At 67.1% G+C, this 115,343-nt stretch carries 103 protein-coding genes (2 of these 103 running past the window's edge); 76 read left to right on the top strand and 27 right to left on the bottom strand.

The window, feature by feature from the left end; genetic code table 11:
• The 7 genes from secD to CETAM_RS07355 all read left to right on the top strand — a co-directional run.
• Positions 1-1,241, top strand: the 3' portion of a protein-coding gene (gene secD / locus CETAM_RS07385) for a protein translocase subunit SecD (RefSeq protein ID WP_156228269.1). It extends 580 nt beyond the left edge of the window; 1,241 of the gene's 1,821 nt are visible here — the last part of the coding sequence; the start codon falls outside the window, past its left edge; its stop codon occupies positions 1,239-1,241.
• Positions 1,242-2,360 carry a protein translocase subunit SecF gene (gene secF, locus CETAM_RS07380; protein ID WP_156228268.1) on the top strand — a complete coding sequence of 373 codons (1,119 nt, stop codon included), beginning with the start codon at positions 1,242-1,244 and terminating at the stop codon, positions 2,358-2,360.
• Positions 2,361-2,388: 28 nt separating this feature from the next.
• The gene (locus tag CETAM_RS07375) at positions 2,389-4,080 is read left to right on the top strand and encodes an ABC transporter substrate-binding protein (RefSeq protein WP_156228267.1); all 1,692 of its coding nucleotides are present in this window, start codon (positions 2,389-2,391) and stop codon (positions 4,078-4,080) included.
• Positions 4,073-4,633, top strand: a complete 561-nt coding sequence (locus tag CETAM_RS07370) for an adenine phosphoribosyltransferase (RefSeq protein ID WP_156228266.1) — start codon at positions 4,073-4,075, stop codon at positions 4,631-4,633. Before CETAM_RS07375 ends, CETAM_RS07370 begins: the two co-directional genes overlap by 8 nt.
• The gene (locus CETAM_RS07365) at positions 4,630-6,915 is read left to right on the top strand and encodes a RelA/SpoT family protein (protein ID WP_156228265.1); all 2,286 of its coding nucleotides are present in this window, start codon (positions 4,630-4,632) and stop codon (positions 6,913-6,915) included. Before CETAM_RS07370 ends, CETAM_RS07365 begins: the two co-directional genes overlap by 4 nt.
• A 258-nt stretch (positions 6,916-7,173) precedes the next feature.
• A complete protein-coding gene (locus CETAM_RS07360) occupies positions 7,174-9,069 on the top strand; it encodes a bifunctional metallophosphatase/5'-nucleotidase (RefSeq protein ID WP_156228264.1) in 1,896 nt (631 codons plus the stop codon).
• Between the two features lie 92 nt (positions 9,070-9,161).
• Positions 9,162-9,344 (top strand): hypothetical protein, encoded by a 183-nt coding sequence (locus tag CETAM_RS07355; RefSeq protein WP_231587391.1) that lies wholly within the window; start codon positions 9,162-9,164, stop codon positions 9,342-9,344.
• Positions 9,345-9,497: 153 nt separating this feature from the next.
• On the opposite strand, the gene CETAM_RS07350 is transcribed toward CETAM_RS07355, so the two are convergent.
• Together CETAM_RS07350 and CETAM_RS07345 are read right to left on the bottom strand one after the other, a co-directional pair.
• A complete protein-coding gene (locus CETAM_RS07350) occupies positions 9,498-9,815 on the bottom strand; it encodes a hypothetical protein (RefSeq protein ID WP_156228263.1) in 318 nt (105 codons plus the stop codon).
• A gap of 144 nt (positions 9,816-9,959) precedes the next feature.
• Entirely contained in the window at positions 9,960-10,805 is an 846-nt protein-coding gene (locus CETAM_RS07345) for a peptidylprolyl isomerase (RefSeq protein ID WP_156228262.1), read from the bottom strand.
• Between the two features lie 99 nt (positions 10,806-10,904).
• On the opposite strand from CETAM_RS07345, the gene tpx reads away from it, so the two are divergent.
• From tpx to CETAM_RS07305, 8 genes are all read left to right on the top strand, one after another.
• Complete coding sequence (tpx, locus tag CETAM_RS07340) at positions 10,905-11,402, top strand: thiol peroxidase (protein WP_156228261.1); 498 nt, start codon at positions 10,905-10,907, stop codon at positions 11,400-11,402.
• A gap of 119 nt (positions 11,403-11,521) precedes the next feature.
• Positions 11,522-12,136, top strand: coding sequence for a hypothetical protein (locus tag CETAM_RS07335; protein WP_156228260.1), 615 nt, complete (start codon positions 11,522-11,524; stop codon positions 12,134-12,136).
• A 10-nt stretch (positions 12,137-12,146) separates the two neighbouring features.
• Positions 12,147-12,788, top strand: coding sequence for an MBL fold metallo-hydrolase (locus CETAM_RS07330; protein ID WP_197085686.1), 642 nt, complete (start codon positions 12,147-12,149; stop codon positions 12,786-12,788).
• A gap of 15 nt (positions 12,789-12,803) precedes the next feature.
• Positions 12,804-14,090 carry a histidine--tRNA ligase gene (gene hisS / locus CETAM_RS07325; RefSeq protein ID WP_156228258.1) on the top strand — a complete coding sequence of 429 codons (1,287 nt, stop codon included), beginning with the start codon at positions 12,804-12,806 and terminating at the stop codon, positions 14,088-14,090.
• A gap of 113 nt (positions 14,091-14,203) precedes the next feature.
• Positions 14,204-15,757 (top strand): xylulokinase, encoded by a 1,554-nt coding sequence (locus CETAM_RS07320; protein WP_156228257.1) that lies wholly within the window; start codon positions 14,204-14,206, stop codon positions 15,755-15,757.
• 9 nt (positions 15,758-15,766) lie between these two features.
• Complete coding sequence (locus tag CETAM_RS07315; protein WP_156228256.1) at positions 15,767-16,351, top strand: 1,2-dihydroxy-3-keto-5-methylthiopentene dioxygenase; 585 nt, start codon at positions 15,767-15,769, stop codon at positions 16,349-16,351.
• Positions 16,352-16,359: 8 nt separating this feature from the next.
• The gene (gene mtnC, locus CETAM_RS07310; protein ID WP_156228255.1) at positions 16,360-17,088 is read left to right on the top strand and encodes an acireductone synthase; all 729 of its coding nucleotides are present in this window, start codon (positions 16,360-16,362) and stop codon (positions 17,086-17,088) included.
• Positions 17,085-18,764: a glycerol-3-phosphate dehydrogenase/oxidase gene (locus tag CETAM_RS07305; RefSeq protein ID WP_231587389.1), complete on the top strand. Its 1,680-nt coding sequence runs from the start codon at positions 17,085-17,087 to the stop codon at positions 18,762-18,764. Before mtnC ends, CETAM_RS07305 begins: the two co-directional genes overlap by 4 nt.
• Here the strand turns inward: CETAM_RS07305 and CETAM_RS07300 are convergent.
• The 5 genes from CETAM_RS07300 to CETAM_RS07280 form a co-directional block, all read right to left on the bottom strand.
• Positions 18,761-19,333 carry a transglutaminase-like domain-containing protein gene (locus CETAM_RS07300; protein ID WP_156228253.1) on the bottom strand — a complete coding sequence of 191 codons (573 nt, stop codon included), beginning with the start codon at positions 19,331-19,333 and terminating at the stop codon, positions 18,761-18,763. The two genes, CETAM_RS07305 and CETAM_RS07300, sit on opposite strands and share 4 nt — an antisense overlap.
• 13 nt (positions 19,334-19,346) lie before the next feature.
• Complete coding sequence (locus tag CETAM_RS07295) at positions 19,347-20,705, bottom strand: L-serine ammonia-lyase (RefSeq protein ID WP_156228252.1); 1,359 nt, start codon at positions 20,703-20,705, stop codon at positions 19,347-19,349.
• Between the two features lie 22 nt (positions 20,706-20,727).
• Complete coding sequence (locus tag CETAM_RS07290) at positions 20,728-21,390, bottom strand: FMN reductase (protein WP_156228251.1); 663 nt, start codon at positions 21,388-21,390, stop codon at positions 20,728-20,730.
• Positions 21,391-21,394: 4 nt separating this feature from the next.
• Positions 21,395-22,510 (bottom strand): LLM class flavin-dependent oxidoreductase, encoded by a 1,116-nt coding sequence (locus CETAM_RS07285; RefSeq protein WP_156228250.1) that lies wholly within the window; start codon positions 22,508-22,510, stop codon positions 21,395-21,397.
• Positions 22,511-22,580: 70 nt separating this feature from the next.
• On the bottom strand, positions 22,581-23,315 hold the full coding sequence (locus CETAM_RS07280; protein ID WP_231587387.1) for a CBS domain-containing protein: 735 nt from the start codon (positions 23,313-23,315) through the stop codon (positions 22,581-22,583).
• Positions 23,316-23,345: 30 nt separating this feature from the next.
• On the opposite strand from CETAM_RS07280, the gene CETAM_RS07275 reads away from it, so the two are divergent.
• From CETAM_RS07275 to CETAM_RS14020, 4 genes are all read left to right on the top strand, one after another.
• Positions 23,346-25,976, top strand: coding sequence for a DEAD/DEAH box helicase (locus CETAM_RS07275; RefSeq protein WP_156228248.1), 2,631 nt, complete (start codon positions 23,346-23,348; stop codon positions 25,974-25,976).
• A 55-nt stretch (positions 25,977-26,031) separates the two neighbouring features.
• Positions 26,032-26,646: a malonic semialdehyde reductase gene (locus CETAM_RS07270; protein ID WP_156228247.1), complete on the top strand. Its 615-nt coding sequence runs from the start codon at positions 26,032-26,034 to the stop codon at positions 26,644-26,646.
• Positions 26,647-26,962: 316 nt separating this feature from the next.
• The gene (locus tag CETAM_RS07265; RefSeq protein WP_156228246.1) at positions 26,963-27,454 is read left to right on the top strand and encodes a Gmad2 immunoglobulin-like domain-containing protein; all 492 of its coding nucleotides are present in this window, start codon (positions 26,963-26,965) and stop codon (positions 27,452-27,454) included.
• A 58-nt stretch (positions 27,455-27,512) separates the two neighbouring features.
• Positions 27,513-27,731 carry an integrase core domain-containing protein gene (locus tag CETAM_RS14020; RefSeq protein ID WP_156228245.1) on the top strand — a complete coding sequence of 73 codons (219 nt, stop codon included), beginning with the start codon at positions 27,513-27,515 and terminating at the stop codon, positions 27,729-27,731.
• A gap of 128 nt (positions 27,732-27,859) precedes the next feature.
• Here CETAM_RS14020 and ypfJ read toward each other — a convergent pair whose 3' ends face one another.
• On the bottom strand, positions 27,860-28,744 hold the full coding sequence (gene ypfJ, locus CETAM_RS07255) for a KPN_02809 family neutral zinc metallopeptidase (protein WP_156228244.1): 885 nt from the start codon (positions 28,742-28,744) through the stop codon (positions 27,860-27,862).
• A 137-nt stretch (positions 28,745-28,881) separates the two neighbouring features.
• Between ypfJ and aspS the strand changes: the two genes are divergently transcribed.
• The 16 genes from aspS (at position 28,882) to CETAM_RS07175 (ending at position 45,794) form a co-directional block, all read left to right on the top strand.
• Complete coding sequence (gene aspS / locus CETAM_RS07250) at positions 28,882-30,693, top strand: aspartate--tRNA ligase (protein ID WP_156228243.1); 1,812 nt, start codon at positions 28,882-28,884, stop codon at positions 30,691-30,693.
• A 25-nt stretch (positions 30,694-30,718) separates the two neighbouring features.
• Positions 30,719-31,942 carry a phosphotransferase family protein gene (locus CETAM_RS07245; RefSeq protein WP_156229424.1) on the top strand — a complete coding sequence of 408 codons (1,224 nt, stop codon included), beginning with the start codon at positions 30,719-30,721 and terminating at the stop codon, positions 31,940-31,942.
• Positions 31,943-31,951: 9 nt separating this feature from the next.
• Positions 31,952-33,310, top strand: a complete 1,359-nt coding sequence (locus tag CETAM_RS07240; protein ID WP_231587386.1) for a replication-associated recombination protein A — start codon at positions 31,952-31,954, stop codon at positions 33,308-33,310.
• A gap of 70 nt (positions 33,311-33,380) precedes the next feature.
• Positions 33,381-36,047 carry an alanine--tRNA ligase gene (gene alaS, locus CETAM_RS07235; RefSeq protein ID WP_156228242.1) on the top strand — a complete coding sequence of 889 codons (2,667 nt, stop codon included), beginning with the start codon at positions 33,381-33,383 and terminating at the stop codon, positions 36,045-36,047.
• A 117-nt stretch (positions 36,048-36,164) separates the two neighbouring features.
• Entirely contained in the window at positions 36,165-36,674 is a 510-nt protein-coding gene (gene ruvX, locus CETAM_RS07230) for a Holliday junction resolvase RuvX (RefSeq protein WP_156228241.1), read from the top strand.
• On the top strand, positions 36,671-37,861 hold the full coding sequence (mltG, locus tag CETAM_RS07225; protein WP_231587384.1) for an endolytic transglycosylase MltG: 1,191 nt from the start codon (positions 36,671-36,673) through the stop codon (positions 37,859-37,861). Before ruvX ends, mltG begins: the two co-directional genes overlap by 4 nt.
• Complete coding sequence (locus CETAM_RS07220; RefSeq protein ID WP_156228240.1) at positions 37,858-38,700, top strand: shikimate dehydrogenase; 843 nt, start codon at positions 37,858-37,860, stop codon at positions 38,698-38,700. Before mltG ends, CETAM_RS07220 begins: the two co-directional genes overlap by 4 nt.
• Before the next feature lie 10 nt (positions 38,701-38,710).
• Positions 38,711-39,169, top strand: coding sequence for a prepilin peptidase (locus CETAM_RS07215; protein ID WP_197085684.1), 459 nt, complete (start codon positions 38,711-38,713; stop codon positions 39,167-39,169).
• A 12-nt stretch (positions 39,170-39,181) separates the two neighbouring features.
• Complete coding sequence (gene aroC, locus CETAM_RS07210) at positions 39,182-40,402, top strand: chorismate synthase (RefSeq protein WP_156228238.1); 1,221 nt, start codon at positions 39,182-39,184, stop codon at positions 40,400-40,402.
• Positions 40,403-40,951: a shikimate kinase gene (locus CETAM_RS07205; RefSeq protein ID WP_156228237.1), complete on the top strand. Its 549-nt coding sequence runs from the start codon at positions 40,403-40,405 to the stop codon at positions 40,949-40,951.
• 24 nt (positions 40,952-40,975) lie between these two features.
• The gene (gene aroB, locus CETAM_RS07200; protein WP_156228236.1) at positions 40,976-42,052 is read left to right on the top strand and encodes a 3-dehydroquinate synthase; all 1,077 of its coding nucleotides are present in this window, start codon (positions 40,976-40,978) and stop codon (positions 42,050-42,052) included.
• On the top strand, positions 42,052-42,486 hold the full coding sequence (gene aroQ / locus CETAM_RS07195; protein ID WP_156228235.1) for a type II 3-dehydroquinate dehydratase: 435 nt from the start codon (positions 42,052-42,054) through the stop codon (positions 42,484-42,486). Before aroB ends, aroQ begins: the two co-directional genes overlap by 1 nt.
• An 82-nt stretch (positions 42,487-42,568) precedes the next feature.
• The gene (locus CETAM_RS07190) at positions 42,569-43,660 is read left to right on the top strand and encodes an aminopeptidase P family protein (protein ID WP_156228234.1); all 1,092 of its coding nucleotides are present in this window, start codon (positions 42,569-42,571) and stop codon (positions 43,658-43,660) included.
• Between the two features lie 48 nt (positions 43,661-43,708).
• On the top strand, positions 43,709-44,272 hold the full coding sequence (gene efp, locus CETAM_RS07185) for an elongation factor P (RefSeq protein ID WP_156228233.1): 564 nt from the start codon (positions 43,709-43,711) through the stop codon (positions 44,270-44,272).
• 12 nt (positions 44,273-44,284) lie between these two features.
• Positions 44,285-44,914, top strand: coding sequence for a transcription antitermination factor NusB (gene nusB, locus CETAM_RS07180; RefSeq protein WP_156228232.1), 630 nt, complete (start codon positions 44,285-44,287; stop codon positions 44,912-44,914).
• 28 nt (positions 44,915-44,942) lie between these two features.
• Positions 44,943-45,794, top strand: a complete 852-nt coding sequence (locus CETAM_RS07175; protein ID WP_156228231.1) for a PPK2 family polyphosphate kinase — start codon at positions 44,943-44,945, stop codon at positions 45,792-45,794.
• On the opposite strand, the gene CETAM_RS07170 is transcribed toward CETAM_RS07175, so the two are convergent.
• The 5 genes from CETAM_RS07170 to CETAM_RS07150 form a co-directional block, all read right to left on the bottom strand.
• Entirely contained in the window at positions 45,795-46,262 is a 468-nt protein-coding gene (locus CETAM_RS07170) for a YbjN domain-containing protein (protein WP_156228230.1), read from the bottom strand.
• Positions 46,255-46,758 (bottom strand): YbjN domain-containing protein, encoded by a 504-nt coding sequence (locus tag CETAM_RS07165; RefSeq protein WP_156228229.1) that lies wholly within the window; start codon positions 46,756-46,758, stop codon positions 46,255-46,257. Before CETAM_RS07165 ends, CETAM_RS07170 begins: the two co-directional genes overlap by 8 nt.
• A 95-nt stretch (positions 46,759-46,853) precedes the next feature.
• Positions 46,854-51,818 (bottom strand): DEAD/DEAH box helicase, encoded by a 4,965-nt coding sequence (locus tag CETAM_RS07160; RefSeq protein WP_156228228.1) that lies wholly within the window; start codon positions 51,816-51,818, stop codon positions 46,854-46,856.
• A gap of 68 nt (positions 51,819-51,886) precedes the next feature.
• The gene (locus CETAM_RS07155) at positions 51,887-52,855 is read right to left on the bottom strand and encodes a GIY-YIG nuclease family protein (protein WP_156228227.1); all 969 of its coding nucleotides are present in this window, start codon (positions 52,853-52,855) and stop codon (positions 51,887-51,889) included.
• An 8-nt stretch (positions 52,856-52,863) separates the two neighbouring features.
• Positions 52,864-54,264, bottom strand: coding sequence for a TIGR01777 family oxidoreductase (locus CETAM_RS07150; RefSeq protein ID WP_156228226.1), 1,401 nt, complete (start codon positions 54,262-54,264; stop codon positions 52,864-52,866).
• Positions 54,265-54,420: 156 nt separating this feature from the next.
• On the opposite strand from CETAM_RS07150, the gene pyrR reads away from it, so the two are divergent.
• The 16 genes from pyrR to CETAM_RS07070 all read left to right on the top strand — a co-directional run bounded on the left by pyrR (position 54,421) and on the right by CETAM_RS07070 (position 73,652).
• Positions 54,421-55,005 carry a bifunctional pyr operon transcriptional regulator/uracil phosphoribosyltransferase PyrR gene (gene pyrR / locus CETAM_RS07145; RefSeq protein WP_156228225.1) on the top strand — a complete coding sequence of 195 codons (585 nt, stop codon included), beginning with the start codon at positions 54,421-54,423 and terminating at the stop codon, positions 55,003-55,005.
• On the top strand, positions 55,005-55,946 hold the full coding sequence (locus CETAM_RS07140; protein WP_156228224.1) for an aspartate carbamoyltransferase catalytic subunit: 942 nt from the start codon (positions 55,005-55,007) through the stop codon (positions 55,944-55,946). Before pyrR ends, CETAM_RS07140 begins: the two co-directional genes overlap by 1 nt.
• Positions 55,947-55,954: 8 nt before the next feature.
• Positions 55,955-57,313, top strand: coding sequence for a dihydroorotase (locus tag CETAM_RS07135; RefSeq protein WP_156228223.1), 1,359 nt, complete (start codon positions 55,955-55,957; stop codon positions 57,311-57,313).
• A 28-nt stretch (positions 57,314-57,341) separates the two neighbouring features.
• The gene (gene carA / locus CETAM_RS07130; protein WP_197085840.1) at positions 57,342-58,547 is read left to right on the top strand and encodes a glutamine-hydrolyzing carbamoyl-phosphate synthase small subunit; all 1,206 of its coding nucleotides are present in this window, start codon (positions 57,342-57,344) and stop codon (positions 58,545-58,547) included.
• A gap of 28 nt (positions 58,548-58,575) precedes the next feature.
• A complete protein-coding gene (gene carB, locus CETAM_RS07125; RefSeq protein WP_156228222.1) occupies positions 58,576-61,917 on the top strand; it encodes a carbamoyl-phosphate synthase large subunit in 3,342 nt (1,113 codons plus the stop codon).
• A gap of 2 nt (positions 61,918-61,919) precedes the next feature.
• Entirely contained in the window at positions 61,920-62,753 is an 834-nt protein-coding gene (gene pyrF, locus CETAM_RS07120; RefSeq protein WP_156228221.1) for an orotidine-5'-phosphate decarboxylase, read from the top strand.
• 208 nt (positions 62,754-62,961) lie between these two features.
• Complete coding sequence (gene mihF / locus CETAM_RS07115; RefSeq protein ID WP_156228220.1) at positions 62,962-63,285, top strand: integration host factor, actinobacterial type; 324 nt, start codon at positions 62,962-62,964, stop codon at positions 63,283-63,285.
• Between the two features lie 3 nt (positions 63,286-63,288).
• Complete coding sequence (gene gmk, locus CETAM_RS07110) at positions 63,289-63,906, top strand: guanylate kinase (protein ID WP_156228219.1); 618 nt, start codon at positions 63,289-63,291, stop codon at positions 63,904-63,906.
• A gap of 23 nt (positions 63,907-63,929) precedes the next feature.
• Complete coding sequence (gene rpoZ, locus CETAM_RS07105) at positions 63,930-64,220, top strand: DNA-directed RNA polymerase subunit omega (protein ID WP_156228218.1); 291 nt, start codon at positions 63,930-63,932, stop codon at positions 64,218-64,220.
• A 170-nt stretch (positions 64,221-64,390) separates the two neighbouring features.
• Complete coding sequence (coaBC, locus tag CETAM_RS07100) at positions 64,391-65,635, top strand: bifunctional phosphopantothenoylcysteine decarboxylase/phosphopantothenate--cysteine ligase CoaBC (RefSeq protein ID WP_156228217.1); 1,245 nt, start codon at positions 64,391-64,393, stop codon at positions 65,633-65,635.
• A 107-nt stretch (positions 65,636-65,742) separates the two neighbouring features.
• The gene (gene metK / locus CETAM_RS07095; protein WP_156229420.1) at positions 65,743-66,969 is read left to right on the top strand and encodes a methionine adenosyltransferase; all 1,227 of its coding nucleotides are present in this window, start codon (positions 65,743-65,745) and stop codon (positions 66,967-66,969) included.
• Positions 66,970-66,980: 11 nt separating this feature from the next.
• Positions 66,981-69,005 (top strand): primosomal protein N', encoded by a 2,025-nt coding sequence (locus CETAM_RS07090; RefSeq protein WP_156228216.1) that lies wholly within the window; start codon positions 66,981-66,983, stop codon positions 69,003-69,005.
• A gap of 111 nt (positions 69,006-69,116) precedes the next feature.
• Entirely contained in the window at positions 69,117-70,604 is a 1,488-nt protein-coding gene (locus CETAM_RS07085; protein WP_156228215.1) for an HNH endonuclease signature motif containing protein, read from the top strand.
• 89 nt (positions 70,605-70,693) lie between these two features.
• Positions 70,694-71,203, top strand: coding sequence for a peptide deformylase (def, locus tag CETAM_RS07080; RefSeq protein WP_156228214.1), 510 nt, complete (start codon positions 70,694-70,696; stop codon positions 71,201-71,203).
• A 17-nt stretch (positions 71,204-71,220) separates the two neighbouring features.
• Positions 71,221-72,168: a methionyl-tRNA formyltransferase gene (gene fmt / locus CETAM_RS07075; protein WP_156228213.1), complete on the top strand. Its 948-nt coding sequence runs from the start codon at positions 71,221-71,223 to the stop codon at positions 72,166-72,168.
• Positions 72,165-73,652 carry an RsmB/NOP family class I SAM-dependent RNA methyltransferase gene (locus tag CETAM_RS07070; RefSeq protein WP_156228212.1) on the top strand — a complete coding sequence of 496 codons (1,488 nt, stop codon included), beginning with the start codon at positions 72,165-72,167 and terminating at the stop codon, positions 73,650-73,652. The genes fmt and CETAM_RS07070 overlap by 4 nt, the downstream gene beginning before the upstream one ends.
• Here the strand turns inward: CETAM_RS07070 and CETAM_RS07065 are convergent, their stop codons facing one another.
• Positions 73,653-74,426, bottom strand: a complete 774-nt coding sequence (locus tag CETAM_RS07065) for an enoyl-CoA hydratase (protein WP_156228211.1) — start codon at positions 74,424-74,426, stop codon at positions 73,653-73,655.
• Positions 74,427-74,500: 74 nt separating this feature from the next.
• Complete coding sequence (locus tag CETAM_RS07060; RefSeq protein ID WP_156228210.1) at positions 74,501-75,646, bottom strand: hypothetical protein; 1,146 nt, start codon at positions 75,644-75,646, stop codon at positions 74,501-74,503.
• A gap of 199 nt (positions 75,647-75,845) precedes the next feature.
• On the opposite strand from CETAM_RS07060, the gene CETAM_RS07055 reads away from it, so the two are divergent.
• The 16 genes from CETAM_RS07055 (at position 75,846) to secG (ending at position 93,078) form a co-directional block, all read left to right on the top strand.
• On the top strand, positions 75,846-76,730 hold the full coding sequence (locus CETAM_RS07055; protein WP_197085683.1) for a DUF4349 domain-containing protein: 885 nt from the start codon (positions 75,846-75,848) through the stop codon (positions 76,728-76,730).
• A gap of 144 nt (positions 76,731-76,874) precedes the next feature.
• Positions 76,875-77,531 carry a ribulose-phosphate 3-epimerase gene (gene rpe, locus CETAM_RS07050; protein ID WP_156228208.1) on the top strand — a complete coding sequence of 219 codons (657 nt, stop codon included), beginning with the start codon at positions 76,875-76,877 and terminating at the stop codon, positions 77,529-77,531.
• 7 nt (positions 77,532-77,538) lie between these two features.
• Positions 77,539-78,531 carry a bifunctional diaminohydroxyphosphoribosylaminopyrimidine deaminase/5-amino-6-(5-phosphoribosylamino)uracil reductase RibD gene (gene ribD / locus CETAM_RS07045; RefSeq protein ID WP_156228207.1) on the top strand — a complete coding sequence of 331 codons (993 nt, stop codon included), beginning with the start codon at positions 77,539-77,541 and terminating at the stop codon, positions 78,529-78,531.
• 4 nt (positions 78,532-78,535) lie between these two features.
• On the top strand, positions 78,536-79,156 hold the full coding sequence (locus CETAM_RS07040) for a riboflavin synthase (RefSeq protein ID WP_156228206.1): 621 nt from the start codon (positions 78,536-78,538) through the stop codon (positions 79,154-79,156).
• Between the two features lie 26 nt (positions 79,157-79,182).
• On the top strand, positions 79,183-80,445 hold the full coding sequence (locus CETAM_RS07035; protein ID WP_407923972.1) for a bifunctional 3,4-dihydroxy-2-butanone-4-phosphate synthase/GTP cyclohydrolase II: 1,263 nt from the start codon (positions 79,183-79,185) through the stop codon (positions 80,443-80,445).
• The gene (gene ribH, locus CETAM_RS07030; protein WP_156228205.1) at positions 80,442-80,924 is read left to right on the top strand and encodes a 6,7-dimethyl-8-ribityllumazine synthase; all 483 of its coding nucleotides are present in this window, start codon (positions 80,442-80,444) and stop codon (positions 80,922-80,924) included. Before CETAM_RS07035 ends, ribH begins: the two co-directional genes overlap by 4 nt.
• 1 nt (position 80,925) lies before the next feature.
• Positions 80,926-81,483: a PH domain-containing protein gene (locus CETAM_RS07025; protein WP_407923971.1), complete on the top strand. Its 558-nt coding sequence runs from the start codon at positions 80,926-80,928 to the stop codon at positions 81,481-81,483.
• Between the two features lie 39 nt (positions 81,484-81,522).
• A complete protein-coding gene (uvrC, locus tag CETAM_RS07020) occupies positions 81,523-83,556 on the top strand; it encodes an excinuclease ABC subunit UvrC (protein ID WP_156228204.1) in 2,034 nt (677 codons plus the stop codon).
• The gene (gene rapZ, locus CETAM_RS07015; RefSeq protein WP_156228203.1) at positions 83,553-84,446 is read left to right on the top strand and encodes an RNase adapter RapZ; all 894 of its coding nucleotides are present in this window, start codon (positions 83,553-83,555) and stop codon (positions 84,444-84,446) included. The genes uvrC and rapZ overlap by 4 nt, the downstream gene beginning before the upstream one ends.
• Before the next feature lie 23 nt (positions 84,447-84,469).
• Complete coding sequence (locus CETAM_RS07010) at positions 84,470-85,441, top strand: gluconeogenesis factor YvcK family protein (protein ID WP_330221211.1); 972 nt, start codon at positions 84,470-84,472, stop codon at positions 85,439-85,441.
• Between the two features lie 49 nt (positions 85,442-85,490).
• Complete coding sequence (gene whiA / locus CETAM_RS07005) at positions 85,491-86,468, top strand: DNA-binding protein WhiA (protein WP_407923970.1); 978 nt, start codon at positions 85,491-85,493, stop codon at positions 86,466-86,468.
• A 308-nt stretch (positions 86,469-86,776) separates the two neighbouring features.
• Positions 86,777-87,781 carry a type I glyceraldehyde-3-phosphate dehydrogenase gene (gap, locus tag CETAM_RS07000; protein ID WP_156228201.1) on the top strand — a complete coding sequence of 335 codons (1,005 nt, stop codon included), beginning with the start codon at positions 86,777-86,779 and terminating at the stop codon, positions 87,779-87,781.
• A gap of 161 nt (positions 87,782-87,942) precedes the next feature.
• Positions 87,943-89,160: a phosphoglycerate kinase gene (gene pgk / locus CETAM_RS06995; RefSeq protein ID WP_156228200.1), complete on the top strand. Its 1,218-nt coding sequence runs from the start codon at positions 87,943-87,945 to the stop codon at positions 89,158-89,160.
• Between the two features lie 33 nt (positions 89,161-89,193).
• Positions 89,194-89,976, top strand: coding sequence for a triose-phosphate isomerase (gene tpiA / locus CETAM_RS06990; RefSeq protein WP_156228199.1), 783 nt, complete (start codon positions 89,194-89,196; stop codon positions 89,974-89,976).
• A gap of 33 nt (positions 89,977-90,009) precedes the next feature.
• Positions 90,010-92,781, top strand: a complete 2,772-nt coding sequence (ppc, locus tag CETAM_RS06985) for a phosphoenolpyruvate carboxylase (RefSeq protein ID WP_156228198.1) — start codon at positions 90,010-90,012, stop codon at positions 92,779-92,781.
• Between the two features lie 60 nt (positions 92,782-92,841).
• A complete protein-coding gene (secG, locus tag CETAM_RS06980) occupies positions 92,842-93,078 on the top strand; it encodes a preprotein translocase subunit SecG (protein WP_156228197.1) in 237 nt (78 codons plus the stop codon).
• Positions 93,079-93,146: 68 nt separating this feature from the next.
• On the opposite strand, the gene CETAM_RS06975 is transcribed toward secG, so the two are convergent.
• From CETAM_RS06975 to tkt, 6 genes are all read right to left on the bottom strand, one after another.
• Entirely contained in the window at positions 93,147-93,302 is a 156-nt protein-coding gene (locus CETAM_RS06975) for a hypothetical protein (protein ID WP_156228196.1), read from the bottom strand.
• A 160-nt stretch (positions 93,303-93,462) separates the two neighbouring features.
• On the bottom strand, positions 93,463-94,197 hold the full coding sequence (pgl, locus tag CETAM_RS06970; protein WP_156228195.1) for a 6-phosphogluconolactonase: 735 nt from the start codon (positions 94,195-94,197) through the stop codon (positions 93,463-93,465).
• A gap of 17 nt (positions 94,198-94,214) precedes the next feature.
• A complete protein-coding gene (locus tag CETAM_RS06965; protein ID WP_156228194.1) occupies positions 94,215-95,141 on the bottom strand; it encodes a glucose-6-phosphate dehydrogenase assembly protein OpcA in 927 nt (308 codons plus the stop codon).
• Positions 95,142-95,161: 20 nt separating this feature from the next.
• On the bottom strand, positions 95,162-96,706 hold the full coding sequence (gene zwf / locus CETAM_RS06960; protein ID WP_156228193.1) for a glucose-6-phosphate dehydrogenase: 1,545 nt from the start codon (positions 96,704-96,706) through the stop codon (positions 95,162-95,164).
• Between the two features lie 37 nt (positions 96,707-96,743).
• Positions 96,744-97,823, bottom strand: coding sequence for a transaldolase (gene tal, locus CETAM_RS06955; protein WP_156228192.1), 1,080 nt, complete (start codon positions 97,821-97,823; stop codon positions 96,744-96,746).
• A gap of 33 nt (positions 97,824-97,856) precedes the next feature.
• Entirely contained in the window at positions 97,857-99,956 is a 2,100-nt protein-coding gene (gene tkt / locus CETAM_RS06950; RefSeq protein WP_197085681.1) for a transketolase, read from the bottom strand.
• 308 nt (positions 99,957-100,264) lie between these two features.
• Here tkt and CETAM_RS06945 point away from each other — a divergent pair, with 308 nt between their 5' ends.
• Complete coding sequence (locus CETAM_RS06945; RefSeq protein ID WP_197085680.1) at positions 100,265-101,197, top strand: heme o synthase; 933 nt, start codon at positions 100,265-100,267, stop codon at positions 101,195-101,197.
• A gap of 88 nt (positions 101,198-101,285) precedes the next feature.
• Here CETAM_RS06945 and CETAM_RS06940 read toward each other — a convergent pair whose 3' ends face one another.
• From CETAM_RS06940 to mptB, 5 genes are read right to left on the bottom strand one after another with little or no spacing between them, the layout of a single operon-like run.
• The gene (locus CETAM_RS06940; RefSeq protein ID WP_156228190.1) at positions 101,286-102,251 is read right to left on the bottom strand and encodes a quinone oxidoreductase family protein; all 966 of its coding nucleotides are present in this window, start codon (positions 102,249-102,251) and stop codon (positions 101,286-101,288) included.
• A 14-nt stretch (positions 102,252-102,265) separates the two neighbouring features.
• Positions 102,266-103,249 (bottom strand): COX15/CtaA family protein, encoded by a 984-nt coding sequence (locus CETAM_RS06935; protein ID WP_156228189.1) that lies wholly within the window; start codon positions 103,247-103,249, stop codon positions 102,266-102,268.
• A 60-nt stretch (positions 103,250-103,309) separates the two neighbouring features.
• Complete coding sequence (locus CETAM_RS06930; protein ID WP_156228188.1) at positions 103,310-104,092, bottom strand: ABC transporter permease; 783 nt, start codon at positions 104,090-104,092, stop codon at positions 103,310-103,312.
• Between the two features lies 1 nt (position 104,093).
• Entirely contained in the window at positions 104,094-105,065 is a 972-nt protein-coding gene (locus tag CETAM_RS06925; protein ID WP_156228187.1) for an ABC transporter ATP-binding protein, read from the bottom strand.
• Between the two features lie 6 nt (positions 105,066-105,071).
• Complete coding sequence (mptB, locus tag CETAM_RS06920; protein WP_156228186.1) at positions 105,072-106,754, bottom strand: polyprenol phosphomannose-dependent alpha 1,6 mannosyltransferase MptB; 1,683 nt, start codon at positions 106,752-106,754, stop codon at positions 105,072-105,074.
• Between the two features lie 98 nt (positions 106,755-106,852).
• Here mptB and CETAM_RS06915 point away from each other — a divergent pair, with 98 nt between their 5' ends.
• The 7 genes from CETAM_RS06915 to CETAM_RS06885 are packed head-to-tail and all read left to right on the top strand — an operon-like array spanning position 106,853 to position 113,192.
• A complete protein-coding gene (locus CETAM_RS06915; RefSeq protein WP_156228185.1) occupies positions 106,853-107,635 on the top strand; it encodes a helix-turn-helix transcriptional regulator in 783 nt (260 codons plus the stop codon).
• A complete protein-coding gene (sufB, locus tag CETAM_RS06910) occupies positions 107,632-109,086 on the top strand; it encodes a Fe-S cluster assembly protein SufB (protein WP_156228184.1) in 1,455 nt (484 codons plus the stop codon). The genes CETAM_RS06915 and sufB overlap by 4 nt, the downstream gene beginning before the upstream one ends.
• A gap of 3 nt (positions 109,087-109,089) precedes the next feature.
• The gene (sufD, locus tag CETAM_RS06905) at positions 109,090-110,283 is read left to right on the top strand and encodes a Fe-S cluster assembly protein SufD (protein ID WP_156228183.1); all 1,194 of its coding nucleotides are present in this window, start codon (positions 109,090-109,092) and stop codon (positions 110,281-110,283) included.
• Positions 110,284-110,330: 47 nt separating this feature from the next.
• Entirely contained in the window at positions 110,331-111,086 is a 756-nt protein-coding gene (sufC, locus tag CETAM_RS06900) for a Fe-S cluster assembly ATPase SufC (protein WP_156228182.1), read from the top strand.
• Entirely contained in the window at positions 111,086-112,351 is a 1,266-nt protein-coding gene (locus CETAM_RS06895; RefSeq protein ID WP_156228181.1) for a cysteine desulfurase, read from the top strand. Before sufC ends, CETAM_RS06895 begins: the two co-directional genes overlap by 1 nt.
• Positions 112,351-112,806: a Fe-S cluster assembly sulfur transfer protein SufU gene (sufU, locus tag CETAM_RS06890; protein WP_156228180.1), complete on the top strand. Its 456-nt coding sequence runs from the start codon at positions 112,351-112,353 to the stop codon at positions 112,804-112,806. The genes CETAM_RS06895 and sufU overlap by 1 nt, the downstream gene beginning before the upstream one ends.
• The gene (locus CETAM_RS06885; RefSeq protein ID WP_156228179.1) at positions 112,803-113,192 is read left to right on the top strand and encodes a metal-sulfur cluster assembly factor; all 390 of its coding nucleotides are present in this window, start codon (positions 112,803-112,805) and stop codon (positions 113,190-113,192) included. Before sufU ends, CETAM_RS06885 begins: the two co-directional genes overlap by 4 nt.
• Here the strand turns inward: CETAM_RS06885 and CETAM_RS06880 are convergent.
• A complete protein-coding gene (locus CETAM_RS06880; RefSeq protein ID WP_156228178.1) occupies positions 113,189-113,770 on the bottom strand; it encodes a hypothetical protein in 582 nt (193 codons plus the stop codon). The two genes, CETAM_RS06885 and CETAM_RS06880, sit on opposite strands and share 4 nt — an antisense overlap.
• 88 nt (positions 113,771-113,858) lie before the next feature.
• Between CETAM_RS06880 and CETAM_RS06875 the strand changes: the two genes are divergently transcribed.
• A protein-coding gene (locus CETAM_RS06875) for an ABC-F family ATP-binding cassette domain-containing protein (RefSeq protein ID WP_156228177.1) crosses the window boundary here: on the top strand, positions 113,859-115,343 show its 5' portion. It continues 147 nt past the right edge of the window; 1,485 of the gene's 1,632 nt are visible here — the first part of the coding sequence; it begins with the start codon at positions 113,859-113,861; its stop codon lies beyond the right edge, outside the window.

Raw genomic sequence — 115,343 nt, 5'->3', positions numbered from 1 at the left:
CGAACTCGATCGAGTCGACCGAGCGCCGGCAGCAGATCACCGAGGTCCTGCGGGAGGATCGGCAGTCGACGGACCCGACGGTCCAGGCGGCGGCCAGCTCCCTGCTGCGTTGCGATGCCCCGACCGATCCGCTCTCCGGTTCCGACGACCCTGCGTTGCCCCTGGTGACCTGCGATCCGGGCACCGGTCAGGTCTATCTGCTTGACCCGGCGCCGCTCCTGGCGGGTGTGACCGACGACAACGGTCCCCGCCTGACCGGTAACGAGATCGACACCGCTCGCGCCATCACCGGTGGATTCAATGCGCAGACGGGTCAGATGGAGATCAACTTCGCCTTCAAGACGGACGGGGCGAACTCCGGTTCCCAGACCTGGGCGAACCTGACCTCCCAGTACCTGCAGCAGCAGATTGCGATCACCCTGGACTCCCAGGTCATCTCCGCGCCCGTGATCCAGTCGGCCACGCCCTTCGGCTCCGCCACCTCCATCACGGGCCAGTTCACCCAGGAGGAGGCCCAGGAGCTGGCCAACAACCTGCGTTACGGCGCGCTCCCGCTCTCCTTCGCGGGTGAGGACGGCGAGCCGGGCGGCACCGCCCAGTCCGTCCCGGCCTCTCTCGGCGTAGCCTCACTGCAGGCAGGCCTCATCGCGGGCGTGGTGGGCATTGTCCTCGTCGCGATCTTCGTGTTCGCCTACTACCGTGTGTTCGGCTTCATCTCCCTGTTCACCCTGTTCACTGCGGGCCTGCTGGTCTACGGCTCCCTGGTCCTGCTCGGCCGGTGGATCGGCTACTCACTGGATCTGTCGGGCATCGCGGGTCTGATCATCGGCATCGGCACCACCGCGGACTCTTTCGTCGTCTTCTATGAGCGGGTCAAGGATGAGGTGCGCGAGGGCCGGACGTTCCGTTCGGCCGCCCAGCACGGTTGGGACCGTGCGAAGCGCACGATCGTCACCGGCAACATGGTCACCCTGATCGGCGCCGTGGTCATCTACTTCCTCGCCGTCGGTGAGGTCAAGGGCTTCGCGTTCACCCTGGGACTGACCACCGTGTTCGACCTTCTGGTCACGTTCCTGGTCACCGCACCGCTCATGCTGCTGGCGGCACGGAAGCCGTTCTTCGCCAAGCCCTCCGTCAACGGCATGGGCAAGGTGTTCGAGCTGGCCGCGTCGAAGCGCGCCGAGAAGGCCGAACCGGCCGGGCGTCGGGAAGCAACCACCGCAAGCACGGAGGAGAAGTAGATGAGCTCGATGAGTACGTTCAACCGCCTGTACACCGGTGAGGGCGGCGTCGACTTCATCGGCCGTTCCCGTCTCTGGTACTGGATCACCGCCGTGCTGCTGGTCATCTCGATCGGCGCGATCGGCATCCGTGGTTTCGACCTCAGCATCGACTTCGAGGGCGGCACCAAGATGAACATGCCCGCCGGGGAGCTGGTGGTGGAGGAGGTCGAGGAGACGTTCATCGACGCGACCGGCGTCACGCCGGAGGTCACCCAGATCATCGGCGCCGGTGAATCCCGCACCCTGGAGATCAACTCCCAGCGACTGACCACCGGGCAGATCGACGCCGCCCGCGCCGCGATTTTCGAGGAGCACCAGCCGCTGGATGCCGCCGGCACCCCCTCGCCGGACGCCGTCGGTGACTCGACGGTCTCCGAGTCCTGGGGCTCCACGATCACCCAGCGCATGCTCATCGCGATGGGGGCGTTCCTTGCCCTGGCGTTCCTCTACATCGCCTTCCGACTGGAGAAGGAGATGGCTGCGGCCGCGATGCTCGCGCTGCTGGTTGACGGCGTCCTCATCGCCGGCATCTACGCCCTGTTCGGTTTCGAGGTCTCCCCGGCCTCCGTGATCGGCCTGCTGACGGTGCTCTCGTTCTCCATCTACGACACCGTCATCGTCTTCGACAAGGTTCGGGAGAATACCGCCGGCTACCTCGGTTCGAGACGCGCCACCTACGCGGAGGAGGCGAACCTGGCGGTCAACCAGACGGTCATGCGTTCCATCTCCACGTCGGTGATCGCCGCTCTGCCGATCATCGCGCTCATGGTCGTCGCTGTCTGGCTGATGGGCGTGGGCACCCTCAAGGATCTGGCGCTCATCCAGCTCATCGGCGTGATCGAGGGCATCTTCTCCTCGATCTTCCTGGCGACCCCGATCCTGGTCGGCCTTGTCAACCGCCGGAAGGACACCAGACTCCACAACCAGAAGGTCGAGGACTACCGTGCCGGCCGCGACGACGAGGAGCTTGTCGACGCCGCCGCCGACACCTCCACCAAGCGCACCGTCGCCGGTCCGGCGGACACCCGCCCGGAGGCGCCGGGGGCCGGCGCCAGTTGGCGTCCCGACCGCAGGTGATTCTTCCCTGACCGCTGCGCCGCATATAATGGTCAAATCAGCACCCTGTGGGCAGCCGGGGCGGGAAAGTAGGTGTGACGTGGCGAAACGTTGGCGTGAGGGTGGGCGTCGCACTGCCACGGCGGTGGTGGCGGTCCTCACCGCCGTCACCCTGGCGGCCTGTTCTCCGGGTTCCGGTGGGGGAGGGGGCGGCGGGACGGAAGAGCCGCAGTCCACGGAACACTTCGGGTATCTCGTCGACACCTCTCTTGTGACCACCAACGCCGGCAGCGAGGTGGGGGCCTCCTCGAACACGGAGGCGCTGTCGGGCCGTCTCTACCCGGCGGTCTTCGTGCCCGGTCCCTCCGGGCAGATGATCCCGAACACGGACCTGGTGAGCACCCAGGTGCTGCCGGGAGCGAACCGGCAGGTCATCTACACGATCGCCGAGCACGCCCGGTACTCCGACGGAGCGCCCCTCACGTGCACCGATTTCCTCCTGTCCTACAAGGCCGGCGTCCACGAGGGGATCTTCGGCTCCCACCTCCCGCAGACCGGGGAAGTTCTGCGTCTGGACTGCGAGCCGGGGCAGAAGCGCTTCACGGTCGTCTTCGACAAGGAGGGCGGTGGGCGCTGGCGCCACCTCTTCGGCCCGGGCTCCACCCTGCCGGCGCATGCCATCGCGGCGAAGGTCGGGCTGAGCCTGGAGGAGCTCCACACCGCGCTGCAGAACGATGACCTCAGCACCCTCGTCGAGGTCGCGCCTGTCTGGCGCGACGGCTTCAACCTGGTGGACTTCGATCCGGCGCTGCAGGTCACGTCGGGCCCCTTCGTCATCGACCGGGTCGGCCCGGACGGGGAGGTCGTGCTCAGGCCAAACGACCAGTACTACGGTGACGCCCCGGACCTTGACACCATTGTCGTGTGGCCCCGGGGAACGGAGGCCGAGCGACTGCTCGAGGCCGACGCCCTCCGCGTCGCCGACATCCGCAGCAGCAGCCCCGACTGGGTGGACCGGGATGACCCGGAGAACACCCTCGCCGTGGACAGCCGGGTGGGCGACCTCACCGATACCCTCATGCTCGGCGATGCCGGCGTGTTCGCCACCGCCGAGGCACGCCGGGCGTTTGCCGGATGTGTGGACCAGAATGCGGTGGCGGCGGCGTCGTCACGCGTCAGCGGCGTGGAGGTCCCGCCGGTGGCGCTGCACTCCCTGCCGCACAACGATCCGGCCGCGCGTCAGTTGGTGGATGTGACCGACCCCGAACTTCCCACGGACATCGGCCGCGCTCAGGCACTGACGGGTGCGACCATAAGAATCGGCTACCTCGGCCCGGATGACCGGAAGGCGGCGATGGTCGCGGCGATCGCCGAGTCCTGTGGACAGGCGGGAATCACGGTGGAGGATGCCTCCGGCGAGTCCACTGGTCTGGCGGACCTCTCGAAGGTGACCACCGGTCAGTGGGGTGAGACGGTGATCCGCGAAGGGACGCTCGACGCCGTTCTGATGGCCGTGGATCCGATGGCGGAGTTCGGGGCGGCGTCGTCGCGGGCCGTCGACGTCAACTACCTCCGGGAGGCGGAGAAGCGGCTCTGGCAGGAGGTCCCCAGCATTCCTCTCGCGGCGCAACCCCGCTGGTTCGTGATCGACCGCACAGTGGGTAACGTGGTTGTGTATACGGGACTGGCCGGAATCGGCTGGAACATGGACCGATGGCTAAGCGAGGACAACGGTGCTTAACGAAACGCCGAAGCGAACCAGCACGTACGACAGCGCCCGGGATGCGCTCGCAGATAAAATTCGCTACGTGCGGGACTGGCCGGAGGAGGGGGTCCTGTTCGAGGACCTCACCCCGGTGCTGGCCGATGCGGAGGCGTTCCAGATCGTCGTCGACGAGCTTTCCGACGCCTGCCGTGCCCTCGGCGCCGAGATGATCGGTGGCCTCGACGCCCGCGGTTTCCTCCTCGGTTCCGCCGTGGCCTACAACCTCGGGTTGGGGATCCTGGCGATACGTAAGCAGGGCAAGCTTCCGCCGCCGGTGGTCACCGAGGTCTACGCCCTCGAGTACGGCACCGCCGCGCTGGAGATCCCCGCCGACGGGCAGGACGTGCACGGGGTCAAGGTCGTCCTCGTCGACGACGTGCTCGCCACCGGCGGCACCCTCATCGCCGCCCGCAAGCTCATCGAACACGCCGGCGGCGAGGTCCTGGGCAACGTTGTTGTCCTCGAGGTACCCGAACTCGGCGGCCGCGAGCGGCTCAGTGACCTTCCGCTGGTGGTGATCAACAAATGACCGACCGCTCCCGTCCGCGTTCCAATGTCGGCGTCCGCAGCATGTCGGCGCGTCTGGCGCGGAGTCTCACCGGCACACGGGCGAAGACCAACCCGGTGCTCGACCCGTTGCTGTCGATCCACCGCCAGGTCCATCCACGTGCCGACGCCGAAGTGCTCTCCCGCGCCTATGAGACCGCCGAACGCCTGCACGAGGGTGTGGTCCGTAAGTCCGGTGACCCCTACATCACTCACCCGTTGGCGGTGGCCACCATCGCCGCGGAGATCGGCATGGACACCACCACCCTGGTCGCGGCGCTGCTGCATGACACGGTGGAGGACACCGACTACTCCCTCGAGCAGTTGACCGAGGAGTTCGGGGCCGAGGTGGCGCGACTCGTGGACGGCGTGACCAAGCTGGACAAGGTGGCGCTCGGCGCGGCCGCCGAGGCGGAGACCATCCGCAAGATGATCGTGGCCATGGCGGAGGACCCCCGTGTCCTGGTGATCAAGGTCGCCGACCGCCTGCACAACATGCGCACGATGCGTTTCCTCCCGCCCGAGAAGCAGGCGAAGAAGGCCCGGCAGACCCTCGAGGTCATCGCCCCGCTGGCCCACCGTCTGGGCATGGCAAGCGTGAAATGGGAGCTGGAGGATCTCTCCTTCGCGATCCTCTACCCGAAGAAGTACGACGAGATCGTGCGTCTCGTCGCTGACCGGGCACCCTCCCGCGACCGGGCGTTGAAGGAGATCATCGAGCAGGTCACCTCGGCGCTGCGGGAGAACAACATCGAGGCCGAGGTCATGGGCCGACCGAAGCACTACTGGTCGATCTACCAGAAGATGATCGTCCGGGGTCGTGACTTCGACGAGATCTTCGACCTGGTGGGCATCCGCATCCTGGTCGACAACATCAACAACTGCTACGCCGCCATCGGTGTCGTGCACTCCCTGTACTCGGCTCTGCCCGGTCGCTTCAAGGACTACATCTCCTCCCCGCGTTTCGGCGTCTACCAGTCACTGCACACCACGGTGATGGCGCTGCACGGCAGGCCACTCGAGGTGCAGGTCCGTACCCACGAGATGCACTACAACGCCGAGTTCGGCGTCGCCGCGCACTGGCGCTACAAGGAGACCAAGGGCTCACACAAGGGTGACCGGGACGAAGTCGACCAGATGGCGTGGATGCGTCAGCTGCTGGACTGGCAGAAGGAGGCGGCGGACCCCAACGAATTCCTCGACTCACTGCGCTACGACCTCACCGCCAAGCAGATCTTCGCTTTCACCCCCAAGGGGGACGTGGTCAACCTGCCGGCGGAATCCACCCCGGTGGACTTCGCCTATGCCGTCCACACCGAGGTCGGTCACCGCTGCATCGGCGCGAAGGTCAACGGCAAGCTCGTCGCCCTCGAATCGACCCTGAAGTCCGGCGACCGGGTCGAGATATTCACCTCGAAGGACCAGAACGCCGGGCCCTCCCGCGACTGGCAGGATTTCGTCGTCTCCCCGCGGGCGAAGGCGAAGATCCGTCAGTGGTTTGCCAAGGAGCGGCGCGAGGAGCACCTCTACGCCGGCCGTGACGCCCTCGCGGCTGAAGTCCAGCGCGGTGGCCTGCCGATGCACCGGCTGTTCACCGCGCAGTCGATGAAGACGGTGGCCACCCAGCTGCACTACCCGGACGTCGACGCCCTCTACACCGCCATCGGTGCAGGCAGCGTGTCCGCGCACCATGTGGCCAACCAGCTCATGGCGATCTTCGGCGATCAGGATGACGCCGTCGACGCCCTGGCCGCACGCACTCCGTTCTCGGAGATCATCAGTTCCCGGGCGCGGGCCGCGGATTCAGAGTCGGGTACCGGTGTGCTCGTCGAGGGCAGCCCGGACGTCATGGCGAAGATGGCCAAGTGCTGCCAGCCGGTGCCGGGGGATGAGATCTTCGGTTTCGTCACCCGCGGCGGGGGAGTCTCCGTTCACCGCACCGACTGCACCAACTCCGAGAAGCTGCGCCAGGAGCCGGAAAGACTGATCCATGTGGCATGGGCGGACGGCGGGGTACCGGGTGGGGCATTCGCCGCGACGCTCCAGGTCGAGGCGCTTGACCGTCAGGGTCTGTTGTTCGAGATCACCCGCGTGTTCAGCGAACAGAAGCTGTCGGTGATGTCGATGAGCTCGCAGTCCTCCGACGACCACATCGCCATGATCCGGATGACGTTCTCGGTGTCCGACACCAAGCAGCTGGGGCAGTTGATCACCACGTTGCGCAACACGGAGGGCGTCTTCGACGTCTACCGGGTGACCTCCTGATCCCCTGACCGTGCCGCAGATTCACTCCAGCCACACCACCCCCACGAGTACTCACACTTGCGGGGGTGGTTTTTCCCTGGCGTCCGGAGGTCAAGGTTAAAAGTGCTATCTGTGAGGGTGGCCTGGGGGTTAACTCTTGGACAGATTCAGGTGAAGGGGCAGGTCGTGGGCGAAATTCAGCTGGCATTCAGGTGATATGCGGGCTAGAACTACTCCTGTTCCGCTTTCCCTTAATGAAGATTTCAGGAGATTCTTTTCGTGACTCCCCTCCGTCGCATGGGCCGCCTCATCGCGGCCACGACCACCACCGCCCTCGCACTGGGTCTCGCACCCGTCGCCGCCGCTCAGGACGTCGTCGAATTCTCGGTCTCCAACATCACCGACTTCCACGGCCACCTAGTCGAGGACGGCTACAACGGCTACATGGGTGCGGCACTCCTCGCCGGCCTCAACGACGAGATCAACGGTGACGAGAACATCTTCACCACCTCGGGTGACAATGTCGGCGGTTCAGCCTTCGTCTCGGCCATCTCCGACGACAGATACACCATCGATTTCCTCAACGCCGCAGGCGTGGACGTCTCCGCAGCGGGAAACCATGAGTTCGACCGGGGTCAGGACGACCTGCTCGGCCGCATCGCCGGCGACTCCGATTTCCCCATTCTCGGTGCCAACGTCTACCGGGCCGACGGCGAACGGCTGCTCGATTCCCACCGGATCATCGAGCGCGACGGGGTCCGGATCGCCTTCGTCGGAACCGTGACCGAGCAGACCCTGAACAAGGTGTCCCCGGCGGGCATCGCGGGCCTGGAATTCCGTGACCCGGTCGAGGAAACCAACAAGGTGGCCCGGGAGCTCCGGGAAGCCGACGCGGCCGACGTTGTCATCGCCCTCATGCACGAGGACGCTGGAGCCTTCATCGGCGACTTCGATTCCCGGGACGTGGACTTCGTCTTCGGCGGCGACTCCCATGTCCGTTCCGCCGACGAGAACTCCAACGTCCCGTACGCCCAGTCCGGCCAGTACGGCGAGCTGCTCACCGACGTGAACTTCACCTACAACCCCGCCACCGGCGAGCTTGAGGTCACGGAGATCAACCAGTACGACCGGGATGCCGCCATCGCCCTGGGCGCCACCCCGAACGCCCGGGTCGCCGGCATCGTCGCTGAGGCACAGGCTCAGGCGGACGCACTCGGCGCGCAGGTGGTCGCCACCATCGGGCACTCCTTCTCCCGCGGAAACAACGCCGGCGAGACCGAAGGCAACAACCGTGGCGCAGAGTCGACGCTCAACCACCTCATCGCTGAGGCACAGCGCGCCTCCATGGCTGCCTTCACCGAGCAGCCGGTCGACATCGGGCTGATGAATGCCGGCGGCGTCCGCCAGGACCTGCCCGCCGGTCCAGTCACCTACAAGCAGATCTTCGACATCCAGCCCTTCGGCAACGAAGTCTCCTACGCCGATCTGTCCGGCCGGGCGATCATCAACGCCATCGAGAACCAGTGGAAGGATCCGGCGGGTTCCCGCCCGCGTCTGGCACTGGGCCTGTCCGACGGACTCTCCTACACCTATGATCCGACCCGCCCCGCCGGAGAGCGCGTGTTGAACGTGACCCTCAACGGCGAGAACCTGGATCCGAACCTGGATTACCGCGTCGCCGCGTCGACCTTCCTCCTCGAGGGCGGTGACGGCTTCATCGATCCCGCCGAGGTCAGGAACCAGGTCAATGTCGGCTACATGGACGTCCAGGCATTCATCGACCACCTCAAAGCAAACGAGGACGTCAGCCCCCGCCTTCAGCAGGGCGACATCGGCGTCACCGTCGTCGGCGATCTCATCGCAGGCCAGACCGTCACCGTCGAGCTGACCTCCCTGAACTACTCCAACCCCTCTGAGCCGCAGGCGGAAACCGCCTTCGTCACCCTGGGTGACACCACCGTGTCCACGGCCATCACCACCCAGTTCGTCGCGGATTTCAACCGCATGGGCGAGCACGGCACTGCCACCGTGGAGCTCGTCGTCCCGGAAGGGGAGTGGACCGTGGCTGATCTGCTCGTCACCACCGACCTCGCGCCGGCCGGGGGAGGAAAGTCCCCGATCGACACCGGCTCCACCCGCAAGGTCGCCTCTTCCGCCGGCAGCTCCCGCGGCTGAGCGCCACCACCGCGCCTGAAGGCCGGGTACCCCCACCGTCCGCGGGTGGAAGGTACCCGGCCTTCAGTCTTTCCTGACCAGGCTCTGTGGGCGTGGACCTCATCCTTCAGGAACTGCTCATCGAACCATGGCGGATCCCGGTGATCATCACCTCCGCGGCGGGGATCTACCTCGGTTTCCTGGTGTCGCCGAAGATTTTCGGCACCCGCGTGCTCATGTCGCTGACCGCCTCCGCCGCGCCGGTCTGGGCTCACTCGGACAGGTGCAGGCCATGATCCGTGGAACCCACGGGCATGATGTCGGTGATCCGGGCGGGACAGCCCCTCGACCCGGAAGTGTTACGCGGGGTGAAGTGGCACCTGAATCAGCACAGGCCGCCTCCCCTGGACGGGGAGACGGCCTGTGGTACTGGCTTGAAGCGGTGAAGCTTAGGGGGTGGTGAGACGCTGCATGAAGACGAAGGCGGTGGAGAGGGCGCCGACGATGGCGGTGAAGACCGCAACCCAGTCGCGGATCTCCTTCGGGTCAGAAGACAAACCCTCTTCGTCGTTGTCGCCGGAGGTCTCGGAGGAGCCGAGGAAGGATGAGCCCTCGTTCTCGGTGCTGCCGTCTTCCTCGGAGTCCTGGGCGGCCTGGGCACTAATGGTGACCTGCTCGGCGGCGAAGGCGGGAGCGGAGATGCCGGCGGTGGTCAGAGCGACGGTGGTGGCGACAGCGGCCAGGGCCTTACGGGAGAGGAGCTTCATGGGAACACCTGTTCTTCAGCGGAGGGTAGGTCATGGAACTGCAGCCACCATATAACGTCCGTGTCAACCGTGCAACCGATTCGTGACTGAAAACCCAGCGCCCCGGCCAGAACCGGCCGGGGCGGGAGGGGCGTCGGGAAGCACTCAGCCGAGTGCCGCTGTCTCGATGCGGACTTCCTCAGCCGGAGCGCCGTCGGCGGCGCCGCCCTCGACGCCGGTTGCGGCGATCTGGTCGAGGGTGGCCAGGCCCTCCTCGGAGATCTGCCCGAAGTAGGTGTAGTCCGGTGCCAGCGGGGAGTCCTGGTAGTTGAGGAAGAACTGTGATCCGTTGGTGTCCGGACCGGCGTTGGCCATGGCGATCGAACCACGCGGGTAGATGACCGGGGTGGCGGAGGGCTCGGTGAGCTCATCGGTGGGGTACTCGTTGGCGAACTGGAACCCGGGGCCGCCCGCGCCGGTGCCGGACGGGTCACCGCACTGCAGGACGAAGATGCCGGAGGTGGTCAGTCGGTGGCAGACGGTGTCGTCGTAGTAGCTCTCGGCGGCGAAGTGCTCGATGGCGTTGACGGTGCAGGGGGCCACGGTGCGGTCGAGCTCCATGCCGATGGGGCCCTGGCCCGTGTTCAGGGTGACGTTGACGGTGCCCGTGGTGGGCACGTCATCGGTGGCCGGGGTGGAGACCTCGCGGGAGGCGTCGCCGGCCTCGGGGTACTCGCAGGTGACGGTCTCCGGCAGTGCGGTTGCGCGGGTCAGTGCCAGCGGCTCGACGGTCGGGGTCTCCACGCTGGTGGTCGTCTCCTCGGAGGCGGTGATCTCCTCGTCGCTGTCGCGGGAGGAGAGGAACCAGATACCACCGACGATCACCAGGATGGCGGCCGCGGCGGCCGCTCCGACCTTGGCCGGGCGGAACTTCTCGGCGCGGTCGCGGGACTTGAGTTCGCGGTCAAGCTGGGCGAGGGCGTCCTCGCCGCGTTTCCTGTTGTCGGTCACTCTGTGCTCTTCCTGTTGTCGGCGGGCATGTCGGTCCGTCAGTCTAGTGTGCGCCCCTCGTCCCTGGCACGGTGTGGTGATCATCTCTACTCTGGGGGCATGGCAAACGTAACCTTCAAGAACGAACCCACCACCACGTCCGGCGAGCTCCCGGCCGTGGGCGACCAGCTCCCGGACTTCACCCTCGTCGGGACGGACCTCGCCGAGATCACCCCGGCGGACTTCGCCGGCAAGCGCGTCGTCATCAACATCTTCCCGTCCCTGGACACCGGAGTATGTGCGGCCTCCGTCCGCGAGTTCAACAAGCGCGCCACCTCCCTGGACAACACCGTCGTGCTCGGCGTCTCCCGGGACCTCCCCTTCGCCCACGGCCGCTTCTGCTCCGCTGAGGGCATCGAGAACCTGACCGCCGGTTCCGCGTTCCGTTCCTCCTTCGGCGAGGACTACGGCCTGACCCTCGAGGGCTCCCCCCTCAAGGGCCTGCTCGCCCGCGCCGTCATCGTCGCCGACGAGAACGGCAAGGTCGTCTACACCCAGCTCGTCGATGAGATCACCACCGAGCCGGACTACGACGAAGCAGTCAACGCCCTGCAGTAACACCCCACTCCCAGAGCCCCGACCGTCCTGTGTTCCGACGGCCGGGGCTTTTCGCCGCCTTCCCGCCGGTCTGCCATGATGAACGGGTCTGCCGTTCCGACGTATCACCAGGAGAGTTCATGACCCGCTCCCAGCGGACCACCCCTTTTACTCTGGCCACCGTGGTCGTGGCCTCCGTCGCCGGACTCTGTGCGGCGGTGACCCTCGGAGCCCGGGACGCCGACTCTCCCGACGCTTTCGCGGCGCGCGCCGGCGGGGAGGTCGAGGTGGTCTCGCAGACACCGTCTCCCGTGGCGGAGCCGGTGGAGGCGACCTTCGGGACAGCGGCCATGAACAGTATCCAGGACACCTCCGGGCCTGAGGCCCCCGACGTCTGGCGCCGGGGCGCGGATCAGTTCGAGTACTTCCGCAGCTGGGACGGGGAGGTGCGCGCCTGGCGGGCCGGACAGCCGCAGATCATCCCCGGCCCCGGGGGCAACTGGTTTCCGGCGGGCCAGCCGGGGTGCGGGGACGGCGTGTACCTGATCTCCTTCCGCAGCGGGGAGGGGGAGACGCTGTCGGTGCAGCTTCGCGACGGCGTCGGCAGGCTCATCCGCGAGAGCGACCGCGCCGCGGGCCGGGTGCTCTCCGACGACTGTCACCTGCCCTACGTCCAATTGGCCGGACTGCCGGCTGAGCCTGTGTCCACCCAGGTCAGTTACACGGTTCACGAGTATCATCGCGCGAGCCGCTAGACTGCCCGTCATGCAGCTCCACGGATTCGCGGCCGGCCCCTACAACACCAACACCTACGTCCTCGCCAATGAGGGCGAGGCCTTCGTGGTGGATCCCGGCATGCACGCGCACAAGCAGGTAGAGAAGGCGCTGGAGGAGACGGGGGCCGACCTCGTCGCCATCGTGCTCACCCACGGTCACGTCGACCACACCCGCGACGCCGGCACTCTGGCCCGGCAGTACAACGTTCCCGTGTACATCCACCCGGAGGACGCTTTCATGCTCGCCGGCAAGGACGGTGTGTCGCAGCAGTCCCAGGTGCTTTTCGACGCCGCCAACATGACCCCCGTCAGTGATCTCCGGGACCTGAAGGACGGGCAGGACCTGCTGCTCGCCGGCGTGGCCATGCAGGTCAGGCATGCCCCCGGGCATTCCCCGGGCAGCTGCCTGCTGGTCCACGAGCAGTTCTGCTTCAGCGGCGACGTCCTCTTCCAGGGCTCGATCGGGCGCACCGATTTCGCCGGTTCCGATCCTGCCCTGATGGACGCCACCCTCCGTGGTCCAGTGTGGGATCTTGATGATTCCCTCCAGTTGTTCCCCGGCCACGGCGCCTCCACCTCCATGCGTGCGGAACGCGCGACCAACCCGTTCCTGCTCCAGCTGGGCATGTGAGTACTGTAGATAGGCGTGACTGAGAAGAAGCCCGCCAAGTTCGCCGCCCTGTCCGCACCCAAGGGTGTCCCGGACTACGTCCCACCGGTCTCCCCGGTGTTCCTGAAGGTCCGCGAGACCTTCATCCATCAGGCCCATCTGGCCGGCTTCCAGCACATCGAGCTGCCCATCTTCGAGGACACCACGCTCTTCGCCCGCGGCGTCGGTGAGTCCACCGACGTGGTGAGCAAGGAGATGTACACCTTCGCCGACCGCGGTGACCGCTCCGTCACCCTGCGGCCGGAGGGCACCGCCGGCGTCATGCGCGCGGTCATCGAGCACAACCTGGACCGCGGCCAGCTGCCGGTCAAGCTCAACTACGCCGGCCCATTCTTCCGCTACGAGCGCCCCCAGGCAGGTCGCTACCGTCAGCTCCAGCAGGTCGGCGTGGAGGCCATCGGCATCGACGACCCGGCCCTCGACGCCGAGATCATCGCCCTCGCTGACCGGTCCTTCCGCGCACTCGGCCTGTCGGGCTTCCGCCTCGAGCTGACCAGCCTGGGTGACGACTCCTGCCGTCCCGCCTACCGCGAGAAGCTGCAGGATTTCCTGTTCAAGCTGCCGTTGGACGAGGAGACCCGCCACCGCGCGGAGATCAACCCCCTGCGGGTGCTCGACGACAAGCGCCCGGAGGTCCGGGAGATGACCGCTGACGCACCCCTCATGCTCGATCACCTCTCCGTCGAGGCCCGTGAGCACTTTGACACCGTCACCGGGCTGCTCGACGACATGTCCGTCCCCTACGTCATCAACTCCCGTATGGTCCGTGGCCTGGACTACTACACCAAGACCTGCTTCGAGTTCGTCCACGACGGCCTGGGCGCCCAGTCCGGCATCGGCGGCGGCGGGCGTTATGACGGCCTCATGGCCCAGCTCGGCGGCCAGGACCTCTCCGGCATCGGCTACGGCCTCGGCGTCGACCGCACCATCCTCGCCCTGGAGGCGGAGGGCGTGACCCTCGAGGACGTGGAGCGCCGCGTCGACGTGTACGGCGTCGCCCTGGGTGCAGAGGCCAAGAAGGCCATGGCGCTGCTGGTCAATGACCTGCGCTCCGCCGGTATCTCCACCGACATGGCCTACGGCGACCGTGGTCTCAAGGGCGCGATGAAGGGCGCCGACCGCGCCAACGCCCGTTTCGCGCTGGTGCTCGGTGAGAACGAGCTGGCCGCCGGCACAGTCGCGGTCAAGGATCTGGCCGCCCACACCCAGGAGGATGTGTCGCTGGCGGATGTGGTCGCGCATCTCGGCGCCAGGTCGGTCTGACGGACGGCCCCGGGGGAGATTGACCCCTCGCCCGGACGCTTTGTTAAGGTACCTCCAAGATTAACGAACCAACCGGTCTATTTCTGCTAGACCGGGCTACGGGAGGAGTGCGGATGGCCGTCACCGTCGGAGTGGACGTGGGTACACAGGGCACCAAGGCCGGGGTGTACACCGCCGAGGGGGTCCAGGTGGGGCGGGCCTACGTTCCACACACCATCAACTACGGCGGCCCCGGCCGCGCGGAGATGGATCCGGAGCATCTCGTCGCCGCAGCCTTCACCGCCATCGCCACCGCGCTCGACGCCGCCGTGTCCGCCGGGGTGGCCCGTTCGGACGTCGCGGGGATCGCCCTCTCCGGCATCCTGGTCGGCCAGGTTCTCCTGGATTCGCAGGGCACCATTCTGCGGCCCATCCTCACCAGCCTGGACACCCGTGCCCAGGGCCACGCGATCCGGGCGGGGGAGGAACTCGATCCGCTCTGGCTCACCGAGTCCGGCACGTCGACCCTCGACGCCTACGCCGCTCCCTTCCAGCTGCAGTGGATCCGGGACAACGAGCCCGACCTCTGGTCGCGCGTGGCACGTTCGGTCTCCGTGGCCCCCTATGTTTCCGCGCGCCTGACCGGCCTGCGTCAGGAGGATATGTTCACGGACCCCACCCACGCCTCGGGGTGGATGGTCGGGTGGGACGAGGCCACCCGTGCGTTCTCGCCGGGACAGTTCGCCACCTTCGGCCTGCCCCTGGAGATCCTGCCGCGCATCATCGCCTCTGACGAGGTGGTCGGGGCTGTGACCCGGGAGGCGTCGGCACGCACCGGTCTGCCGGAGGGCACCCCGGTGGTCGCCGGTGCCGGTGACGTCATGCAGTCCAACCTCGCCTCCGGCATGGTGGAGGTCGGTCAGTCCACCGACTCGGCGGGCACGACCAGCATCCTCACCGTCGGCGTGGACGGAATCGTCCCGGAGGTCACCGCCATGCCGGGCATGCTCTACAGCCTGGGCACCATCCCGGGGCAGTCCTTCTACTGGGGCTACATCCGGGCCGGCGGGCTGTCCCTGCGCTGGTTCCGCGACCAGATCGCACGCCTCGACGGCGATGACTCCGTCTACCGCGAGTTCGACGCGCTCGCCGCGGGGATCGCCCCCGGCTCCGACGGCGTGCTATTCCTGCCCTACCTCGCCGGCGGGAACCCGGACAGCCCCGACGCCTCCGGCACGTGGCTGGGCATGGACTCCGGCACGGACACGGCCCGCCTGTGGCGCTCCGCGTTGGAGGCCGTGGCCTACGAGTACGCGTCCACCCTCGAGGTCGTCCAACGTGCCGGTGTGGAACTGACCGAGGTGCTGGCGACCGGTGGCGGCGCGGCCAGCGACGTCTGGAACCAGATCAAGGCGGACGTCACCGGCATCCCCTGGCGCCGGCCGCACCGGGTTGACGGGCCGGTCCTGGCCAACGCCGCCCTGGTCAACCAGGGGCTGGGCACCTCCCCGGGGCTGTGCGCCCAACTGAGGGAGTGGAACGCGGGGGGTCGCCCGCACCTCCCGGATCCCGCCGCCCACGAGACCTACCGGCGTGCCGCGGCCATTCGCCGTGACCTGCTCGCCGGCCCGATGCAGGAGGCCTTCGCCGCCGTGCGTGGCCTCCGCCAACTCAACGCCAACCTTTAGGAGAAGACAATGACCCTGCTCGTCACCTGGAACACCTCGGATCCCGCCACCGAGACCTTCCGCAGCGAGGACCCGGCGGCCATCCGCAGTCGACTGGCAGGGCTCGGCGTCCGCTACGACCAGTGGCCGACCCGTGAACTCGCCGACGATGCCGACCAGGACGCCGTCCTGGCCGCCTACGCCGACGAGGTCGCCCGCATCAGCGGGGAGGAGAACTTCACCACCGTCGACGTCGCCCGTCTGAAGAACACCGGCCAACCCGATTTCGCCGCCACCGCACGGGCCGCCCGGGAGAAGTTCCTCAATGAGCACACCCACGACGACGATGAGGTCCGCTTCTTCGTCGAGGGCACCGGAACCTTCTACCTGCACATCGATGACACGGTCTCGGCGATCTTCTGTGAGCGCGGCGACCTCGTCTCCGTGCCGGAGGGGGCGACCCACTGGTTCGACATGGGCACCGCCGACCCGCAGTTCTGCGCCATCCGATTCTTTCACGACGGCCAGGGCTGGGTCGGCGACTTCACCGGCGACCCCATCTCCGCCACCTTCCCCACCCACGACGAGCTCGCCGCCAGCCGCGGCGGAAAGTAGCCGCGCCGATGAGCAACCCGGACACCACCGTGACCCTGCCGCGCCCCGACGTGATCGTCCTGGACATCGAGGGCACCACCTCCTCGACCTGGTTCGTCCACGACACCCTCTACCCCTACTCCCGGGAGCGTTTCGGCACCTGGCTGCGGGAACACGGCGACAACCCGGACGTCGCCCGCGCGCGGACCCAGATCATCGAGGAGGGTGGGCTGGGGGCGCACGTGAACGTCGATACGCTGGTGGAACAGCTGGAGGAGTGGCTCGACAACGACGAGAAGCGCACCCCGCTCAAGACCCTGCAGGGTCTGATCTGGGCCGACGGTTTCCACCGGGGCGACCTGACCTCGCACTTCTTCCCGGACTCCATCCCGGCGATCCGCCGCTGGCATGAGGAGGGCATCGACCTGAAGATCTTCTCCTCCGGTTCCGTCAACGCCCAGACCTCCTGGTTCGGGAACTCCCCGGAGGGGGACCTGTTGCCGATGTTCAGCGGGCACTTCGACACCGAGAACGCAGGCCCGAAGAAACTGTCCTCCTCCTACGCCGCCATCCGTGACGTCATCGGGGTGCCCGCCGACGGGCTGCTGTTCTTCTCCGATCTCGTCGAGGAGCTCGACGGCGCCCGCACGGACGGCTGGGGAACGGTCGGCGTGAGCCGCGAGGGCGACCAGTACCATGACCGCGGCGTGGGCGACCACCCCCGGATCTCCTCCTTCGACCAGGTGGTCTGGGGGTGAGCGTCTTCGACGGACGTGTCCTCGGGGCGCCCCTGAGGAAGCGTTATGACGTCGCCGTGATCGGCGGCGGCATCACCGGCGTCCAGGTCGCCCGGCATGCCGCCGGACGAGGTCTGCGTACCATCCTCATCGAACGGGACGACTACGGCTCGGGTACCTCCGCCGCCACCACCAAGGCGATCCACGGGGGCCTGCGCTACCTGGAGCAGTATGACTTCGGGGTGGTCGCCGAGTCCGTCTCCGAACGGCACTACCTCGGGCTGGCGGCCCCGCACCTGGTGCAGCCGCGCAGCTTCCTGCTCACCGCCTATGACTGGTCCACCCCGCCGGCCCCGGTCCTCGGTGCCGGCGTGGCGCTCTACGAGGCGATGGCACTGCGGCGAAACGTCGGCGTGCCCAGAGACATCCGTTCCCCGCGCTTCCGGTGGATCGGCCGGAAGAAGCTGCTGGGTCAGGTGCCATGGCTTGACCCGGAGGGTCTGGTCGGGGCCTGGCGCCACGACGACACCCTCAACATCCACCCGGAGCGCCTCCTGCTGGCGATCCTCAACTCGTTTGTCGCCGACGGCGGCACGGCGGTCAACCACGCAGAGGTCACCGGCCTGCTGGGGCGTCCCGGCGAGCGGATCCGCGGCGTGCAGGTGCGCGACACCCTGAGCGGGAGCGTGGAGAACGTGGAGGCGACGGTCACCGTCAACGCCGCCGGCCCCTGGGTCGCCGACGTGCTGGGGGACCTCGCGGAGGATGCGGGCGTACGCGTGAAACAGGCGAAGGGCGTCCACCTGTTCACCCGCGACCTTGGTAACCGGGACGCCGTGTACGTCCGGGGACGTAACGGCCGCCACATCGTGGTCAACCCCTGGCAGGGGCGCACCCTGGTCGGCCCGACCGACACCCCCGTCGACGGAGACGCGGACTCGGTGGACACCACGGTCGAGGACATCACTCTGTTGCGGGAGACCCTCGACTCGGTCTCGGCCCGTCCGCTGGTGCGCGAGGACGTCCTGGACACCATCGTGGGGGTGCGCCCGCTCATCGATGACGGCAGTGACACCTACACCTCCTCGCGGCGTTTCGACGTCCGCGATCACGCCCTCAACGGCCTGTCCGGCCTCTTTACCGTCTCCGGCGGCAAGTGGACGACGGGCAGGAAGATGGGGGAGAAGGTCATCGACACGGTGATCGAGGCCTCCCACCGGCACCTTCCGCCCACCCGCGCCTTCGACTCGCGTCGCCTCAGCCTGTCCACCTCCTTCGGGGACTACGACACCGTCCGGGCCGCCTTCGAGGCGGCGGCGGCGCGTCGTCCCGAGGCAGGTCTGCCCCGCGACACCCGCGTCCACCTCGCGCGCCTCTACGGCACTGATCATGAGAAGGTGCTGGCACTCGTCGCCGCGGACCGCACCCTCGCGGCGCGTCTGGGCGAGTCCGCCGACATCGCGGCCCAGGCGGTGTACGCCGTCACCGCGGAGGCCGCCCGCACGCTGGCGGACGTTCTCGACCGTCGGCTGACCGTGGGAACCCTCGGGCTCGTCGACGCCCGCGTCGCTTCCCGGGTGGCCCGGCTCATCGCCCCGCTGCTGGGCTGGTCGGCGGACCGCCGTCAGGCGGAGGTCGACGCCTACCTGGGCGCGCAGAGCGCCCGCGTCGGGGTCATCGACGAGGCCTTCAGCTAGAGGGTGCCCGGCACCCCGGCACGCAGCAGCGACTGGGCGTCGGTGGCCCGCGTCAGTATCCCGGCGACCGCCGGTGCGACGTCGGTGTGGATCATCGGCAGGTTGCGCTCAAAGGGGGGTTGCAGGGCACGCGTCTGCCAGAAGTTCCCGCTGTGGCGCGGATGGTTCTCGGGGTAACGGGGATCGACGAGCAGGAACCCACCGGTCCCGGAGAGTCCGGGTGCCCAGACCGTGGCGACGCCACGGAGCACGAGAGCCCCGGACGCGGCCTGCACCTGCTGATAGCGTAGCGCGGCCGGGATGCCGGCGGCCCGGTAAAGCGCGACCAGCAGGTGTGCCTGAGCATAGGACAACCCCTCGCGGGTCCTCAGGGCGTCGGATGCGGAGACCGCCACGTGGGTGCCGCCGGTATCCGCCGGGTGGGTGATGCGGTCACGGACGAAGACGAAGATGTTGCGCACGGTCTCGGCCGGGGTGTCTCCCGCCAACGCTGCGGCGAGGGCGATGATGTCGGGGTGGTCGGCGTCGATGAACGTCGTGGGGGAGAGGAACTCGGCGTCGAGGTGCATGGGCTCATGGTAGCTAGCACTCGGGGATGCTGACAGGCAGTCCGAGGTTGACCGCCAGCCCGCCGGTGGAGGTCTCCTTGTACTTGGTCATCATGTCGCGGCCGGTCTCGGCCATGGTCTGCACGGCCTCGTCCAGGGTGACCCGGTGCAGGCCGGTGCCCAGGCGTGCGAGCCTGGCCGCATTGATCGCCTTGACGGCGCCGATGGCGTTGCGCTCGATGCAGGGGATCTGCACCAGTCCGCCGACGGGGTCGCACGTGAGCCCCAGGTTGTGCTCGAGGGCGATCTCCGCGGCGTTCTCCACCTGGGCGGGACTGCCCCCGATGAGGGCGCAGAGACCCGCGGCCGCCATCGCGGAAGCGGAGCCGACCTCCCCCTGGCAACCGACCTCGGCGCCCGAGATCGAGGCGTTCTCCTTGATGATGATGCCCACCGCGCCGGCCGTGAGGAGGAACTCCCGGGCCCGTTGACGGGTGAAGTCGGCGAGGTAGTCGCGGGCGTAGTGCATGACAGCCGGAACGATTCCCGCGGCGCCGTTCGTCGGCGCGGTGACCACCTTCCTGCCGGCGGCGTTCTCCTCGTTGACCGCGAGGGCGTAGAGGCTGACCCAGTCCATGGCGGTCAGTCCGTCGCGGCCTTTCCTGGGGCCGGAGTCAGGATCCGTCAGTTGCGCGTACAGGCCCGGCGCGCGACGGATCACTCCCAGCCCGCCGGGCAGCAGGCCGGGGGTGGCGATGCCGGCGGTGACGCAGGCGCGCATCGCGTCCCACACTGCGTCGAGATGCGCCTCGACCCGCCCGATGTCGCCGTGGAGGGCGGCTTCGTTGGCGGCCGTCACCTCGGCGAAGCTGAGGTTCTCCCGCGCGCAGTGAGCCAGGAGTTCGGCCGCGGTGGTGAAGGGCAGGGGCACGTCTCCCGCGTTTCCGGCGGCCGGGGTGTTGAGTTCCGCCCGGGTGCGGATGAATCCGCCGCCGACGGAGAAGTACTCCGCAGTGGTCCCGTCCGCGCTGAAGACGACGCAGTTCGGGTGTTCCGGGACCGGGGTGGGGTCCCAGGTGATCCGGTAGGAGACGGTGCCGGACGGGCCGGTGACGGAACCCTCGTCGGGGATACGCACCCCGAGTTCGGGTACGGAGTCGACGTCTGTGGGCACGGTGGTGGGGTCCCAACCGACCAGGCCGAGGAGCACAGCCCGGTCGGTGCCGTGCCCTCGCCCGGTGGAGGCCAGCGAGCCGCGCAGGGTGACGTCCACGTGATCGGGAAAACTGCCCAACTCCCGGATGAAGGTGGCTGCGGCCCGCATGGGGCCGACCGTGTGGGAGGACGAGGGCCCGATGCCGATGCTGAACATGTCGACGACGCTGATGGTCATGGCACCAGCGTATCGCCGTCAGTTACTCCCCGTCATGCCCCTTGAGCAGTGCGGAGAACGGGGTGAGGTTCTCCACCGGGTCGACGCCCGTGCGACGGCGCAGGCCCTGGCCTTCGGCAGTGACCCCACCGAGGCCACCGACGCTCGCCGACGCCACCATCTGGTCCGCCAGTTCGCCGGCGGCGCGGTTGACGCGGGAGTCGAGTCCTGCGCCCTCATCGGAGCCGAAGTCATCGGTGGCGGCGAAGACTCCGGTGGGGACGACGAATGCGCGCATGTAGGTGAGCAGCGGTCGGATGGCGTGGTCGAGCACCAGGGAGTGCCGGGCGGTACCCGCCGTGGCGGCGATGATGGTGGGCATCCCGTTGAGGGCGTCCTGGTCGAGCACGTCGAAGAAGGTCTTGAACAGTCCCGAGTAGCTGGCCTTGAACACCGGGGTGGCCACGATGAGTCCGTCCGAGGCGGAGATCCGCTGCTTGACCTCGTCGAGGGCGGTGGAGGACATGCCGGTGGTCAGGGAGCAGCCGAGGTCATTGACCAGTTCGCGCAGCTCGATGACGTGGACCTGGGCGCTTTCACCACGCGCGGAGATGGCGGCGGACGTGGCTGCGGCGATCTGGTCGGCGATCTGCCGGGTGGTCGACGGATTCGACAGGCCGGCGGTGACGACGGTGAGGGTGCGCATGTTCCTAGGCCTCCTCTTCGACCGGACGCACCTTGAAGTGCGGGGAGTCCGGATCGGCCTTGAGCGAGGCGTGGGTCGGCGGGTTGGAGGGCACGTGATCGGGTCGGCGTGCCTCCATGCGGCGGCGGACCTCGGGCACGACCTGGGTGCCCAGGATCTCGATCTGATCGAGGACCATTTCCAGGGGCAGGCCGGCATGGTCGATGAGGAAGAGCTGGCGCTGGTAGTCGCCGACCCAGTCGACGAACTCCATGGTGCGCTCGACGACCTGCTCGACCGTGCCCACGGTCAGCGGCGTCATGTGTGTGAACTCCTCCAGGGAGGGTCCGTGCCCGTAGACCGGCGCGTTGTCGAAGTAGGGGCGGAAGGTGTCCTTGGCCGCCTGCTCGGTCTCGCCGATGAAGACCTGACCGCCGAGGCCGACGATGGCCTGGTCCGCCCGGCCGTGTCCGTAGGACTCGTAGCGGCGGCGGTAGATGTCGATCATCTTCGCCGTGTGCTCCTTGTTCCAGAAGATGTTGTTGTGGAAGAAGCCGTCGCCGTAGAAGGCGGCCTGCTCGGCGATCTGCACGGAGCGGATGGAGCCGTGCCAGACGAAGGGCGGGACGTTGTCAAGCGGTGCCGGGGTGGAGGTGTACCCCTGCAGCGGGGTGCGGAACTGGCCCTGCCAGTTGACCACCGGCTCGCGCCACAGGCGGCGCAGGAGGTGGTAGTTCTCGATGGCCAGCGGGATGCCCTGACGGATGTCTTTGCCGAACCACGGGTAGACCGGGCCGGTGTTGCCGCGACCCATCATGAGGTCGACGCGGCCGCCGGACAGGTGCTGCAGGAAGGCATAGTCCTCCGCGATCTTCAGCGGATCGTTGGTGGTGATCAGCGTGGTGGCGGTGGAGAGCTGGAGGGTCGTGGTCTGCGCAGCGATGTAGGCCAGGTGCGTGGTCGGGGAGGAGGGGACGAACGGCGGGTTGTGGTGCTCGCCGGTGGCGAAGACGTCCAGGCCCACCTCCTCGGCCTTCAGCGCCATCTGAGTCATCGCGTGGATGCGCTCACCCTCGGTGGGGGTGGAGCCGTTGGTCGGGTCGGTGGTGACGTCGCCGATGGTGAAGATGCCGAACTGCATGGTGATTTCTCCTGGTCCATTAAATTGATGCCATCACCATAGGTGACATGTCAACAACATGTCAAGCGTGTCAGTTTCCCACGGCGTCGAGAAGCGCCGCGATGTCCGAGCCACCGATCACCCGGATCGGACGCTGATCCTTGTGACCGTGCTCCGTGAGGATCCCCGCCCGCGGCAGGGAACCGTCCTTCCTCGGTGTGGTCAGGGCGTCGATGACCTCCTGCGCCAGGACATCCCGGGGGAGGAACACCGCACGGTCGTTCTCCTCCGCCCAGTCGAGGACCTCGGCGATGGAGCGGGCGTCAAGATGATCGTTGTCGTCCAGATCGGCAGCCACCCACCGGGCGATGGTGTTGGTGGTGAGCAGCCCCACGGAACGGCCGCCCTCGTAGATGGGGAACTGGGAGATCTTCGTCTTCCGGATGATGCGCAGCGCGTCGCGGATGTCGTCTTCCGGGGCGAAGACGTATACCTCGTGATGCCCGAGCACCCCGAGGGCGGTCGGCGGATCGCGGAGCAGATCCCGGATGCGCTCGATCTCCGTCACGGTCTCCGGGAGCGGCTCCGCGATCGGACGCATGTCCTCGGTGTACAGCCCGTGGGTGATCGCGTTACGCAGATCGGCGAACTCCTTGAGCTCCACGGCATGTTCGGTCGACAGCAGATGCTTGCGCACCGCCAGATCGACCATCCAGCGGAAATTATCGGACTTCCTCGCGTTCAACAGCTCCCGGAGGTAGGCCTCGATGTCGTTGAAGGCTGCCAGGAAAGGGATCGCTCGGTTGGCGGGCGTCTGCTCGTTCACCCCCTCCAGGGTAGTGACACAATGTCCCCCATGGCCGAGTTCACCCGCGACGAGCTGGCAGGTCTGCTCCGGGAGGCAGACGGCGTGCTCGACCGTGCACATTCCCTGTCCCCGCTTCTCGACGCCGCCCGCCCCGCTCCCGCGCTCCATGGCGTAGCCCCGCTCCCGGACGCCGCCGGCTGGCTCATCCCGCCCGGCGCGGTCCACTGGCCGGAGCGGCTCTACGCCCACGCGGAGCTCGACCGCCTGCCGGAATCCCGGGAGAGGATCCGCAGCTATCTGGCGACCGCGGCGGTCGTCGGCACGCTCCGGGCCAAGGCGCAGCACGCCGCGCCGGGTTTCTTCGGCCGGCTCTTCGGCGGCCCGGGCCTGGCGGCGGCCCGGCAGTCCGCCACCGACCTCCGTTCCCGACTCGAGGCACCGGACTTCCAGGCACTCGACCGGGACGTGCGCGGCCACCTGTCGGTGGCCGGTGCCGCCACGCAGCTGCAGACCAGGGGAGTGCACCTGCAGGCCGGTTCCCACGGCACCCCTGAGCACCTCATTGCGGCGGCCCGTGGGGCCTTCGAGGACGCAGTCGAACATCAGGGGCTGATCTTCACGCAGTACGATGCGACGCGTCAGGCGGAGGTCCTTGCCCGCGCCCGAGCGCTGCGGCACGACCCGAACTCTGAACCCGCCCTGCGTCTCGGGGCAGAACGGCTCCTCACGGCGTTGACGGCCGAGCGCGCCCAGATCCTGCTGCGGCAGCTCCCCGTCGATGCACTACGGACCGCCACCAGTGAGAGACTGCGTTTCACCGGCCTGGACACCATCGGGGTGAACACCGTGGCCGACGTGCTGGCCTCGCCCCCGGGCATGCTCACCCAGGTGCACGGCATCGGCCCGCAGACCGCCCGCCGGCTCAGGGCCGCCGCCGAGACCCTGCGACGGGAGGCCGTGGCCACCCACACCACCGGCATCGGGGACACACCCACCGCCGCGGCCACCGGACTCGTCCGGGTGCTGGCGCATTTCGACCGGATCAACGACCTCGACGAGATTCAGCGTGCCCGACGCCGTCGGATCCTGGCCTGCTCGGAGTGGGTGCCGGCCGCCCCCGGCCTCTGGGATGTCGCGCTCACCGGGGAGACGGCACGGTGGGCGCAGTTCACCGACGACATCGCGTGGGCCGACGCCCACCGGGAGATCCTGGAACCGGCCGGCTCCATCAGCGTGGGGGAGCAGACCTGGGACGACTACCTCTCCCGCCCCGCGCACTACCAGGCGCTGCTGGCCACCCTGCTCGACCTGGAGGTGGAGGGCGGCGACGACCTCACCGCCGACGTCCTCGACCGCATCCGCTCCCTGCGCCTGGACCAGACCCACCTCACGGACCTGCATCTGCGCGGCTACCAGTCCTTCGGCGCCCGTTTCGCCCTGGTGCAGGAGAAGGTCGTCCTGGGCGATGACATGGGACTGGGCAAAACCGTTCAGGCCCTGGCCGCGGCGGCACACCTGGCGGCGCAGGGGCAGCGCCGCACCCTCGTGGTGTGTCCAGCCTCGGTGGTCACCAACTGGGAACGCGAATCCCGCCGCTTCACCGACCTCCCCGTCTACCGCGCCCACGGCGGCGACCGGGAAGAGGCGGTGGCGGCCTGGGCAGACACCGGCGGCATCTGCGTCATCACCTACGACGGGGCCCGCACCACCGGGGTCCCCGCCCCCGACCTCCTCGTGGTCGATGAGGCGCACATGATCAAGAACCCTTCCGCGGCGCGCACCATCGCTGTCCGGGCGCTCATCGACGCCGCCTCCCACGTCCTCCTGCTCACAGGCACCCCGCTGGAGAACCGCGTGGCTGAGTTCGCCACACTGGTCGGCTTCGTGGCTCCCCAGCTGATCACCAACGGCATGTCGAGCATGTCGGCCGCCGACTTCCGGGTGCGCATCGCCCCGGCCTACCTGCGCCGCAACCAGGCCGATGTGCTGGACGAACTCCCCGAGAAGCTCGAACAGCTCGACTGGATCGACCTCACCCCGGCCGACGAGTCCCACTACGCCGCCACCGTCCGGGCGGGCAGCTTCATGGCCATGCGACGTGCCGCCATGACCACCCCGGACGCAGTTCCCGCCAAGCTCGAACGCATCCGGGAGATCATCGGGGACGCAGAGGAGGCCGGGCGTCGCGTGCTCATCTTCACCTATTTTCTCGACGTCCTCGACGTGCTCGAGGCAGACCTGGGTGCCCGGGTCGTGGGACGGCTGTCCGGCGCCGTACCTCCGGCCGTCCGCCAGTCGCTTATCGACACCCTCGGTTCCGCCCCCGCCGGATCCGTCCTGCTCGCCCAGATCACCGCCGGGGGGACCGGCCTGAACATCCAGTCGGCTTCCGTGGTGATCCTGGTGGAACCCCAGCTGAAGCCGTCCATCGAGGCCCAGGCCATCGCCCGCGCCCACCGGATGGGGCAGACCTCCAACGTCATGGTCCACCGGCTCATCGGTGACGACACCGTCGATGAGCGCATGCTCGACATGCTCGCGGGCAAGACCCGGCTCTTCGACGCCTACGCCCGGCCCAGTGAGTCCGCCCGGGTGCACGACGCGGTCGACGTCACCGAGGGGCAGATCGCGGAGGCGATCATCGCCGCGGAGCGGGAACGGCTCGGCTACGCGGTGTGAGTGAGGTCACGGGAAAGAGGGGAATGAAGTGACCAGTCCGACAGTTCTACTTAATATGACTGATACTGATAGCAAAAACCCGCTGGTCATTGACTCGGAAGCACAGGACATCCTGTTCCGCGAGGCCCGCACCGCCAACACCTTCACTGATGAGCCGGTGACCGACGAGCAGATCAACGCAATCTTCGACCTCGTCAAGTGGGCCCCGACCGCGATGAACACCCAGCCGCTGCGCGTCATCGTCGTCCGCTCCTCGGAGGCCAAGGCCCGTCTTCTGCCGCACATGGCCGAAGGCAACCGCGCCAAGACGGAGGGTGCCCCGGCCACCGTCCTCCTCGCTGCCGACGTCGACTTCCACGATGAGCTCCCCAAGGTCTTCCCGCACTTCGAGGGCGCCCGTGACATGTTCGCCGGCGACGAAGAGGGACGTACCGGCATGGCCGAGCTGAACACCGGCCTGCAGATCGGCTACGCGATCATCGGTATCCGTGCCGCCGGTCTCGCTGCCGGCCCCATGACCGGTTTCGACGCCGAGGCAGTGTCCAAGGAGTTCTTCCCGGACGGCCGTCACCGCGTGATGGTCGCCATCAACATGGGCAAGCCGGGCGAGAACGCACACTTCGACCGCCTGCCGCGCCTCGCCTTCGATGAGGTCGTCCAGACCCTCTGACAACTGATTCCCTGAAACATCGGGCCCGCTCCCTACCCGGGGAGCGGGCCCGTCGTGCATTGCGCCATCGAAGGCGTGCCGGCCCCGTCCCGGGTGCGGGACACCGGCCATCGCAGGCACAGTCACGGGGCCGGGATCGCCACCCCGTGGGCCTTGACCAGTATCTGGCGTTGTGTGATGGTGGTCTCACTTGCCTTTCCGCTCATGGCCCCACGCCGTTGCCTTGAGGGAGGCGGGGCGCGGACAACGAGCTTCACGGCACCGGGCTCGTCCTTGACCAGACAGTGCTTCACACAGTGCTTCGAGAGGAACCACCATGAGCATTCATCTCCAGCAGCCGCAGCCCTACGACATCGTCGGCAATACCATCCAGATCGCCGGTGTGGCGGGCGGTGCTTTTGAGGCAGCCTACAACTACGTCATTACGGAGGGACACGACGAAGTCACCGGTTACTTCATGGCCGGCGACGGCGCGGGCGGTCACGGTCAGTTCCAGACAGCGGCGGATGTCTCCGGCGCCGCCTTCACCCATGTCGTGGCTTATGTGGAGGTCTTCCACACCTCACCCAAGGACGGCTCGCCCCGCGACCGCGTCGTGGTCCCGGTCATCCTGGGGGCGCGGATCGTGCCCGGCTACACCACCTACCTCGAACACGTGGTGAAAAGCGGTGAGACCTTGTGGAAGATCGCGCAGCAGCACTACGGTAACGGCAGCCTCTACCACCGGCTGATAGCGGCGGACCCCTCGATCACCAACCCCAACCTGATCCACCCCGGTGACCTGATCCGGGTGCCACGCGCGGAGTGAGTGCCGCGCGTGCTGCTGCACAGCGGGCTACAGGCCGAAGCGGTCTGATCAACAGAAAATGACCCTCCACACAACCCGGGTCCTGACACATTCCCGACTGGCCTGCGCCGAGGTACCGCCTGATGGGAATGGGCTGACCCGTGGGGGATTTCCAGGCCCAGCTTGCCCGGTTGGGGCCGGGCAGGGGTTGATCAGCCCGAGGCGTCCGTGGCAGAACGGCACAGTCGAGCGGTTCAACCGCACCCTGCAGGAGGGATGGGCCCACCGTCGACCGTAGGAGAGAAATCACACCGTACCGAGGCGCTGGATCAGTGGTCGGACTTCTGCAGCAACCACCGGCCCCACAGTTCGCCGGGAGGCCGGCCCCCGGTCAGCAGGTGGTTGACACCTGCTGACCGAGTACAACTAGCTGCGGTACACCCCGCGCTCGAGGGTGTCGCAGGCGGCCATGGTGCCCTCGTTGTAGCCGGTGATGAAGGCGTTCTGGCGCTGCTCAGAGGAACCGTGGGTCCACAGGTCGGGGCGGACATCGCCACCGGAGCGCTGCTGGATGTTGTCGTCGCCGACCGCGCGGGCGGTGTCGATGGCGGAGGTGACCTGCTCGCGGGTGACCGGCTCGAGCCAGGCGCCCTCACCCTTGTCGGCGTGGGAGACCCAGATACCGGCGTAACAGTCGGCCTGCAGCTCGATCTTCACCGCGTTGGACTCCGCGCCCGGGTCGTTGTAGTTCGACAGGGACAGGGTTCCCTCGAGCTGCTGGACGTGATGGCCGAACTCGTGGGCGACGATGTACATCTGCGCCAGCGGGGAGTTCGTGCCGCCGAGGCGGTCGAGCTGGTCGAAGAAGGAGACGTCGAAGTACGCCGACTGGTCGGCGGGGCAGTAGAACGGGCCGGTGGCCGCGGTGGCGGCTCCGCAGCCGGACTGGGTGGCGTCCTGGAAGACGACGCGGCCCGGGGCGACGTAGTCGATTCCGGCCTGTTCGGGCAGCATTGTCTCCCACATCCGGTCGACCGCACCGGCGGTGTAATCGACCCGGCAGTCGGCGTGGGTGTTGCCGTCCTCCGCCGTCTGGCAGTGCTCGAGGCTGCTGGTCTGCCCGCCGGGGAGCTGGCCCTGGTCGCCGCCCCCGAGGACCTGGCCGATGTCTCCGGGGTTGCCGCCCATGAGGAGAAACAGCCCCACCAGCAGCAACGAGCCCAGGCCGCCGCCCGCCGCAATCCTGCCGCCACGTCCGCCGGTGGTGGCTTTCCGGCGGCCGCTGATATCAGCGTCTTTACGGAATGTCATGGTCTGATCATGCCATAGATCACACATGCGGACGGGGGAGTGGGACGGTCAGTTTTCCAGGGGGGTAGACTCCCTCCGGAGAACGAGACTGTCCTCAGTTGACCCTGTGACCGACCCTGGAAGGACGTAGAACGAACGTGCTGCGCACTCACCTCGCGGGTGACCTCCGCAAAGAAACCGCTGGCCAAATTGTGACGCTGACGGGCTGGGTGGCCCGTCGTCGTGATCACGGCGGCGTCATCTTCATCGATCTGCGTGACCGTTCGGGCCTGGCCCAGGTCGTGTTCCGTGAATCCGACGTCGCCGAGCGTGCACATGACCTGCGCTCGGAGTACTGCGTCCAGATCACCGGTGTGGTGGAGGCTCGCCCGGAAGGCTCGGAGAACCCGAACCTGGCGTCCGGTGACATCGAGGTCAACGTCAGCGAGCTGAAGGTCCTCAACACCTCCGCCGCGCTTCCCTTCCAGATCGGCGACACCGCCCAGGGCGGCGGCGAGGTGGGCGAGGAGATTCGCCTGAAGTACCGCTACCTGGACCTTCGCCGAGACCGCCAGTCGGAGGCGCTGCGTCTGCGTTCCAGGGCGAACCAGGCGGCCCGCCGCGTGCTGGACAAGCAGGACTTCACCGAGATCGAGACCCCGACCCTGACCCGCTCCACCCCGGAGGGCGCCCGCGACTTCCTGGTGCCTGCGCGTCTGAAGCCGGGTTCCTTCTACGCCCTGCCGCAGTCCCCGCAGCTGTTCAAGCAGCTGCTCATGGTGGCGGGCATGGAGCGTTACTACCAGATCGCCCGCTGCTACCGGGATGAGGACTTCCGTGCGGACCGCCAGCCGGAGTTCACCCAGCTGGACGTGGAGATGAGCTTCGTCGACCAGGACGACGTGATTGCCCTGGCCGAGGAGATCCTGGTCGAGCTGTGGAAGCTGATCGGCCACGAGATCACCACCCCGATCCCGCGCATCACCTACGCGGAGTCCATGCGCCGCTTCGGCTCCGACAAGCCGGACCTGCGTTTCGACATCGAGATCACCGAATGCACGGAGTTCTTCAAGGACACCGGCTTCCGGGTGTTCCAGAACGAATACGTCGGCGCAGTCGTGATGGCGGGTGGCGCTTCGCAGCCGCGTCGTCAGCTCGACGCCTGGCAGGAGTGGGCCAAGCAGCGTGGCGCCAGGGGCCTGGCCTACATCCTCGTCGGCGAGGACAGCGAGCTGGGTGGCCCGGTGGCCAAGAACATCACCGAGGCCGAGCGCGCGACCATCGCCGAGCACGTCGGCGCCGAGCCGGGCGACTGCATCTTCTTCGCCGCCGGTGACACCAGGTCCTCGCGGGCCCTGCTGGGTGCCGCGCGCGGTGAGATCGCCGACAAGCTCGGTCTGATCAAGGAGGGCGACTGGGCCTTCACCTGGGTCGTCGATGCCCCGATGTTCGAGCCCGCCGCCGACGCCACCGCCTCCGGTGACGTGGCTCTGGGCAGCTCCGCCTGGACCGCCGTCCACCACGCCTTCACCTCCCCGAAGCCGGAGTTCCTCGAGACTTTCGACCAGAACCCGGCTGAGGCCAACGCCTACGCCTACGACATCGTCTGCAACGGCAACGAGATCGGTGGCGGTTCCATCCGTATCCACCAGCGCGACGTTCAGGAGCGCGTGTTCAAGGTCATGGGCATCTCCGGGGAGGAGGCGCAGGAGAAGTTCGGCTTCCTGCTCGACGCCTTCGCCTACGGCGCCCCGCCGCACGGTGGCATCGCCTTCGGTTGGGACCGCATCGTGTCCCTGCTCGGTGGTTTCGACTCCATCCGTGACGTCATCGCCTTCCCGAAGTCGGGTGGCGGAGTCGACCCGTTGACCGAGGCCCCGGCCCCGATCACCGCGCAGCAGCGCAAGGAGGCCGGCATCGACGCCAAGCCGGAGAAGAAGACCGAGAAGAAGGGGGAACAGGCCGACTAGTCAAGGCCTGACGGACACTATGACACTGCTCAAGAACGCCGACATCGTTGATACCGCCGAGGAGCTGCTCTCGAAGCGGTTCGGGGGTACGCAGGAGCTGACCGAGGTCGCGGAGCTCGGAGGTTCCGGCACCTCCGTGGTACTCCGCGCACGTGTTGCCCCGTCGCCGTTCCTGCAGCAGCGCTCCGTCATCCTCAAGTACGTCCCCGAGACCGGCGACCCGATCGATGACGCCGCCCTCGTCCGTGAGATCGTCTCCTACCAGTTCACCACCTCGCTCAGCGAGGAGGTTCGCCCGGGACCGGTGCTGCTGGCGCATGACGTCGGGAAGCGGATCATGGTGCTGAGTGATTCCGGCGACGGTGACACCTTCGCCGATCTCCTGCAGCTGGAGGATCCGGAACGTCGGGTGGCCATCCTCCGCAACCTGGGCAGCGCCCTGGGGCGCATGCACGCCGGCACGGCACAGCGGGAGCAGGACTTCAATACCCTGTTCAAGCGCATGCTGCGCAACCACCCCGGGTCTCTGGAACTCCAGGAGCTCCGCGACAGCGCGCTGCTCCAGTCCATCCACGTGGGGGAGGACCTGCTGCGCAAGGCCGATATCGAGATCCCGGATCTGGTCAGCGAGTTCGCGGCTGAGGGGCGGAACCGTCTGCTCAGCGCCCGTCACCGGGCATTCACCCCCTTTGATCTTTCGCCGGACAACATCATCGTCGCCGAGAGCACCCACTTCCTCGACTACGAGTGGGCGGGTTTCCGTGACGTCAGCTTCGACCTGGCATGCGTCATCGCGGGCTTCCCGCAGTTCCTGTTCAGCCACCCGATCTCCGATGACGAGGCCGACGTGTTCGTCGAAGCCTGGACACATGAGGTCAACAGGATATGGCCGAACGTGAACAACGAGGTCCACCTGCACTCCCGCATCATGGCCGCACTGCTGGGATGGGCACTGGCCAGCGTGGCACTGCTGCACTTCGGTTCGGTGTCCGCGGCGATGTCGATGCTGTATGAGGGGGAGGACGAGCTCGACCCGAGCCGTATCGAGGGGGTCAGCGACCTGCTGCGCCCCGCCTCCCACGGCCCGTTCACCGTGGAGGAGATCATGGTGCGCCGGGATCTCTTCGAGACCTTCGAGGCCCTCGCCCGCTATGCCGCCCGCGGCACCGATCCGTCCTACGGGGTCATTGCGGCGTTCAGCCAGGGGATCGCCGACCGGGTCGCGGAACCTGCGCCGCCGAACCGTTAGGGGAAGTCGTTGAGCCAGGACACGTTGTTCGGGACTCCGGAGCCGCAGGACGGCCCGGAACGTCTCCACGGGTCCGATTTCTTCCGCGTCGGTGATCATGCCCCGCTGGCCGCCCGCATGCGGCCGCGGACCCTGGAGGAGATCGCCGGTCAGGAGCATCTGCTGGGCCCGGGCCGTCCGTTACGACGCCTCGTGGAGGGATCCGGGGAGGCGTCGGTCATCCTGTACGGCCCGCCAGGTACGGGTAAGACGACGATCGCGTCGTTGATCTCCACGGCGACGAATCAGAACTTCGTCGGTCTCTCGGCGCTCAACTCGGGGGTCAAACAGGTCCGCGAGGTCATCGACCGCGCCCGCCGTGACCTCATCCAGGGGCAGCGCACCGTCCTGTTCATCGATGAGGTGCACCGCTTCTCGAAGACCCAGCAGGATGCGTTGCTCGGGGCCGTGGAGAACCGCACCGTCCTCCTCGTGGCCGCCACCACCGAGAACCCCTCCTTCTCCGTCGTCGCGCCCCTGCTGTCCCGTTCGCTGCTGCTGCAGCTCATGCCGCTTGACCCCGCCGCCGTGCGCGACGTCCTCAGCCGTGCCCTGGTGGACGACCGCGGCCTGGCAGGGCGGGTCACCGCGGAGGATGAGGCGCTCGACCAACTCGTGCTGCTCGCCGGCGGGGACGCCCGCCGGGCCCTCACCTACCTGGAGGCCGCCGCTGAGGCCGTCGCCGAAGGGGAGGCCATCACCGTCGAGGTGATCCGCCGGAACATCAACCGGGCGGTGGTCCGCTATGACCGCGACGGCGACCAGCACTACGACGTGGTCAGCGCCTTCATCAAGTCGATCCGTGGTTCGGACGTCGATGCCGCTCTCCATTATCTCGCCCGCATGCTCGAGGCAGGGGAGGACCCCCGCTTCATCGCCCGACGCCTGGTCATCCACGCCAGCGAGGACATCGGGATGGCGGACCCCTCCGCACTGCAGACCGCGGTCGCCGCGGCCCAGGCGGTGGCGCTGATCGGCATGCCCGAGGCCCGGCTCACTCTCGCCCAGGCCACCGTCCACCTCGCCACCGCACCGAAATCGAACGCGGTCTACAACGCGATCAACGCCGCCCAGCAGGATGTCCGCGAGGGAAAGATCGGGCACGTGCCCGCGCACCTGCGTGACGGCCACTATGAGGGGGCGAAGCAGCTCGGTAACGCCGTGGGCTACGTGTATCCGCACGATGACCCCCGCGGAGTGGTCACGCAGCAGTACCTGCCGGAACAGCTCGGCGACGCCGTGTACTACGAGCCCACCGACCACGGCGCGGAGAAGCGGATCCGCGACTACATCGGCCGTCTGCGCAGGATCGTCCGGGGGAAGACGTAGTACTTGACGTTGGCGAGTAGAGTGGTACCCCGACCCAGACAACAATCTGTCAGAAGCGAGGACCACTGCCGTGCAGACCCATGAGATCCGGGAGCGTTTCACCGACCACTTCGTCAAGGCCGGCCATACCGCCGTGCCCAGTGCGTCCCTCATTCTCGAGGACCCGGACCTGCTGTTCGTCAACGCGGGCATGGTTCCGTTCAAGCCCTACTTCCTCGGCCAGCAGAACCCGCCGTACCCCAACGGCACCGCCACCTCCATCCAGAAGTGCGTGCGCACCCTGGACATCGAGGAGGTCGGCGTCACCACCCGTCACAACACCTTCTTCCAGATGGCCGGAAACTTCTCCTTCGGCGCCTACTTCAAGCAGGGCGCCATCCGCCACGCCTGGGACCTGCTGACCAACCCGGTGGCGGACGGCGGCTACGGCCTCGATCCCGAGCGCCTCTGGGTGACCGTCTACCTCGACGACGACGAGGCGGCCGAGATCTGGGAGAAGGAGATCGGCGTCCCCGCGTCGCGTATCCAGCGCCTCGGCATGGCAGACAACTACTGGTCCATGGGCGTGCCCGGCCCCTGCGGCCCCTGCTCGGAGATCTACTACGATCGTGGCCCCGAGCATGGCCAGGAGGGCGGCCCGGCTGTCGACGACACCCGCTACCTGGAGATCTGGAACCTGGTCTTCATGGAGAAGGAGCGCGGCGAGGGCACCGGCAAGGACTCCTTCGAGATCCTCGGTGACCTGCCGAAGAAGAACATTGACACCGGCATGGGCGTCGAGCGCGTCGCAGCGATCCTCCAGGGCGTGGACAACGTCTACGAGACCGACCTGCTGCGTCCGGTCATCGACGCCGCGGAAAAGGTCACCGGCACGAAGTACGGCGCCGAGCACGCCGCCGACGTCCGCTTCCGCGTCATCGCCGACCACTCGCGCACCGGCATGATGCTGATTCTTGACGGCGTGACCCCCGCCAACGAGGGCCGCGGCTACATCCTGCGTCGCCTGCTCCGCCGTATCGTCCGGTCGGCCCGCCTGCTCGGCGCCACCGGTGAAACCCTCGAGCAGTTCATGGCCGTGATCATGGACACCATGACCCCGTCCTACCCGGAGATCGCCGAGAACCGCGAGCGCATCAGCCGCGTGGCGGTCACCGAGGAGCGTGCCTTCCTCAAGACCCTGGAGTCGGGCACCCACCGCTTCGATGACGCAGCAGCCAAGACCCGCGGGAGCGGGGCGGAGATCTTCTCCGGCGAGGAGGCCTTCACCCTGCACGACACCTACGGCTTCCCCATCGATCTCACCCTCGAGATGGCCGCCGAAGCCGGTCTCGAGGTTGACGTCGCGGGCTTCGAGGCCGCCATGAGTGAGCAGCGCGCCCGCGCGAAGGCCGACAACGTGGCCAAGAAGCACGGCCACGCCGACGAGTCCGTCTACCGCGAGTGGGTGGACAACAGCCCGACCGAGTTCATCGGTTTCTCCGAGCTCAGCGCCGACGCGAAGATCATCGGCCTGGTCGCCGACGGCATGTCCGTCACCCAGGCGCGCGAGGGCGACGAGGTCGAGGTCATCCTCGACGTGTCCCCGATGTACGCCGAGGCCGGTGGCCAGATGGGTGACCGCGGCCGCATCGTCACCGACGGCACGGTGCTCGACGTCACGGACGTGCAGAAGATCGCCAAGCGGCTGTGGGTGCACAAGGCGAAGGTCGTCTCCGGTGGACTCGACCTGGGACAGGCGGTCCGCGTGGAGGTTGATTCGGACTGGCGTCACGGCGCCACCCAGGCACACACCGCCACCCACCTCATCCACGCAGCGCTGCGCCAGGTCCTCGGCCCGACCGCCGTGCAGGCCGGTTCGCTCAACCGCCCGGGCTACCTGCGCTTCGACTTCAACTACACCGAACAGCTCGCGCCGGCCCAGCTGGAGGAGATCGCGCTGATCACCAACCAGGCCGTGGACTCGAACCTGCCGGTCAACACCATCGAGACCACTCTCGATCAGGCCAAGAAGATGGGCGCGATGGCGCTGTTCGGCGAGAACTACGGTTCCGACGTCCGTGTCGTCGAGATCGGCGGCCCGTTCTCCATCGAGCTGTGTGGTGGCACCCACGTGGACTACTCCTCCCAGATCGGCCCCGTCGCGGTGCTGGGTGAATCATCCGTCGGATCCGGAGCACGTCGCATCGAGGCCTACTCAGGCATGGACTCCTTCAAGTTCCTGTCCAAGGAGGCCGCACTGGCCTCCGGTGTGGCCGCTTCCCTGAAGTCTCCGACCGACGAGCTGCCGGACCGTATCGCGCAGCTCACGGAGAAGCTCAGGGCAGCCGAAAAGGAGATCGCGAACCTGCACCGTCAGCAGCTGGTTTCCCAGACCGGCGAGCTGGTCAGCCAGGCCACCGAGGTGGGTAAGTTCACCGTCCTCACCCACCGCCTGCCGGACGGTGTGTCCGGCGGCGATCTGCGCACCGCGGCCACCGATCTGCGTGGCCGACTGTCAGGTAAGCCGGGTGTGGTGGTGCTGGCCTCCGCCGACGACGGGAAGCTGCCTTTCATCGTCGGTGCCACAAAGGAGGCCGTGGAGCTGGGTGTGAAGTCCGGTGACCTGGTCAAGCTGCTGTCCGGTTACGTCGATGGCCGGGGTGGCGGAAAGCCCGACATGGCGCAGGGCTCCGGCACGAATGCCGACGGCCTCGAGGCCGGTTTCCGCGCCGTCCGCGAGGAACTGGCGGGACTCTAGGACAATTCGGGACACGCCGGGGGTCATGTCATCAACCGGATGTGATCCCCGATACCTTGAGAGCACCGCTGAAAACCGTGTATCCCCACCGACGCGACGAAAGGTCACCGACGCACCATGCTGGTAACACCGGATAAGCCCGGCGCCGACGACCCCGGCAACGGGCGTCGCGTCGGCCTCGACGTAGGAACCGTGCGCATAGGGGTGGCTGTTTCCGACAGGGACGCGAAGCTCGCGACTCCGCTGGAGACCGTCGCCAGGGAGACCGGCTTCAAGGACCGCGACAAAGCGGACATCGACCGCCTGCTGGAGATCATCGACGAGTACGACGCAGTCGAGATCGTCGTCGGTCTGCCCCGGAACCTCAAAGGGCACGGTTCGACGAGCGTGAAGCATGCGAAGGAGATAGCCTTCCGCATCAACCGCCGGCTGGTCGGTGCCGGCAGGTCCGTCCCGGTACGGATGGCCGACGAGCGGCTGACCACCGTGGCTGCCACCGCTGCGCTGCGCGCGTCCGGGGTCTCCGAGAAAGCCGGTCGCAAGTTCATCGACCAGGCGGCCGCCGTGGAGATCCTCCAGTCCTGGCTCGACGCCCGGGCCGCCAACAACCAGGAGCTGCACCCATGAGAACACAGTCCCAGAGGTCCTCGCGCAGGATGGAGCCGCAGTTCGTGAAACGTCGCCAACGCGGACTCGCGGTCCTCATCGCCTCGCTGATCCTCATCATCGGTGCGGTCATCTACATTGGCGTCCAGATCTCCGGGGAGGACCCCACGGTCAACGCGCGTGATTACCAGGGCAGTGGCAACGGCGTCTACCAGCTCGTCGAGGTGCCCGAGGGATCCTCGGTGTCGCAGCTCGGCCCGGAGCTGGAGGAGCGCGGCGTGGTGATGACTGACGCGGCCTTCCAGACCGCCGCAGCGAACAACCCCAACGCAGCCAACATCCAGCCGGGCTTCTACCGTCTGCAGAGTGAGATGAGCGCCGCGGCCGCGGTCCAGGCACTGCTGGATCCGGGCAACCTGGTCGAACTGCTGGACATTCACGGTGGTTCCACCCTTCTGGACGTCCAGGTCGTCGGCGGCGCCAACCGCCCCGGCGTCTACACCCAGATCTCGCAGGTCACCTGCACCGAGGGATCCTCCAACTGCATCAGCACACAGGACCTGCAGCGAGTCGGGGCCACCGCAGATCCGGCCGCCCTCGGTGTGCCGGAGTGGGCTCTCGAGGCCGTCGCGGCGCGCGGTGAAGACCCCAAGCGACTCGAGGGCCTCATCGTCCCCGGCCGGTATGTGGTCAACCCGGAGCTGGACGCCGAGGAGATCATCACCGACCTGGTCACCCGTTCCGCGAAGCAGTACGAGGACACCGGCATCGTCGACCGGGCCCGTGCCCTGGGGCTGACCCCCTACGAGCTGCTCACCGCGGCGTCCCTGGTCGAGCGTGAGGCGCCGGCGGGCGACTTCGACAAGGTCGCCCGGGTGATCCTCAACCGTCTGGATGAGCCGATGCGTCTGGAGTTCGACTCCACCGTCAACTACGGACTCACCGACGTCGAGATCGCCACCACCGACGAGGACCGCGCCCAGGTCACCCCGTGGAACACCTACGCCATGGACGGACTGCCGGAGACCCCGATCGCGGCGGCGTCGATCGAGGCGATCGAGGCGATGGAGAACCCTGCCGAGGGTAACTGGCTGTTCTTCGTCACCGTCGACCGCGACGGCACCACGGTCTTCAACGACACCTTCGAGGAGCACCTGGCCGACGTGAACCAGGCGCTCGAGTCCGGGGTCCTGGACACCAACCGATGAGCCACCCCCTGGAAATCCCCGACATCCGCCACCGCGCGGCGGTGCTCGGTTCCCCGATCGGGCATTCCCGCTCGCCCATCCTGCACAACGCGGGTTATGAGGCGCTGGGTATGAATGACTGGGAGTACTCGCGCATCGAGTGCACCGCCGAGGAGCTGCCCACCGTCGTCGGGGAGGCAGGGGAGGAGTACGTCGGTTTCTCGGTGACCATGCCCGCCAAGTTCGCCGCCCTGGAGTTCGCCGACGAGGTCACCGACCGTGCGCGGCAGATCGGCTCGGCCAACACCCTCGTGCGCACCGAGGCCGGATGGCGGGCCGACAACACCGACTGCGACGGGATCGCCGGCGCGCTGGGCGAGCTGCTCGGTGAGCGGATCACCGAGGCCCGCCGCGCCGTGGTCATCGGCGGCGGTGGCACGGCACGCCCCGCCTTGTGGGCACTGGCGCATACCGGGATCACCGACATCACGGTGGTCAACCGCTCCGACCGCAGCCGGGAACTGGCGCCGCTGCTCGAACCCCTCGGCGTGACGTTCCGCTTCACCGGTTTCGATTCCGACCTGGCCGCTGCGGCGCAGAAGGCGGACGTCATCGTCTCCACCGTGCCCTCCGCGGCCGTCGAGGGCCATGAGCAGTCGCTCGCGCACGCCCCGATCCTCGACGTCATCTACGAGCCGTGGCCGACCCCGCTGACGGTGGCGGCCGCCGCCAACGGTTACCTCACCGTCGGCGGGCATGTCATGCTCGCGCACCAGGCCTACGGCCAGTTCGAGCAGTTCACCGGTCGCCCCGCGCCCCGGGAGGTCATGCGCCGCGCACTCGAGGCGTCCCTGGGGTAGCGTCCCACGGGTGTGGGGGATTCTGCCGCTCGGGGGAGCGGTCATCATCGTCGTCTGGTGGGTGGTCCTGCTCGTGCTTCACGACGAAACACGGTGCCGCCTCCCGGACCGTCTCACCCTGCCCGCGGCCCTCGGCGCCGCGCTGGGGGCACTGCTGACTGAGCCTGCGCTCCTCCTGGGCGGGTTGGGCTGGTCCGGGGTGTATCTCATCGGTGGGGTGGTCAGCCGCGGGACAGGGGGCGGCGACATCAAGCTGGCACTGAGCCTCGGGGTGCTCGCGGCCGCCGCAGGCGGCGGTGGAGGTGTCCTCGCGGCGGCGGTCACGGCGAGCGCCGTGACGGTCGTCCGAGGTGTCGCGCAGCGGGGGACGGTGGTGCCCCACGGGCCATCGATGCTGGTGGGGACGGGTCTGGTGGTCTTTCTCGGGGCATGTCAGGGAGTCTTGACATCACCCGGCAGCCCCACGTGAGACAATGGCCGCATGCTTCGATGGACCACAGCAGGGGAATCCCACGGTCAGGCCCTGATTGCCCTGCTTGAACACATGCCCGCCGGTGTCTCCGTGACCCGGGAAGAGATCGCCGAGCAGCTTGCACGTCGCCGACTCGGCTACGGACGCGGTGCCCGCATGAAGTTTGAGGCCGATGAGCTCACCCTGCTCACCGGCATCCGGCACGGGAAGACCATGGGTAGCCCGATCGCCATCATGATCGGGAACACGGAGTGGCCGAAGTGGACCACCATCATGTCGGCCGAGCCGGTCGACATGGGGGATGAGGAGGTCGCCGCCGCGATGAGCTCCGGCCGCGGCGCCATGCTCACCCGCCCGCGTCCGGGACACGCCGACTTCGCCGGCATGGTCAAGTACAACCAGGACGAGGCGCGTCCGATCCTGGAGCGTTCCTCGGCACGCGAGACCGCGGCCAGGGTGGCCGCCGCCGCCGTGGCACGTAGCTTCCTGCGGGAGACCCTCGGCGTCGAGGTGCTCTCGCACGTCATCTCCATCGGCCGCTCCGAGCCCTACACCGGCCCGGAGCCGACCTTCGCGGACCTGGCCGCCATCGACGGTTCGCCGGTGCGTGCCTTCGATGCCGGGGCCGAAACCTCCATGATCGCCGAGATCGAGGCCGCCAAGAAGGCCGGCGACACCCTCGGCGGCGTCGTCGAGGTCGTCGTCGAAGGCCTGCCCATCGGCCTGGGCTCCCATGTGTCCGGCGATGATCGTCTCGACGCCCAGCTCGCGGCCGCCCTGATGGGCATCCAGGCGATCAAGGGCGTCGAGGTCGGCGACGGCTTCGAGGAGGCCCGTCGCCGTGGCAGCGAGGCGCACGACGAGATGGTGCGCACCGAGGACGGCGTCGACCGCCTCAGCAACCGCGCCGGCGGCGTCGAGGGGGGCATGACCAACGGCCAGACCCTGCGCGTCCGCGCCGCGATGAAGCCGATCTCGACCGTCCCGCGTGCCCTGAAGACCGTCGACATGGCCGACGGTTCCGCTGCGACCGGCATCCACCAGCGTTCCGACGTCTGCGCCGTCCCGGCCGCCGGCGTCGTCGCCGAGGCGATGGTCGCGCTCGTCCTCGCCCGTGCGGTGCTGGAGAAGTTCGGTGGCGACTCCGTCGCCGAGACCCGCCGCAACATCGGGTCGTACAACGAGTACGTCGCGCAGCGACTGCGGTTCCAGGATGCCGGGGAGGCGTAGATGACCAGCCCGGAGTCCGAGGTGCATCCCACCGTGTGCCACACCCGCCCGAAGGTGGTTTTCGTCGGCCCACCCGGCGCCGGAAAATCCACCATCGGTCGCCGACTGGCGCACGCCCTGTCCCTCCCGCTCGTCGACTCCGACCAGCTCATCGAGGAGGAGGCGGGGACGTCCTGCGGTGAGGTCTTCAGTGAGCTCGGTGAGCCCGCCTTCCGCCAGCTCGAGGCCCGTCACGTCGAAAAGGCGCTGGGCACCGGCGGGGTCGTCAGCCTCGGCGGGGGAGCGGTACTCACCGACTCGACCCGTCAGCTGCTCAACCAGCACTGCGTCGTATGGATCGACGTCTCCGTCGAGGAGGGCGTGCGCCGTACCGCCAGCGAGTCCTCCCGCCCCGTGCTCGCCGCCGACGACCCGGTGGCACACTACCGTCGGCTCCTGGAACAACGCGCCCCGCTATACCATGAGGTGGCAGACTTCCGGGTGCGTACCGACGGCCGCACCCCACAGCAGTCCGTCGCCGACATCCTCGGCTTCCTGGACACCCTCTAGACACCCCCGAAAAGGAACCCACCCGTGACGACGATTCCGGTCAACGGACCAGCCCCGTACCAGGTCACCATCGACCACAACCTCGATGACGCCGTCGCCGACTGCGCCGCCGCCACCGGTGCGGCCAAGGTCATGGTCATCCACCAGCCGACCCTGGTCGAGCCGGCCGGCAGGCTCGGCGCCGCGCTCGAGGCCCGTGGGCTGGAGGTCGTCCTCGCGCCGGTACCCGACGCGGAGGCAGGTAAGACCCTCGACGTGGCGGGCGCTCTGTGGGATCGTCTCGGCGAGGAGACATTCGGGCGTCGGGACGTCATCGTCGGTCTGGGTGGAGGTGCCGTCACCGACCTCGCCGGGTTCGTCGCCGCGGCCTGGATGCGGGGCATCAAGGTCATCCAGGCGCCCACCACGCTCCTGGCCATGGTTGATGCGGCCGTCGGCGGCAAGACGGGCATCAACACAGCCGCCGGCAAGAACCTCGTCGGGGCCTTCCACGAGCCCACGGACGTGTTCATCGACCTCGACCGCCTGGCCACCCTGCCGCGGGAGGAGATCGTCGCCGGTTCGGCCGAGATCATCAAGACCGGTTTCATCGCTGACCCGGTCATCCTCGAGCGCTACGAGGAGGACCCCGCCGCCTGCCTGCGTGCCGACGGCCACCTGCCCGAACTCATCGCCCGCTCCGTCACCGTCAAGGCCGGCGTCGTCGGCGAGGACCTCAAGGAGTCGGGCCTGCGCGAGATCCTCAACTACGGCCACACCTTCGGCCATGCCGTCGAGCTGCGTGAGAACTACCGCTGGCGCCACGGCAACGCCGTTGCCGTGGGCATGATGTTCATCGCCCACCTGGCGGCCTCCCGCGGGCTCATCGACGCTGACCTCGTCGCCCGCCACGAAAGGATCCTCGGGTCCATCGGCCTGCCCACCAGCTACCCGGGCGGTCACTTCGATGACCTGTACTCCGCGATGACCCGCGACAAGAAGAACCGCGACGGCAACATCCGCTTCGTGGCGCTCACCGGGGCAGGGGAGACTACCCGTCTCGAGGGGCCGTCGCTCGATGAGCTCCGGGGCGCCTACGCGGCGATCTCCCGGGGGAACTGATGAAGGTCCTCGTCCTCAACGGCCCCAACCTCAACCGACTGGGTAAGCGCCAGCCGGAGGTGTACGGGACGACGACGCTGCGTGACGTCGAGAAGCTCATCGCCGACCGCGCCGAAGAACTCGGCGTCGAGGTGGAGTGCCGCCAGTCCAACCATGAGGGTGACCTCATCGACTGGGTGCACGAGGCCGCCGATGAGAGCTGGCCGGTGATCATCAACCCCGGCGGCTTCACGCACACCTCCGTGGCGCTGCGCGATGCGCTGGCTGAGGTGTCGGACGGTCCCGGCTTCGTCGAGGTGCACATCTCCAACGTCCACGCCCGCGAGGACTTCCGGGCGCACTCGTACCTGTCCGCCATCGCCCGGGGAGTGATCGCCGGACTGGGCGTCCGGGGATACGTGCTGGCGCTGGACTGGTTCGCGGCGCGGCGCTGACCGGGCGTGGATAGTCGCCGGGCCACACCCCGGAGACGCTAAGGTTGTGGGGAATCACACACCATTTCAGTTGGAGGGCCATATGGCATACGCGGACACCAGATTCCTCACCCGACGACGCGCACTCTCCGCGCGACTGGCGGGGATGCGCATCGACGAGATGCTGGTGACCAACCTCATCCACGTCCGCTACCTCTCCGGATTCTCCGGGTCCCAGGGGGCGCTGGTCCTGTCGAAGGACCTGACCGCCGAGATCGCCACCGACGGCCGCTACACCACCCAGATCGCGGAAGAGGTCCCGGACATTCCGGTGGTCATCGAGCGCCAGTCCGCCCGGGAGCTGCTGCGCCGGATCGAGGGGCCCCGTCGCGTCGGTTTCGAGGCGGACTACGTGTCCGTCGCCGAACTTGAGCGGCTCAAGGAGGTCTGCAACGAGGACGTCACCCTCGTCCCCGTCACCGGGGTCATCGAGGATCTCCGCCTGATCAAGGACAACACCGAACGCATCCGGCTCACCGAGCTCGCCGAACTGGCCTCCACGGCCTTCGCTGAGCTCATCGCGGGCGGTGAACTCGCAGTCGGGCGCAGCGAGCGGGAGGTCGCCGCCGACCTGGAGTACCGGATGCGCCGAATGGGCGCCGAGCGTCCCAGCTTCGACACCATCGTCGCCTCCGGCCCCAACTCCGCCAAGCCCCACCACACCGCAGGTGACCGCATCATCCACCGCGGCGACCTGGTGATCCTGGACTTCGGCGCCCACGCCCGCGGCTTCAACTCCGACATGACCCGTACGGTCGCCATGGGTGAGGCAGATGACTTCACCCGCGAGATCTACGACATCGTCCTGCGTGCCCAGCTGGCGGGCGTGGAGGCCGCCACGCCGGGCACCCGGCTCGTCGACGTCGACGCCGCCGCCCGTTCGGTCATCGAGGACGCCGGATACGGCGAGTTCTTCGTCCACTCCACCGGCCACGGCATCGGCCTGGAACTCCACGAGAGCCCCTCCGCCTCCCAGACTGCGGAGGGCGTGCTCGCCGAACACATGACGCTGACTATCGAACCCGGGATCTACGTCCCCGGCCGAGGTGGGGTGCGCATCGAGGACACCATCCTGATCACCCAGGGCCCGGCCCGCATCATCACGCCTGCCAGTAAGGATTTGCGCGTGGTGTAGTCTGGTTAGGTCTAATATCCAGGATCACCACTACGAGGGAGAGACTCCGTGGCTTCTACCGCCGATTTCAAGAACGGCCTTGTGCTCAAGGTCGATGGCAAGCTGTCTCAGATCATCGAGTTCCAGCATGTCAAGCCGGGTAAGGGCCCCGCCTTCGTGCGTACCAAGATGAAGGAGATCCTCTCCGGCAAGACCATCGACAAGACGTTCAACGCCGGAGTCAAGGTCGAGACCGCCACCGTCGACCGCCGTGACATGACCTACCTGTACAACGACGGCACCTCCTACGTCGTCATGGACGAGAAGACCTACGAGCAGTACGAGCTGCCGGAGGACAAGTTCGGCGACGCCGGCCGTTTCCTCAAGGAGAACATGCGCGTCCAGGTCTCCTTCCACGAGGGCGAGGCTCTCTTCGGCGAGCTGCCGGTCTCCGTCGACCTGGAGATCACCCACACCGAGCCGGGTCTGCAGGGCGACCGCTCCACCGGTGGCAGCAAGCCGGCCACCGTCGAAACCGGCGCCGAGATCCAGGTTCCGCTGTTCCTGGAGACCGGCAACGTCATCAAGGTGGACACCCGCACCGGCGAATACCTCTCCCGCGTCAACAACTAGGACCCATCACACGTGACCGATACACCTGAGGCAACCAACGACGAGCGCAACTGGCGCCGTCACGGTGCCCGATACCGCGCCCGCCGACGAGCCGTTGACATCCTGTTCGAGGCAGAGGCACGCGACATCGATCCCGTCGCTATCGTCGAGGACCGGATCACCCTCTCCCGCGATCCCGACAACTCCGTGGCCCCGGTCGCCGACTACACCCGCCAGATCATCGTCGGTGCCGCCGAGGAGCTCGACCGGATCGACGAGTCCATCGAGCGCTACCTCTCCGAGACCTGGGAGCTGAACCGCCTGCCCGCCGTCGACCGCGCCATCCTGCGCGTCGGTGTGTGGGAGATCCTGTTCAACCCCGAGGTCGACGGCGCCACCGCCGTCGTCGAGGGCGTGGAGCTGGCCAGCCAGTACGGCAATGACGTCGCGGCCCCCTACATCCATGCCGTGCTTGATGACGTCGTCCAGGCCGGCGCCGCAGACAACCCGTTCCGCGAGCCCGTGGTCGAGGCCATCTCGGACGCGGACGCGGATCCGCAGTTCACACCGGCGGATCCCACCGTCGACGCGGAGCCCCGCCACGCTAACGCGGCCGACCCCGGCCCCGGACCGGTGCGGAAGCCAGACTCCCCCGACGTGTAGACGCCTCCTTTTCACTACCATCGGGGACATGGACAAGTTCACGATGGAAGAGGCGCTCTGCCACCGCGTCGGCCCTGATTTCCGGATCGCCGACGTCGACCCCACCTCGACCCCCGGGTTCGAGTGGAACAAGGAGGACTGGGAGCACGAGTTCCATGAGCACGACGAGGAACTCCAGGAACTCCAGGCCAAGCTGTACGCCAATTCCCGGGCGGAAACCCCGGGCACCGGCGGACTCCTCCTGGTCCTGCAGGGCATGGACACCTCCGGCAAGGGCGGCGTCGTCCGCAACGTCTTCGAGGCCTTCGACCCGCAGCTGGTGGAGATCACCAGCTTCGGCCCACCCACCCGGGAGGAACGTTCCCATGACTTCCTCTGGCGGGTCCGACCCCATGAGCCGGCCATCGGCCGCATCGCGGTCTTTGACCGTTCACACTATGAGGACGTGCTGATCCAGCGGGTACGGAAGATGGCCCCGGCCGATGAGATCGAACGCCGCTACGAACATATCGTTGATTTCGAGCGCGACATGGCCAGCCGCAACATCAGGATCATCAAGGTGATGCTGCACATCTCGAAGGATTTCCAGAAGGCGAATCTCCTTGAGCGTCTCGAGGACCCGGAGAAGCACTGGAAGTACAACCCCGGCGACCTCGACGAGCGTGAACTCTGGGACGGGTACATGGAGGCCTACGAGATCGCCCTCCGGCGCACCTCCACAGATTTCGCCCCCTGGTACTGCCTCCCGGGCGACCGTAAGAAGTATGCCCGCATGGCGGTGAAGTACCTGGTTCTCGACGCGCTGCGCGCCATGAACCTGGAATGGCCCAAGGCCGACTTCGACGTGGAAGCGGAGCTGGAGCGCGCGCGGAACGCCTGATCAGGACTGTTCCCCGAGCTCCTTCTCCACCTGGGCCCGCAGCTCGGCGAGATCATCGGCGGCGGCCTTCACGCCGTCCTGGGTCGCGAGAACCGCGTCAACCGCGGAACGCAGGGAGGCAGCCAGCTGCTCGTCGTTCATGCCCGCGGCAATGGCCACGTCACGCTCGGTGCGGACGATGAGGTTCTCGGCGCGGTCGACGATCGTCGCCCGGGCACCGAAGCTCACCGAGTTGACCTGGTTGGCCGCGAGGTAGAGGGTCGGGTCAGCGTCGGCGATCGTCTGGTCGGTGACGGTGTCAGCACGGACGATGAACACGGAGCCCAGCATCGCGAAGGTCACCGGGAGGCCGTTGAGATTCGCGGTGGCCACCTCGTCCTCGCCGACGCGCTCGAGCTCCACGTCGAAGCCCTGCATGACGTCCACGATCCGGTCGATGGTGACGGGGGCAAGTGTGGTGTTACTCATTGTGGTGCTCCTCCCAGGTGACCAGGTCGGGGAACTGGCCTTCAATCCACTCGTAGGAACGGAGAATTCCGTCCAGGCTGGACATGACGAATGCGCCGATCTGGTTACGGCTCAGGCCGTGTTCGACGTTGATCTGGCGGTGTGCGCTGATGGTCAGGTGGCCCTCGCCGGCGGAGTTCTCGAAGAAGCGCAGGGTGGGCATGTACTGCGTCTGGTTCCACTCGTTGACCGCACCGAGAACCCTGGGGGCCTCGGACTTGGGTACCTCGCCGCGCCACATGGAGTCGCAGATGAGGTGGTCGCGGTCGAAGCTCAGGGCGATGGCTGCGTTGATGAAACCGGTGCGCACGATGGTGTCGGGCTGCTCGCTGGAGCTGGTGGGAGCGGATTCCAGGCGGTACTGCAGACCTTCGGCGTCGAGAAGCTCTGCCACGCGCTGCGGGGTGGCGGGCGACACTTCGGTGTCGGGGATGGGGGATCTGGGTGCTGTTGTCACCTGGACCACCCTAGCGGGCGCTACTGCCTGTTGGTGGACGGCACCAGGGTTCAGGGGTGATTTGACTGACCGGCCGAGGCCCAGGCTGCTTCGGCTCAGCCTTTCGCTGTCGCCGTGAGTTTGAGTCCCTCCACGATATGCACCGTTTCGACGGCCACGCGGGTGACCTTCCCGATGAGGTCCACGATGTAACGTGGATTGCCCACCTCATCGGCCCAGTCATTCGGATCATTGACGATACCGGAGGCCTTGTCCTTCTTGACCTGGTATCGGTCGATGATCCACGCCAGCGCCGACCTGGAGCCGAGCGTGTATTCCTCGGCCTCCAACGGGATACCAGCGATGGTGACATGCCCGTTATAAATCATCGCTGTCCGGTCATCCACCAGTTTCTTCGTCTCCGGGTCACGAACCTTCTTCCACTTCAGCTTCGTCACCCGCCAGGTCTCCCGGTCCTCCGGATCAGCAGTCGCCTTGACCTGGACGTCCACCGGCCAGGGCTCACCATCCTCGTAACCGATGTGCAGGTCCATCAACTCCCGACCAGCGGTTGCCAACTGCTCGAAACGTGCCCGGTCAGTGGGGGACTCAATATGCGGCAGCATCTTCTTCAGATCCGCGGCGTATGCCTCCCGGTATCCGGGGTCGTGGAGCTGCCCGTAGACGAAGTAAAAGATCTCATCCTTGGTGACATCGCTGCCCAGCGCTTCCCGATACAGAGCCAGGATCTCGTCGGTGATGTTGTCGACCCGGCGGTAACCGTTAAGGATCTCACCCTCGGTACCTGGGGTGCTTATCGACGTCTCTTCGTTCCCCCCGAAGTCCAGCTCACCTGCGGGAGCTATGACGGGTTCCCAGGTCCATCGGGAGAAGAACTGCCCTGCATTTGACCCCCACATCGCAAGGTCGGGAAGAAGATCTGTGGCTAGAGCTGAGAAGGGTTTAGCGCTTCCTGGATTTACCACATAAAAACCGATGTTGTCGTGAGCAAGGGTGGGGAACATCGACGGAAGCTGATAAACCCGCGCATTAACTGTTCGATCAAAAGCGACCTTTTGACGAGTAAATGGGCGGTAAAGAGAGGGAATAACAGGGATCTCGATGTCGCTGTAGTCACGGTTTGAGGCGAGATCGCTCTTTAAGTTGCTATTCCACGAGATCCGAGTTGTGTGTGCGAACTCTGGATTCTCTCGCAGGAAGTCGTTGACTTCAGCTTCCTTGTGTTTGGTGATGCCATTGGTAGCTGCCCACTGAGTAAATTCTGCACGAGCATCCTCGTAAGATTTCAGTAGGCGATTGATCTTTGCCAGCACTTGACCAGTGGTAGGGGCGTAGCACCACGAGTCGCGGCCAGTAGCGAGACCGAGGGAGTAATTCTTAAAGAACCTCGGGACAGCAGCTTGCTTCTTCTCCCCCAGCACTGGCCAGGTCTCAAAATCATCGGACCGTTGGTTGATCCAGTCACCGTGCTGATTCTGGATGATTTCCGACCATTCGATAGTGTCAATGGCAGAGTGGTCGACGATGTCTAGTTTCTCCTCGGTGGTGCGATAATCGCCGATGTCCCGGTAGTGAATCCGGCACCCGGTGGAATTTTTCTTCTTGATACCGATGAAGATAGCGATGGTTGCCTGTGAGCCAGCGCCAAAGATTTGTCCGCCCTCCTCCTTCCAGTTGGACTTCCGCATGTTGCCTCGCAAGTTGAAGACATAGATGTCGGAGTAGTCCTCCGCAAGGCTCAGGCGGACGCCGTCGGCGGTGTTATCGTCAATCCAGCCGCCGTTTGAAACGAAGGCGACAACGCCTTGGTCTGTGATGCGGTCGGTTGCCCAGCGGAAAGCCCGCAGGTAGGAATCGTAGAGCGTGCGTTGAGACGTGGCTGTCGATTTTGCTGCGTATGTCTCTTCGATCCGGCTATCCAGACTCGAATACTTGATGTTGGCGTTGAGGTCGTTCGCACTGGACTGACCCACCGAGTAAGGCGGATTACCGACAATCACGTGGATCGGGGTGTTCTTCTGGCGTTCGAGACGCTCGTTGTTCTGCGCGAACACGTCCAGGTCGAGGGTGTCGTCGTCCTCGTAGACCTGGAAGGTATCCGCCAGCACGATGCCGTCGAAAGGCTCGTAGCCCACTACCTCCGTCCCCTCCCGTAGGGCCTTCTCACCAAGCAGAGCGTGGTAGGTGCTCTCGATGTTCACGGCGGCCACGTAGTAGGCCAGCAGCATGATCTCAGTGGCGTGCAGCTCGGAGGCGTACTTACGGGCCAGGTCCTCTGGCTCAATCAACCCGGACTGGAGGAGGCGGGCCATGAAGGTGCCGGTGCCGGTGAAGGGATCGAGAACGTGGACACCCTCGTCGGTGAGCCCGCGGCCGAAGTGCTCGCGGGAGACGTCGTCAGCGGCCCGAAGAATGAAGTCGACGATCTCCACCGGGGTGTAGACAATCCCGAGAGCCTCGGACTGCTTGCGGAAAGCCTTCTTGAAGAAGCGTTCGTAGAGTTCCTTGATCACGGTCTGCTTGCCGGAGGCCGACGTCACGTCGGAGGCCCTGCGGCGGACCGAATCGTAGAAGGACTCCAACTTCTCGGTCTCCGCGTCCAGCTGGGAGTCGTCGAGGACATCGACCATGCGCTGCATGACCCGGGACACGGGGTTGTGGGAGGCGAAGTCATGCTCGGAGAACAGTGCGTCGAACACCGGGGCAGTGATGAGGTGCTGCGACAGCATCGACACCGCCTCGTCGCGGGTGATCGAGTCGTTGAGGTTACCGCGTAGCCCTTCGACGAAGCGGTCGAACTCGGCGGCCACATGGGGGTCGGCGGCGGCGAGAAGCGAGGTGATGCGGGTGATCTGGGCCTGGGCGATGTCGGCCACGTCATCAGCCCAGTCCTCCCAGTAGGTCCGTGTGCCGACCTTGTCGACGAGTTTGGTGTAGAGGGCCTCCTGCCACTGCTCCAGGGAGAACAGCACCATCTGGGTGACCTCGGTCCCGTCGTCGTAAGGCTGCTCGGACTTACCTCCGACCGTTTTACCGGAGACATGGTCGTGGTCGACCGGGAGATCCTTCACGCTGCCTTCGTTGAGCGCAATGGAGTTGATCTTGGCGTTGAAGCGGTCGTCGTGGGCGCGCAGGGCGTTGAGGATCTGCCACACGACCCGGAAGCGCTTGTTGTCGTTGAGCACCGTCGACGGCTCCGCACCGGGCGGGACGGCCACGGGCAGGATGATGTAGCCGTAGTCTTTGCCCTCGGCCTTGCGCATGACCCGGCCGACGGACTGGACGACGTCGACCATGGAGTTCCGCGGGTTGAAGAAGACCACGGCATCCAGTGCCGGGACGTCCACGCCCTCGGACAGACACCGGGCGTTGGTGAGCATCCGGGTCTCAGTCGCCGGAACGGGGGATTCCAGCCAGGTGAGCAGGGACTCGCGCTGCATGGCGTTCATGGTGCCGTCGACGTGGTTGGCGGCGATGCCGACGTCCACGTTGTGCAGGGAGATGTCGTTGAGGGCCGCGGCTTCTTTGAGGGAGTCGACGTGGTTGGCAATGAGCGTGGGGAAGGCATCGGTAATCTGCTTCGAGGTCTTGATGTCCTGGGCAAACGCCACCGTGCGCTGCATGGGGGCGGCGTCTTCCTCGAAACCTGACTTCGTGCCCTGCTCCCGGCCAGATCTTTTGGTCAGGCCGTTCCAGGTGCCGATCATCGCCGAGGCCAGATCCAGGGTCAGTTCCTGGCCCGGCTGCGGGGTGAACCGGGCCATGGTGTCCGAGGCCAGCTGTTCGTCCACCGTCATGACGAGCACCTTGTAGTCGGTGAGCAGGCCACGCTCGACGGCCTCACCGAAACCCAGGCGGTGGAACTCAGGGCCGTAGATGGCCTCGTCGTCCATGGACACCAGCTCAGCCGAATGCTCGGCGGCCTTGCCCTTGACGGAGTCATCGAACAGCCGGGGGGTGGCGGTCATGTACAGACGCTTGGCGGCCTTGATGTAGTCGACGTCATGGATACGCACGAAGTTGCTGGAGTCATCACCCGCCAGGGTGACACCGGTGGTGCGGTGAGCCTCGTCGCAAATGACCACGTCGAAGTCGTCGAGGCCGTGGGCCTGGGCCTCGTGGATGGCCGGCAGTGACTGGTAGGTAGAGAAGACAACCGTCAGCCCGGAGGCACGCTTGCGATGAGCCAGGCGCTCGGCGATGTCGCGACCGTTGGTGGAGACGGGTACCTCCAGGTCATAGGAGGCGATGTCCTCCGCACCCCGGGAGACCTTGGTGTCGGAGCACACCGCGTAGGGGCGCAGGTCCATCCGGGTCTGGGCGGTCCACTCCTTCAGTGTCTGGGACAGCAGGGCGATGGAGGGGACCAGGAAGAGGACGCGGGCACGCCCGCCGTTGTTCTCCGCGATGCGCTCGGCCAGACGAAGGGAGGTGAAGGTTTTGCCGGTGCCGCACGCCATGATGAGCTTGCCCCGGTCATGGGTCTGGAAACCCTCAATCGCCTTGGAAATGGCTGTTTCCTGGTGCGGGCGCGGCTCGAAGGTCTCCTTGCGCTCCAGGTTGATGGTCAGCTCGGAGCCGGGGTAGGCGATGTCCCAGTTGATCGGCGACTCCCCGATGGCCCCCAGACCGATGCGGTTGGTGGGGATGACCTGGTTGTCCAGCATGGCCTCGGCGTTGGACGACCACTTGTCGGTGGTGGAGATGATCAAACGGTTGGCGAAGGACTCTGTGCCGTTCTCGGTGATGAAGCTGCGGCCGGAGGCCTCGAAGAAGGAGTCCAGCTGGCCCTTCTGCAGGCTCGTCGACTCGAGGTAGAACTTGCACTGGATCGCGGTCCACCGGCCGTCCTCCCGCCGGCGGGCGACCAGGTCAATGCCGGTGTCGGCCTTGCCGCCGTTGTAGCGCCAGTCCCCCCAGCGGTAGACCTCGTCGTACTGCTGTGACAGGGTGGGGTCCAGGGTGATGAAGTTGACCATGAGCTTCTCAAAGGCCAGGCCCTGATGGGCACGGGTGGGAAGTTCACGGAGGGCGGCAACAGCATCAACGATGGTGGACATAAGGCCTATTGTGCCTGACCACGAGCACGGTTCCCTCGATTGACCTGCGGACGGGGGACCACCGTGGGTCACTCCACAGCTGACTGGCCCTGCTCCCACTCCCCGAAGGTGTGACCGGAAGCCGTCCTCCAGGTGATCCGGCCGTTGGCACTGGCCCGGCCGTAGACGATGGAGGCGGCTGCCGACGGCGAAGAAAAGACGACGTCCTTCGACAGCGCGGCCAGTCCCGGCGCGGGACCGGGTACGCAGACCTCCAGAACCTTGGCGTGCTGGGCTTCACGGACGATGAACTGTTTCCTCGTGGAGGAAGAGAAGTTCGGGTTGTCCTTCATCGCGCCGGGGATCACCGAGCCCTCCAGCAGGGTGAACTCGCCGTCAACGATCTGGGCCTGGGCGTTGCTGCCTTCCCGCGTCCTCATGTAGAAGATCGGACTGTCGGGGGATTCGGAGACCTCCTCGGGGACTGGTGAACTGTCTGGAGTCGTGGCCTCGACGGGGGCGTCCGGCGCGGCGAACGGTTTTTTCCCCTGGGTGGAACGGCCTCGGAAGATGTCGAATCCGAGGACAGGCATGAGAATCCTGATCTGGCCGATGAAGTACTGCATGTCGGACTCGTCGGCCTCCGGGAGGGCGGCTCCTCCGGTGGGGTCGTTGCCGTTGAGGAGGGAGACGCGGCTGATGGATTTAGCGAGCCTGATCAGCTCCGACTCCAGGTAGCGGACGTGAGCCTTCGTGAGGTTCATGTCCTTGGATGTGATGATGACCACGTCCTCCCAGAAGTCCTTGTTCGCGTTGTGGTTCTCCAGCCGCCTGACCACGTTGTCGCCTTCGCCGATGTAGGCGGCCGGTTCTCCTTCCTCGTCGGTTCCGAAGAGGACGTACACCCCGGTGCGCTGGGCTTCCTCGCGGCCCTTGATCCGGCCGAGGTCTTTTCGGCGGGCCCGGAGCATATGACCGGTCCAGTTGAGGATCTCAGCCGTCATCAGGCCGCCGACGGTGCCGTCGACAAGGAAGAGGCGGACTTGTCTGCCATTCATTGTCAGCACTACTCCCCGGACTTCTCCTCCAGCTCCCCGGTGTCAGCAGCCTCGAGCGCGGGAGTCTTGTCGAAGAGTTCCTCCCCGCCGAGCTCGTGCGCGAGGGCGCGGTCGAGGGTGGGGTAGCGGAAGGTGTGGTCGGCGTCGACAAGCATCTGCGGGACGACGCGCTGGTTGGCCAGGGCCAGCTCCTGGGCGCCCTCACGGCCGAGGATGAGCGCCGGTCCGATCGTCGGGATGGGGATGATGGCGGGGCGGCGCAGCTGGCGTGACAGGGCGGCCGTGAAGTCCCGGTTGAGGGTCTCGGTGGGGGACACCGCGTTGACGGGGCCGGACCAGTCGGGGTCGAGCACTCCGCGGATGAGGATGTCGGTGGCGTCGTCGAGCGCGATCCAGGGGAACCAGAAGTTGCCGTCACCGAAGTTGCCTCCCAGCCCGGTGGAGAACAGGGCCTTGAGCACGGGCAGCATCCCGCCGCGGCCGGAGAGGACGGCACCGAAGCGGACGTTGAGCACGCGCTTTCCGGCCTCGCGGGCGGGGGCGGTCGTGGCCTCCCATTCGCTCACCACGTCGGCGAGGAAACCCTCTCCACGTTCCGTGGACTCGGTGAGCGCCTCATCGCCCCGGTCGGCGCCGTAGATGCCGACGGCGGAGGCGGCGATCATCGTGGTCACGCTGTCGGTGTCGGCCACGAGCCGGGCGAGGCGCTGCGTCGGGATGATGCGGGAGTCCCGGACGGCCCGCTTGTGACTGTCGTTGAAGCGCCCGAAGATGGGTTCGCCGGCGAGGTGCACGAGGACGTCGACCCCTTTGAGGAGGTCCTCGGCGGGGTAGTAGGGCTCCCAGAGTCGCTGGTCCTCCTTCGGGTTCTTCCGCACGAGCTGGATCACCCGGTGACCCGCGGTGGTCAACTGGGCGGTCAGGGCGCGCCCCACCAGGCCGCGGGAGCCGGTCACTGCGACGGTGAGCGGTTCCGCGGGCTGCAGGTGGGAGACCCGGCCTAGGAAGGAGATGTCGTTGATCAGCTGCTGCTGCCGGTAGGCGAAGAACGAGGCCATCGCGGCGGCGGGCAGTCGGGTGTTCACCGTGTCGGTGATCAGGGTGCCGTCCGGATGGTCGGCGAATTCGTGGACATGGCGCCAGTTGGCCAGCAGCTTGATGGGGGCGTTGGTGCACACGTCCGTGAAGCGGTGGCCGGGGCGGTAGTTCGAGAGGTCGTGGCGGGACACCCACTTCAGGCCGGCGGGCAGGCCGAAGACAGTGGTGCCGTCCGAGAGTCTCTCCGCCTGCCGGAGGGGGGTGAAGGGAAGGAACGGGGGGGTCAGTCGGGTGAGTGCACCCCGCCGGGTGTGCCAGTCCCATACCTGCTCACGTGGCGCAGGTACGACATGACTAGTAGTCAGGCTCACAGGCGGTATCCCTCTCATCGTCGGTGCGCACACCCTCCACGGGTGGCGGGTGCTAGGATCATCACCAGTCTCCAATCATAGACACCTTCAGGACACTGCCTGGCTTTGTCCGACATCCTTTAAAGACCGCACAGAGAGGCGGGGAAGGAGGTCACGATGAGTGAACGCACTGACGCGGAAACGTCTGTCGAGCTGCTCGGCTCCGACGACGTCGCGCGTACCGTCGCACGCATCGCGCACCAGATCATCGAGAAAACGGCGTTGGATTCACCGGACGCCGGGACCGTCATGCTGCTGGGCATCCCTTCGGGGGGAGTGCCCCTGGCCGAAAGGCTGGCAGCCAAGATCGAGGAATTCTCCGGCGTGGCGGTGCCCGTCGGCGCTCTCGACATCACCCTCTACCGCGACGACCTGCGCAACAAGCCGCACCGCGCACTGAAGCCCACCACCATTCCGGCCGGCGGTATCGACGGCGCGACGGTGGTGCTGGTGGATGACGTGCTGTTCTCGGGGCGCACCATCCGTTCCGCCCTGGACGCGTTGCGCGACATCGGTCGCCCGGAGAACATCCAGCTCGCCGTCCTGGTGGACCGCGGCCATCGTCAGCTGCCGATCCGCGCCGACTACGTGGGCAAGAACCTGCCCTCCGCACGTGCCGAGGACGTCACCGTCCTGCTCGAGGCGATCGACGGCCGTGACGCCGTCGTCCTCACCCGACCCGATAGCCGGGAGAACAACTGATGAAGCATCTGCTGTCCATCCCTGATCTGGACCGCGACGAGATCCTGGGCCTCATGGACGAGGCCGACCGCTTCCGTGAGGCACTTGAGGGTCGGGAGATCAAGAAGCTGCCGACCCTGCGCGGCCGCACCATCTACTCACTGTTCTACGAGAACTCCACCCGCACCCGTTCCTCCTTCGAGACCGCCGGCAAGTGGATGAGCGCCGACGTGATCAACCTGTCGGCCTCCACCTCTTCGGTGAAGAAGGGCGAGTCCCTCAAGGACACCGTTCTGACGCTGGCCGCGATCGGCGCGGACGCCATCGTCATGCGCCACCCCTCCTCGGGTGCGGCGCAGCTCGTCGCCGACTGGGTGGCCCCGGACGGCGTCGGCCCCTCCATCATCAACGCCGGCGACGGTTTCCACCAGCACCCCACCCAGGCGCTGCTCGACGCGGTCACCATGCGCCAGCGCATCGGTGACGTCGAGGGCCGCAAGGTCCTCATCGTCGGCGACATCCTGCACTCGCGCGTGGTGCGCTCCAACGTTGACCTGCTCTCCACCCTCGGTGCGGAGGTGGTGGTCGTCGCCCCGCCGACCCTCCTGCCGACGGGTGTGGAGCACTGGCCGGTGCGCGTGGCCGATGACTTCGACGCCGAGATCCCGGACGCCGACGTGGTCATGATGCTGCGTGTCCAGGCAGAGCGCATGCTGGGCGGTTTCTTCCCCTCCCACCGCGAGTACGCCACCTTCTTCGGCCTGTCCAAGGCCCGTGCCGCGAAGATGAAGGACGGGGCGATCATCATGCACCCCGGTCCGATGCTCCGGGGCATGGAGATCAACTACGCCGTCGCCGACTACGACAACTCAGCCGTGCTCCAGCAGGTCAACAACGGTGTCCACCTGCGCATGGCAGTCCTGTTCACCCTGCTCGCCGCCGACGGCGCACCCGGAATCTAGGAGTTTTCATGACCGTGACCGACTACCCCGCCACGGGCCCGCTGGCGCCTGCCGAGCGGGGCACCCTCAAGCTTGTCGACGTCCGCGTCTACGGCGAGGGTGATCCCGTCACCGTCCTCATCGAGGACGGGGTGATCGTCGACCTCGACGCCGACCGGGACGTCGAGACCGACCGCACCGTCGACGCTCAGGGCAACGTCCTGCTGCCGGGTCTGGTGGACGTCCACGTCCACCTGCGGGAGCCTGGCCGCGAGGACACCGAGACCATCATCACCGGTTCCCGGGCCGCCGCGAAGGGCGGTTTCACCGCCGTGTTCACGATGGCGAACACGAGCCCGGTGATGGACCAGCCGGTCATCGCCGAGTCCGTGTGGCTCAAGGGCCAGCACGCCACCATCTGCGACGTCCACCCGGTCGGTTCCATCACCAAGGGGCTGGAGGGCAGGGAACTCACCGAGTTCGGCATGATGGCGGCCTCACAGGCGAAGGTGCGGATGTTCTCCGACGACGGCAAGTGCGTCGCCGATCCGCAGCTCATGCGCCGCGCCCTCGAGTACGCCAAGGGCCAGGGCGTCCTGCTGGCGCAGCACGCCGAGGAGCCCCGTCTCACCGAGGGCGCCGTCGCCCACGAGGGCGAGACCGCCGCGAGGCTGGGTCTGCGTGGTTGGCCGCGCGTGGCCGAGGAGTCCATCGTCGCCCGCGACGCCCTGCTGGCCCGTGACTACGGCAACCGCATCCACATCTGCCACGCCTCCACCACCGGCACGGTGGAGCTGCTCAAGTGGGCGAAGTCCCAGGACATCCCGATGTCCGCCGAGGTGACCCCGCACCACCTGCTGCTCACCGACGAGAAGCTGAACACCTACGACGGCAACTTCCGCGTCAACCCGCCGCTGCGTGAGGAGCACGACACCCTCGCCCTGCGCGAGGCGCTGCTCGACGGCGTCATCGACTGCGTCGCCACGGACCATGCCCCGCACGGCTCCGAGGACAAGTGCGTGGAGTTCGAGCACGCCAAGCCGGGCATGCTCGGCCTGGAGACCTCCCTGGCGGTGATCGCCGAACTCTTCGTCGCCACCGGCCGGGCCGACTGGCGCTGGGTGGCCAGGGTCATGAGCGAGCGGCCCGCCGAGATTGTGCGGCTGCCCGGCCACGGGCGTCCCATCGCGGTCGGTGAGCCGGCCAACCTCACGGTCGTCGACCCGGGGTCCACCTGGACCGCCCGCGGTGCGGACATGGCCTCCAAGACGGAGAACACCCCGTATGAGGGGATGGAGTTCTCCGCCAGGGTGACCACCACCGTCCTCCGTGGCCGCCTGACCTGCGTGGATGGCGTCCCGGCCGAACCGCGCGGCACCTCCCACTGACCGAATAGAATACGTCTGATTGAATAACATGCAGAACAACACCGACATCTCCGTGAAAGGTGACGCCTTGACGTCCTCCACCCACAACCGAATCCCGGCAGTGCTCGTGCTCGCCGACGGCCGCACCTTCCGCGGCTACAGCTTCGGCACAGCCGGCAAGACCCTCGGCGAGGCCGTGTTCACCACCGCCATGACCGGCTACCAGGAGACCCTCACCGATCCCTCCTACCGCCGCCAGATCGTCGTGGCCACCGCCCCGCAGATCGGCAACACCGGCTGGAACGATGAGGACAACGAGTCCCGCGACGGCCGCATCTGGGCCGCCGGCCTGGTCATCCGGGACCTGGCGCACCGTGTCTCCAACTGGCGCGCCCAGCGCACCCTCCCGGAGGAGATGGAGAAGCAGGGCCTGGTGGGCATCCGGGGCGTCGATACGCGCGCACTGGTCCGCCACCTGCGCGACAACGGCGCCCAGGCCGCCGGCATCTTCACCGGCGAGGACGCCGCACGTCCGGTCGACGAGCTGGTCGCCGAGGTCAAGGCCCAGCCGTCGATGGCTGGCGCGGACCTCACCTCTGAGGTGAGCACCAACGAGGTCTACGAGGTCCCGGCCGAGGGTGAGCAGAAGTACACCGTCGTCGCCTATGACCTGGGCATCAAGTCCGCCACCCCGGGCCAGTTCGCCGCCCGTGGCATCCGCACCGTCGTGGTCCCTGCCTCCACCCCCTTCGAGGAGCTGGCCCAGTACAACCCGGACGGCGTCTTCCTCTCCAACGGTCCCGGTGACCCGGCCGCCGCGGACGACATGGTCGCCACCACCCGCAGGATCATCGAGGCGGACCTGCCGCTGTTCGGCATCTGCTTCGGCAACCAGATCCTCGGCCGCGCCTTCGGCCTGGGCACCTACAAGCTGAAGTTCGGCCACCGCGGCATCAACGTGCCGGTGAAGAACGTCATCACCGGCAAGATCGACATCACCTCCCAGAACCACGGCTTCTCCCTCGAAGCGCCGGCGGGGGAGACCTTCGACACCGACTTCGGTCCCGCACGAGTAACCCACGTCTGCCTCAACGACCAGACCGTCGAAGGCGTCGCCCTGGTCAACGGCCGCGCCTTCTCCGTGCAGTACCACCCGGAGTCCGCCGCCGGACCGCGTGACGCGAACCCCCTGTTCGATCAGTTCATCGCTCTGATGGACGAGAACAGCACCGCCGCCGCAGGCGTCGAGAACTAAGCACCAGGAAGAAAAAGAAGGAACACATATGCCCAAGCGCACCGATCTCAAGCACATCCTGGTCATCGGCTCCGGCCCCATCGTCATCGGACAGGCCTGCGAGTTCGACTACTCCGGCACCCAGGCGTGCCGCGTCCTCAGGGAAGAGGGCCTGCGGGTCACCCTGATCAACTCCAACCCGGCCACGATCATGACCGACCCGGAGTTCGCCGACCACACCTACGTCGAGCCGATCGAGCCCGAGTACATCGAGAAGATCTTCGAGAAGGAGATCGAGCAGGGCCACCCGATCGACGCGGTGCTGGCCACCCTCGGCGGCCAGACCGCACTGAACGCGGCCATCCAGCTGGACCGCCGCGGCACCCTGGAGAAGTACGGTGTCGAGCTCATCGGCGCCGACATCGACGCCATCGAGCGTGGCGAGGACCGCCAGAAGTTCAAGGACATCGTCGCCTCCATCGGCGGCGAATCCGCCCGCTCCCGCGTGTGCCACAACATGGCGGAGGTCCACGAGACCGTCGCCGAGCTCGGCCTGCCGGTCGTCGTCCGCCCTTCCTTCACCATGGGTGGCCTGGGCTCCGGCCTGGCGTACAACAACGAGGACCTCGAGCGCATCGCCGGTGGTGGCCTCGCAGCCTCCCCGGAAGCCAACGTCCTCATCGAGGAGTCGATCCTCGGCTGGAAGGAGTTCGAGCTGGAGCTCATGCGTGACTCCGACGACAACGTCGTGGTCATCGCCTCCATCGAGAACGTCGACGCCATGGGTGTGCACACCGGCGACTCCGTCACCGTCGCACCGGCCCTGACGCTGACCGACCGTGAGTTCCAGGAGCTGCGTGACCTGGGTATCGCCATCATCCGCGCCGTCGGCGTGGACACCGGCGGCTGCAACATCCAGTTCGCCATCGACCCGAGCGACGGCCGCATCATCGTCATCGAGATGAACCCGCGCGTGTCCCGTTCCTCCGCCCTGGCGTCGAAGGCCACCGGCTTCCCCATCGCCAAGCTGGCCGCCAAGCTGGCCATCGGTTACACCCTCGACGAGGTCACCAACGACATCACCGGCGTCACCCCGGCCGCCTTCGAGCCGACCCTGGACTACGTCATCGTCAAGGCGCCGCGCTTCGCCTTCGAGAAGTTCCCCGGCGCCGAGGACACCCTGACCACCACCATGAAGTCCGTCGGTGAGGCCATGGGGATCGGCCGCAACTACATCAGCGGCCTGAACAAGGTCATGCGTTCCCTGGAGCAGAAGCCGAGCGGCTTCTGGACGACCTCCGACGAGTACTTCGCCGGCGAGCGTGCCACCGATCTGGACGCAATTCTCGAGGACCTCAAGCGCCCCACCGATGGTCGCCTCTACGACATGGAGCTCGCCCTGCGCCTCGGCGCCACCATCGAGCAGCTCCACGAGGCGTCCTCCGTCGACCCGTGGTTCCTCGCCGAGCTCAAGGCCCTGGTTGATTTCCGTCAGGTGCTTGTCGACGCCCCCGTGCTCGACGCAGATCTCCTCCGTGAGGCCAAGGTCTTCGGCCTGTCCGACGCCCAGATCGCGGCCCTGCGCCCCGAGTTCGCCGGCGAGGTCGGCGTCCGTCGTCTGCGCTGGTCCCTGGGTATCCGTCCGGTGTTCAAGACCGTCGACACCTGCGCCGCCGAGTTCGAGGCCCGGACCCCGTACCACTACTCCGCCTACGAGCTGGATCCGGACGCCGAGTCCGAGGTCGCCCCGCAGACGGAGAAGGAGAAGGTCATCATCCTCGGCTCGGGCCCGAACCGCATCGGCCAGGGCATCGAGTTCGACTACTCCTGTGTCCACGCCGCCCTGGAGCTCTCCCGGATCGGGTATGAGACCGTCATGGTCAACTGCAACCCGGAGACCGTCTCCACCGACTACGACACCGCTGACCGCCTCTACTTCGAGCCCCTGACGTTCGAGGACGTCATGGAGATCTACCACGCGGAGTCCCAGTCCGGCACTGTCGCCGGTGTCATCGTCCAGCTCGGTGGTCAGACTCCGCTGGGTCTGGCGCAGAAGCTCGCCGACGCGGGCGTCCCCATCGTGGGCACCACCCCGGAGGCCATCGACCTGGCGGAGGACCGCGGCGAGTTCGGCGAAGTCCTGCGCATCGCCGACCTGCCGGCCCCGGCCTTCGGCACCGCCACCACCTTCGACGAGGCCCGTGCGGTCGCCGACACCATCGGCTACCCGGTGCTGGTCCGTCCCTCCTACGTCCTGGGCGGCCGCGGCATGGAGATCGTCTACGACGAGGAGTCCCTGGCCGACTACATCGAGCGCGCCACCGAGCTGTCCCCGGACCACCCGGTGCTGGTGGACCGCTTCCTGGACTCGGCCATCGAGATCGACGTCGATGCGCTGTGCGACGGCGATGAGGTCTACCTCGCCGGCGTCATGGAGCACATCGAGGAGGCCGGCATCCACTCCGGTGACTCCGCCTGTGCGCTGCCGCCCATGACCCTGGGCGCAGAGGACATCGAGAAGGTCCGGGAGTCCACGAAGGCACTGGCCCACGGCATCGGCGTCAAGGGCCTGATGAACGTCCAGTTCGCCCTCAAGGACGACATCCTCTACGTCATCGAGGCCAACCCGCGTGCGTCGCGTACCGTGCCTTTCGTGTCCAAGGCCACCGGCGTGCACCTGGCCAAGGCGGCCTCCCGCATCATGCTGGGCGCCACCCTGGCGGAACTCAAGGCCGAGGGCATGATCCCGACCGACTACGACGGTGGTTCCCTCCCGCTGGAGCACCCCATCGCCGTCAAGGAGGCCGTGCTGCCGTTCAACCGTTTCCGTCGCGCCGACGGCACCATGCTGGACACCCTGCTCAGCCCGGAGATGAAGTCCACCGGTGAGGTCATGGGCCTGGCGGACAACTTCGGCGCCGCCTACGCCAAGGCGGAGGAGGCCGCGTTCGGCAAGCTGCCGATCGAAGGCAGGATCTTCGTCTCCGTGGCCAACCGGGACAAGCGCACCCTGATCCTCCCGATCCAGCGACTGTCCTCCCTCGGTTTCACCCTGATGGCGACCGCCGGCACCGCCGGTATGCTGCGCCGGAACGGCATCGAGTGCGAGATCGTGCTCAAGGCCTCCGACGTGCGCGAAGGTGCGGAGGGCCAGTCCATCGTGGACCTGATCCTCGACGGTGAGGTCGACCTGATCCTCAACACCCCGGCAGGTTCCGCGGGATCGCGCCACGACGGATATGACATCCGCGCGGCCGCCGTCAGCGCCGGCGTCCCGCTGGTGACCACCGTCCAGGGCATCACCGCCGCCGTCCAGGGCATTGAGGCACTGCGCGACGGCGAGCTCAGCGTCCGCGCGCTGCAGGAGCTCGACCACACGGCGGGGCGGTAGCGGTGACCTTCGGTTCCCGGCTTCTCGACGCCGCCGCCGCCCGCGGTCGCCTGTGCGTCGGGATCGACCCGCACCCCGCCCTGATGAAATCCTGGGGGCTGAGCGACGACGTCGACGGACTGGCGGAGTTCAGCCGCCGCTGTGTCGAGGCCTTCGCCGACACCGTGGCGCTGGTCAAGCCCCAGGTGGCGTTCTACGAGCGCTACGGGTCCGCAGGTTTCCGCGTGCTGGAGCACACCCTGGTCGCTCTGCGCGAGGCGGGTTGCCTCACCGTCGCGGACGCGAAGCGGGGTGACATCGGCTCCACCATGGCCGGCTACGCCGACGCCTGGCTGGGGGAGAAGTCGCCGCTGCGCAGCGACGCCGTCACCGTCTCCCCCTATCTGGGAGTCGGGGCGCTCGCCCCGGTCCTCGAGCTGGCGGAGGACACCGGGCGAGGAGTCTTCGTGCTGGCGGCCACCTCCAACCCCGAGGCGGTCGTGCTGCAGAACCACCGGGGCGTCGACGGACGCACGATCGCCCAGCAGGTGGTGGACGCGTGCGCCCGCCGCAACGAGGCCCACACCGAAAACGGGGAGGCCGGCAACATCGGCGTCGTCGTCGGCGCCACGTTGTCGCATGCGCCGGACTTGTCGCAGCTCAACGGCCCGGTGCTCATGCCGGGAGTCGGTGCACAGGGTGGCTCTGCGGAGGATGTCACGCGGATCGCCGCAGGTGTGGAGCGCCTGGCGTTCCCGAATATTTCCCGCGCCGTGCTCGGTCAGGGTCCGCGAATTGCGGACCTTCGGGCGGCGGCTGTAGCGGCTGCCAGTGAATTCCCAGGTCAAGAGAATTGATACTAGCGGCAGGCGACCTGGTACTTTAGGAAACGCGACCCTGTGACGTGCCGAAACGGCAACGTCCGCAGGGGAGTGGCCGGGCCGGTGCTAAACTGGTCCGGAGTCAGTGAGTTGCACGCGTGGAATTTGCGCGTCAGGCCGCTGAGATCTGGTACCCATGTACCCGAACTAACCGACACATCCCCATTCGAATCGGAGGAATCCCGTGGCCCTTCCCCAGTTGACTGATGAGCAGCGCAAGCAGGCTCTCGCAAAGGCCGCTGAGGCCCGTAAGGCACGTGCAGAGCTCAAGGAGAAGCTGAAGCGGGGTGACACCAACCTCAAGGAGGTCCTGGAGCAGGCCCAGACCAACGAGATCATCGGCAAGACCAAGGTGTCCGCCCTGCTTGAGGCCCTCCCGAAGGTGGGCAAGGTGAAGGCCAAGGAGATCATGGAGCAGCTGGAGATCGCCCAGACCCGTCGCCTCCGTGGTCTCGGTGACCGCCAGCGTCGCGCCCTGCTGGAGCGCTTCGGTTTCTCCGAGGACTAGGCGATGACCGGCGAGAACCCCGCGGGTCGGCTTGTGGTCCTGGCCGGCCCCTCCGCGGTGGGTAAGTCCACCGTGGTTCATCGCCTGCGCAGCACCGTCGACCGTCTGTACTTCAGCGTGTCGATGACCACCCGGGCCCCGCGGCCCGGTGAGGTTGACGGCATCGACTACTTCTTCGTCACCCCGGACCAGTTCCAGGAGAACATCGACCGCGGTCTGATGCTCGAATGGGCGGACATACACGGTGGGATCCAGCGTTCCGGAACCCCGGCCGCTCCCGTGCGGGAGGCCCTCGCAGAGGGTCGTCCGGTACTGGTCGAGGTTGACCTCGAGGGTGCCCGCAACGTCAAATCGATGATGCCTGAGGCTGAGTCCGTCTTCCTGGCCCCGCCGTCCTGGGACGTGCTCGTTGAGCGCCTCACCGGTCGCGGTACCGAGCCGGAGGACGTCATCGCCCGTCGTCTGGAGACCGCCCGCGAGGAGTTGGCCTCCAGTGGCGAGTTCGATCACGTGGTGGTCAACGAACAGGTGGATGACGCTGTTTCGGTCATTAGTGGTATCCTGCAGGGCAGACTTCCACTGACACCTTCCCGTTCGCGGGAAAGCGCAGGCAACGAATAATTTCAACCCAGGAAAAGGTGTACGTGACCAACGTTAACAACGAGACGTCCAACTCCACCGCCGTCTACGATCCGCCGGAGGGCATCACCGCCCCGCCGATCGACGGGCTGCTGGACAAGGTCTCCTCCAAGTACGCACTGGTGATCTTCGCGGCCAAGCGCGCTCGTCAGATCAACAGTTATTACCAGCAGCACGACGAGGGCGTCTTCGAGTTCGTCGGCCCGCTGGTGACTCCGGAGCCCGGCGAGAAGCCGCTGTCCATCGCCTTGCGCGAAATCGACGCCGGTCTGCTCGACCATGTGGAAGGCGCATAGCCTCCCCCTCCTGAAACGCCCTCTGACACTCACGTGTCAGGGGGCGTTTCTGCTTTCCGGGCCAGCTGCCTCCTGTCGGAGTGGCGGCCGCACTGAACTCCGTCGCCTTCAGCGGCGTCGGTAGAGTCAGGGGAGAACAAGCATGTACCGGACCCGTGGGGAGCATCTGCATGACCGATCAACACCAGCCGCGACGCATTGTCGTGGGAGTTTCGGGGGGCATCGCCGCCTACAAGGCATGCCACCTGGTGAGGAACCTCAAGGAGGCGGGCGATGACGTCCGCGTCGTGCCCACCCCGGGTGCCCTCAATTTTGTCGGCGCCGCCACCTTCGAGGCGCTGAGCGGTCATCCGGTGTCGACGACGGTGTTCGATGCCGTCGACGAGGTGCAGCACGTGCGGATCGGTCAGGAGGCCGACGCGGTGGTCATCGCGCCGGCCACCGCGGACGTCATGGCCCGCCTGGTGGCGGGGCGGGCAGACGACCTGCTCACCGCAACCGTGCTGGTGGCGACGTGTCCGGTCATCGTCGTTCCGGCGATGCACACGGAAATGTGGGGGAATGCGGCGACCCGGGCGAACGTCGCGACGCTACGGGAGCGCGGCGTGATCGTCCTGGAACCGGCACACGGGCGGTTGACCGGGAAGGACACGGGGCCCGGCAGGCTCCCGGAGCCGGACCAGATCGCGGATCTGGTGCGGGCGGTACTCTCCGGGGCGAACCTCACCCCCGACTGGCAGGGGAGGAAAGTGCTCATCACTGCCGGGGGCACCCAGGAGAACCTGGACCCCGTGCGGTTCCTGGGCAACCGGTCCTCGGGTCGTCAGGGATTCGCGTTGGCGGAGATCGCCGCCCATCGGGGTGCGCAGGTGACGATCGTGGCAGGCGACACCGATGACCTTCCGACGCCGTCGGGGGCCACCATCGAGAAGGTGACCAGCGCACGGGAGATGGCGGCGGTCGTCGAGAAGCATGCCGGGGAGGCCGACGTGATCATCATGGCGGCGGCGGTGGCGGATTTCCGGCCGGTTTCGGAGGCGGAGTCGAAGATGAAGAAGGGCGCGGACGAAGAATCGTTGACGACGGTCAGGCTCGTGGAGAATCCGGACATCCTGGCCACCACCGTGCAGCGGCGTCGCGACGGCGGGGTGCCCGCGGAGACGACAATCGTGGGCTTTGCCGCGGAGACCGGCGATGACACGGCTACGGCCCTGGATTTCGCGCGGGCGAAGCTGGCACGCAAGGGCTGTGACCTGCTGATGTGCAACGAGGTGGGGGAGGGGCGGGTGTTCGGCGAATCCCGCAACCGGGGCTGGCTGCTCACCGCTGACGGCGAGGTGAGGGAGGTTCCCGACGGCTCGAAGCATACGGTCGCCGCGCTGATCCTCGAGGCGGTGGACGGGCTCCCCGATTGACGGATTTAGACAGCTTGGTCTATATTGGGCGAGACGCTTAGTCATAGTTTTCTAGCTGCCATTCGCAAAGGACCACCCACGTGTCAGAGAATCCCGCCACCACCACCGTGGCCTTCGACAAGCCCGCACCGATCCGCCTGTTCACCAGCGAATCAGTGACCGAGGGTCACCCGGACAAGATCTGCGACGCCATCTCCGACGCCGTGCTCGATGCGATGCTCGCGCAGGACCCCCATTCGCGCGTCGCGGTGGAGACGCTTGTGACCACAGGTCAGGTGCACGTCGTGGGTGAGGTCACCACGGAGTCCTACGTCGACATCGCCGGCCTGGTCCGCAAGACGCTGGTGGACATCGGCTTCACCTCCTCCGAGGTCGGCTTCGACGGCCGCACCTGCGGCGTCAACGTCGCCATCGGTGAGCAGTCGAAGGAGATCGGCGACGGCGTGACGCGGTCCCAGGAGGCCCGTTCGGGCGCGGTGATCGAGGACGATGACATGGCCGGCGCCGGCGACCAGGGCCTCATGTTCGGCTACGCCTCGAACGAGACCCCGGAGTTCATGCCGCTGCCCATCGCGCTGGCGCACCGCCTCTCCCGCCGCCTGACCCAGGTGCGCAAGGAGGGCATCGTGCCCATGCTGCGTCCGGACGGCAAGACCCAGGTCACCTTCGAATACGACCGGAACGACCGTCCGGTCCGCCTGGACACGGTGGTCATCTCCACCCAGCACGACCCGGAGGCCACCCAGGCGTGGCTCGCCGAGCAGCTCCGCGAGCATGTGCTGGATCAGGTTATCGCCGACGCCGGCCTGGAGAACATGGTCGACGACAGGACGGCGCTGCTGGTCAACCCCTCCGGTTCCTTCATTCTCGGCGGCCCGATGGGCGATGCCGGGTTGACGGGACGCAAGATCATCGTCGACACCTACGGCGGCATGGCCCGCCACGGTGGCGGCGCCTTCTCCGGCAAGGACCCCAGCAAGGTCGACCGTTCCGCCGCGTACGCCATGCGTTGGGTGGCCAAGAACATCGTCGCCGCCGGGCTGGCGGAGCGCGTCGAGGTCCAGGTCGCCTACGCCATTGGTCGCGCAGCGCCCGTGGGCCTCTACGTGGAGACCTTCGGCACCGCGGCCCAGGGACTCACCGATGAAGACATCCAGGGTGCGGTGGAGAAGGTCTTCGACCTCCGTCCGGCCGCCATCATCCGTGAACTGAAGCTGCTGGCCCCGATCTACAGCCAGACCTCCGCGTACGGCCACTTCGGTCGCCTCGACCTTGATCTGCCGTGGGAGCACACCAACCGCGTGTCCGATCTGAAGGCCGCCCTCGGCCGCTAAAGTGGTTGTCCATGGCCACATCCCGCGTCCCCGCAGCACACAGGTCGGTGGCGCGGGTTCTTCCTCTCCTGGGCCTGGCACACCTGGACAGGGTCTTCGATTACCGGGTCTCCGCCGAAGACGATGAGGCCGCGCAGCCCGGGGTACGGGTGCGCATCCGCTTCGCCGGACGTCTGGTGGACGCGATCCTCCTGGAACGTGTCACCGAATCCGAGCACGAAGGGTCATTGCGCTACCTCGAAAGGGTCATCGCCCCGGAGATCGTGTATCCACCGCGCACCGCAGCGCTTATCGACGCCCTCTGCGACCGCTACGCAGGCATCCGTTCCGATCTCATACGCTCGGCCGTACCGTCCCGGCACGCCCGGGCCGCGGAGACCGACACATCGGTGCCCTGGTCGGAGTTGGGGGACGTCGGTGAACCTGACCTGTCCTCGTGGTCGGCCTACCAGTTCGGCGAATCTTTCGTCGACGCGGTTCTCGGCGGCCAGACGGCGCGCGCCGCATGGCAGATCGCCCCGGGGGACTCCTGGGCGGATGCCCTCGCGGCATTGGCCGTGAAGGTGGTCAAGGACGGCGGGGGAGCGCTGCTGGTGGTGCCGGACCAGCGGGACGTGGACAAGCTCGAACACGCGCTGCGCCAGTTGGTTTCCGCGAAGCAGGTGACCACGCTGACTGCGGCCCTGGGTCCGCAGGCGCGCTACCGGCGCTTCCTGGCGGTGCTCGACGGGCAGGCCAGGCTGGTGGTGGGGACGCGATCGGCGGCGTTCGCACCGGTACAGGATCTGCGTCTGGCGGTGATCCTGCACGACGGAGACGACAACCTCGTCGATCCCCGCGCCCCCTACGCCCATGCGCGCGAGGTCCTGACCACCCGCAGCGCGCTCGAGGGATGTTCGCTGATTCTCGGCGGGCATTCCCGGACCGCCGAGGTGCAGCTGCTCGCGGACTCGGGCTGGGCCCACGACCTGGTGGCGCCCCGGGAGACGATTCGCCAGCGTTCCCCGCTGATCCGTGCGGCCGCCGACACGGAGTTCGAACTGGTCCGCGATCCGCTGGCGGCTTCCGCCCGGCTGCCGAAACAGGCGTTCGACGCCCTGCGCGCTTCCCTGGAACGTGGCGAGCCCGCACTCATCCAGGTCCCCCGCAAGGGCTACGTGCCCACCCTGGCGTGCGGCTCCTGCAGGGCGCCCGCCAGGTGCCGCCAGTGCAACGGGCCGCTGGGACTTCCCGCCGCCGGCGGTAGCCGGGGTGGGGTGCCCACCTGCCGGTGGTGCGGCCGCCCCGACGCCCGTCACCGCTGCGGCGAGTGCGGCTCCGTCCGGCTGCGTGCCGTGGTGCTCGGTGCAGACCGTACCGCCGAGGAGCTGGGCAGAGCCTTCCCCTCCACCCGGGTGATCACCTCCGGCGGTAACAAGGTGGTGTCCGCGGTCGACCATGCACCTGCGCTGGTCGTGGCGACCCCGGGCGCGGAACCTGACGTCGTCGACGGCTCCTACGGCGCTGCGCTGCTGCTGGACACCTGGGCGCTGCTCGGGCGGCAGGATCTGCGCGCCACCGAGGACACCCTGGCCAAGTGGGCAGCGGTGGCCTCCCTGGTCACCCCGGCCTGGCGCGGTGGGGAAGTGGTCGTGGTCGCGGATCCCGGAATGCCTGTTGTGCAGTCACTGATCAGATGGGACATGGTGGGCGCGGCAGCCCGCGAGCTCGCCCAGCGTGTCGACGTCCGCTTCCCTCCCGCCGTCCACATGGCCGCCATCGACGGCGCCAACGCGGCGCTGGACACCTTCCTCGAGATCCTGGAACTTCCGGAACACACCGAAGTGCTCGGACCGGTCGACCTCCCGCCCGGCGTGACGCTGCCCGGAGAGTATGACGAGAATCGCTTCGGTCCCGTCCAGCGGATCCTGCTGCGGACTCCCCCGGGGCCGCGGTCGGTGCTGGGCAAGGCGCTGAAGGCGGCCGCTGCAGCGAAGGCCGGTCGTAAGGACGATCTCCCGCTACGGATCCAGGTGGATCCGATCCACGTCGGATAAGGCGGAGGCTGACCTGGACCAGAGGTGCGATCGAATAAACATTCGAAAGTTGGTGGTGGGCGCCCTGGCGGCTTGATAGAGTCGAACATGTAAGCGACCAGGGGGTGAGTCATGGACGGGCGGAAGATGGCCGGGATCGTCGACCGGATCGACGGCGCACTGGCAGAACTATCGGAACTGATGGCGGATCCCACCGCGGTGATTGTCGAGGATGTCCGGGAGGAGTTCGAACGCCTGGAGAAGGTCATCGGCGCCAAGGGTTTCATTGACGCGGCCTTCGCATACGCCGCCGACCGGGCGGGTGCGGGAAAATATGTCGGAGCGGTGCACACCACCGAGTACCTGACCCGGGCGCTGGGACTGTCGAAGTCCGAGGCCCGTTCGCGGCTCAAGCGGGCAGAGGCGCTGTTCGCACGCCCGACGGTGCAACCGCAACCTGAGCCGGCGCCGGAGCCCGACGAAACAGAGGCCCAGCGCCGCACACGGGAAGAGGAGACTGAGCGGATCCGTCGGGAGCAGGCCGAACGCCGGCGCAGGGAGGAGGAAGCTCAGCGCAGGGCGCGGGACAGGGCCCGGAAGGTCGAATCCGCGGAGAAACAGGCGATGATCGTCCGGGAGCTGGAGCACCTCAACGCCCACGCCGATCCGACTTACCAGGAGCTCTTCGCCCTTGCCTTCCAGGAGGCCGGGCGGCGCCCCCTGGAGGATCTCCGGACCTGGCTGCGGGAGCGTATCCGGCAGGCCAACCGGAAAGGGCGGACACCCGACGGGAAGACCGACCCTTTCGCCGCCCTCCGGAAGCGAAAGATCATCATCGGTGCGCAGGATGCCGATGGCGGGGCGAATGTGTCGATGTACCTGGATGGCGCCGGCCTGGCGACCCTCAGGGCAGCCCTTGCACCGGGCAAACGTCCCGGCGTCAACGCCTCGGTGCCGGCGGAGCAGGATAAGCGGCCGATGGCCGCCCGCCTGGTTGATCAGCTGATGGTCATCCTGGGCCGCTACCTGGATGATGATTCAGCTCAGGCCCGCCACGGTGTGGGCTCGGTGGTGGTGTCGATGACAGCTGCCGAGCTGGATGACCTGCAGCCTGATGACAGGTTCCCCACCAACACCGGCCACCTGCTCACGCCGGCCGATGTCCTGCGGCTGGGGGCAGCCCGCTACGACATCGGGGTGCTGCACGATGACCGGGGGCAGGTACTTGACCTGGGGCGCACCAGTCGCAGCGCCAGCGTGTTCCAGCGTCTGGCACTGTTCGCCCAGGAGCTGTGCTGTACCCGTCCGGAGTGCACGACCGGGCTGTGTGACGCGGATATCCACCACATGGTGGCGTGGCTGAAAAAGGGGAACACCGACATCGAGAACCTCACCATCATCTGCCGCCCGCATCATTCCGCGAACCGTGATCAGCGGGACGGGGCCGGGGGCCTCGGGCACATGGACAAGGACCCCACCACGGGGAGGACCGGGTGGACACCACCCCACGGCGGACCGATGCGCTTCAATGAAACCGAATTTCAGCAACAGTCCGCCGGAGCCAAGATACGCAGCCGGGGACAATCGTCCGATCCCCCTCTCGTCGAGGAGTACGCCTGATGCCCGGCGGGGACGGGAATTCTGACTGCAGCAGGGGAGACGTAGACTATGAGGACGATACGTGAGCGATGAAGGAGCCCGCACCACCCATGACTATCCGTGACATCCGCCTGTTCGGTGACCCCGTCCTGACCACCCGGTCCGACGAGATCACCGAGTTCGACGAGGCCCTGCGCGTGCTCGTCGACGACATGCTCGAGACGATGGACGATGCCGGAGGTGTCGGCCTGGCAGCCAACCAGATCGGTCTCACCCGGCGGATCTTCGTCTTCGACACCAGTCATGTCGAGGACGGCCTGCGGGGACACATCATCAACCCCGTGTGGGAGCACATCGGCGAAGAGACCCAGACCGGACAGGAGGGTTGCCTGTCCATCCCGGACATCTCCGTGGACACCGAACGTTTTGAGACGGTCAAGGTGTCCGGGCAGGACGTCGACGGCAACCCCATCGCCATGGTCGCCTCGGGCCTGATGTCCCGCTGCATCCAGCATGAGACCGATCACCTGGACGGCGTGCTCTTCCTCAGGCGACTGAGCCCGGAGCGTCGTAAGGAAGCCATGGCCGCCATCCGTACCTCCGACTGGTTCAACTCTTAAAGGAGCACCCGCACCATATGCGTCTCATCTTCGCCGGCACCCCCCAACCAGCGGTCGTCGCGTTGCAGCGGCTGCTGCAGTCAGACCATGAGGTCGTCGCCGTCCTCACCCGACCGGATGCCCGCCGTGGGCGCGGCCGGACCCTCCACCCGTCCCCCGTCTCCGAACTCGCGCAGAAACACGGTATCGAGGTCCTGACCCCCGGCACGCTCAAGGCGGGCACCGAGGACGGAGACGCCATCCGCGCCAGGCTCCGCGAGCTGGCGCCCGACGCCATCCCCGTCGTCGCCTACGGCAACCTCGTCCCGAAAGACCTGCTTGACCTGCCCACCCACGGCTGGGTGAACCTGCACTTCTCCCTGCTGCCCGCCTGGCGTGGCGCAGCACCGGTGCAGGCAGCCATCCGTGCCGGGGACGACATCACCGGCGCAGCGACCTTCCTCATCGAGGAGGGCCTGGACACCGGTCCGGTCCTGGGCACCGTCACCGAGGCGATCCGCCCCACCGACACCGCCGATGACCTGCTCACGCGCCTGGCGTATTCGGGCGCCGAGCTGCTGGCGGCCACCATGGACGGTCTCGCCGCAGGGGCGATCGTCCCGCAGCCGCAGAGCGGAGAGGCAACCTACGCACCGAAGATCAGCACCGAGGACGCGCGCATCGACTGGTCAGCGCCGGACTTCGCGGTCGACCGCCACATCCGCGCCCACACCCCAGGACCCGGCGCGTGGACGATGCTCGGCGAGGAACGCATCAAAGTTGGCCCGGTCACCCTCAACGCAGAGGCCACCGACCTGGCGCCGGGTGAGATCCACGTGGACAAGAACACCGTCACCGTCGGCACCGGTACCGCCGCTGTGACACTCGGCCAGGCCCAGCCGCCGGGGAAGAAGATGATGAATGCCGCGGACTGGGCCCGCGGCCATGCAACCTTCCAGATCGGAAAGCAGGTGACCTTCTCATGAGTGGTGGATTCAGGTCCAGGTCCAAGGGCGCCGAGCCCGGCAAGCAGGAGGCGACTCCGTCGAAGGCGAGGCCTCAGCGGTCGCGGCCGAAGGGCGGGAAACCCACCGGGAAAAAGGGTGGGCCAGAGAAGCCCGCGCCGCGGAAGTTCCCGGGCCTGGATGCCCCGCGCCAGCTGGCGCATGAGGTGCTCACCCGGGTGCGGGAGGATGAGGCGTACGCCAACCTGATCCTGCCGCGCCTGCTCAAAGAGCGGAAGATCGTGGACCGCGACGCCGCGTTCACCACGGAGATCACCTACGGCACGCTGCGCACCATGGGTGTGCTCGACGCCGTCATCGCTGAGAGTTCCACGCGTTCGCTCGATCAGATCGCTCCGGAGGTTCTGGACGCCCTGCGGCTGGGCGCCTACCAGCTGCTCTACACGCGGGTGGAGCCCCATGCAGCCGTCGACACGACCGTGCGCCTGGTGGAGGCAACCGGAAACGAGCATGCCAAGGGCTTCGCGAACGCCATCATGCGTACCATCTCACGCACGCCCCCGGAGAAGTGGATCGAGATCCTCACCCCGCCCGGCGAGATCGCTGCGGCGGCGTTCCGCAACGCGCACCCGACCTGGATCGCTGAGTCCTTCTCTCGGGTTCTGGGCCTGGGGGACCTGGAGGACGCTCTCAGCGCGGATTCCGAGCGACCGGGCGTCCATCTCGTCGCACGCCCCGGGGAGATCAGCGCCGAGGAGCTCGCATTGATCACCGGGGGTGAGGAGGGCGAGTACTCGCCCTACGCCGTCCACCTCGGCTCCGGTGATCCCGGCGACCTCGAACCTGTCCGGGAGGGCCTGGCCGCCGTGCAGGACGAAGGCTCCCAGCTGGTCGCCCGCGCCGTCGTCGAGGCGTCCCTCGAGGGCGAGGACACCGGCCGCTGGCTCGACCTGTGCGCCGGCCCAGGTGGCAAGGCAGCGCTCATGGGTGCGCTCGCGCGTATCGACGCCGCCCATGTCGACGCCGTCGAAGTCTCCCCGCACCGAGCAAAACTGGTGGAGAAGATCACCCGCGGCCTGCCCGTCACGGTTCACGTCGCCGACGGGCGCGACCCGGGCCTCGAGCCCGGCTATGACCGGGTGCTGGTCGACGCCCCCTGCTCCGGCCTCGGCGCCCTGCGGCGCCGTCCCGAGGCGCGCTGGCGTAAGTCGGAGAGCGACATCGCAGGACTCAGCCCCCTCCAGTACGACCTGCTGGCATCCGCGCTGAAGCTCGTCCGCCCCGGTGGCGTCGTCGTGTACTCGACCTGTTCGCCGGATCTCCGCGAAACCCGCGCGATCGTGGACAAGGCCGTGAAGGAACTCGGCGCCGTCGAGGTCGACGCGCATGACCTGGTTGCACCGATGTCTGATGTGGGCAACGAGAAGAGCGTCCAGATGTGGCCCCACCGCCACGGCACGGACGCGATGTTCTTCGCGGTGCTGCGCCGAGGAGAGGGAAACTAACTAGCGGCCCTGGAACCGTGGGGCGCGCTTCTCGGCGCGCGCGGCCCTGGACTCCTCGACGTCTGCCGAATGCCAGGCAGCCGCGGCGACCTCGTCGCGGGATGTTTTGTCGTAGGGGCGGTGCGAGGTACGGGAGAACTCGTACTTGAGGTGGCGCATCGTCAGGGGAGCCTTGGCGGCTATCAACTGGGCCAGTGCCATGGCCTCATCGAAGCCGCCCCCGGAGACGGCGAAGCCGGAGGCCACCGCCTGCTCATGGGACAGCGACCCGCCGGTGAAAAGCATCATGCGGGCCAGTGAGCCGCCGACGAGGTTCTCCAGGGTTGCGATGGTCACCTCGTCCAGAGCGATCGCCACGTCGGCGATGGGTACCCGGAACAGTGCGGAGTCGGACACGACCCGCAGGTCACAGGCCATGGCCAGCTGGGTGCCCGCGCCGATCGCCGGGCCGTTGACCCAGGCCACCACCGGGATGGGCAGGGTCTGGACCGTTCCCAACATGTGCAGCAGCTGCGGGTAGAAGCCGCCGGAGTAGACGTCACCGGACAGGTCAGCACCGGAGGAGAAGACCGTGCCCTCGCCGTGGAGGAGCACCACCCGCGCGCCGTCCGCCACGGCTTCGAGCAGGGCCGCCTCGATCGCCTCGACCATGGGGATGTTGAGGCAGTTGCGCTTGGGATGGTTGTTGAGCCGGATCTCCCGGATGAGCCCGCCCACCTCGGGCTCGTGGTCACGGCTGAGAACGAGCGGGGTGTCGGTGTGTTGGGGGGTCACGGTGGAACAGTCCTTCCGATGGGAGAGGTTTCTGCGGGCAGTGCCCTGATTCTCACACACCACCGGCACACAGGTCAGAACAGGTCGGGGTCGCGCCAGCGCTCCAGGGGGACCTCGTTGATGGAGGGCAGGTACTCGTACTCGTCCCCGTACTGTCGGCGGTACCTGACCGGGGGTTCCTGCTGGCTCAGGAACTGGTCGAAGGTCAGCCCCGGACTCTCCGGAGCCGTGAGGGTGGGGTAGGGCACCGCACTGATCCGGGTGCGGAGGATCTCTGCCTTCAGCCTGACCAGCACCCCCTCTTCGCCCCTCAGGACCTCCCGGCCGAAGTCAGTGACCGTGAGCGATTCCCCCGGTTCTGCAGTGATAACCCCCACCCGGCGTCCGAGTTCGAGGATGCTCGTGAGCACCGTGACGTCCTTCGATGAGTAGGAGTAACGGAAGTAACCACCCTGGGGTTTGGGGTGCTCCGGGTCGGGGTGCAGCACCGGGAACTTCTCCACAAGCTGGCGGGTGCACTTCACCGGCAGGAAACCGGATTTGGTCATCCGGGGCGCGTTCTCGCCGGCCGCGAGCCTGAGCAGTTCGAAGAGCACCTCAATGTCGGGGGTAATGCGCATGAGGGGTTCGATCTGCGGCAACGCGAAAGGCTGCCCGGCCTCCAGCAGGAGGGTGTACAGCTCCATGGCGGTCGTGGGGTCGGGGATCTCCGGGGCCATGTGCTCGAGCAGGGAGTCGACGATGATGGCGCGCTCCAGGTCCGGGGGCAGGGGATGTCCGGCGTCGACCATTGCGACCGCGTTGAACTCCGGCAGCCGGATCTGTGGTCCGGGCAGCAGCGGTACGGTGTCGGTCAGCTGTATCCGGGCCTCATCGAGGGACCAGGCGGGGCTGTCCCCCAACGTGACGTCGAAGACCCACCCGTCGAGCCGGCCCAGGATCAGCTCCATCGATGTGACTTCTTCCGGCAGGCACTCCTGCATGAGCTCGGTCCGCAGGTCAGGGTGGCTGAAATGGTACGCCCCGCGGCCTATGTAGATGTCGCCCACCTTGAGGACGGCGTCCGGGGTGGGGCAGCGGCCGAGCGCGATGCAGGTTCGGTCGATGAGTTCGTCCACCCGCATGTCGGTGGCGAAAGCGAGGTGGCGCTCGAAGGGCCGGTAGGCGCCGCGCAGGGTGATCGTCATCGTCCGCAGTCTGATCTGACTGATGGTGGTCATGGTGGTTCCCTCTCTGTCATCTCTGGTGTCCTGCCCAGCCCACCACGGCCGGCCATCACCCGCGAGTGGCACCCCGGCCCGACTGTGGACAACACCTCATCGTGCCGATGACTGTGGACAACCATCCCGCTTCCCGATGCCCCTCGGCGTCCCTGTGGTAGGCCGTCCTCGTCACGCCCAGTTCACTAAGGTGGGCAATATGAACACGGCAAGGGCCTCCCGCAAGTTCAGCGCCGCGTTGGCATGTGCGGTGGTGCTGGGGTTTATGGCACCGGTGACGCTGACCGCCTGCGGTGCAGATTCGTGGGAACAGCAGCAGATCCGGGACGGCTTCACCGGTGACGGAGCGGCTGAGCCTGCACCCGCTCCGGCAGAGAGGTCATCCGCTGACTCCGCCGCTGAGGACGTCCGCGCCGAGGTGATCACCACGGGCTCCGCCACCGTGCAGACCGGGGACCCCGCGGCGGCCGCCACGAACTTCGCCACCATGGTCCGTGACCAGGGCGGCCGGATCGCCAGCTCGGAGACCATCACCCGCTCCGATCAGCTGCAGGCCGTGGTCACCGCACGGGTGCCTGCGGAAAAATATCAGACGGTGGTCGGTTCCCTGGCAGACCACGGGGAGGTGGTGGCGCAGTCCACTCAGTCGACGGATGTCGGCCAGGAACGCGTTGATCTGGAGGCTCGACGACAGGCTCTGCAGACCTCCATCGACCGTCTGCGCGAGTTGATGTCCAACGCAGGCTCAGTGGAGGATCTGCTGGCCGCCGAGAACACCCTGACGCAACGGCAGGCCGATCTTGATTCGCTCACCGCCCAGCTGGACTATCTGGCGGATCAGGTGGCGTTGTCGACCTTGACGGTGACCTTCACCGCCGACGATGACGGATACCGCCCGCCCAACGCCTTCGAGAGGGCCTGGGCTGCGTTCGTGCACTCCCTGGAATCGGTGCTCATCGTGTTCATGGGACTGTTGCCGTGGCTGCTGATTCTCGCGGCATCCGCCGCCGTGGTGCTGCCGGTGGTGCGCCGTCGTCGGCGCCGGACCCGGTCGCGCCGGGAGGATGAGCCGGAGGTGCCGTAGAAGGTTCCGCCCTGCGGTCACCACGGGCGTCACAATCAACCAACCGGAGAGCCACGGTGAAGGTCCTCCTCCCAGCATCTCTGACGCTCACATCCTGGTGAGCCAGGCATCTGGGACATGTCCCGTCAGCGTAGACTCGGTGCCATGGCTACCCCGATCATCGCACCTAGCATCCTCGCCGCCGACTTCTCAAAGCTGGGGGAGGAGGTACGCGCCGTCGCCAACGCGGACTGGATCCACGTGGACATCATGGACGGCCACTTCGTCCCCAACCTCTCCTTCGGCCCGGAGATCACGTCGACCGTGCACCAGATCACCGATCAGGAGCTGGACGTGCACCTGATGATCGAGAACCCGGAGAAGTGGGTCGACACCTACATCAACGCCGGCGCCGACTGCATCATCTTCCACGTCGAAGCCACCGACGATCACGTGGCGTTGGCCCGGAAACTGCGCAAGGAGGGTGTGCGTGCCGGCTTCTCGTTGAAGCCGGGCACCCCGATCGAGCCCTACCTGGCGGATCTCGCGGAGTTCGATCTCGTGCTGGTGATGAGCGTCGAGCCTGGCTTCGGCGGCCAGTCCTTCATGCCGGAGATGCTGGATAAGGTCCGTACGCTGCGTGCGACCATCGACGAGAAGAAGCTGGGCACCCTCATCGAGATCGACGGCGGCATCTCCGAGAAGACGATCGCGCAGGCCGCGGAAGCGGGCTGTGACGCCTTCGTCGCAGGTTCGGCGGTGTACCGCCGGGAGGATCGCGCGGCAGCCATCGACGAGCTGCGTGCGCTGGCGACTGTCTGAGGAAGACATGGAATACAGCATCGAGCCGGCCCTCGGGGCGGCCATCGCGGCGGGTGAGTCCGTGCGCGGGACGACGAGTCCGAATCCGCCGGTAGGTGCGGCGATCCTCGACAGGCAGGGCAACCTGGTCGGCACGGGCGCCACGGAACCCGCAGGCGAAGCACACGCCGAGATCGTGGCGCTACGCGAGGCGGGTGATCTGGCGGAGGGTGGTACGGCCGTCGTCACGCTGGAGCCCTGCAACCACACCGGCCTGACGGGTCCCTGCGCGCAGGCGCTGGTCGCGGCCGGCATCGAGTTCGTCTACTACTGTCACGCGGACCCGAACCCGAAGGCGGAGGGCGGGGCGGACTACCTGCGGCAGCAGGGGGTGGGGGTCGAGAGGATCGACCGGGACGTCGATACGCTCCGGCCGTGGTTGACGGCGGTGCGGAGAAATCGCCCGCACGTGACCCTGAAGTTCGCCCAGACACTCGACGGTTTCACTGCCGCGCTGGACGGCACGAGCCGGTGGATCACCGGCGATGAGGCCCGCCGCCACGTCCATCGGGACCGGACGAAGCGGGATGCCGTCATCATCGGCACCGGCACGGCGATCGCGGACAATCCCTCGCTCACTGCGCGGGACGGGGACGTCGAACTGCCCAACCAGCCGCGTCGGGTGGTCATCGGCGGCCGCTCGTTGACGGGCCACGCCCGTAACCTCCACCACCTGGGTTTTGAGCAGTACCGGGGAATTCCCGACGCCCTCTGGCGGTTGTGGGATGAAGGTGCCCGCGACGTCCTCGTGGAGGGCGGCGCCCACCTGGCGTCCGGGTTCATGGAGTCCGGCACGGTGGACGCGATCCAGGCGTACATCGCCCCGACGCTTCTCGGCCAGGGCCGCTCCGTGCTCACCGAGGCGATCGGTCTGACACTGGCCGACGCCGCGACATTTGACCTGCAGAACATCACCCGACTGGGCAACGACGTGCTGCTGGAACTGACCCGAAAGGACTGACCGTATGTTCACCGGACTCGTCGAGGAGGTCGGCACCGTCGCCGCCCTCGAACCTCAGGGAGATGCCCTCCGTCTCACCATCGAGGCTCCCAAGGTGCTTTCCGACGCCGCGTTCGGCGACTCCATCGCCGTCAACGGCGTGTGCCTGACGGTCACCGACTTCGACGGGCGCCGTTTCACGGCGGACGTCATGCAGGAATCCCTGGACCGCACCGGGCTGGGGCAGCTCGTCGTGGGCTCGCCGGTCAACCTTGAGCGTGCTCTGGCCGCTGGTGCCCGCCTGGGTGGCCACATCATGCAGGGCCACGTGGACGGCACCTCGCGTCTGCTGGGCCGGACATCCTCGGAAAACTGGGACGTCCTGCGTTTCTCGCTGGGCCAGGACCTGGCGCGCTACGTCGTGGAGAAGGGATCCATCGCAGTCAACGGCACGTCCTTGACTGTCTCTGCGGTGGGGGAGGACTGGTTCGAGGTCTCCCTCATCCCGACCACCCTGGCGGAAACCACTCACGGCCAGCTGTCGGAGGGCGACGTGGTCAACATCGAGGTCGATGTACTGGCCAAGTACGTGGAGAAGATGCTCGGTGACAGGGTCGAAGGCCGGCCCGACGGTAACGAGGGCTAAGGTTGGCATTCGTGAGTGACGAATCTGTGGACCTGAACGGCCGCCTGCGCCTGGACACCGTTGAACGCGCCATCGCCGACATCGCGGCGGGCAAGGCGGTCGTCGTCGTGGACGACGAGGACCGTGAGAACGAAGGTGACCTCATCTTCGCGGCGGAGCTGGCGACACCGGAGCTGGTGGCCTTCATGGTCAGGTACAGCTCCGGCTACATCTGCGCCGCGCTGACCAACGAGGACTGCGACCGCCTCGGTCTGCCGCCCATGGTGGCGCGTAACGAGGACGCCCGTCACACCGCCTACACCGTCACCGTCGACGCAGCGACCGGCAGCACGGGCATCTCCGCAGCCTCCCGCGCGGAAACCATCCAGCGACTGGCCAGCCCCACCACCAACCGCCGGGACCTCACCCGTCCGGGACATGTCGTACCGCTGCGCGCGGTGGCGGGTGGAGTGCTCGCCCGGGACGGCCACACCGAGGCCTCCATCGACCTGGCCGTGCTGGCCGGTCTGCGTCCCGCCGGCGTGCTGTGCGAGATCGTCTCCGAGGAGGACCCGACGGACATGGCACGCGGCCCGGAGCTGCGTCGTTTCGCCGACGAGCACGACCTCGCGCTCATCTCGATCGAGCAGCTCATCGAACATCGCCGTCGCACCGAAACCCAGGTCGAGCGTCTCGTGGAGACCAACCTCCCGACCGAATTCGGGGAGTTCCGTGTGGTCGGTTACCGCCACCAGATCGACGGCACCGAGTTCGTCGCGTTGGTCGCAGGCGACGTCACCGGCGAGGAGGCGGTGCTGGTCCGCGTCCATTCCGAGTGCCTGACCGGTGACGTCTTCGCCTCCCGACGCTGTGACTGCGGCCCCCAGCTGCACGAGTCGATGCGCATGGTGCAGGAGGCCGGCCGGGGAGTCATCATCTACCTGCGGGGCCACGAGGGCCGCGGCATCGGCCTGATGTCCAAGCTGGAGGCCTACCGCCTGCAGGACCTCGGCCTGGACACCGTCGACGCCAACCTGGAGCAGGGCCTGCCCGCCGACGCCCGCGAATACTCGGCGGCCGGCCAGATCCTCCGGGAGCTGGGCGTTCCCTCTGCCTCGCTGATGACCAACAACCCCACCAAGTGCGCGGCGTTGGAGGGCTACGGTGTCGAGATCGTCGGCCGCACCTCCGTCCCGGTGGAGCCGAACGAGGACAACATCCGTTATCTGCGCACCAAGCGTGACCGGATGGGCCACGACCTGCCTGCCGTCGCACGTTGGGAAGCCGAGCACGAAGGAACGGTCAAGTGAGCAAAGAAGGACTTCCCGCAGGCGGGCGTATCGACGCCGCGGGCCTGAGCGTCGCGGTCGTCACCGCCCGCTGGAACACCGAGATCTGTGAACAGATGCGTCGACGTGCCGTCGAGACGGCGCGGGAGGCGGGCGTCGAGAAGCTCACCGAGGCACACGTGATGGGCGCCCTCGAGCTTCCCGTGGTCGTCCAGGAACTCGCGCGGACCCATGATGCCGTGGTGGCGCTGGGATGCGTCATCCGGGGCGGGACCCCCCACTTCGACTATGTCTGTGACTCCGTCACCGAGGGGCTGACCCGAATCGCCCTCGACGAGTCCACCCCGATCGGCAACGGCGTGCTCACCACGAATGATCAGCAGCAGGCCCTCGACCGTGCCGGATTCCCCGACTCGGTCGAGGACAAGGGGGGCGAGGCGATGGCTGCCGCCCTCGACGCCGCGCTGACCCTGAGTCGACTTCGTGGACTCCGGGGATAGACTGACTGACGTGAGTGAGAAGAATGTGGAAGCCGAGAACACCAGCCGCCGACCGCTGACAGACGAGGAGCGCGCCCTCTACGCCGCGCTGGACCCGCACGCGAGAACGACCGTCAGGCCCTGGGAGCTCGAGGTCCGGTCCCCGTCCCTGAAGCGACTGGCCTGGATCGTGGTCGTGGTGGTCATGGCGGTGCACTTCTTCATGGGCTATTTCCTGGACCTGGAGTTCACCGGCGCCACCGTCACCTTCATCGACAAGCTGGCGTTCCCCTTCGTGGGCGTGGTCATCTCGATTCTCGGCTACCTCGCCTTCACCCGCCCGCGCGTGCGGGCGAACGCCGACGGCGTGGAGATCCGCAACATCATCGGCACCCGTTTCTACCCCTGGGCCGTGGTGTACGGGCTCTTCTTCCCGGAGGGCGCCCGTATGGCCCGCCTGGAGCTCCCCGAGTTCGAGTACGTCCCGATGTGGGCGATGCAGGCCTCCGACGGCGCGGCCGTGGTCAAGGCCGTCTCCGAGTTCCGTGTACTCGAGAGCCGCTACATGCCGCAGGACTGACGCTGCCCCGGGTAGGGGGCGGCTACACTGGATTGTCCTATGGCTGATCCGAGTACCTACCGTCCGGCCCCGGGGAGCATTCCCGCTGAACCGGGCGTCTACCGATTCCGGGACGAGAACCGCCGCGTCATTTACGTGGGCAAGGCCAACAGCCTCCGGGCGCGCCTGGCCAACTACTTCCAGGACGTGTCCACCCTCCACCCGCGCACGCGGCAGATGGTCTTCAGCGCCGCCTCGGTGGAATGGACCGTCGTCGCCAGCGAGGTCGAGGCCCTCCAGCTGGAGTACACGTGGATCAAGCGTTATGATCCGCGCTTCAACGTCAAGTACCGCGACGACAAGTCCTATCCGCTGTTGGCGGTCTCCACCGGCGAGACCATCCCGCGCGCGTTCTTCTACCGGGGCCCGCGCCGCCGCGGCGTCCGTTATTTCGGCCCCTACTCCCACGCGTGGGCGGTGCGCGAGACCCTGGATCTGCTGACCAGGGTGTTCCCGATGCGGACATGCTCGAAGGGCGTCTACAACCGTCACCAGAACCTGGGCAGGCCCTGCCTGCTGGGGTACATCGACAAGTGTGCCGCCCCCTGCGTCGGCCGGGTGAGTCCGGAGGAGCACCGGGAGATCGTCGACGGGTTCGTCGCCTTCATGTCCGGCCACACCGACCAGGTGGTGCGTCAGCTGACCCGGGAGATGGAGCAGGCCGCCGAGGAGCTCGAGTTTGAGCGGGCGGCCCGGCTCCGTGATGACCTGGGGGCCATCACCAAGGTGATGGAGCAGCAGGCGGTGGTGCTCGGCGACGGCACCGACGCCGACTTCATCGCCGTCGACTCCGACGAGCTGGAGGCGGCCGTCCAGATCTTCCACGTCCGCGGTGGGCGTATCCGTGGTCAGCGGGGCTGGGTCGTCGAACGCACGGAGGAGCCGATCGAGGTGCTCATCCAGAATTTCCTCATCCAGTTCTACTCCGACGCGGTGGAGCGGGCCCGCGTGGAGGAGCAGGACGAGAAGCAGCGGGTGGAGCGGCGCGGCGTCGATCAGTTCTCGCACAATCCCCTGAAACCCGGGGCCACGGTGCCGCGGGAGATTCTCGTCCAGCATCTGCCGGCGGAGGCGGAGGAGGTCACGGAACTGCTCGCCGAGCTGAAGGGCGCCGCAGTGGATCTTCGTGTGCCCCAGCGCGGCGACAAGCGGGCGCTCATGGAGACCGTGGAACGCAATGCGAAGGAATCTTTGCGCCAGCACAAGATCAGACGCGTCGGCGACCTCACCGCGCGTTCCGCGGCTCTGCAGGACATCCAGGAGGCGCTGGGGCTGGAGGAGGCGCCGTTGCGCATCGAGTGCACCGACATCTCGCATATCCAGGGCACGGACGTGGTCGCCTCGCTGGTGGTCTTCGAGGACGGGCTGCCCCGTAAATCGGACTACCGCCGCTACCGCATCAGGGAGGCCGCCGGCGGTGGCCACTCCGATGACGTGGCCTCCATCGCCGAGGTGACCCGCCGTCGCTTCCTGCGCCACCACCGGGACAAGCTCGCTGTGCCGGACGAGGAGTCCGAGGCCCAGACCTTCGTGGACGAGCAGGTGGAGGAGATGAGCACCGACCAGCGTCGTTTCGCCTATCCGCCGAACCTGTTCATCGTCGACGGTGGCCTGCCCCAGGTCAACGCGGCGCAGAAGGTGTTCGACGAGCTCGGCATCGTCGACGTCACCCTCATCGGTCTGGCCAAGCGTCTCGAGGAGGTCTGGGTGCCCGGCGAGTCTGATCCGGTGATCCTGCCCCGTGCCTCCCAGGGGCTGTTCCTCCTGCAGCAGATCCGTGACGAGGCACACCGGTTCGCCATCACCTACCACCGTCAGCAGCGCTCGAAGCGGATGCGGGTGTCCGAACTGGACGGCGTTCCCGGACTGGGCGCGACCCGCCGGACCGAGCTGGTCAAGCATTTCGGATCGGTGAAGAAGCTCCGGGAGGCGAGCCTGTCCGAGATCACCGAGGTCAAGGGTTTCGGTCCCCGGCTGGCGTCGGCGGTGTTCGATCACCTCCATCCCGGGGCCCGCGATAGTATGGCGACATGACCTCAACCTCTGTTGTGCCGTCCCGCTTCTCGACGCCCCCCGTGCTCATCACCGGCATGTCCGGCGGGGGACTCAGCTCGGCGGCGAAGGTGCTGGAGGACAAGGGATTCTTCGTGGTCCAGAACCTGCCGCCGCAGCTCATCGTCGATTTCCTGGAGCTGTGCCTCGTGCAGGAACCGCCCGTGGAGAAGGTCTCCTTCGTCCTCGACGTGCGCACCCGCCAGTTCGGCGGGGATCTGCGCGCGACGCTCCGGAATCTCGCCGGGAAGGGGCTCAGCCCCACGGTGCTGTTCATGGATGCCCGCGATGACGTGCTCATCCGGCGTTTCGACAGCGTGCGGCGCACCCACCCGCTGCAGGGCGATGACACCCTCCAGCTGGGCCTCGAACGGGAGCGGGAGATCACCAACGGGATCAAGGAACTCGCCGACATCATCATCGACACCTCGAGCCTGTCGGTGCACGACCTGCGACGGGCGATCGAGGCGTCGTTCGGCACGATGGCGCACAACCGACAGCACGTCACCTTCGAGTCCTTCGGCTTCAAGCACGGCGCCCCCCAGGACGCCGATCTCATGGTCGACGTCCGCTTCCTGCCCAACCCCTACTGGATCCCGGAGCTGCGTGGTTTCCGGGGAACGGATGAGCCGGTGAGCGACTATGTGCTCAGTAGGGAGGGGGCGAATGATTTCCTCGACAAGTTCGTCGATATGTTTGACTCCATGCTCGGTGGTTACCGCCATGAGGGCAAGAACTTCATCACCGTCGCGGTGGGTTGCACCGGCGGCCACCACCGCTCAGTCGCCGTGTCCGAGGAACTCGGCCGTCGTCTTGCGCAACGAGGTGACATCGACGTCAACGTCATGCACCGCGACATCAATCGTCACTGACTTCCCTGGAGGAACTCTTGCACATCACCTCAATGGGAGGCGGTCACGGCCTCTATCAGACGCTCGTCGCCGCCCGGCTGAGTGCTCCGGAATCGATCACCGCAGTGGTCACCGTCGCCGATGACGGAGGCTCCTCCGGCCGCCTGCGCCGTGAACTCGGCATCATCCCGCCCGGGGATCTCCGCATGGCGCTCGCGGCCCTGGCCAGCGATGACGAGGAGGGCAGCCTCTGGGCGAAGACCCTCCAGCACCGCTTCGGCGGCAACGGTGCCCTCGCCGGCCATGCGGTGGGAAACCTCCTCATCGCCGGACTGGCGGACGTCCTCGGCGACGAACAGGCGGCCCTGGACAAGATCGCCGAACTGACCAGGTCCCATGGGCGCGTCGTGCCCATGTGCAACCAGCCGCTCGAAATCGAGGCCGAGGTCGCGGGGCTCGACGACGACCCCCGGGTCATCCGCTCCGTCCGCGGACAGGTGGCCGTCGCCACGACCCCGGGCACCGTCCGCCGGGTGAGACTCATACCCGATCGCCCCGAGGCCTGCGGCTCCGCGGTCTCCGCCATCAACGCGGCCGACCTGGTGACCCTCGGCCCGGGTTCCTGGTTCTCCTCCGTCATCCCGCACCTGCTGATCCCCGGCATCGTCGAGGCCCTGAACAACACCGACGCGCTCAAGGTCGTGGTGCTCAATCTCTCCGCCGAGCCAGGGGAGACCCAGGGTTTCTCCTCGGAGCGGCACATCCACATGCTGAGCCAGCATGCCCCGTCCCTGCGCATCGACCGCATCCTCGTGGACTCCGACGCCATCCCGACCTCTTCGGAGCGCTCCTACCTGGAACGCGCCGCCGCTGGGCTCGGCGCTGACATCGTCTTCGAGGACCTGCGCACGCAGGACGGAAACGGGCACTGGCTGAACAAACACGACCCCTCCAAACTGTCCGCCGCGCTCATGTCCCTGTACCGGAGCGCCCGGCCCGGGTTGACGTCTGACTAGACTGGTCCGGATCCAGGACACCTGAAGGAAGGCAGTCACAGCAGTGGCGTTGACGGCAAGAGTCAAGGACGAACTCGCACGGGTGATGGTGGCCCGGCAGTCCGCACGGGTGGCGGAGACTGCGGCGCTGATCCGATTTTCCGGACAGCTGCAGGTCATCGCCGGGCGGCTTGTGCTGGAGGCGGAGCTCGATTCCGCCGACGTCGCCCGCAGGTTGTCCGGTGCCCTCTCCGAGATGTACGGGGTGGAGGTGCACGAGCACACGATCAGCCCGGGCGGGGCGTCGAAAAGCTCGCGTCACCTGCTCCGGGTGACGGAGGGAACTCAGGACCTCGCCCGCCGGCTGGGCCTGGTGACCCGGTCCGGGCATCCGGTCGTCGGGCTGCCGCCGCAGGTGATCGCCGGCACCATCGCCGATAACGAGGCCGCCTGGCGTGGCGCCTTTCTGGCACAGGGTTCACTGACCGAGCCGGGGCGTTCCTCCGCCCTCGAGGTCGCCTGTCCCTGCCAGGAGGCGGCGCTCGCGCTGGTGGGGGCGGCCCGCCGGCTGGGCATCTCCGCCAAGACGAAGGAGACCCGCGGCACCGACCGTGTGGTCATTCGCGACGGGGACGCCATCGGCGCCCTGCTCACCCGGATGGGAGCCCAGCAGATCCGGCTGGAGTGGGAGGACAAGCGCCTGCGCCGTGAGGGCCGTTCCACCGCCAACCGGCTGGCCAACTTCGACGACGCCAACCTCCGGCGCTCCGCCCGGGCTGCCGTCGCCGCGGCCGCACGCGTGGAACGGGCCATGCAGATCCTCGGCGACGACGTTCCCGAGCATCTCGCCGAGGCAGGTCAGCTGCGTGTCGCCCACCGGCAGGCGTCGCTGGAGGAACTCGGCCGTCTCGCCGATCCGCAGATGACCAAGGACGCCGTCGCCGGACGCATCCGACGACTGCTGTCCATGGCCGACAAGCGGGCAGAGGAACTGGGCATCGCCGACACCAATGAGGCCGTCACCGACGATCTTCTCGAGGGTGCCTGATATTTCCCGGTGTTCCATTCGGGGGTGGAACGGTGATTTCGGGCGGATTTATTTTCTTCCCCGGGTGGTGTTCGCGGGTCGCACGGGCGGGGAAGACCCCCGTTGACAACGAGTTTCGGGAAGCCCTCGGCGGTTCCGTGTGGTTTCCCGGCCAACGGAGCTGATCATCGGCCCGAAAATGCCTGTTCGCGCCCTGCGCACGTGACAATCTGACGCTAAACTGTGACCTGATGGGCCGTGACACACAGTCAACGCGACGGACAGCGCGGTCACATCCGGAGACGTTTCATCAACCCGAGGAGAATATTGTGACCATCCGCGTAGGCATCAACGGCTTCGGCCGAATCGGCCGTAACTTCTACCGTGCCGTTCTGGAGCGCAGCGAGAGCATCGAGATCGTCGCCGTCAACGACCTCACGGACAACAAGACCCTGTCCACTCTGCTGAAGTACGACTCCATCCTGGGCAAGCTGCAGGGCAAGGTCGAATTCGACGACGACTCCATCACCTACGACGGTAAGCGCATCGCCGTTTCCGCTGAGCGCGACCCGAAGAACCTCGACTGGGCAGCCCACAACGTGGACATCGTCATCGAGTCCACCGGCTTCTTCACCGACGCCGAGGCAGCCAAGGCCCACATCGAGGCCGGCGCCAAGAAGGTCATCATCTCCGCCCCGGCGAAGAACGAGGACGCCACCTTCGTCTACGGCGTCAACCACGACGAGTACGACCCGGAGAACCACAACGTCATCTCCGCCGCGTCCTGCACCACCAACTGCCTGGCCCCGATGGCCAAGGTCCTGGACGAGAAGCTCGGCATTGAGCGTGGTCTGATGACCACCATCCACGCCTACACCGGTGACCAGCGTCTGCACGACGCCCCGCACAAGGATCTGCGCCGCGCACGCGCCGCCGCCGTCAACATCGTGCCCACCTCCACCGGTGCCGCCGCGGCCGTCTCCCTGGTTCTCCCGCAGCTGAAGGGCAAGCTGGACGGTTACGCCCTGCGCGTCCCGGTCATCACCGGCTCCGCCACCGACCTCACCTTCACCGCTTCCCGCGAGACCTCCGTGGAGGAGGTCAACGCCTTCATCAAGGAGGCGGCACAGGGCGAGTTCGGCGAGACCCTGGCCTACACCGAGGATCCGATCGTCTCCACCGACATCATCACCGATCCCCACGGCTCCATCTTCGACGCCGGCCTGACCAAGGTCATCGGCAACCAGGTCAAGGTCGTCTCCTGGTACGACAACGAGTGGGGCTACACCTGCCAGCTGCTGCGCCTGACCGAGCTCGTCGCTGCCAAGCTCTAGGATCCCACCCTGCACCCTCCCGGCCCACGGTTGAGACCGGGTGAGTGCAACCCTGCGGCCCGGGGTGTGCCTCGGCACACGTCGGGTCGTTCGGCTGTCCAGCCGAGCACCGGAATTCAGCCGCTCATTTCCATTATTCTCAGAAAGTCAAGGAGTCAGCCATGACCGTCAAGACCCTGCAGGACCTTCTCGACGAGGGCGTCGAAGGCCGTCACATCCTCGTACGCTCGGACTTCAACGTCCCGCTCAACGACGCCGGCGAGATCACCGACCCGGGCCGCATCACCGCCTCCCTGCCCACGCTGCAGGCACTCGTCGAGGGTGGCGCCAAGGTCATCGTCATGGCACACCTCGGCCGCCCGAAGGGCGAGGTGAACCCGAAGTACTCGCTCGCCCCGGTCGCCGAGGCCCTGTCCGAGGCCCTCGGCCAGTACGTGGCACTCGCAGGCGACGTCGTCGGCGAGGACGCACACGAGCGTGCCAACGGCCTCACCGAGGGCGACGTCCTCCTCCTCGAGAACGTGCGTTTCGACGCCCGCGAAACCTCCAAGGACGAGGCCGAGCGCGGCGAGTTCGCCGACCAGCTCGCAGAGCTGGCCGCCGACAACGGCGCCTTCGTCTCCGACGGCTTCGGTGTCGTCCACCGCGCACAGGCCTCCGTGTACGACGTGGCGAAGCGTCTTCCGGCCTACGCCGGAACGCTGGTGGAGAAGGAGATCTCCGTCCTGGAGAAGACCGCCACCAACCCGGAGTCCCCGTACATCGTCATCCTCGGCGGCTCCAAGGTCTCCGACAAGCTGGGCGTCATCGAGGCACTGGCAGGCAAGGCCGACAAGATCATCATCGGTGGCGGCATGTGCTACACCTTCCTCGCTGCCCAGGGCTACAACACCCAGAAGTCCCTGTTGCAGGAGGAGATGATCGACACCTGCAAGGACCTCCTCGAGCGCTTCGGTGACAAGATCGTCCTGCCGGTCGACCTCGTCGCCGCAGCAGAGTTCTCCGCCGACTCCGAGCACAAGGTCGTCGCCCTCGACGGAATCCCGGAGGGCTGGCTGTCCCCGGACATCGGCCCGGAATCCGTGGAGAAGTTCGCCGAGGTGCTCGCCACCTCCAGGACCGTCTTCTGGAACGGCCCGATGGGCGTGTTCGAGATGGCCCCCTTCTCCCAGGGCACCAAGGGTGTCGCGCAGGCCATCATCGACGCGACCGCCGACAACGGCTGCTTCTCCGTCGTCGGCGGCGGCGACTCCGCTGCCTCCGTCCGCGTCCTCGGCCTGAATGAGGACGGCTTCTCCCACATTTCCACCGGTGGCGGCGCCTCCCTGGAGTTCCTCGAAGGCAAGGAACTGCCGGGCGTCACCGTCCTCGACCGCTAGACACCAGTTTTCCCCCCTGAAAGGAGTGCCCTCATGGCACGCACCCCACTCATCGCCGGTAACTGGAAGATGAACCTGGACCACCACCAGGCCATCGGCACCGTCCAGAAGCTCGACTTCGCCCTGCCGAAGGATTACTACGAGAAGGTCGACGTCGCCGTCACCGTCCCGTTCACCGACATCCGTTCGGTGCAGACCCTCGTCGACGGCGACCGTCTGCAGATCACCTACGGTGCGCAGGACGTCTCCGCGCACGAGTCCGGCGCCTACACCGGCGAGGTCTCCGCCCAGATGCTGGCCAAGCTCGGCTGCACCTGGGTCGTTGTCGGCCATTCCGAGCGTCGTGAGTACCACAACGAGTCCGATGAACTGGTCGCAGCCAAGGCCGCCGCCGCGCTCAAGCACGGCATGAGCCCGATCGTGTGCGTCGGCGAGCCGCTGGAGATCCGCGAGGCCGGCACCCACGTCGACTACGTGGTCAACCAGACCCGCGCCTCCCTGGCGGGCCTGTCCGCCGATGACCTGACCAGGACCGTCATCGCCTACGAGCCTGTCTGGGCCATCGGCACCGGCAAGGTCGCTTCCGCGGCCGACGCCCAGGAGGTGTGCGCCGCCATCCGCGGACTCATCCGTGATCTCGCGGGCGACGCGGTCGCTGACGGCATCCGTATCCTCTACGGCGGTTCCGTCAAGGTCGACTCCATCGCCGAGATCGTCGGCCAGCCCGACGTCGACGGCGGACTGGTCGGCGGTGCCTCGCTGGACGGCGAGGAGTTCGCGAAACTGGCGGCCAACGCCGCCTCCACCGTCGCCTAGACACCCACCCTCCTGAATTAAGGACACCACCTCATGACCGACCGCGATCATCTTCAGGAAGACATCCGCTACCTGGGCCGAATTCTGGGCAACGTGATCGCGGAGCAGGAGGGCGAGGATGTGTTCAACCTCGTTGAATACGCCCGCCAACAGGCCTTCGAGGTGGCCAAGGGCAACGCCTCCCTGGAGGTGCTCGTCGAGTTGTTCCGCAACATCGACCCCACACAGGCCACACCCGTCATCCGGGCGTTCAGCCACTTCGCGCTGATGGCGAACCTCGCGGAGGACATCCACGACGACTTCAACCGGGAGCGCATTCTCGACGAGGGCGGCATCCCCGAATCGACCCTCGAGGCGACCTGGGAGAAGTTCGAGGCCGCGGGGGTGAACCCCGCGGACATCGAGAAGGTGCTGTCGGACGCGCTCGTCGCGCCCGTCCTCACGGCACACCCCACGGAGACCCGCCGACGCACGGTGTTCGACGCACAGAAGAAGATCACCGAACTCATGCTCGCCCGGCACCAGCTGCAGGACGCGAAAACGACGGCACGCACCGACATCCGCCTCAACGACATCGAACGCAGCATCCGTCGCCGCATGACCATCCTCTGGCAGACCGCGCTCATCCGCCTGGCACGTCCCCGCATCCAGGACGAGATCGAGGTCGGACTGCGTTACTACCTTCTCTCCCTGCTCAGGGAGATCCCCGCGCTCAACCGCGACGTGTACGACACCCTCAGCAACAGGTTCAACGCCCACTTCGAGGGCAGTGGGGGCCGGGCGATCGTCCGCCCGGGATCCTGGATCGGCGGTGATCACGACGGCAACCCCTTCGTCAACGCGGACACCCTCGACTACGCCTCGCGGCGGGCCGCGCAGACGGTGCTCAAGTACTACGCGGGTGAGCTTCACTCCCTCGAGCACGAACTCAGCCTCTCTGACCGGATGACCTCGGTCACCGTCGAGTTGATCGGGTTGGCGGCCAAGGGCCACAACGAGGTTCCCTCGCGGGTCGATGAACCCTACCGACGCGCCATACACGGCGTCCACGGCCGCATCCTCGCGACCACCGCAGCGCTGATCGGTGAGGACGCCGTCGAAGGGATATGGCACCGCGAGCACGAGCCCTACACCTCGCCGGAGGAATTTGACGCGGATCTCCGGATCATCGATGACTCCCTGCGGTCCTCCAATGACGCCATCATCGCCGACGACTGCCTGAGCACGATCCGGGCCGCGATCGCCAGCTTCGGTTTCCACCTCTACTCGATTGACCTGCGCCAGAACTCGGAGAGTTTCGAGAACGTCCTCACCGAGGTTTTCGCCACCGCGCACGTCCACCCCGACTACCGATCGCTGGGGGAGGAGGAGAAGATCGAGCTGCTCACCCGGGAGCTGCAGACCCCACGTCCGCTCGTGCCCCGTGGCTACCGTGGTTTCAGCGAGCCGACACAGCGGGAACTGGACCTCATCAACCAGGCCGCCGACAGCGTCGCCCATTTCGGGGAGCAGATGATCCCGCACCAGATCATCTCCATGGCGCAATCCGTCAGCGACATCCTCGAGCCCATGGTGCTGCTCAAGGAGGTCGGACTCATCCGTGCCAACGGCGAGGGCCCGACCGGCAGCGTCGACATCATCCCGCTCTTCGAGACCATCGATGACCTGGAGGCCGGCGCCGGCATCCTGCGCCGACTGTGGGACCTGCCGCTCTACCGCTCCTACCTCGCCCAGCGCGGAGACATCCAGGAGGTCATGCTCGGCTACTCGGACTCCAACAAGGACGGCGGTTACTTCGCCGCCAACTGGGCGCTCTACGACGCCGAAACCCAGATCGTCCAGGCCGGTCGGGACCACCGGGTGCGGCTGCGGCTGTTCCATGGCCGCGGCGGCACCGTCGGCCGTGGCGGCGGGCCCTCCTACGAGGCGATCCTGGCGCAGCCGCAGGGCGCGGTCGAGGGATCGGTGCGTATCACGGAGCAGGGGGAGATCATCTCCGCCAAGTACGGTTCCCCGCGCACCGCCCGACGCAACCTGGAGGCTCTCGTCTCGGCGACGCTGGAGGCCAGCCTCCTGCCCGTCGACGAACTCGACGACCGGGACCGGGCCCTCAGCATCATGAGCGAACTCGCGGAGATCAGTCGCCGGAAGTACTCCGAACTGGTGCATGAGGATCCTGGTTTCATTCCGTACTACACGCAGTCCACCCCGCTTGATGAGATCGGTTCCCTCAACATCGGTTCCCGCCCGACCTCGCGCAAGCAGACGACCGCCGTCGAGGACCTGCGGGCCATTCCGTGGGTGCTCGCCTGGTCCCAGTCCCGTGTCCTGTTGCCGGGCTGGTTCGGCGTGGGCACCGCGCTCCAGGAGTGGATCGGGCAGGGCCCCGACCGGGCTGAACGTATCGCTGAGCTGCACACCCTCTACGAGACATGGCCGTTCTTCACCTCGATCATGTCCAACATGGCACAGGTCATGTCCAAGGCTGGGATGGACCTCGCCGAGCTCTACGCCCGGCTTGTCGACGATCGCGAGATCGCCGACCGCATCCACGGCGTCATCGCCTCCGAGTTCCAGCTCACCCGGGAGATGTTCGTGAGCGTCACCGGCAGCGAGGACCTGCTTGCGGACAACCCGGCGCTGGCCCGCTCCGTGCGTCGTCGCTTCCCGTACCTGCTCCCGCTGAATATCATCCAGCTCGAGATGCTGCGTCGTCACCGTGCCGGCGACGAGCGCGAGGTGGTTTCCCGGGGCATCCAGTTGACCATGAACGGACTCGCCACTGCCCTCCGGAACTCCGGTTAGGGCTGATGTAGACTATGCAGGAGTTTCAGCACCCGACCATTCGAAGGACCATCAGGCACCATGACCCTTGCTCTTCAGATCATCCTCGTGCTCACCTCCGTCCTGATGACGGTGTTCGTGCTCCTGCACAAGGGCAAGGGCGGTGGACTGTCCAGCCTCTTCGGAGGTGGCGTGCAGTCGAACCTGTCGGGTTCCACGATCGTCGAGAAGAACCTTGACCGGTACACCATCCTCATGGCGATCATCTGGATCACCTGCATCGTGGCGCTGAACCTCATTCAGGCTTACGGCGCCTAGCCGAGTTCGAGGTAGACCCGCTCGACGAATTCGCTGATACCGGGTTCGGCCGGGGCCGGACCCGGGGCTTAATCTCCGCGGGCATCCACGCGTCCTTTTCCCGGATGCGCCGGCAGCAGCAGCGGTGTGGTGACCTGCTCAGGCACGGTGTGCGGGTAACGCCTGTGGGACGTGAGGAAACCCAGGGGAACCCCGGCAGCCTCCACCGCCAGAAGCCCACCCATGCTCCTCGGCGATGAGGTAGACCCGGTCGTCATGACGCACCGCCCCAGGGGCCGCCGAAACGGCCGCGATGTCCTCCCGGAGGAGGGAGGCGAGGGGCCGGGGCACCGCGACGGCGTCGTCCTCATGTCCGGGACATCTCCCGTCTTGATGGGCGCCGAACTAGAGGAGACCTGCGGCGTCGTCGGTGAGATAGAGGACGGTCTCCTCCATACCCCTGGCGCCGGCGGCGGGCCAGTCCGCAGGGTTGGAACCGGCCACGACATGGGCGGCGGCCTCCGCCTTGTTCGCCCCGGACACCAGCAGCCAGACCTGCTCTGCGCGGTGCACCGCCGGCAGCGTCAGGGTGACGCGCTCGGCCGGCGGCTTGGGGGAGTCGGTGATGGCGATGACCAGACGCTCGGACTCGGCAACCGCATCGGTGTGGGGGAAGAGCGAGTTGATGTGGCCCTCATGGCCCATGCCCAGCAGATGGATGTCGAAGCCCTCCGGTGCGATCCGGTTGATCGTGTCCTGGTAGGAGTCGGCGGCCTCCCACATCGCCACCTGGCCCAGGCCGTAGCCGTGAATGTTCTCCTCGGGGATGTCCACATGGTCGAGCAGCGCCCGGCGGGCCTGGCCCTCGTTGGAGTCCTCGTGGGTGACGGGCACGTTACGTTCGTCACCGAAGAAGACGTGGACGCGGGACCAGTCGACGCGGGGATCTGCGTCCTCCAGCTCACGGACCCGCTGGAGGAGGCCGATTCCTGCGCCCCCGCCGGTCAGGACGATCCGGGCCACGCCGTCACGGTGGCGGCCGAGGCCGGTGGTCTGGAGGGAGGAGACGACGTCGACGAGCGAGGTCGCCGCCTGCTCGACGAGGGTGGACAGGGTGTCAGGGCGACGGATGGAGACCATGTGTTCCTTCACTGGTGTCAGCGCTGGACGCGGGTCAGGCCGCGCAGTGCATTGGCGTAGGCGAGATCGGGGTCCAGGTGACGCAGCTCCTCGGCGATGCAGTCGGCGTCGGAACGCGCGTTCATCGCCACGAGGGAGTCTGGGCTGCCGGGCAGGTCGACGCGCACGGTGCGGTGGTCGATGACCTCGACGGTGAGCGGGCCGGAGGCGCGGTCGAAGCGCAGGGAGCGGATGGGGAAGAGGCGGGGATTGTCGCCCGGCTCGCACACCACCCGGGTGACGGGCACCCCGAGGCGGTCCGCCAACCAGCCGGCCGCGATGTCGATGGAAGGCTCATGCGCCGGACCGGTCAGGGTGGCCGCCTCGACCGGCTCCTGCGGATGCCTGTCCAGCGAGGAGGTGACGATGCCGCGCCAGCCGGTGATCTTCGACCACACCATGTCCGAGTCGCCCGGGGCGTAGGCGTCGCGCAGACGGGCCAGGATGTCGTCGGTGGCGCAGTGGTCCGCGTTGGTGATGCGGCGTTGGGCGAGCCTGCCGAGGGGGTGGGCCGAGGGGTTCTCCGGTGCGGTGGTGGGCCACCAGGCGACGACCGGGGTGTCGGGAAGCAACAACGGGGTGACCAGCGCGGCGAGGTGATCGACCATCTCGCCGGTGATGCGCATGATGACCATTTCCGAGGCGCCGGCGTGCCCGCCGACGCGCACCTCTGCGTCGAGATGCGGTTCGCTGTCCCCGCTGCCGGTGAGCAGCACCAGCACACGGGCGGGGTGTTCGTGTGAGGCGTCACGGGTGACGGAGATGATGTGGTCGACGTCGTCGTCCAGCGCTGCGACGACGATGAGGGTGAGTACGCGCCCGGTTGTCTGGGAGTTGCTCTCCCGGGCCTTGAGCAGGCTGGCGGCGATGCTGCGGGTGTCGGTGTCCGGCATGGTGATGATCATGGGGGCCTTTCTGAGCTGGTCTAGGGGCGTCGCCAGGAACGGCCGGTGCGTTCCAGCATCTTGTCTGCACTCGCGGGGCCCCAGGTGCCTGCCGGGTACTCCTCGGGCTGTCCGTTCTCCGCCCAGTAGTCCAGGATCGGATCCAGGATGGCCCAGGACAGCTCGACTTCCTCGTTGGTGGGGAAGAGGCTGGATTCATCGAGGAGCGCATCAAGGATGAGGCGCTCATAAGCCTCGGGGGATTGCTCGGTGAAGGCCTCCGAGTAGGAGAAGTCCATGTTCACGTCACGGACCTCCATCGCGGATCCCGGCACCTTGGAGCCGAAGCGCATGAGGACGCCCTCGTCCGGCTGCACACGGATGACGATGGCGTTCTTGCCCAGGGAGGACGTCTGCCCCGCGAGGAAGGGCTGGTGCGGCGCTTCTTTGAACACCAGGGCGATCTCGGTGACCCGGCGACCCAGGCGTTTGCCGGTGCGCAGGTAGAAGGGCACGCCTGCCCAGCGGCGGGAATTGATCTCCAGGGTGCACGCCGCGTAGGTCTCGGTGGTGGAGTTGGGGTCGAAACCCTCCTCCTCCCGCAGGCTTCTGACCTTGTGGGAGCCCTGCCAGCCGGCGGCGTACTGACCGCGGGCCGTGGTCCGGTTCAGCGGGTACACCGGGTTGGTGGCGCGCAGCACCTTGACCTTCTCCGCCTGCAGCTCGGTCGGGTCGAAGGCAACCGGCTCCTCCATGGCCACCAGGGCCAGGAGCTGGATGAGGTGGTTCTGCATGACGTCGCGGGCGGCGCCGATGCCGTCGTAGTAGCCCGCTCGTCCTCCCAGGCCGATGTCCTCCGCCATGGTGATCTGCACGTGGTCGACGTAATGGGCGTTCCACAGGGGGTCGAACAGCTGGTTGGCGAAGCGCAGGGCAAGGATGTTCTGCACCGTCTCCTTGCCCAGGTAGTGGTCGATGCGGAACACCGACTCCTCGGGGAAAACAGCGTTGACCACGCGGTTGAGTTCGCGGGCGGTCTCCTGGTCGTGGCCGAAGGGCTTTTCGATGATCACCCTGCGCCATGAGTTCTCGCCCGCCTCCGCGAGTCCGGAACGCTGGAGCTGGTGGCAGACGGCGGTGAAGTAGTCCGGCGGGACCGACAGGTAGAACGCCCAGTTGCCGGCTGTGCCGCGGGTGGCGTCCATTTCCGTGAGCATCTCCGCCAGCCGGTCGAATCCGTCGTCGTCGAAGTTTCCCTCCACGAAGTGCATGCCCTCGGCGAGGCGCTCCCACACGTGCTCGCGGAACTTGGTGCGGGCTCCGGCCTCGACGGCCTGGCGCACGTAGTCCTCGAACTCGGACTTGCGCCAGGCCCGCCGCCCGAAACCGATGAGGGTGAATCCGGCGGGCAGGAGACCGCGGTTGGCCAGATCGTAGATGGCCGGCAGCAGCTTCTTGCGCGCCAGGTCACCGGTGACGCCGAAGATCACCATGCCGGAGGGGCCGGCGATCCGGGGCAGCCGTTTGTCCTCGATGGCGCGGAGGGGATTGACCCAGGCGTCGGTGTCGGTTACGGGCAGGGGCATGCGCGTTCGTCCTTTTCGGTGGGGGGAGTACCGGTTGTTACTGCAGCTGGGTGGCCATGGAGTCCAGGAGCTCTGACCAGGAGGCGACGAACTTCTCGACGCCCTCCCGCTCCAGCACCTCGAACACGTCGTCCATGTCGATGCCCACCGCGACCAGCTGCTCGAAGACCTTCTGGGCTTCTTCCGAGGTGCCGGTGAGGGTGTCGCCGTGGAGGCCGCCCTGTTCGAGGACGGCGTCGATGGTCGGCTCGGGCATGGTGTTGACTGTGTCCGGGCCCGCCAGCTCGGTGACGTAGAGGGTCGCCGGGTAGTTCGGGTTCTTCACGCCGGTGGATGCCCACAGGGGACGCTGCAGGTTGCTGCCCTCCGGCAGGTCCCTGCCACCGATCTCCTGGAAGACGGCGTAGGCACGTCGGGCGTTGGCCACGCCCGCCTTGCCGCGCAGTGCGAGGGCCTCCTCGGTGCCGATCTCCTCGAGGCGGCGATCCACCTCGACGTCGAGACGCGAGACGAAGAAGGAGGCGACGGAGCGGATCTTCGAGACGTCCACGCCGGCCTCTGCGGCCTTCTGCACGCCCGTGCGGTACGCGGCGATGACCTCGCGGTAGCGGGCGACCGAGAAGATCAGTGTGACGTTGACGGAGATGCCCTCTGCCAGGGCGTCGGTGATCGCCGGGATGGAATCGGCGGTGGCCGGGATCTTGATCATGACGTTGGGGCGGTCGACGCGGCTCCACAGCTGGCGTGCCTGGGAGATGGTGGCGTCGTGGTCGGCGGAGATCCGCGGGTCAACCTCGATGGAGACGCGGCCGTCCCGGCCACCGGTGGCCTCGTAGATCGGCATGAGAATGTCGCAGGCGTCACGGACGTCGTCGATGGTCATGGCGTAGACGGCCTCGTCGACGGCTGCACCGGCCTCCTTGAGGGCGGCGATCTGCTCGTCGTAGGCGTCGCCGGAGGACATCGCGGCGGCGAAGATCGAGGGGTTGGTGGTGACGCCGACGACGGACTTCGAGTCGATGATCTGCTGGAGGTTGCCGGAGGTGATGCGTTCGCGGGAGAGGTCATCCAGCCAGGTGGAGGTGCCCAGCGAGGCGAGCTCGTCAATGTGGGTCATGCTTGTGTCCTTTACTTGTGGATGGGTGTGCGATTACTGTGCGGCGTTGATGGAGTCGCGGGCGGCCTCGACCACTGCGGCGGCGGTGATGCCGAACTCCTCGAAGAGCTTCTGGTAGTCGGCGGAGGCGCCGAAGTGCTCCAGGGACACGTTGCGGCCGGCGGTGCCGGTGAACTGGTGCCACGACATGGCGATGCCGGCCTCGACGGAGACGCGGGCCTGGACGGCGGACGGCAGCACGGACTCGCGGTAGTCGGAGTCCTGCTCCAGGAACCACTCCACGCACGGCATGGAGACGACGCGGGAGGCCACGCCCTCGGCCTCGAGGGTCTTCGCTGCCTCGACGGCCAGCTGGACCTCGGAACCGGTGCCCATGAGGATGACGTCCGGGGTCTGCTTGGAGCCCTCGACCAGGACGTAGCCACCGCGGCGGACGCCCTCGGCGGCCTTCTCCTTGGTTCCCTCGAGAACAGGCACGTTCTGGCGGGTCAGGGCCAGGCCCTTCGGGGACTCCTTGTACTCGAGCGCCGCGGCCCATGCCTGGGCGGTCTCGTTGGCGTCGGCCGGGCGGATGATTGACAGACCCGGGATGGCGCGCAGAGCCGCGAGGGTCTCCACCGGCTGGTGGGTCGGACCGTCCTCGCCGAGGCCGATGGAGTCGTGGGTCCACACGTAGTAGACGTCGGACTTCATCAACGCACCGAGGCGGACCGCCGGGCGCATGTAGTCGGAGAAGATGAGGAAGGTGCCGCCGTAGGGACGGGTGGGGCCGTGCAGGGCCATGCCGTTGAGGATGGATCCCATGGCGTGCTCGCGGATACCGAAGTGCAGGTTGCGGCCGTGGGGCTCAGCGGACCAGGTGTCGGTGGAGATCTGCTTCGGACCGAAGGACGGGGAGCCCTTGATCACGGTGTTGTTGGAGCCGGCGAGGTCGGCGGAGCCGCCCCACAACTCGGGCATGAGCCCGCCGAGAGCCTGCAGGGCAGCCTCCGAGGCCTTTCGCGTGGCGACGCCCTTCTCATCGGCGTCCCAGGTCGGCATGGCCGCGGCCAGACCCTCCGGCAGCTCGCGGGCGGTGGCGCGGTCGAAGAGCTGCTTCGCCTCCGGGTTCGCGGCGGCCCAGGCGTCGAACTTCTTCTGCCACTCCGCGTGCTTCTCAGCGCCACGTTCCCCCAGTTTGCGGGTGTGGGCGAGCACCTCGTCGTCGATGTGGAAGTTGACGGCCGGGTCGAAGCCGAGGATCTCCTTGGTTGCGGCGACCTCCTCGGCACCCAGGGCGGCGCCGTGGGAGGCGCCGGTGTTCTGGGCGTTGGGCGCCGGGTGGGCGATGACGGTACGCACGCGGATGAAGGTCGGACGCCCGGTCTCGGCCTTGGCTGCGACGACGGCGGCTTCGATGGCCGCGACGTCCTCGCCGCCCTCGACCTCGATGGTCTGCCAGCCGTAGGCGGCGTAGCGGGCGACGACGTCCTCGGTGAAGGCGATCTGGGTGTCGTCCTCGATGGAGATGCGGTTGTCATCCCAGAAGACGATGAGGTTGCCCAGCTGCTGGGTCCCTGCCAGCGACGACGCCTCGGAGGTCACGCCCTCCTGCAGGTCACCGTCGGAGGCGATCACGTAGATGAAGTGGTCGAAGGGGGACTCGCCGGCGGGAGTCTCCGGGTCGAAGAGACCGCGCTCGCGGCGTGCCGCCATGGCCATGCCCACTGCGGAGGCCAGACCCTGGCCCAGCGGACCGGTGGTCATCTCGACGCCACGGGTGTGGTGGACCTCCGGGTGACCCGGGGTCAGGGAGTCCCAGGAGCGCAGCGCCTTGAGATCATCCATCTCGAGGCCGAAGCCACCGAGGTAGAGCTGGATGTACTGGGTGAGTGACGTGTGGCCGCACGACAGGATGAAGCGGTCGCGGCCGACCCAGCCGGTGTCGTTGGGATCATGGTCCAGGACACGCTGATACAGGGTGTAGGCCAGGGGAGCCAGGGACATCGCGGTACCCGGGTGGCCCGAGCCGACGTTCTGGACAGCATCAGCGGCCAGGACACGGACGGTGTCTACGGCACGGGTGTCGGTGTCCGTCCAGTCGGAGGGGTAGCGGCGTTCCGTCAGGGCCTGCAGGTCGGGCGACAGGGTCACGATGGGGATCCTCACTTCAAGTTGATCGTCAAGGAGTTCTGGTGGCGTAGGACCCGGTGCACGCGCACCGGGGACCAGATCCCTCTCCACCTTAGTGACTTCTTTGAACTCCTTGGGTCCCGGCCCAGGAAGTTGCAGCCACCGGGTGGTGGATTGTCGGGCGGGCACGGGCGGACGGTAGGATGGGAGGGCTGGATTTTTCGGGGCAGGGAACTTTCCCGTCACCGAATCCGACCAGTCCTGGTAGACGCGACAACAATCGCGCGCCACATGTCTTTTCACACACCTGCCGTTGGAGGAACTTTCCCTTGGAGACAATCAAGGCCTATATTGCGCTGACGAAGCCGAGGGTCATTGAGCTGCTCCTCGTAGCAACGATTCCTGCGATGCTGCAGGCCGATCGCGGCGAGAACAACATCGTCCTGATCCTGCTCACCCTGGTGGGCGGCTGGATGGGGGCGGCCGCCGCGAACACCTTCAACATGGTCGCCGACTCGGACATCGACCAGAAGATGGGCCGCACCCGTGCCAGGCCGCTGGTCCGTCACACCGTGTCCAACCGCAACGCCAGCATCTTCGCGTGGGCGCTGCTCCTCTTCTCGGTGCTGTGGCTGGGTCTGCTGGCCGACTCCTGGCTCGCCGCGTTCTTCATCGTGTTGACGAACTGGTTCTACGTCTACGTCTACACCAAGTGGTTGAAGCGTCGGACCTGGCAGAACGTGATCTGGGGCGGTGCCGCAGGCTGTATGCCGGTGATGGTCGGCTGGGCCGTGATCACCGACAACCTGCCGGAGGGCGTGCCGGCCCAGTGGTGGCAGGCGATCGTCCTGTTCATGATCATCTTCTTCTGGACCCCGCCGCACACCTGGGCCCTGGCCATGAAGTACCGCGACGACTACGAGAAGGCCGGCGTGCCGATGCTCCCGGTCGTGCGCGAGCCCGTCCATGTCACCAGGCAGATCGTCTGGTACACGTGGGCCACCGTCATCACCACCCTGTTCCTCGTCCCGGCCGCCTCGTGGATCTACCTGGCGGGCGCACTGCTGGGTGGCGTCTACTTCCTCATCATGGCGATCAAGCTGCACAGTGACGTCAAGAAGGGCCATCAGGTCAAGCCGCTGAAGTTGTTCATCCTCTCGAACAACTACCTGGCGCTGGTGTTCGTCGCCCTGTCGGTGGACGCCGTCCTCGGTTGGGAGACCATCGGCTCCATGCTGGGCTGGACCACCACGTTCTTCTAGTCCTCTGCTCCACACAGAATCAACCCCACCGGCGTCCTCGCCGGTGGGGTTGATTCTGTTTCCCGCCTGTATCCCGCGTCCTCCCGGGTCAGTCCTGCACGTGGAGGACGATCGAGCCGGTGGTTCTGCGTGCCTGGAGGTCACGGTGAGCCTGGGCGGCGTCGGAAAGGTCATAGGACCCGGAGATCCGGAACCGGAGGGTGCCGTCGACGACCGCCTGCGTCACCGCCTGCGCCCGCATGCGGAACTCGCCCTCGCCGGAGGTCCATGCACCGATGGAGGGACGGGTGAGGAAGATGGAGCCGTGCGTGTTCAGCAGCTGCGGGTCGAAGGGCTCCACGGGGCCGGAGGCGGCACCGAACAGTGCCACTGTGCCTCGGGGGCGGACGGCCTCGAGGGACTCGTGGAAGGTGTCCCTGCCGACGCCGTCGTAGACCACGTCCACGCCCACCCCGCCGTTGCGGCGGCGCACGACCTCGGCGAGGTTGTCGGAGTAGCGGAAGACCTCGGTGGCGCCGGCCTCCCTGGCCAGCTCCGCCTTCTCGTCGGAGGAGACCACGGAGAACACCCGTGCGCCCTTCGCCGCGGCCATCTGGGTGACCAGCAGCCCGACGCCGCCTGCACCGGCGGTGATGAGGCAGGAGTCACCCTCCTTGAGGTCGTACACCCCGTTGGTGAGGTAGTGGGCGGTGATGCCCTGCAGCAGCATGGAGGCCGCGACCTCCGGTGCGACGCCCTCCGGGACGGCGACCAGCCGATCGCGGGGGACACAGACCTGCTCGGCGTAGGAGCCGAAGGCGTCGCTCCAGGCGACGACGGTGCCCGCGGCGATCTCACCCCGCGGGTCGTGTGCCACCCGGCCCGTACCCTCCAGGCCCGGTACGAAGGGGAGGGGGGCGTGGTAGACGCCCTCGCGGTAGTAGGTGTCGATGAAATTGACGCCGGCCACGAGGACGTCGACAAGCACTTCGTCGTCGTCCGGGACCGGCGCCTCGATGTCGCGCAGGACGAGGACCTCAGGTCCTCCGGTTTCGGTGATCTGGATTGCCTTCATGGCATCCAGGCTAGCTACCGCACTGCGTTCGCGTCACTCTTTGAGGACGACGGCCGGGAGTCCACCCGGCGCAGACCGTGTGCGTAGAGGAACGCGGAGAAGGCGACCACGACCGAGGACATGGCGATGTGGACCGGGATGGTCCAGCGCGGGATGCCCAGGTAGAACTGGATCAGGCCGATCGCCCACTGGACGAGGATCATCGCGACCAGCACATAAGCGGTCTGCAGCGCGGCCCTGGGGGCCTTGCGGCGGCGCAGCAGCCAGGTCAGCAGCAGGGTCGTGGCGAGGTAGATGTACATCATCGCGGCATGGACGTAGGCCATGAGCCTGATGTCCACGTCGAGGCGGCCGTCCATGCCCACGCCTGCGTCACCGGAGTGGACGCCGGCACCCGTCACCATGGTGCCGGTGATGAGCACCAGCGAGAGCGCGACGGCACCGATGAGCGACAGCGTGCGGATGGACTGCGGGAACATGCGCACCGGCTGGCCCCCGTCCGGTTCGGCCAGGCGCATGTACAGCAGAGCTGCGATCCAGACGAGGACCATCGACGGCAGGAAGTGCACGGCGACCGCCCACCACTGGAGGTTCAGGAGCACGGAGACGCCACCGATGACGGCCTGCAGGATGATTCCCAGGCCGGAGATCACCGAGTAGACGATGATCTCCCGGCGACGGCCCGCCCGCAGCACCGCGACGAAGACCGCGATGGCGATCGCGGCGAGCACGAAGGTGAGCAGGCGGTTGCCGAATTCGATGGCCTGGTGGATCGCGGGGGCCGCACCCGCGACGGGTACCAGGGAGCCCTCGTGGCAGTTCGGCCAGGAGTCGCAGCCCAGACCGGAGCCGGTCACCCGCACGATGGAACCGGTGACGGTGATGCCACCTTGTGCGAGTAACAGGATGAAGGCCAGGATGCGCTGGACCTTCAGGGAAGGTCCGCGGGAGGTCCGTTGGTTGTCAGTGGCGGTCACGATGTCAGTCACGGCGCCCATCCTATCTGTGTGTTCCGGCAGGTCCGGAGAATTCCGGTGTGTCGGGTGTGTGGGGAATGTCTACGCCTCGAAGCGGAACCATCGGACCGCCGCAGCCGACGCGACGGTCGCCCAGGCGAGCAGCACGAGGCCCTCCAGCCAGGGGACGGCGCCGTCGAAGGCGAGCGTGAGACCCGAGGCCAGCGCCACCGAGGGGATCGCGGTGTACCAGCCGGCGGCGCCCAGCCCCTGCGACCAGAGCACCCAGCCGAGGACTCCCACGAGAACAACCCAGATCAGGTTGGCCAGGGCGAGCACCAGCTCGGAACTCAGCGTGCCACCCATGAGAAGACCGAGCGCGGTGAAGGCGGCGACGCCGACGAAGAGCACCACCACGCCCAAGAGCACGCCGAGGGGCTCCGCCCGCCAGCCGAGCAGGAGCGCGGACACGCCCAGGAGGAGCGTCTGCAGGCCGGCCATGACGGCGACGGCGATGACCTTGCCCGAGATGATCGTGGAGGCGGGGACTCCGGAGGCGCCGGTACGCTTGAGTGCCCCGTACCTCCGGTCGAAGGCCAGGGCGATGGCCTGACCCGTGAAACCGGAACTGGTGGTCGCGATCGCCAGGACCATGGGGAGGGTCTCCTGGATGGTGGTGTCCTCGCCGAGCAGCGGCAGCCGGGCGGTGATCAGGAGCATCGCCAGCGGGATGATCACGCTGAGCAGCTGCTGTTCGCCGTGGCGGAGGAACAGGACCGTCTCCATCCGGCCCTGGGCGGCGACCATGCGTAGGGTCGATGCGCGCTTCGGGGCAGGGGTGAAGGTGCCGGGGGTGAAACGGGTGGTGGTGACGGTGTCGTTCATGTCAGCTCCTCAGGCTCCGTCCGGTGATGTCCAGGAAGACCTCTTCCAGGTTGCGGTGGTCGACGTCGAGGCGACGGACGAGGACGTCCTGGTCGGCCGCGGCACCGGCGAGCGCGGCGACGAGCACCGGGGTGGCGGGGGTGGGGATGCAGTAGTGGAGGGGGCGGATCGCCTCAATGCCCGGGGCATCGGGGCACAGGTCGGTCAGGCGGCTTCCGGCCAGCTCGAGGTCGAGGGGACTGTCGGTCTCGAAGGTCACCCGGGCGGTGGTCTCGCCGGTGGCGGTGAGTTCTGCCGGGGTGCCCTGAGCCACGACCGAGCCCTTGTCCATGATGACGATGTGGTCTGCCAGCGCCTCCGCCTCGTCCATGAGATGGGTGGTGAGGATGACGGTGACTCCGTCGGTGCGCAGGGCGTCGATGAGCTCCCACACCGCGAGACGGGACTGGGCGTCCAGGCCCGCGGTCGGCTCGTCCAGGAATATGAGCTCGGGGCGGCCGATGATGGCCAGTGCGAGCGAGAGCCGCTGCTGTTGCCCTCCGGACAGCCGGCGCCAGGTGGTGTTGCGGACCCCGTCGAGGCCGAGGACGTCGATGAGCCACTCGGGATCGTGGGGGTTGTCGTTGTAGGCGGCCGCGAGGCGGAGCATCTCGGCGACGCGGATTCCGGAGTAGGAGCCGCCGCCCTGCAGCATGATGCCGATGCGGCGCCGGACCTCATCCGGTCGGGTGACCGGGTCGAGACCCAGGACCCGGATCTCCCCGGAGGTGGGGCGGAGGAAACCCTCGCACATTTCGATGGTGGTGGTCTTACCTGCACCGTTCGGGCCGAGCAGAGCGAACACCTCCCCTCGCCGTGCGGTCAACGAGAGCCCGTTGACGGCGGTCGTGGCACCGAAGGTCTTGACCACTGACTCAAGTTTCAGAGCCGGTCCGACCTCCCGGCCGGGCGCTCCATCGAAAGTTGCAGACACGGTTAATCAGTGTAGGCCACGGATGGTGCCACGCTGCATCAGCCACCAGCCGAGCCCCACGACGACGGCGAAGGCGAGCGCCGCCCCGAGATAGATGGCCCCGACCGTGGACGGTGGGAGTGCCAGGCCGCGGGGCAGGACGGTGAAGGAGAAGAACGTGGAGTAGGCGACCACCGCGACACGGAACAGGAAGCGGTTCGCCCACGCGGCCAGCGGGAGGATCGCCCACAGCATGTACCAGGGGTGGACGACCGGGAAGAGGATGACCAGCACGAAGGTGGCCACGCCGAGCCCGCCGATGGGGTGGATTGTGCCGCGGAAGGTGGCGAAGAGCATGCGCACCAGGAAACCGGCGGCAATGAGCACTCCGACCGCGCGGGTGATCATCAGCATGGTGTCGGTGTGGTCGCCCAGGCCGAGCAGCATGCCGATGAAGCCGGCGACGACGCCGATGTCGGTGGTCATCGACAGCCAGCTGCGTATCGACGCCGCCCCACCCTGCCCCGTCACCCAGCCGAGACCGATGCCGCTGGCTGCGGTGACCGCCGCGATGGTGGCGAGGAGCAGCAGCACCTGCACGGCCACTGCAATGACGATGGAGACGACCGGCCCGCGGCCGACCCGCACGAGATGGCGGGCGAGATTCATGCCGACGAATCCCAGGGCGAGAAAGCCGGTGACCTTCACCATCCCGGCACACCCGATGAGGGCCGCGGATGCGACGATCAGCCCTGCCGCGGCCGGGAGGTCCACGGGTTGGCCGTTGCGCCCACCGAGCTTGTCGACGCCACGCAGGCCCAGCTCCATTCCCACCAGCATCAGACCGAGCAGGACGGATTCGTTGTGGATGCCGCCGACCAGGTGGAGGATCGTCAACGGGTTGAGCATGCCCAGCCAGAGGGCGGTCACGGGGTTCACCCGGCACCGGCGGGCGAGTCGACTGATGGCCCAGCCTGCGGCCATGAGCCCGAGCAGGGAGATGAGCCGGTGTCCGACGACTCCGAGTGTGATCGAGTCGGCGGTGATGCGGCTGACCATCGACGCCAGGCTGAGCGCCACCGGGCCGTAGGGGGAGGGGGAGTGGGACCAGATGAAAGGCACCGACCGGGCCAGTGGATCCTCCGGCCCCAGCAGATCCACCGGCCCGGCCGCGTAGGGGTCCATTCCGTGGGCCACGATCGAACCCTGGGCCAGGTAGGAGTAGATGTCCTGGGTGAAGAGCGGGGCGGTGAACAGGATGGGCAGGACCCAGGCGGCGAAGGTGCGGGTGATCACCGAGGAGGTCACGGTGGCGCGGTCACCGCCCGGACTGCGGTAGGGCGCACCGACGAACGGCGCCATGAGCACCCACGCCATCACCAGCAGGCCGACGCCGACGAGCACCATGATCGAGGACGTCTGCAGCATCCGGGACATGAAGGTCCCGCCGGGGTAGGAGGAGTAGGGGTTACCCACCACGGGCAGCGCGCCGGCGCCCAGGGCGCCGAGGCCGATGAGCAGGGAGCCGATGGTGCCGATCCACCGCAGCAGCTGGAAGCGGTTGAGCTCCCGGATGGGCAGTCGGCCGGAACGCGGATGCTCGCCCGAGCCCGGATCGACGTGGAGCAGCGCGGACCGGGAGCCCGGGTACCCCAACCTCGGCAGGCTGGAGGTCAGGGCGGGCAGGATCGCCGGTCGTCTTCTTGGCACAGCGTCATCCTAGTCAGCGGGTCCGTGAGCGGTCCGACACGCCACGGGATCGAAAGGTTGGACAGGGGGAATGAATTAGGGAACACTAGTGTTGTCGAATGATAAGGCCGCCTGACAGTCGTCTGGCGGAACCGACGACTTTCAACAGGAACAGAAGACATGGCAGGGAGGTGAAGACAGTGTCCGAGAAGTCCGTTCCGGAAACCCGTTCGGTGGATGGGGACACCCGTCGTCACATCATGCTCATGCTTCTCAAACACGGGCCGTCCACCGCCTCCGACCTCGCTGCACACCTCGACATGTCCGCCGCCGGCGTCCGCCGGCATCTGGACATCCTGGTGTCGGAGGGGCTGGGGGAGACTGTCGACCGTCGCCCCCGGTCTGCCACCGCTGCCCGCGGTCGGCCGGCCAAGGCTTTCCGGCTGACCGCCCGGGGGCGTTCCCACTTCGGGCATTCCTACGATCAGCTGGCCGCGGACGCTTTAGGTGCCATCCGGGAGCTGGGGGGTGAAGAGGCGGTCCGTAAGCTGGCACACAAGCGCATTAAGCGCATCGTCGACGGGGTGACCCCGGCGGGCGAGGACGAGGAGTCCATCCAGCGCACAGCAGGTGAGCTGGCGGACGCCTTCGACCGACACGGGTACGCCACAACGGTGACCCGGGCGGGCGCAGGAATCCAGATCTGTCAGCACCACTGCCCGGTGGCCCACGTGGCCGCCGAGCACCCGGAACTGTGTGTGGCCGAGCATGAGATCATCTCCAGTCTGGTCGGCCTCCACGTCCAGCCGTTGGCCACCATCACCGGTGGCCACGGCATCTGCACGACAAACATCCCATTGACACCCATTGAGAATCTTCCAGAGGAAAGGAGCGGATCATGACCCAGGCAACGCAGAACCCAGGTTCAACCAAGCCCGAGTCCCCGATGAGCGATGACCAGATCATCGACTCGATCGGTCCGTACAACTACGGCTGGCACGACTCCGACGAAGCCGGTTCGTCCGCACGACGTGGTCTGAACGAGGAGGTCGTCCGCGACATCTCCGCAAAGAAGGACGAGCCCGAGTGGATGCTCGAGGAGCGCCTGAAGGCGCTGAGGATCTTCGGCAAGAAGCCCATGCCCACCTGGGGCGCTGATCTGTCGGGCATCAACTTCGACACGATCAAGTACTTCGTCCGCTCCACCGAGGGCCAGGCACAGTCCTGGGAGGATCTCCCCGAGGACATCAAGAACACCTACGACCGCCTGGGCATCCCGGAGGCCGAGAAGCAGCGTCTGGTCGCCGGTGTCGCCGCACAGTACGAGTCCGAGGTCGTCTACCACCAGATCCGTGAGGACCTGGAGCAGCAGGGCGTCATCTTCCTCGACACCGACACCGCCCTCAAGGAGCAGCCGGAGCTGTTCAGGGAGTATTTCGGCACGATCATCCCGGCCGGCGACAACAAGTTCTCCGCTCTCAACGCCGCTGTGTGGTCCGGTGGATCCTTCATCTACGTCCCGCCGGGTGTCCACGTGGACATCCCGCTGCAGGCCTACTTCCGCATCAACACGGAGAACATGGGCCAGTTCGAGCGCACGCTGATCATCGTCGACGAGGGCGCCTACGTCCACTACGTCGAGGGCTGTACCGCGCCGATCTACAAGTCCGACTCCCTGCACTCCGCAGTGGTCGAGATCATCGTGAAGAAGGGCGGCCGCTGCCGCTACACCACCATCCAGAACTGGTCGAACAACGTCTACAACCTGGTGACCAAGCGCGCCAAGGCTGAAGAGGGCGCGACCATGGAGTGGGTCGACGGCAACATCGGCTCCAAGGTGACCATGAAGTACCCGGCCGTGTGGATGACCGGACCGTACGCCAAGGGTGAGGTCCTCTCCGTGGCTTTCGCCGGCGAGGGCCAGTTCCAGGACACCGGCGCGAAGATGACGCACATGGCGCCGTACACCTCCTCGAACATCGTCTCCAAGTCCGTCGCACGTGGTGGCGGCCGTGCCGCCTACCGCGGCCTGGTGCAGATCAACGCCAACGCGCACCACTCGTACTCCAACGTGGAGTGCGACGCACTGCTGGTGGACAACATCTCCCGCTCGGACACGTACCCGTACAACGACATCCGCAACGACCACGTCACCCTCGGCCACGAGGCGACCGTCTCCAAGGTGTCGGAGGAGCAGCTCTTCTACCTGATGTCCCGTGGGCTGAAGGAAGAGGAGGCCATGGCGATGATCGTCCGTGGCTTCGTCGAGCCGATCGCCAAGGAGCTGCCGATGGAATACGCACTCGAGCTGAACCGACTGATTGAACTGCAGATGGAAGGGTCGGTGGGCTAACCGATGACCACAGCTACAACTGGACAGACCTCCGTAGACGCCGCAACCCCGCACAACACCAAGGGTGACGTCTTCTCCTCCTTCAACGTGGAGGACTTCCCGGTTCCGGCCGGGCGGGACGAGGAATGGCGCTTCATCTCCCTGCGCCGCATCCGTGGCCTGCACAACGGCAAGTTCGATGCGGCCGTCGAGCAGGATGTGCGTGTTGACGTCCCCGCGTCCGCCGCAGCTGCCGTCACCGTCGAAACGGTCGCCAAGGGCGACGAGCGACTCGGCCGCGCCGGCGCGCCGACCGACCGCGTCGCCGCACAGGCCTGGACCTCGATGACCGAGGCGACCTACGTCGGCGTCGCGAAGAACGCGGCGCTCGCCGAGCCGATCACCGTGACCGTCACCGGCCGCGGCGAAGGCGTCACCTCCTTCGGCGCCACCGTCATCGACCTCGCCGACGGTGCCGAGGCGACCGTCTACGTCCGTTACACCGGGACCGGCACACACGCCGACAACCTGGAGTTCGTCGTCGGAGACAACGCACGCCTGACCGTCATCGTTGACGCCGCCTGGGACCGGGGTGCGGTCCACCTCTCGGGCCAGCACGCACTGCTGGGCCGCGACGCCACTCTGCGCTACAACGCCGCGACCTTCGGCGGCGACATCGTCCGCCTGGTTCCGCGAGTGAAGTTCAGCGCCCCCGGCGGCGACGCCGAGCTACTCGGCGTGTACTTCGCCGACGACGGCCAGTACTTCGAGAACCGTCTTCTCGTGGATCACGCCATGCCGAACTGCCGTTCCAACGTCATGTACAAGGGTGCTCTGCAGGCCGATCCCGGGTCCGATCTGCCCGAGGCACACACCACCTGGGTCGGCGACGTACTCATCCGGGCCAACGCGCAGGGAACCGACACCTACGAGGTCAACCGGAACCTGCTGCTCACCGAGGGGGCACGCGCCGACGCGATCCCGAACCTGGAGATCCAGACCGGCGAGATCGCCGGTGCCGGCCACGCCGCCACCGTCGGCCGCTTCGACGATGATCAGGTGTTCTATCTGATGGCCCGCGGCATCCCCGAGGCCGAGGCGCGTCGCCTGATCATCCGTGGGTTCTTCTCCGAGGTCATCAACCGCATCCCGGTTGAGTCGATCCGTGAGGAACTGGAGCAGCGCGTCACTGACGAGCTCGAATCCGTCCACGCTTAGAACCCCCTAAAGAACCCACTTCTTCTAGACCCGAAAGAGACGTGTACATGTCCACCCTGGAAATCAAGAACCTTCACGCACAGGTGCTGCCGACGGACGGCACCGGAGAGCCGAAGGAGATCCTCAAGGGCGTCAACCTGACCATCAGGTCCGGTGAGACCCACGCCATCATGGGCCCCAACGGTTCCGGCAAGTCCACCCTGGCCTACACCATCGCCGGCCACCCCAAGTACGAGGTGACCGAGGGCGAGGTCCTGCTGGACGGCGTCAACGTCCTCGACCTCGAGGTCGACGAGCGCGCCCGCGCCGGCCTCTTCCTGGCCATGCAGTACCCGACCGAGATCCCCGGCGTGTCCTCCTCCAACTTCATGCGCTCCGCCGTCACCGCCGTCCGCGGCCAGGCGCCGAAGCTGCGCGAGTGGGTCAAGGAGCTCAACGCCGCCCGCGAGAACCTGCAGATCGACCGCTCCTTCGGCGAGCGCTCCGTCAACGAGGGCTTCTCCGGTGGCGAGAAGAAGCGCCACGAGGTCCTGCAGCTCGACCTGCTCAAGCCGAAGTTCGCCGTGCTCGACGAGACCGATTCCGGCCTCGACGTCGACGCGCTGCGCATCGTCTCGGAGGGCATCAACCGCTACCAGGATGAGACCGAGGGTGGCGTCCTGCTGATCACCCACTACAAGCGCATCCTCAACTACGTCCAGCCGGACTTCGTCCACGTGTTCGCCGACGGCCGCATCGTCACCACCGGTGGCGCCGAGCTCGCCGACCAGCTCGAGGCCGACGGCTACGACCAGTTCCTGTGATGAACGGGTACACCGTGGAGGGTGGCGGCCTGGACGTCGGGAAGATCCGGGCCGAGTTCCCGATCCTCTCGCGCACGGTGCGCGACGACCAGCCGCTGGTATACCTGGATTCCGGTGCCACCTCGCAGCGACCGCTGCGGGTGTGGAAGGCGGAGGAGGAGTTCGTGCTGAACACCTTCGCCCCCGTCCACCGGGGTGCCTACCAGCTGGCTGAGGAGGCGACCGACGCCTACGAGAACGCACGCGAGAAGATCGCGGCTTTCGTCGGGGCGCAGGGACACGAGATCGCGTTCGTGAAGAACGCCACCGAGGGTCTCAACCTGGTCGCCTACGTGCTGGGCGATGACCGAGCCGGTGATCTGCAGGTGAAGGAGGGCGACACCGTCGTCATCACCGAGCTGGAGCACCACGCGAACCTCGTTCCCTGGCAGGAGCTGTGCCGCCGCACCGGCGCCACCCTCAGGTGGTACTCGGTGACCCCGGACGGTCGCATCGACCTGGATTCCCTGGAACTCGACGATTCCGTCAAGGTCGTGGCCTTCACCCACCAGTCCAACGTGACCGGTGCGGTCAGCGACGTGGCGGAAATCGTCCGCCGGGCGAAGGCCGTCGGCGCCCTCACGGTGCTTGACGCCTGCCAGTCCGTGCCGCACATGCCGGTCGATTTCCACGAGCTGGACGTCGACTTCGCGGCCTTCTCCGGCCACAAGATGTGCGGTCCCTCCGGTGTCGGCGTGGTCTACGCCAAGGCGCCGCTCCTGGATCAACTGCCGCCTTTCCTCACCGGTGGTTCGATGATCGAGGTCGTGCGGATGGAGGAGTCCACCTATGCTCCCGCCCCGCAGCGTTTCGAGGCCGGCACCCAGATGACCAGCCAGGTCGTGGCGCTCGGTGCGGCAGTGGAGTTCCTCACCGAGATCGGCATGGCCAACATCCACGCCCACGAGCATGACCTCACCGTCTATGCGCTGGAGCGCATGCAGACCGTCGAGGGGCTGACGATCGTCGGCCCCAAGACCCCGGAGGACCGCGGTGCGGCCATCGCCTTCAACATCGAGGGTGTGCACCCGCACGACCTGGGACAGGTCCTGGACAGTCAGGGCGTGTGCATCCGTGTCGGCCACCACTGTGCGTGGCCCGCCCACCGTTGCCTGCACGCCCAGTCGACGGCCCGGGCGAGTTTCTACCTGTACAACACGCGTGCGGAGGTCGACGCCCTCGTCGACGCGATCAACCACGCCCGAGCATTCTTCGGGGTGAACTGATGAATCTGGAGTCCATGTACCAGGAAGTGATCCTGGACCACTACAAACATCCCCAGCACGCGGGTCTGCGCGACCCGTACGAGGCTGAGGTCCACCACGTGAACCCGTCCTGCGGCGACGAGCTCACGCTCCGTGTGCGGCTGTCCGAGGACGGCACGCATGTCGACGACGTGTCCTACCACGCCGAGGGCTGCTCCATCTCGCAGGCCTCGACGTCGGTCATGGCCGAGGAGATCATCGGTCAGCCGCTGGACGGCGCAATGGCAAAGCTCGCCGGGTTCGAGAAGATGATCACCTCGCGCGGCGCTGAGCAGGGCGACGAGGACCTCATCGGTGACGGCATCGCCTTCGCCGGTGTGTCCAAGTATCCTGCGCGCGTAAAGTGCGCGCTGCTGGGTTGGAAGGCCTTCCAGGCCGCCGCCGCCGACGCTCTCAACGAAAGGGAGAAGAAATGACCGAGAACAACCCGACGGACAACGTCCAGCGCCAGCGACCCGAGAATCAGACTCCCGAAAGGGAGGCACTCGCCTTCGATGTCCTGGAGTACATGCACGACGTCATTGACCCGGAGCTGGGTATCAACGTCGTCGACCTGGGACTCGTCTACGACGTCTGGGTGGAGGATCGTGACGGCGAGGACGTGGCCGTGATCAACATGACCCTGACCTCGCCCGCATGCCCGCTCACCGATGTCATCGAGGACCAGACGCAGGCCGCCCTCGTGGGTAACGGCATCGTGGACAAGATGGACCTCGAGTGGGTCTGGCTCCCGCCGTGGGGCCACCACATGATCACCGAGGACGGTCGCGAGCAGCTCCGCGCACTCGGCTTCGCCGTCTAGTCGGTGGAGGCTGCCCTGAGGCAGGAGAAGTAGAAGGCCGCGTTCGCTGGAGTCACAGCGAACGCGGTCGGCTCTTTTGTGAACATCGCGCCGACGACGCCCGCGTCCGGGTCGCCGAGGGAGCGGGCGACCCCGAGCTCATCCCAGCAGCCGACGACCATCGTCTCCGTCGTGCGGGTGGCCCCGGCGGACTCGCCGGCCCGGATCGCCTGGTCCGAGAACCCGGCGAGGAGGGCGAAAGCCGCGACAGCCAGGCCCAGAAGCAGCGGTCCACCGCTGCAACCGGAGGCCTGCTTCCGGCGTGCCGGTGGCGTCTCCGGCAGCGTCGGGGACGGCACACTGGTCCGCGGGCCGGGGTGGGAGATGGTCCGCGGGCGGGAGGGGTGCAGGGGGCGTGCACGTACCTCCTCCAGGGCGCGGGCGGGTAGCCCGTGGGCGATGAGGGCGTCGCGGAGCTGCTTGTCGGTGGGCTGGGCGTCGAAACGCAGCACCAGCGAGCCGTTCTGGAACTGGCCCGCGCGGTACTCGACGATGTAGTCGCGGCTGAGGCCGCCGGAACTGTCGGGCTGTGCGCTCATGGTTCCCAGGGTATGGGTGTTCAGCCGGGAGGGTGCCGGAAACGGCGCTCTTTAGGTATATGGGCCGTGGTTGATACACTGACCCGTTGTGATTGTCACCAATGACCTCGAAGTCCGCGTAGGCGCCCGCACCCTGCTCTCTGCGCCCGGGCCGCTGCTGCGTGTCCAACCCGGCGACCGTATCGGACTTGTGGGCCGCAACGGTGCCGGCAAGACCACCACCATGCGGATCCTGGCGGGGGAGACCAAGCCCTACGGTGGCACCGTGACCAACTCCGGCGACGTCGGTTATCTCCCGCAGGACTCCCGCGAGGGCAACATCGACCAGACGGCACTGGACCGCGTGCTCTCGGCCCGTGGGCTCGACCAGATCCGCAGCTCCATGGAACGTCAGCAGGAGATCATGGAGACGACCACGGACGCCGCCAAGATGGACGCGGCGATCGGCAAATACTCCCGTTTCGAGGAGCGCTATGCGTCCCTCGGCGGTTACGAGGCCGATTCCGAGGCCGCCCAGATCTGCGACAACCTCGGCCTGCCCGCCCGCATCCTGGACCAGCCGCTGCACACGCTCTCCGGTGGTCAGCGCCGCCGCGTGGAACTCGCCCAGATCCTCTTCGCCGCGACCAACGGCTCCGGCAAGTCGAAGACCACGCTGCTTCTCGACGAGCCGACCAACCACCTCGACGCCGACTCCATCGAGTGGCTCCGGGGTTTCCTGGCCAAGCATGAGGGCGGGCTGGTCATGATCTCGCACGACGTCGAGCTGCTCGGCGCCGTCTGCAACAAGGTCTGGTTCCTCGATGCCGTGCGTGCGGAGGCCGACGTCTACAACATGGGCTTCGCCAAGTACAAGGACGCCCGCGCCCTCGACGAGGCCCGGCGTCGCCGCGAGCGCGCCAACGCCGAGAAGAAGGCCTCCGCCCTGCACAAGCAGGCCGCGAAGCTCGGAGCCAAGGCCACCAAGGCGGCCGCCGCCAAGCAGATGCTCGCCCGCGCTGACCGCATGATCGGTCAGCTCGATGACATCCGTGTCTCCGACCGTGTCGCGGCCATCTCCTTCCCGGAGCCTGCACCCTGCGGCAAGACCCCGCTGTTCGCCAAGGGTCTGACCAAGATGTACGGCTCACTCGAGGTCTTCGCGGGCGTCGACCTGGCCATCGACAAGGGCAGCCGCGTCGTGGTCCTCGGTTTCAACGGCGCCGGTAAGACGACGCTGCTCAAGCTGCTCGCCGGTGTGGAACGTACCGACGGCGAGGGTGGAATCGTCAGCGGCCACGGACTGAAGATCGGCTACTTCGCGCAGGAACACGACACGATCGACCCGGCCAAGTCCGTGTGGCAGAACACCATCGAGGCCTGCCCGGAGGCGGGGGAGCAGGACCTGAGGGGTCTGCTCGGCTCCTTCATGTTCTCCGGCGACCAGCTCGACCAGCCCGCGGGCACCCTGTCCGGTGGTGAGAAGACCCGTCTCGCGCTTGCCGCGCTGGTGTCCTCCCGCGCCAACGTGCTGCTTCTCGACGAGCCCACCAACAACCTCGACCCCCAGTCCCGCGAGCAGGTCCTCGACGCC

Origin of the sequence: Corynebacterium comes (assembly GCF_009734405.1) — a bacterium.
GTDB lineage: Bacteria > Actinomycetota > Actinomycetes > Mycobacteriales > Mycobacteriaceae > Corynebacterium > Corynebacterium comes.
Note: the sequence above shows the minus strand (reverse complement) of the source record. Positions and strands in the feature narration are given on the sequence as shown.

Coding starts and splice junctions, on each gene's coding strand:
- secF (WP_156228268.1), top strand. CDS start 1,242: ATGAGCTCGATGAGTACGTTCAACCGCCTGTACACCGGTGAGGGCGGC.
- CETAM_RS07375 (WP_156228267.1), top strand. CDS start 2,389: ATGGTCAAATCAGCACCCTGTGGGCAGCCGGGGCGGGAAAGTAGGTGT.
- CETAM_RS07365 (WP_156228265.1), top strand. CDS start 4,630: ATGACCGACCGCTCCCGTCCGCGTTCCAATGTCGGCGTCCGCAGCATG.
- CETAM_RS07350 (WP_156228263.1), bottom strand. CDS start 9,815: ATGAAGCTCCTCTCCCGTAAGGCCCTGGCCGCTGTCGCCACCACCGTC.
- tpx (WP_156228261.1), top strand. CDS start 10,905: ATGGCAAACGTAACCTTCAAGAACGAACCCACCACCACGTCCGGCGAG.
- CETAM_RS07335 (WP_156228260.1), top strand. CDS start 11,522: ATGACCCGCTCCCAGCGGACCACCCCTTTTACTCTGGCCACCGTGGTC.
- CETAM_RS07330 (WP_197085686.1), top strand. CDS start 12,147: ATGCAGCTCCACGGATTCGCGGCCGGCCCCTACAACACCAACACCTAC.
- CETAM_RS07320 (WP_156228257.1), top strand. CDS start 14,204: ATGGCCGTCACCGTCGGAGTGGACGTGGGTACACAGGGCACCAAGGCC.
- CETAM_RS07315 (WP_156228256.1), top strand. CDS start 15,767: ATGACCCTGCTCGTCACCTGGAACACCTCGGATCCCGCCACCGAGACC.
- mtnC (WP_156228255.1), top strand. CDS start 16,360: ATGAGCAACCCGGACACCACCGTGACCCTGCCGCGCCCCGACGTGATC.
- CETAM_RS07300 (WP_156228253.1), bottom strand. CDS start 19,333: ATGCACCTCGACGCCGAGTTCCTCTCCCCCACGACGTTCATCGACGCC.
- CETAM_RS07295 (WP_156228252.1), bottom strand. CDS start 20,705: ATGACCATCAGCGTCGTCGACATGTTCAGCATCGGCATCGGGCCCTCG.
- CETAM_RS07290 (WP_156228251.1), bottom strand. CDS start 21,390: ATGCGCACCCTCACCGTCGTCACCGCCGGCCTGTCGAATCCGTCGACC.
- CETAM_RS07285 (WP_156228250.1), bottom strand. CDS start 22,510: ATGCAGTTCGGCATCTTCACCATCGGCGACGTCACCACCGACCCGACC.
- CETAM_RS07275 (WP_156228248.1), top strand. CDS start 23,346: ATGGCCGAGTTCACCCGCGACGAGCTGGCAGGTCTGCTCCGGGAGGCA.
- CETAM_RS07270 (WP_156228247.1), top strand. CDS start 26,032: ATGACTGATACTGATAGCAAAAACCCGCTGGTCATTGACTCGGAAGCA.
- CETAM_RS07265 (WP_156228246.1), top strand. CDS start 26,963: ATGAGCATTCATCTCCAGCAGCCGCAGCCCTACGACATCGTCGGCAAT.
- CETAM_RS14020 (WP_156228245.1), top strand. CDS start 27,513: ATGACCCTCCACACAACCCGGGTCCTGACACATTCCCGACTGGCCTGC.
- ypfJ (WP_156228244.1), bottom strand. CDS start 28,744: ATGACATTCCGTAAAGACGCTGATATCAGCGGCCGCCGGAAAGCCACC.
- ruvX (WP_156228241.1), top strand. CDS start 36,165: ATGCTGGTAACACCGGATAAGCCCGGCGCCGACGACCCCGGCAACGGG.
- mltG (WP_231587384.1), top strand. CDS start 36,671: ATGAGAACACAGTCCCAGAGGTCCTCGCGCAGGATGGAGCCGCAGTTC.
- CETAM_RS07220 (WP_156228240.1), top strand. CDS start 37,858: ATGAGCCACCCCCTGGAAATCCCCGACATCCGCCACCGCGCGGCGGTG.
- aroC (WP_156228238.1), top strand. CDS start 39,182: ATGCTTCGATGGACCACAGCAGGGGAATCCCACGGTCAGGCCCTGATT.
- CETAM_RS07205 (WP_156228237.1), top strand. CDS start 40,403: ATGACCAGCCCGGAGTCCGAGGTGCATCCCACCGTGTGCCACACCCGC.
- aroQ (WP_156228235.1), top strand. CDS start 42,052: ATGAAGGTCCTCGTCCTCAACGGCCCCAACCTCAACCGACTGGGTAAG.
- CETAM_RS07190 (WP_156228234.1), top strand. CDS start 42,569: ATGGCATACGCGGACACCAGATTCCTCACCCGACGACGCGCACTCTCC.
- CETAM_RS07175 (WP_156228231.1), top strand. CDS start 44,943: ATGGACAAGTTCACGATGGAAGAGGCGCTCTGCCACCGCGTCGGCCCT.
- CETAM_RS07170 (WP_156228230.1), bottom strand. CDS start 46,262: ATGAGTAACACCACACTTGCCCCCGTCACCATCGACCGGATCGTGGAC.
- CETAM_RS07160 (WP_156228228.1), bottom strand. CDS start 51,818: ATGTCCACCATCGTTGATGCTGTTGCCGCCCTCCGTGAACTTCCCACC.
- CETAM_RS07155 (WP_156228227.1), bottom strand. CDS start 52,855: ATGAATGGCAGACAAGTCCGCCTCTTCCTTGTCGACGGCACCGTCGGC.
- pyrR (WP_156228225.1), top strand. CDS start 54,421: ATGAGTGAACGCACTGACGCGGAAACGTCTGTCGAGCTGCTCGGCTCC.
- CETAM_RS07140 (WP_156228224.1), top strand. CDS start 55,005: ATGAAGCATCTGCTGTCCATCCCTGATCTGGACCGCGACGAGATCCTG.
- CETAM_RS07135 (WP_156228223.1), top strand. CDS start 55,955: ATGACCGTGACCGACTACCCCGCCACGGGCCCGCTGGCGCCTGCCGAG.
- carA (WP_197085840.1), top strand. CDS start 57,342: ATGCAGAACAACACCGACATCTCCGTGAAAGGTGACGCCTTGACGTCC.
- carB (WP_156228222.1), top strand. CDS start 58,576: ATGCCCAAGCGCACCGATCTCAAGCACATCCTGGTCATCGGCTCCGGC.
- gmk (WP_156228219.1), top strand. CDS start 63,289: ATGACCGGCGAGAACCCCGCGGGTCGGCTTGTGGTCCTGGCCGGCCCC.
- coaBC (WP_156228217.1), top strand. CDS start 64,391: ATGACCGATCAACACCAGCCGCGACGCATTGTCGTGGGAGTTTCGGGG.
- CETAM_RS07090 (WP_156228216.1), top strand. CDS start 66,981: ATGGCCACATCCCGCGTCCCCGCAGCACACAGGTCGGTGGCGCGGGTT.
- CETAM_RS07085 (WP_156228215.1), top strand. CDS start 69,117: ATGGACGGGCGGAAGATGGCCGGGATCGTCGACCGGATCGACGGCGCA.
- def (WP_156228214.1), top strand. CDS start 70,694: ATGACTATCCGTGACATCCGCCTGTTCGGTGACCCCGTCCTGACCACC.
- fmt (WP_156228213.1), top strand. CDS start 71,221: ATGCGTCTCATCTTCGCCGGCACCCCCCAACCAGCGGTCGTCGCGTTG.
- CETAM_RS07070 (WP_156228212.1), top strand. CDS start 72,165: ATGAGTGGTGGATTCAGGTCCAGGTCCAAGGGCGCCGAGCCCGGCAAG.
- CETAM_RS07060 (WP_156228210.1), bottom strand. CDS start 75,646: ATGACCACCATCAGTCAGATCAGACTGCGGACGATGACGATCACCCTG.
- CETAM_RS07055 (WP_197085683.1), top strand. CDS start 75,846: ATGAACACGGCAAGGGCCTCCCGCAAGTTCAGCGCCGCGTTGGCATGT.
- rpe (WP_156228208.1), top strand. CDS start 76,875: ATGGCTACCCCGATCATCGCACCTAGCATCCTCGCCGCCGACTTCTCA.
- ribD (WP_156228207.1), top strand. CDS start 77,539: ATGGAATACAGCATCGAGCCGGCCCTCGGGGCGGCCATCGCGGCGGGT.
- CETAM_RS07040 (WP_156228206.1), top strand. CDS start 78,536: ATGTTCACCGGACTCGTCGAGGAGGTCGGCACCGTCGCCGCCCTCGAA.
- uvrC (WP_156228204.1), top strand. CDS start 81,523: ATGGCTGATCCGAGTACCTACCGTCCGGCCCCGGGGAGCATTCCCGCT.
- rapZ (WP_156228203.1), top strand. CDS start 83,553: ATGACCTCAACCTCTGTTGTGCCGTCCCGCTTCTCGACGCCCCCCGTG.
- pgk (WP_156228200.1), top strand. CDS start 87,943: ATGACCGTCAAGACCCTGCAGGACCTTCTCGACGAGGGCGTCGAAGGC.
- tpiA (WP_156228199.1), top strand. CDS start 89,194: ATGGCACGCACCCCACTCATCGCCGGTAACTGGAAGATGAACCTGGAC.
- ppc (WP_156228198.1), top strand. CDS start 90,010: ATGACCGACCGCGATCATCTTCAGGAAGACATCCGCTACCTGGGCCGA.
- secG (WP_156228197.1), top strand. CDS start 92,842: ATGACCCTTGCTCTTCAGATCATCCTCGTGCTCACCTCCGTCCTGATG.
- CETAM_RS06975 (WP_156228196.1), bottom strand. CDS start 93,302: ATGGGTGGGCTTCTGGCGGTGGAGGCTGCCGGGGTTCCCCTGGGTTTC.
- pgl (WP_156228195.1), bottom strand. CDS start 94,197: ATGGTCTCCATCCGTCGCCCTGACACCCTGTCCACCCTCGTCGAGCAG.
- CETAM_RS06965 (WP_156228194.1), bottom strand. CDS start 95,141: ATGATCATCACCATGCCGGACACCGACACCCGCAGCATCGCCGCCAGC.
- zwf (WP_156228193.1), bottom strand. CDS start 96,706: ATGCCCCTGCCCGTAACCGACACCGACGCCTGGGTCAATCCCCTCCGC.
- tal (WP_156228192.1), bottom strand. CDS start 97,823: ATGACCCACATTGACGAGCTCGCCTCGCTGGGCACCTCCACCTGGCTG.
- CETAM_RS06940 (WP_156228190.1), bottom strand. CDS start 102,251: ATGAAGGCAATCCAGATCACCGAAACCGGAGGACCTGAGGTCCTCGTC.
- CETAM_RS06935 (WP_156228189.1), bottom strand. CDS start 103,249: ATGGGCGCCGTGACTGACATCGTGACCGCCACTGACAACCAACGGACC.
- CETAM_RS06930 (WP_156228188.1), bottom strand. CDS start 104,092: ATGAACGACACCGTCACCACCACCCGTTTCACCCCCGGCACCTTCACC.
- CETAM_RS06915 (WP_156228185.1), top strand. CDS start 106,853: ATGATAAGGCCGCCTGACAGTCGTCTGGCGGAACCGACGACTTTCAAC.
- sufB (WP_156228184.1), top strand. CDS start 107,632: ATGACCCAGGCAACGCAGAACCCAGGTTCAACCAAGCCCGAGTCCCCG.
- sufD (WP_156228183.1), top strand. CDS start 109,090: ATGACCACAGCTACAACTGGACAGACCTCCGTAGACGCCGCAACCCCG.
- sufC (WP_156228182.1), top strand. CDS start 110,331: ATGTCCACCCTGGAAATCAAGAACCTTCACGCACAGGTGCTGCCGACG.
- CETAM_RS06895 (WP_156228181.1), top strand. CDS start 111,086: ATGAACGGGTACACCGTGGAGGGTGGCGGCCTGGACGTCGGGAAGATC.
- sufU (WP_156228180.1), top strand. CDS start 112,351: ATGAATCTGGAGTCCATGTACCAGGAAGTGATCCTGGACCACTACAAA.
- CETAM_RS06885 (WP_156228179.1), top strand. CDS start 112,803: ATGACCGAGAACAACCCGACGGACAACGTCCAGCGCCAGCGACCCGAG.
- CETAM_RS06880 (WP_156228178.1), bottom strand. CDS start 113,770: ATGAGCGCACAGCCCGACAGTTCCGGCGGCCTCAGCCGCGACTACATC.